Annotated in this window: 113 protein-coding genes, 4 pseudogenes and 1 riboswitch; of the genes and pseudogenes, 54 read left to right on the top strand and 63 right to left on the bottom strand. The window is 70.9% G+C overall.

Annotated features, from left to right (window positions below):
* Positions 1–138: 138 nt before the first annotated feature.
* From bioD to bioB, 3 genes are read right to left on the bottom strand one after another with little or no spacing between them, the layout of a single operon-like run.
* Complete coding sequence (gene bioD / locus AB0N16_RS38915; protein WP_365805289.1) at positions 139–855, bottom strand: dethiobiotin synthase; 717 nt, start codon at positions 853–855, stop codon at positions 139–141.
* 2 nt (positions 856–857) lie between these two features.
* Entirely contained in the window at positions 858–2,138 is a 1,281-nt protein-coding gene (locus AB0N16_RS38910; RefSeq protein ID WP_365805287.1) for an adenosylmethionine--8-amino-7-oxononanoate transaminase, read from the bottom strand.
* Positions 2,131–3,312 carry a biotin synthase BioB gene (bioB, locus tag AB0N16_RS38905; protein ID WP_365805285.1) on the bottom strand — a complete coding sequence of 394 codons (1,182 nt, stop codon included), beginning with the start codon at positions 3,310–3,312 and terminating at the stop codon, positions 2,131–2,133. Before bioB ends, AB0N16_RS38910 begins: the two co-directional genes overlap by 8 nt.
* A 147-nt stretch (positions 3,313–3,459) precedes the next feature.
* Between bioB and AB0N16_RS38900 the strand changes: the two genes are divergently transcribed.
* Positions 3,460–4,587 carry an 8-amino-7-oxononanoate synthase gene (locus AB0N16_RS38900; protein WP_365805283.1) on the top strand — a complete coding sequence of 376 codons (1,128 nt, stop codon included), beginning with the start codon at positions 3,460–3,462 and terminating at the stop codon, positions 4,585–4,587.
* A gap of 59 nt (positions 4,588–4,646) precedes the next feature.
* Here the strand turns inward: AB0N16_RS38900 and AB0N16_RS38895 are convergent, their stop codons facing one another.
* Complete coding sequence (locus AB0N16_RS38895) at positions 4,647–4,874, bottom strand: DUF397 domain-containing protein (RefSeq protein WP_365805282.1); 228 nt, start codon at positions 4,872–4,874, stop codon at positions 4,647–4,649.
* Positions 4,875–4,883: 9 nt separating this feature from the next.
* Complete coding sequence (locus tag AB0N16_RS38890; RefSeq protein WP_365805280.1) at positions 4,884–5,744, bottom strand: helix-turn-helix transcriptional regulator; 861 nt, start codon at positions 5,742–5,744, stop codon at positions 4,884–4,886.
* Between the two features lie 212 nt (positions 5,745–5,956).
* Between AB0N16_RS38890 and AB0N16_RS38885 the strand changes: the two genes are divergently transcribed.
* Entirely contained in the window at positions 5,957–6,415 is a 459-nt protein-coding gene (locus tag AB0N16_RS38885; RefSeq protein WP_365805278.1) for an ATP-binding protein, read from the top strand.
* A gap of 33 nt (positions 6,416–6,448) precedes the next feature.
* Here the strand turns inward: AB0N16_RS38885 and AB0N16_RS38880 are convergent, their stop codons facing one another.
* The 3 genes from AB0N16_RS38880 to AB0N16_RS38870 all read right to left on the bottom strand — a co-directional run bounded on the left by AB0N16_RS38880 (position 6,449) and on the right by AB0N16_RS38870 (position 8,422).
* A complete protein-coding gene (locus AB0N16_RS38880; protein WP_365805276.1) occupies positions 6,449–6,922 on the bottom strand; it encodes a C40 family peptidase in 474 nt (157 codons plus the stop codon).
* A 3-nt stretch (positions 6,923–6,925) separates the two neighbouring features.
* Positions 6,926–7,139: riboswitch (cyclic di-AMP (ydaO/yuaA leader) on the bottom strand.
* Positions 7,140–7,470: 331 nt separating this feature from the next.
* Entirely contained in the window at positions 7,471–7,779 is a 309-nt protein-coding gene (locus AB0N16_RS38875) for a hypothetical protein (RefSeq protein ID WP_046730013.1), read from the bottom strand.
* A 7-nt stretch (positions 7,780–7,786) separates the two neighbouring features.
* Complete coding sequence (locus AB0N16_RS38870) at positions 7,787–8,422, bottom strand: ATP-dependent Clp protease proteolytic subunit (protein WP_365805274.1); 636 nt, start codon at positions 8,420–8,422, stop codon at positions 7,787–7,789.
* 150 nt (positions 8,423–8,572) lie between these two features.
* Between AB0N16_RS38870 and AB0N16_RS38865 the strand changes: the two genes are divergently transcribed.
* The 8 genes from AB0N16_RS38865 to AB0N16_RS38830 all read left to right on the top strand — a co-directional run bounded on the left by AB0N16_RS38865 (position 8,573) and on the right by AB0N16_RS38830 (position 14,050).
* Positions 8,573–8,851, top strand: a complete 279-nt coding sequence (locus AB0N16_RS38865) for a type II toxin-antitoxin system Phd/YefM family antitoxin (RefSeq protein WP_365805272.1) — start codon at positions 8,573–8,575, stop codon at positions 8,849–8,851.
* 54 nt (positions 8,852–8,905) lie between these two features.
* Positions 8,906–9,130: a hypothetical protein gene (locus AB0N16_RS38860; protein ID WP_365805270.1), complete on the top strand. Its 225-nt coding sequence runs from the start codon at positions 8,906–8,908 to the stop codon at positions 9,128–9,130.
* Positions 9,131–9,387: 257 nt separating this feature from the next.
* A complete protein-coding gene (locus AB0N16_RS38855; protein WP_010355509.1) occupies positions 9,388–9,690 on the top strand; it encodes an urease subunit gamma in 303 nt (100 codons plus the stop codon).
* Positions 9,691–9,701: 11 nt separating this feature from the next.
* Complete coding sequence (locus tag AB0N16_RS38850; RefSeq protein WP_365805268.1) at positions 9,702–10,013, top strand: urease subunit beta; 312 nt, start codon at positions 9,702–9,704, stop codon at positions 10,011–10,013.
* Positions 10,006–11,727 (top strand): urease subunit alpha, encoded by a 1,722-nt coding sequence (locus tag AB0N16_RS38845; protein ID WP_365805266.1) that lies wholly within the window; start codon positions 10,006–10,008, stop codon positions 11,725–11,727. The genes AB0N16_RS38850 and AB0N16_RS38845 overlap by 8 nt, the downstream gene beginning before the upstream one ends.
* Positions 11,728–11,742: 15 nt before the next feature.
* Positions 11,743–12,420, top strand: coding sequence for an urease accessory UreF family protein (locus AB0N16_RS38840; RefSeq protein ID WP_365805264.1), 678 nt, complete (start codon positions 11,743–11,745; stop codon positions 12,418–12,420).
* 191 nt (positions 12,421–12,611) lie between these two features.
* Positions 12,612–13,292, top strand: a complete 681-nt coding sequence (gene ureG, locus AB0N16_RS38835; RefSeq protein ID WP_365805262.1) for an urease accessory protein UreG — start codon at positions 12,612–12,614, stop codon at positions 13,290–13,292.
* The gene (locus AB0N16_RS38830) at positions 13,289–14,050 is read left to right on the top strand and encodes an urease accessory protein UreD (protein ID WP_365805302.1); all 762 of its coding nucleotides are present in this window, start codon (positions 13,289–13,291) and stop codon (positions 14,048–14,050) included. Before ureG ends, AB0N16_RS38830 begins: the two co-directional genes overlap by 4 nt.
* A gap of 195 nt (positions 14,051–14,245) precedes the next feature.
* Here AB0N16_RS38830 and AB0N16_RS38825 read toward each other — a convergent pair whose 3' ends face one another.
* The 4 genes from AB0N16_RS38825 to AB0N16_RS38810 form a co-directional block, all read right to left on the bottom strand.
* Entirely contained in the window at positions 14,246–14,971 is a 726-nt protein-coding gene (locus tag AB0N16_RS38825; RefSeq protein WP_365805260.1) for a lysophospholipid acyltransferase family protein, read from the bottom strand.
* A gap of 727 nt (positions 14,972–15,698) precedes the next feature.
* Positions 15,699–15,872 carry a CsbD family protein gene (locus AB0N16_RS38820; protein WP_365805258.1) on the bottom strand — a complete coding sequence of 58 codons (174 nt, stop codon included), beginning with the start codon at positions 15,870–15,872 and terminating at the stop codon, positions 15,699–15,701.
* 294 nt (positions 15,873–16,166) lie between these two features.
* Positions 16,167–17,186 (bottom strand): SRPBCC family protein, encoded by a 1,020-nt coding sequence (locus AB0N16_RS38815; protein ID WP_365805256.1) that lies wholly within the window; start codon positions 17,184–17,186, stop codon positions 16,167–16,169.
* 3 nt (positions 17,187–17,189) lie between these two features.
* Entirely contained in the window at positions 17,190–18,278 is a 1,089-nt protein-coding gene (locus tag AB0N16_RS38810) for a histone protein (RefSeq protein ID WP_365805254.1), read from the bottom strand.
* Between the two features lie 84 nt (positions 18,279–18,362).
* Here AB0N16_RS38810 and AB0N16_RS38805 point away from each other — a divergent pair, with 84 nt between their 5' ends.
* From AB0N16_RS38805 to AB0N16_RS38770, 8 genes are read left to right on the top strand one after another with little or no spacing between them, the layout of a single operon-like run.
* Positions 18,363–18,713 (top strand): gas vesicle protein, encoded by a 351-nt coding sequence (locus AB0N16_RS38805; protein ID WP_365805252.1) that lies wholly within the window; start codon positions 18,363–18,365, stop codon positions 18,711–18,713.
* A gap of 28 nt (positions 18,714–18,741) precedes the next feature.
* Positions 18,742–19,227, top strand: a complete 486-nt coding sequence (locus AB0N16_RS38800) for a gas vesicle structural protein GvpA (RefSeq protein ID WP_365805250.1) — start codon at positions 18,742–18,744, stop codon at positions 19,225–19,227.
* 27 nt (positions 19,228–19,254) lie between these two features.
* Complete coding sequence (locus AB0N16_RS38795; RefSeq protein WP_365805248.1) at positions 19,255–19,968, top strand: GvpL/GvpF family gas vesicle protein; 714 nt, start codon at positions 19,255–19,257, stop codon at positions 19,966–19,968.
* Between the two features lie 10 nt (positions 19,969–19,978).
* Positions 19,979–20,221, top strand: a complete 243-nt coding sequence (locus tag AB0N16_RS38790) for a gas vesicle protein GvpG (protein ID WP_365805246.1) — start codon at positions 19,979–19,981, stop codon at positions 20,219–20,221.
* Between the two features lie 39 nt (positions 20,222–20,260).
* Positions 20,261–20,671 carry a gas vesicle protein gene (locus AB0N16_RS38785; RefSeq protein ID WP_365805244.1) on the top strand — a complete coding sequence of 137 codons (411 nt, stop codon included), beginning with the start codon at positions 20,261–20,263 and terminating at the stop codon, positions 20,669–20,671.
* Complete coding sequence (locus AB0N16_RS38780; RefSeq protein WP_365805242.1) at positions 20,664–21,494, top strand: GvpL/GvpF family gas vesicle protein; 831 nt, start codon at positions 20,664–20,666, stop codon at positions 21,492–21,494. Before AB0N16_RS38785 ends, AB0N16_RS38780 begins: the two co-directional genes overlap by 8 nt.
* A complete protein-coding gene (locus AB0N16_RS38775; RefSeq protein ID WP_365805240.1) occupies positions 21,491–21,733 on the top strand; it encodes a gas vesicle protein in 243 nt (80 codons plus the stop codon). The genes AB0N16_RS38780 and AB0N16_RS38775 overlap by 4 nt, the downstream gene beginning before the upstream one ends.
* Positions 21,723–22,133 carry a gas vesicle protein K gene (locus tag AB0N16_RS38770; protein ID WP_365805238.1) on the top strand — a complete coding sequence of 137 codons (411 nt, stop codon included), beginning with the start codon at positions 21,723–21,725 and terminating at the stop codon, positions 22,131–22,133. The genes AB0N16_RS38775 and AB0N16_RS38770 overlap by 11 nt, the downstream gene beginning before the upstream one ends.
* Before the next feature lie 32 nt (positions 22,134–22,165).
* Here the strand turns inward: AB0N16_RS38770 and AB0N16_RS38765 are convergent, their stop codons facing one another.
* The 6 genes from AB0N16_RS38765 to AB0N16_RS38740 form a co-directional block, all read right to left on the bottom strand.
* Positions 22,166–22,321, bottom strand: coding sequence for a DUF6131 family protein (locus AB0N16_RS38765; RefSeq protein ID WP_365805236.1), 156 nt, complete (start codon positions 22,319–22,321; stop codon positions 22,166–22,168).
* A gap of 106 nt (positions 22,322–22,427) precedes the next feature.
* Positions 22,428–23,036, bottom strand: a complete 609-nt coding sequence (locus AB0N16_RS38760; protein WP_365805234.1) for an alkaline shock response membrane anchor protein AmaP — start codon at positions 23,034–23,036, stop codon at positions 22,428–22,430.
* Between the two features lie 31 nt (positions 23,037–23,067).
* Positions 23,068–23,778 carry a DUF6286 domain-containing protein gene (locus AB0N16_RS38755; RefSeq protein ID WP_365805232.1) on the bottom strand — a complete coding sequence of 237 codons (711 nt, stop codon included), beginning with the start codon at positions 23,776–23,778 and terminating at the stop codon, positions 23,068–23,070.
* Between the two features lie 49 nt (positions 23,779–23,827).
* Positions 23,828–24,241 carry an Asp23/Gls24 family envelope stress response protein gene (locus AB0N16_RS38750; RefSeq protein ID WP_365805230.1) on the bottom strand — a complete coding sequence of 138 codons (414 nt, stop codon included), beginning with the start codon at positions 24,239–24,241 and terminating at the stop codon, positions 23,828–23,830.
* Entirely contained in the window at positions 24,238–24,408 is a 171-nt protein-coding gene (locus AB0N16_RS38745; protein WP_365805228.1) for a hypothetical protein, read from the bottom strand. Before AB0N16_RS38745 ends, AB0N16_RS38750 begins: the two co-directional genes overlap by 4 nt.
* A gap of 83 nt (positions 24,409–24,491) precedes the next feature.
* A complete protein-coding gene (locus tag AB0N16_RS38740) occupies positions 24,492–24,980 on the bottom strand; it encodes an Asp23/Gls24 family envelope stress response protein (RefSeq protein ID WP_365805226.1) in 489 nt (162 codons plus the stop codon).
* Between the two features lie 157 nt (positions 24,981–25,137).
* Here AB0N16_RS38740 and AB0N16_RS38735 point away from each other — a divergent pair, with 157 nt between their 5' ends.
* The 4 genes from AB0N16_RS38735 to AB0N16_RS38720 all read left to right on the top strand — a co-directional run bounded on the left by AB0N16_RS38735 (position 25,138) and on the right by AB0N16_RS38720 (position 27,754).
* Positions 25,138–25,710, top strand: a complete 573-nt coding sequence (locus AB0N16_RS38735; RefSeq protein WP_365805224.1) for a sigma-70 family RNA polymerase sigma factor — start codon at positions 25,138–25,140, stop codon at positions 25,708–25,710.
* The gene (locus AB0N16_RS38730; protein WP_365805222.1) at positions 25,701–26,375 is read left to right on the top strand and encodes a hypothetical protein; all 675 of its coding nucleotides are present in this window, start codon (positions 25,701–25,703) and stop codon (positions 26,373–26,375) included. Before AB0N16_RS38735 ends, AB0N16_RS38730 begins: the two co-directional genes overlap by 10 nt.
* On the top strand, positions 26,375–26,743 hold the full coding sequence (locus tag AB0N16_RS38725; RefSeq protein ID WP_365805220.1) for a hypothetical protein: 369 nt from the start codon (positions 26,375–26,377) through the stop codon (positions 26,741–26,743). The genes AB0N16_RS38730 and AB0N16_RS38725 overlap by 1 nt, the downstream gene beginning before the upstream one ends.
* 351 nt (positions 26,744–27,094) lie before the next feature.
* On the top strand, positions 27,095–27,754 hold the full coding sequence (locus AB0N16_RS38720; RefSeq protein ID WP_365805300.1) for a GAF and ANTAR domain-containing protein: 660 nt from the start codon (positions 27,095–27,097) through the stop codon (positions 27,752–27,754).
* A gap of 49 nt (positions 27,755–27,803) precedes the next feature.
* Here AB0N16_RS38720 and AB0N16_RS38715 read toward each other — a convergent pair whose 3' ends face one another.
* The 5 genes from AB0N16_RS38715 to AB0N16_RS38695 form a co-directional block, all read right to left on the bottom strand.
* Positions 27,804–28,166 carry an STAS domain-containing protein gene (locus tag AB0N16_RS38715; protein ID WP_365805218.1) on the bottom strand — a complete coding sequence of 121 codons (363 nt, stop codon included), beginning with the start codon at positions 28,164–28,166 and terminating at the stop codon, positions 27,804–27,806.
* Positions 28,167–28,356: 190 nt separating this feature from the next.
* Positions 28,357–29,166 (bottom strand): SigB/SigF/SigG family RNA polymerase sigma factor, encoded by an 810-nt coding sequence (locus tag AB0N16_RS38710; RefSeq protein ID WP_365805298.1) that lies wholly within the window; start codon positions 29,164–29,166, stop codon positions 28,357–28,359.
* Positions 29,167–29,674: 508 nt separating this feature from the next.
* Positions 29,675–30,895: an ornithine--oxo-acid transaminase gene (gene rocD / locus AB0N16_RS38705; protein WP_365805216.1), complete on the bottom strand. Its 1,221-nt coding sequence runs from the start codon at positions 30,893–30,895 to the stop codon at positions 29,675–29,677.
* A 19-nt stretch (positions 30,896–30,914) separates the two neighbouring features.
* Positions 30,915–31,778 carry a dimethylargininase gene (ddaH, locus tag AB0N16_RS38700; RefSeq protein ID WP_365805214.1) on the bottom strand — a complete coding sequence of 288 codons (864 nt, stop codon included), beginning with the start codon at positions 31,776–31,778 and terminating at the stop codon, positions 30,915–30,917.
* 99 nt (positions 31,779–31,877) lie between these two features.
* Entirely contained in the window at positions 31,878–32,363 is a 486-nt protein-coding gene (locus AB0N16_RS38695; RefSeq protein WP_351733718.1) for an Lrp/AsnC family transcriptional regulator, read from the bottom strand.
* Between the two features lie 120 nt (positions 32,364–32,483).
* On the opposite strand from AB0N16_RS38695, the gene AB0N16_RS38690 reads away from it, so the two are divergent.
* From AB0N16_RS38690 to AB0N16_RS38675, 4 genes are read left to right on the top strand one after another with little or no spacing between them, the layout of a single operon-like run.
* Positions 32,484–33,233, top strand: a complete 750-nt coding sequence (locus tag AB0N16_RS38690) for a LytTR family transcriptional regulator DNA-binding domain-containing protein (protein ID WP_351698358.1) — start codon at positions 32,484–32,486, stop codon at positions 33,231–33,233.
* A gap of 2 nt (positions 33,234–33,235) precedes the next feature.
* Entirely contained in the window at positions 33,236–33,595 is a 360-nt protein-coding gene (locus tag AB0N16_RS38685; protein WP_365805212.1) for a hypothetical protein, read from the top strand.
* A gap of 22 nt (positions 33,596–33,617) precedes the next feature.
* A complete protein-coding gene (locus AB0N16_RS38680) occupies positions 33,618–35,330 on the top strand; it encodes a cation acetate symporter (protein ID WP_365805210.1) in 1,713 nt (570 codons plus the stop codon).
* The gene (locus tag AB0N16_RS38675) at positions 35,327–36,508 is read left to right on the top strand and encodes a histidine kinase (protein ID WP_365805208.1); all 1,182 of its coding nucleotides are present in this window, start codon (positions 35,327–35,329) and stop codon (positions 36,506–36,508) included. The genes AB0N16_RS38680 and AB0N16_RS38675 overlap by 4 nt, the downstream gene beginning before the upstream one ends.
* Positions 36,509–36,631: 123 nt before the next feature.
* Here the strand turns inward: AB0N16_RS38675 and AB0N16_RS38670 are convergent, their stop codons facing one another.
* The 6 genes and pseudogenes from AB0N16_RS38670 to AB0N16_RS38645 form a co-directional block, all read right to left on the bottom strand.
* Positions 36,632–36,802, bottom strand: coding sequence for a hypothetical protein (locus tag AB0N16_RS38670; RefSeq protein WP_351698366.1), 171 nt, complete (start codon positions 36,800–36,802; stop codon positions 36,632–36,634).
* 13 nt (positions 36,803–36,815) lie between these two features.
* Positions 36,816–36,947, bottom strand: a pseudogene (locus tag AB0N16_RS38665) (serine/threonine protein kinase); the annotation flags it as partial.
* A gap of 130 nt (positions 36,948–37,077) precedes the next feature.
* Positions 37,078–38,028, bottom strand: coding sequence for a cytochrome c oxidase assembly protein (locus AB0N16_RS38660; protein ID WP_365805206.1), 951 nt, complete (start codon positions 38,026–38,028; stop codon positions 37,078–37,080).
* 182 nt (positions 38,029–38,210) lie between these two features.
* Positions 38,211–39,236 (bottom strand): 6-phosphofructokinase, encoded by a 1,026-nt coding sequence (locus AB0N16_RS38655; protein ID WP_351733704.1) that lies wholly within the window; start codon positions 39,234–39,236, stop codon positions 38,211–38,213.
* Between the two features lie 179 nt (positions 39,237–39,415).
* Entirely contained in the window at positions 39,416–40,144 is a 729-nt protein-coding gene (locus AB0N16_RS38650; RefSeq protein ID WP_365805204.1) for a glutamine amidotransferase, read from the bottom strand.
* Positions 40,145–40,167: 23 nt separating this feature from the next.
* The gene (locus AB0N16_RS38645; RefSeq protein WP_365805202.1) at positions 40,168–41,406 is read right to left on the bottom strand and encodes a MurT ligase domain-containing protein; all 1,239 of its coding nucleotides are present in this window, start codon (positions 41,404–41,406) and stop codon (positions 40,168–40,170) included.
* A gap of 149 nt (positions 41,407–41,555) precedes the next feature.
* Between AB0N16_RS38645 and def the strand changes: the two genes are divergently transcribed.
* Complete coding sequence (gene def, locus AB0N16_RS38640; RefSeq protein ID WP_365805200.1) at positions 41,556–42,095, top strand: peptide deformylase; 540 nt, start codon at positions 41,556–41,558, stop codon at positions 42,093–42,095.
* Between the two features lie 94 nt (positions 42,096–42,189).
* Here the strand turns inward: def and AB0N16_RS38635 are convergent, their stop codons facing one another.
* Positions 42,190–42,834, bottom strand: a complete 645-nt coding sequence (locus tag AB0N16_RS38635) for a TetR family transcriptional regulator (RefSeq protein ID WP_365805198.1) — start codon at positions 42,832–42,834, stop codon at positions 42,190–42,192.
* 173 nt (positions 42,835–43,007) lie between these two features.
* Between AB0N16_RS38635 and AB0N16_RS38630 the strand changes: the two genes are divergently transcribed.
* Positions 43,008–44,234 carry an acyl-CoA dehydrogenase family protein gene (locus tag AB0N16_RS38630; RefSeq protein ID WP_365805196.1) on the top strand — a complete coding sequence of 409 codons (1,227 nt, stop codon included), beginning with the start codon at positions 43,008–43,010 and terminating at the stop codon, positions 44,232–44,234.
* 95 nt (positions 44,235–44,329) lie between these two features.
* On the opposite strand, the gene AB0N16_RS38625 is transcribed toward AB0N16_RS38630, so the two are convergent.
* Genes AB0N16_RS38625 through AB0N16_RS38615 form a run of 3 tightly spaced genes read right to left on the bottom strand, consistent with a single transcriptional unit; the run spans position 44,330 to position 47,155 of the window.
* The gene (locus AB0N16_RS38625; RefSeq protein WP_365805194.1) at positions 44,330–44,851 is read right to left on the bottom strand and encodes a cupin domain-containing protein; all 522 of its coding nucleotides are present in this window, start codon (positions 44,849–44,851) and stop codon (positions 44,330–44,332) included.
* Between the two features lie 7 nt (positions 44,852–44,858).
* A complete protein-coding gene (locus tag AB0N16_RS38620; protein WP_365805192.1) occupies positions 44,859–46,094 on the bottom strand; it encodes a cytochrome P450 in 1,236 nt (411 codons plus the stop codon).
* Positions 46,091–47,155: a type III polyketide synthase gene (locus AB0N16_RS38615; protein ID WP_351698390.1), complete on the bottom strand. Its 1,065-nt coding sequence runs from the start codon at positions 47,153–47,155 to the stop codon at positions 46,091–46,093. Before AB0N16_RS38615 ends, AB0N16_RS38620 begins: the two co-directional genes overlap by 4 nt.
* Before the next feature lie 184 nt (positions 47,156–47,339).
* On the opposite strand from AB0N16_RS38615, the gene AB0N16_RS38610 reads away from it, so the two are divergent.
* Entirely contained in the window at positions 47,340–48,002 is a 663-nt protein-coding gene (locus AB0N16_RS38610; RefSeq protein ID WP_365805190.1) for a transcriptional regulator, read from the top strand.
* Between the two features lie 77 nt (positions 48,003–48,079).
* On the opposite strand, the gene AB0N16_RS38605 is transcribed toward AB0N16_RS38610, so the two are convergent.
* The 5 genes from AB0N16_RS38605 to AB0N16_RS38585 form a co-directional block, all read right to left on the bottom strand.
* Positions 48,080–48,316: a DUF6213 family protein gene (locus tag AB0N16_RS38605; RefSeq protein ID WP_351698394.1), complete on the bottom strand. Its 237-nt coding sequence runs from the start codon at positions 48,314–48,316 to the stop codon at positions 48,080–48,082.
* 24 nt (positions 48,317–48,340) lie between these two features.
* On the bottom strand, positions 48,341–49,726 hold the full coding sequence (locus AB0N16_RS38600; RefSeq protein ID WP_365805188.1) for an NADP-dependent succinic semialdehyde dehydrogenase: 1,386 nt from the start codon (positions 49,724–49,726) through the stop codon (positions 48,341–48,343).
* Positions 49,727–49,801: 75 nt separating this feature from the next.
* Positions 49,802–50,269 carry an NUDIX domain-containing protein gene (locus AB0N16_RS38595; protein ID WP_365805186.1) on the bottom strand — a complete coding sequence of 156 codons (468 nt, stop codon included), beginning with the start codon at positions 50,267–50,269 and terminating at the stop codon, positions 49,802–49,804.
* The gene (locus AB0N16_RS38590; protein WP_365805184.1) at positions 50,266–51,804 is read right to left on the bottom strand and encodes an ATP-dependent DNA ligase; all 1,539 of its coding nucleotides are present in this window, start codon (positions 51,802–51,804) and stop codon (positions 50,266–50,268) included. The genes AB0N16_RS38595 and AB0N16_RS38590 overlap by 4 nt, the downstream gene beginning before the upstream one ends.
* Before the next feature lie 29 nt (positions 51,805–51,833).
* On the bottom strand, positions 51,834–52,763 hold the full coding sequence (locus tag AB0N16_RS38585) for an NAD(P)/FAD-dependent oxidoreductase (RefSeq protein ID WP_365805182.1): 930 nt from the start codon (positions 52,761–52,763) through the stop codon (positions 51,834–51,836).
* 78 nt (positions 52,764–52,841) lie between these two features.
* Here AB0N16_RS38585 and AB0N16_RS38580 point away from each other — a divergent pair, with 78 nt between their 5' ends.
* From AB0N16_RS38580 to AB0N16_RS38555, 6 genes are all read left to right on the top strand, one after another.
* Entirely contained in the window at positions 52,842–53,417 is a 576-nt protein-coding gene (locus tag AB0N16_RS38580) for an XRE family transcriptional regulator (RefSeq protein ID WP_351698402.1), read from the top strand.
* Positions 53,418–53,508: 91 nt separating this feature from the next.
* Positions 53,509–54,477, top strand: a complete 969-nt coding sequence (locus AB0N16_RS38575; protein ID WP_365805180.1) for an NADPH:quinone oxidoreductase family protein — start codon at positions 53,509–53,511, stop codon at positions 54,475–54,477.
* On the top strand, positions 54,474–55,655 hold the full coding sequence (locus AB0N16_RS38570) for an acyl-CoA dehydrogenase family protein (RefSeq protein WP_365805178.1): 1,182 nt from the start codon (positions 54,474–54,476) through the stop codon (positions 55,653–55,655). Before AB0N16_RS38575 ends, AB0N16_RS38570 begins: the two co-directional genes overlap by 4 nt.
* The gene (locus AB0N16_RS38565; RefSeq protein ID WP_365805176.1) at positions 55,652–56,743 is read left to right on the top strand and encodes an acyl-CoA dehydrogenase family protein; all 1,092 of its coding nucleotides are present in this window, start codon (positions 55,652–55,654) and stop codon (positions 56,741–56,743) included. Before AB0N16_RS38570 ends, AB0N16_RS38565 begins: the two co-directional genes overlap by 4 nt.
* 230 nt (positions 56,744–56,973) lie before the next feature.
* Positions 56,974–57,837, top strand: a complete 864-nt coding sequence (locus AB0N16_RS38560; RefSeq protein ID WP_365805174.1) for a phosphatidylinositol-specific phospholipase C/glycerophosphodiester phosphodiesterase family protein — start codon at positions 56,974–56,976, stop codon at positions 57,835–57,837.
* A gap of 102 nt (positions 57,838–57,939) precedes the next feature.
* Positions 57,940–58,134, top strand: a complete 195-nt coding sequence (locus AB0N16_RS38555; protein WP_362562152.1) for a hypothetical protein — start codon at positions 57,940–57,942, stop codon at positions 58,132–58,134.
* A gap of 49 nt (positions 58,135–58,183) precedes the next feature.
* Here AB0N16_RS38555 and AB0N16_RS38550 read toward each other — a convergent pair whose 3' ends face one another.
* The 4 genes from AB0N16_RS38550 to AB0N16_RS38535 all read right to left on the bottom strand — a co-directional run bounded on the left by AB0N16_RS38550 (position 58,184) and on the right by AB0N16_RS38535 (position 62,976).
* Positions 58,184–59,356 (bottom strand): phosphodiester glycosidase family protein, encoded by a 1,173-nt coding sequence (locus tag AB0N16_RS38550; RefSeq protein ID WP_365805172.1) that lies wholly within the window; start codon positions 59,354–59,356, stop codon positions 58,184–58,186.
* Between the two features lie 143 nt (positions 59,357–59,499).
* Positions 59,500–59,865, bottom strand: coding sequence for a DUF779 domain-containing protein (locus AB0N16_RS38545; protein ID WP_365805170.1), 366 nt, complete (start codon positions 59,863–59,865; stop codon positions 59,500–59,502).
* Between the two features lie 79 nt (positions 59,866–59,944).
* Positions 59,945–62,287 (bottom strand): FtsX-like permease family protein, encoded by a 2,343-nt coding sequence (locus tag AB0N16_RS38540; protein WP_365805168.1) that lies wholly within the window; start codon positions 62,285–62,287, stop codon positions 59,945–59,947.
* On the bottom strand, positions 62,284–62,976 hold the full coding sequence (locus AB0N16_RS38535) for an ABC transporter ATP-binding protein (protein ID WP_365805166.1): 693 nt from the start codon (positions 62,974–62,976) through the stop codon (positions 62,284–62,286). Before AB0N16_RS38535 ends, AB0N16_RS38540 begins: the two co-directional genes overlap by 4 nt.
* 173 nt (positions 62,977–63,149) lie before the next feature.
* Here AB0N16_RS38535 and AB0N16_RS38530 point away from each other — a divergent pair, with 173 nt between their 5' ends.
* The 3 genes from AB0N16_RS38530 (at position 63,150) to AB0N16_RS38520 (ending at position 66,813) form a co-directional block, all read left to right on the top strand.
* Complete coding sequence (locus tag AB0N16_RS38530; protein WP_365805164.1) at positions 63,150–64,379, top strand: histidine kinase; 1,230 nt, start codon at positions 63,150–63,152, stop codon at positions 64,377–64,379.
* On the top strand, positions 64,376–65,050 hold the full coding sequence (locus AB0N16_RS38525; RefSeq protein WP_365805162.1) for a response regulator transcription factor: 675 nt from the start codon (positions 64,376–64,378) through the stop codon (positions 65,048–65,050). The genes AB0N16_RS38530 and AB0N16_RS38525 overlap by 4 nt, the downstream gene beginning before the upstream one ends.
* 431 nt (positions 65,051–65,481) lie before the next feature.
* Positions 65,482–66,813, top strand: coding sequence for an enolase C-terminal domain-like protein (locus AB0N16_RS38520; RefSeq protein ID WP_365805160.1), 1,332 nt, complete (start codon positions 65,482–65,484; stop codon positions 66,811–66,813).
* A 13-nt stretch (positions 66,814–66,826) separates the two neighbouring features.
* On the opposite strand, the gene AB0N16_RS38515 is transcribed toward AB0N16_RS38520, so the two are convergent.
* Positions 66,827–66,967, bottom strand: coding sequence for a hypothetical protein (locus AB0N16_RS38515; protein ID WP_365805158.1), 141 nt, complete (start codon positions 66,965–66,967; stop codon positions 66,827–66,829).
* An 18-nt stretch (positions 66,968–66,985) separates the two neighbouring features.
* Between AB0N16_RS38515 and AB0N16_RS38510 the strand changes: the two genes are divergently transcribed.
* The 3 genes from AB0N16_RS38510 (at position 66,986) to AB0N16_RS38500 (ending at position 69,943) form a co-directional block, all read left to right on the top strand.
* On the top strand, positions 66,986–67,198 hold the full coding sequence (locus AB0N16_RS38510) for a helix-turn-helix domain-containing protein (protein WP_365805156.1): 213 nt from the start codon (positions 66,986–66,988) through the stop codon (positions 67,196–67,198).
* Between the two features lie 785 nt (positions 67,199–67,983).
* Complete coding sequence (locus AB0N16_RS38505; RefSeq protein WP_365805154.1) at positions 67,984–69,441, top strand: hypothetical protein; 1,458 nt, start codon at positions 67,984–67,986, stop codon at positions 69,439–69,441.
* Positions 69,442–69,670: 229 nt separating this feature from the next.
* Entirely contained in the window at positions 69,671–69,943 is a 273-nt protein-coding gene (locus AB0N16_RS38500) for a hypothetical protein (protein ID WP_365805152.1), read from the top strand.
* Between the two features lie 246 nt (positions 69,944–70,189).
* Here AB0N16_RS38500 and AB0N16_RS38495 read toward each other — a convergent pair whose 3' ends face one another.
* Positions 70,190–71,782 (bottom strand): MFS transporter, encoded by a 1,593-nt coding sequence (locus AB0N16_RS38495; RefSeq protein WP_365805150.1) that lies wholly within the window; start codon positions 71,780–71,782, stop codon positions 70,190–70,192.
* Positions 71,783–71,970: 188 nt separating this feature from the next.
* Between AB0N16_RS38495 and AB0N16_RS38490 the strand changes: the two genes are divergently transcribed.
* Entirely contained in the window at positions 71,971–72,966 is a 996-nt protein-coding gene (locus AB0N16_RS38490) for an Lrp/AsnC family transcriptional regulator (protein ID WP_365805148.1), read from the top strand.
* Here AB0N16_RS38490 and AB0N16_RS38485 read toward each other — a convergent pair.
* From AB0N16_RS38485 to AB0N16_RS38470, 4 genes are all read right to left on the bottom strand, one after another.
* Complete coding sequence (locus tag AB0N16_RS38485; RefSeq protein ID WP_365805146.1) at positions 72,963–74,219, bottom strand: cytochrome P450; 1,257 nt, start codon at positions 74,217–74,219, stop codon at positions 72,963–72,965. The genes AB0N16_RS38490 and AB0N16_RS38485 overlap by 4 nt on opposite strands.
* An 89-nt stretch (positions 74,220–74,308) precedes the next feature.
* Entirely contained in the window at positions 74,309–75,058 is a 750-nt protein-coding gene (locus tag AB0N16_RS38480; RefSeq protein ID WP_365805144.1) for an SDR family oxidoreductase, read from the bottom strand.
* Between the two features lie 11 nt (positions 75,059–75,069).
* Positions 75,070–76,653 carry a benzoylformate decarboxylase gene (gene mdlC / locus AB0N16_RS38475; RefSeq protein ID WP_365805142.1) on the bottom strand — a complete coding sequence of 528 codons (1,584 nt, stop codon included), beginning with the start codon at positions 76,651–76,653 and terminating at the stop codon, positions 75,070–75,072.
* A 238-nt stretch (positions 76,654–76,891) separates the two neighbouring features.
* Positions 76,892–77,908, bottom strand: coding sequence for an alcohol dehydrogenase catalytic domain-containing protein (locus tag AB0N16_RS38470; protein WP_365805140.1), 1,017 nt, complete (start codon positions 77,906–77,908; stop codon positions 76,892–76,894).
* A 53-nt stretch (positions 77,909–77,961) separates the two neighbouring features.
* Between AB0N16_RS38470 and AB0N16_RS38465 the strand changes: the two genes are divergently transcribed.
* On the top strand, positions 77,962–78,366 hold the full coding sequence (locus AB0N16_RS38465) for a tautomerase family protein (protein ID WP_365805138.1): 405 nt from the start codon (positions 77,962–77,964) through the stop codon (positions 78,364–78,366).
* Between the two features lie 90 nt (positions 78,367–78,456).
* On the opposite strand, the gene wrbA is transcribed toward AB0N16_RS38465, so the two are convergent.
* Positions 78,457–79,059 (bottom strand): NAD(P)H:quinone oxidoreductase, encoded by a 603-nt coding sequence (wrbA, locus tag AB0N16_RS38460; RefSeq protein WP_365805296.1) that lies wholly within the window; start codon positions 79,057–79,059, stop codon positions 78,457–78,459.
* A gap of 159 nt (positions 79,060–79,218) precedes the next feature.
* Positions 79,219–79,695: pseudogene (locus tag AB0N16_RS38455) on the bottom strand (YceI family protein); the annotation flags it as partial.
* Between the two features lie 157 nt (positions 79,696–79,852).
* On the opposite strand from AB0N16_RS38455, the gene AB0N16_RS38450 reads away from it, so the two are divergent.
* From AB0N16_RS38450 to AB0N16_RS38425, 6 genes and pseudogenes are all read left to right on the top strand, one after another.
* Positions 79,853–80,437, top strand: coding sequence for a MarR family winged helix-turn-helix transcriptional regulator (locus AB0N16_RS38450; protein ID WP_365805136.1), 585 nt, complete (start codon positions 79,853–79,855; stop codon positions 80,435–80,437).
* A 358-nt stretch (positions 80,438–80,795) separates the two neighbouring features.
* Positions 80,796–81,056, top strand: coding sequence for a hypothetical protein (locus AB0N16_RS38445; RefSeq protein ID WP_365805134.1), 261 nt, complete (start codon positions 80,796–80,798; stop codon positions 81,054–81,056).
* 368 nt (positions 81,057–81,424) lie between these two features.
* A pseudogene (locus AB0N16_RS38440) lies at positions 81,425–81,547 on the top strand (aldehyde dehydrogenase family protein); the annotation flags it as partial.
* 117 nt (positions 81,548–81,664) lie between these two features.
* Positions 81,665–82,141 (top strand): MEKHLA domain-containing protein, encoded by a 477-nt coding sequence (locus AB0N16_RS38435; protein ID WP_365805295.1) that lies wholly within the window; start codon positions 81,665–81,667, stop codon positions 82,139–82,141.
* Between the two features lie 259 nt (positions 82,142–82,400).
* Complete coding sequence (locus AB0N16_RS38430; protein WP_365805132.1) at positions 82,401–82,853, top strand: MarR family transcriptional regulator; 453 nt, start codon at positions 82,401–82,403, stop codon at positions 82,851–82,853.
* 132 nt (positions 82,854–82,985) lie between these two features.
* Complete coding sequence (locus AB0N16_RS38425; protein ID WP_365805130.1) at positions 82,986–84,206, top strand: low temperature requirement protein A; 1,221 nt, start codon at positions 82,986–82,988, stop codon at positions 84,204–84,206.
* A 22-nt stretch (positions 84,207–84,228) separates the two neighbouring features.
* On the opposite strand, the gene AB0N16_RS38420 is transcribed toward AB0N16_RS38425, so the two are convergent.
* The 4 genes and pseudogenes from AB0N16_RS38420 to AB0N16_RS38405 form a co-directional block, all read right to left on the bottom strand.
* On the bottom strand, positions 84,229–85,761 hold the full coding sequence (locus AB0N16_RS38420) for a GMC family oxidoreductase N-terminal domain-containing protein (RefSeq protein WP_365805128.1): 1,533 nt from the start codon (positions 85,759–85,761) through the stop codon (positions 84,229–84,231).
* Positions 85,762–85,833: 72 nt separating this feature from the next.
* Positions 85,834–86,712 (bottom strand): LLM class F420-dependent oxidoreductase, encoded by an 879-nt coding sequence (locus AB0N16_RS38415; protein WP_365805126.1) that lies wholly within the window; start codon positions 86,710–86,712, stop codon positions 85,834–85,836.
* 243 nt (positions 86,713–86,955) lie between these two features.
* A complete protein-coding gene (locus AB0N16_RS38410) occupies positions 86,956–88,971 on the bottom strand; it encodes a LuxR C-terminal-related transcriptional regulator (protein WP_365805124.1) in 2,016 nt (671 codons plus the stop codon).
* A gap of 376 nt (positions 88,972–89,347) precedes the next feature.
* Positions 89,348–89,824 (bottom strand): annotated as a pseudogene (locus AB0N16_RS38405) (ATP-binding protein); the annotation flags it as partial.
* Positions 89,825–89,907: 83 nt separating this feature from the next.
* Here AB0N16_RS38405 and AB0N16_RS38400 point away from each other — a divergent pair.
* Positions 89,908–90,357 carry a MarR family transcriptional regulator gene (locus tag AB0N16_RS38400; RefSeq protein ID WP_365805122.1) on the top strand — a complete coding sequence of 150 codons (450 nt, stop codon included), beginning with the start codon at positions 89,908–89,910 and terminating at the stop codon, positions 90,355–90,357.
* A 72-nt stretch (positions 90,358–90,429) separates the two neighbouring features.
* Here the strand turns inward: AB0N16_RS38400 and AB0N16_RS38395 are convergent, their stop codons facing one another.
* The 6 genes from AB0N16_RS38395 to AB0N16_RS38370 form a co-directional block, all read right to left on the bottom strand.
* The gene (locus tag AB0N16_RS38395) at positions 90,430–91,026 is read right to left on the bottom strand and encodes an isochorismatase family cysteine hydrolase (protein ID WP_365805120.1); all 597 of its coding nucleotides are present in this window, start codon (positions 91,024–91,026) and stop codon (positions 90,430–90,432) included.
* An 81-nt stretch (positions 91,027–91,107) separates the two neighbouring features.
* Complete coding sequence (locus tag AB0N16_RS38390; RefSeq protein WP_365805118.1) at positions 91,108–92,532, bottom strand: MFS transporter; 1,425 nt, start codon at positions 92,530–92,532, stop codon at positions 91,108–91,110.
* Positions 92,533–92,695: 163 nt separating this feature from the next.
* Complete coding sequence (locus AB0N16_RS38385) at positions 92,696–93,613, bottom strand: NADP-dependent oxidoreductase (protein ID WP_365805293.1); 918 nt, start codon at positions 93,611–93,613, stop codon at positions 92,696–92,698.
* Between the two features lie 256 nt (positions 93,614–93,869).
* Complete coding sequence (locus AB0N16_RS38380) at positions 93,870–94,493, bottom strand: DedA family protein (RefSeq protein ID WP_365805291.1); 624 nt, start codon at positions 94,491–94,493, stop codon at positions 93,870–93,872.
* Positions 94,494–94,836: 343 nt separating this feature from the next.
* Entirely contained in the window at positions 94,837–95,943 is a 1,107-nt protein-coding gene (locus AB0N16_RS38375; protein WP_365805116.1) for an FAD-dependent oxidoreductase, read from the bottom strand.
* Between the two features lie 161 nt (positions 95,944–96,104).
* Entirely contained in the window at positions 96,105–97,565 is a 1,461-nt protein-coding gene (locus AB0N16_RS38370; protein ID WP_365805114.1) for a glutamate decarboxylase, read from the bottom strand.
* A 2,312-nt stretch (positions 97,566–99,877) separates the two neighbouring features.
* On the opposite strand from AB0N16_RS38370, the gene AB0N16_RS38365 reads away from it, so the two are divergent.
* From AB0N16_RS38365 to AB0N16_RS38355, 3 genes are all read left to right on the top strand, one after another.
* Complete coding sequence (locus tag AB0N16_RS38365; RefSeq protein WP_365805112.1) at positions 99,878–100,351, top strand: hypothetical protein; 474 nt, start codon at positions 99,878–99,880, stop codon at positions 100,349–100,351.
* A gap of 99 nt (positions 100,352–100,450) precedes the next feature.
* Complete coding sequence (locus AB0N16_RS38360) at positions 100,451–101,254, top strand: LuxR family transcriptional regulator (protein ID WP_365805110.1); 804 nt, start codon at positions 100,451–100,453, stop codon at positions 101,252–101,254.
* Positions 101,251–102,807 carry an acyl-CoA carboxylase subunit beta gene (locus AB0N16_RS38355; RefSeq protein ID WP_365805108.1) on the top strand — a complete coding sequence of 519 codons (1,557 nt, stop codon included), beginning with the start codon at positions 101,251–101,253 and terminating at the stop codon, positions 102,805–102,807. The genes AB0N16_RS38360 and AB0N16_RS38355 overlap by 4 nt, the downstream gene beginning before the upstream one ends.
* Before the next feature lie 9 nt (positions 102,808–102,816).
* Here the strand turns inward: AB0N16_RS38355 and AB0N16_RS38350 are convergent, their stop codons facing one another.
* From AB0N16_RS38350 to AB0N16_RS38340, 3 genes are all read right to left on the bottom strand, one after another.
* Positions 102,817–103,281, bottom strand: coding sequence for a hypothetical protein (locus AB0N16_RS38350; RefSeq protein WP_365805106.1), 465 nt, complete (start codon positions 103,279–103,281; stop codon positions 102,817–102,819).
* A gap of 122 nt (positions 103,282–103,403) precedes the next feature.
* Positions 103,404–104,126 carry an SGNH/GDSL hydrolase family protein gene (locus AB0N16_RS38345; protein ID WP_365805104.1) on the bottom strand — a complete coding sequence of 241 codons (723 nt, stop codon included), beginning with the start codon at positions 104,124–104,126 and terminating at the stop codon, positions 103,404–103,406.
* Complete coding sequence (locus tag AB0N16_RS38340) at positions 104,123–104,728, bottom strand: TetR/AcrR family transcriptional regulator (protein ID WP_365805102.1); 606 nt, start codon at positions 104,726–104,728, stop codon at positions 104,123–104,125. Before AB0N16_RS38340 ends, AB0N16_RS38345 begins: the two co-directional genes overlap by 4 nt.
* Before the next feature lie 261 nt (positions 104,729–104,989).
* Here AB0N16_RS38340 and AB0N16_RS38335 point away from each other — a divergent pair.
* The coding region (locus tag AB0N16_RS38335; protein WP_365805100.1) for a type I polyketide synthase at positions 104,990–110,238 on the top strand (5,249 nt) is incomplete at its 3' end.

The raw sequence follows: 110,238 nt of genomic DNA, 5'->3' as shown, positions 1-110,238 counted from the left end.
TGGGATTCGCGTTCGAGGTGACCACGGGTTTCGTGCGAGGGGCCGCTGTCCCCGCGCCCCTGAAGGGGCGTTCCACGCGGGGAACCGCGCGACCAGCCCCCAGCAGGCGGCACCCGACCGACGTGGCCTGCCCCGGCACTAAGGCGCTTCGCGCACCCGGAACGCCTCCGCGTCCCAGCCGCCGTCCAGCCGTGCGGATAGCCAACCCGGCGCCGCCGCACGGAAGTCGGCGGGCGCCAGCGCTCCGGCCCCGGCGGGCAGCGCACCGAGCAGCGGAGCCCCGGCCACCTCCGGAAGATCGGCGACATTGCAACGCGACGCCAGATCCGGGGACTCGGGCCAGCTGCCGATCACCACACCCAGCAACTCCAGCTCACGGGCCCGCAGTTCACGGGCCGTCAGCTCGGTGGTGTTGAGGGTGCCGAGCCCGGCCGACGCCACCACCAGCACCGGCGCGTTCAGCAGCCGGGCCGCGTCCGCCAGCGTGCCGCCCGCCGCGTCGAACCGCACGAGCAGCCCGCCCGCCCCCTCGACCAGCACCAGTTCGTGCTCGGTGGCCAGCTTGGCGGCGGCCTCCGCCACCTCGTGCGGACGCACGGGGGCCATTCCGGCCCGCCGGGCCGCGGTGCCGGGCGCCAACGGCTCCGGGAACCGGGCGAGTTCGGTCGCCGTCACCGGGCCCGCGAGCCGCGCGACCTCGTCGGCGTCCCCGCGCTCGTCCGGTCGTACCCCGGTCTGCGCGGCCTTCAGGACCGCCACCGAGCGGCCCGCCGCGAGCGCCGCGGCGGCGACGGCGGCCGTGGTGACCGTCTTGCCGACCTCGGTACCCGTGCCCGTGATCATCAGGATCGGCATGTTCATCCTTCCCGCGCGGCGGCGCACACCGCGCGCGCGATCCGTGCCACGTCCGCGTCGTCCGTGACGTACGGCGGCATCGTGTAGACCAGATCGCGGAACGGCCGCAGCCACACGCCCTCCCGCACGGCGGCGGCCGTGGCGGCCTCCATGTCCACGTCGTGGTCGAGCTGGACGACCCCGATGGCACCCAGAACGCGGACGTCCCGTACGCCGGGGATCTCCCGGGCCGGCGCCAGCCCGTCCCGCAGGCCCGTCTCGATCCGCTTGACCTCCGTCTGCCAGTCCTGGCCCAGCAGCAGCCCGAGCGAGGCGCAGGCCACGGAGGCGGCCAGCGGATTGCCCATGAACGTCGGGCCGTGGGCCAGCACCGGCACCTCGCCCCGTGAGATGCCCTCGGCCACCCGGGGCGTGCACAGGGTCGCCGCCATCGTCAGATAGCCGCCGGTCAGCGCCTTGCCCACGCACATCACGTCAGGGGTGACGGCCGCGTGGTCCGCCGCGAACAGCGCACCCGTACGGCCGAAGCCGGTCGCGATCTCGTCGAACACCAGCAGCACGTCGTGCGCGTCGCAGGCCTCGCGCAGCACCCGCAGATAGGCAGGGGAGTGGAACCGCATCCCGCCCGCGCCCTGCACCACCGGCTCCACGATCACCGCGGCCAGTTCGTGCGCGTGGCGCTCGATCAGCGACCGCAGGCGGTCGGCGTACGACTCGTCGTACTCGGCCGGCGGCGCGTCGGCGAAGACCTGGCGGGGCAGCACGCCGGACCACAGCTCGTGCATCCCGCCCTCGGGGTCGCACACCGACATCGGCTGCCAGGTGTCGCCGTGGTAGCCGCCGCGCCAGGTCAGCAGGCGCTGTTTCGCGGGGCGGCCGAGGGAACGCCAGTACTGCAGGCACATCTTGACCGCGACCTCGACCGACACCGAGCCGGAGTCGGCGAGGAAGACATGCTCGAGTCCGTCCGGCGACATGTCGACAAGGAGCTTCGCCAGGCGTACCGCGGGCTCGTGGGTGAGCCCGCCGAACATCACATGGCTCATCCGGCCGAGCTGGTCGCGCGCGGCCTCGTTGAGCACCGGGTGGTTGTAGCCGTGGATCGCCGACCACCAGGACGACATCCCGTCGACCAGTTCACCCGAGCCGCCCGCGAGCCGCAGCCGGACCCCGCTCGCCGACTCCACGACGAGCGGTTCGGCCCGGCCCGGCATCGGTCCGTACGGATGCCAGACGTGCCGCCGGTCCAGCTCCAGCAGCTCGGGGACGCCCAGGTCAGGCATTGGGCGCGAGATCCGTTCCGGCGCCCCGGCGGCGGACGGCGACCAGGTCGGTGCGCGGCTCGTTCGCCGCGGCGGCGGCCGTACCGCAGAGGTCGGCGCCGTCGTGCCCACCACAGCCGGAGCCGCACCCGGCCTCCGCGTGCGACCCGCAGCCCCCGGCCGCGACCTCCGACCGGTGCTGCGGCAGCGTCACCTCGTCGGCGCCCTCGATCACGAACCCGGCGTCCGCGATCATCTCCAGGTCGGCCTGGCCGGCCTGGCCCTCGGTGGTGAGGTAGTCGCCGAGGAAGATCGAGTTGGCGAGGTGCAGCGCGAGTGGCTGCATGGTGCGCAGGTGGACCTCGCGGCCGCCCGCGATACGGACCTCGACGTCCGGGCAGACGAACCGCACCATCGCCAGGATGCGCAGACAGCGCTGCGGGGTGAGGTTCCACTCCTTGGCCAGCGGGGTGCCCTCGACCGGGATCAGGAAGTTGACCGGCACCGAGTCCGGGTCCAGCTCGCGCAGCGAGAAGACCACGTCGACCAGGTCCTCGTCGGTCTCGCCCATGCCCGCGATCAGACCCGAGCAGGCCGACAGACCCGCCGCGTGCGCCTTGTTGACGGTGTCCACCCGATCGGCGTACGTGTGCGTGGTCGTGATGTCCCCGTACGTCCCCTCGGACGTGTTGAGGTTGTGGTTGTAGGCGTCCGCGCCCGCCTCGCGCAGCCGCTCGGCCTGGCCGTCGGAGAGCAGTCCGAGGCAGGCGCACACCTCGACGCCCTCGTTCTGCTCCTTGATCGCCTTGATGGTGCCGGCGACCCGGTCGACGTCCCGGTCGGTCGGGCCGCGTCCGCTCGCCACCAGGCAGACCCGCTTGGCGCCCCCGGCCAGACCGGCGGCGGCCGCCTTGGAGGCCTCGTCCGGTTTCAGCCAGCTGTACTTGAGGATCCCGGTCGAGGAACCGAGGCGCTGCGAGCAGTAGGAGCAGTCCTCAGGACACAGGCCCGACTTGAGGTTGACCAGGTAGTTGAGTTTCACGCGCCGGCCGAACCAGTGCCGGCGCACCTTGCCGGCCGCGGCCACCACATCGAGCACGTCGTCGTCGGAGGTCGCCAGCACGGCGAGCGCTTCCTCGCGGGTCGGCAGCTCGCGCCGAAGCCCCTTGTCCACCAGCGTGTTCAGCAGGTCCATGAGAGCCGATCCTGTACTACGAGGCTGCTCCGGGCCAAGGAGAGTTTGCACAACCCTGTCAGTTCGACGTGTGGGTATTGCCACACAGTGGGTGGCTGGTGGTCCCGCTAGGGTCTGTCCACTGCCTACAAATTCTCCGGAGGAGCCATGGCGTTCGGCTGGATCGACGAACAGGCGGAACTGCGCCGCCGCGCCGGACTGGTACGGACCCTGCGCCCCCGTCCCGCCGACTCGCCGCTGCTGGATCTGGCGAGCAACGACTACCTGGGCCTCGCCCACCACCCGGAGGTCGCCGACGGCGCGGCCGGGGCGGCCCGGACCTGGGGCGGCGGTTCCACCGGCTCCCGGCTGGTGACCGGCACCACCGAACTCCACACCGAGCTGGAGCGCGAGCTGGCCGAATTCTGCGGGTTCGAGGCGGCCCTGGTCTTCTCCTCCGGTTACGCCGCCAACCTCGCAGCCGTCACCACCCTCGGCCCGCACGGCTCCCTGATCGTCTCCGACGCGCTCAACCACGCCTCCCTGATCGACGGCTGCCGGCTGGCCCGGGGCGCCACCCAGGTGGTCGGACACGCCGACCCGGACGCCGTACGCAAGGCGCTCGGCACCCATGAGGGACCCGCGGTCGTCGTCTCCGACACGGTGTTCTCGGTGGACGGCGACGCGGCACCGCTGGCAGCCCTGGCCGCGGCCTGCCGGGAGAGCGGCGCCGGGCTGCTCGTGGACGACGCCCACGGGCTCGGAGTCCTCGGGGACGGCGGGCGGGGCGCGCCGTACGCGGCCGGGCTGTCCGGCGCCGAGGACGTGGTGGTCACGGCGACCCTGTCCAAGTCGCTGGGCAGCCAGGGCGGGGCCGTGCTCGGGCCGGCCCGGGTGATCGACCATCTGGTGAACGCGGCCCGCACCTTCATCTTCGACACCGGTCTGGCCCCCGCCGCGGCGGGAGCGGCCCTGGCGGCGCTGCGGCTGCTGCGCCGTGAGCCCGGACGCGCGGTGCGGGCCTGTGAGGTGGCCGCGGAGCTGCACGCACGGCTGACCGCCGCGGGTCTGGAAGCGGTGCGTCCGGACGCCGCGGTGGTCTCCGTGCGGGCCTCGTCCCCGGAGGGGGCCGTGCGGTGGGCGGCCGACTGCCGTACGGCAGGCCTGGCCGTGGGCTGTTTCCGTCCGCCGTCCGTGCCGGACGGCGTCTCACGGCTCAGGCTGACCGCCCGAGCGGACCTCTCCGGGGCCGAGATCGAACGCGCTGTACAGGTGATCGGTGAGACACGACCATGAGTCGGCGTGACACGGCCGGGTCTTGTCCGAATGCGGATACGGAGTCGGTTACGGGCTGATCAGCCGGTGAGCGCCGACACGAACCCCGCCCAGCTCCCGGGGGAGAAGAGCAGCGCGGGTCCGGCCGGATCCTTGGAGTCGCGCACGGCGAGCAGTCCGGTCAGCTGACCGGAGCGCGGCCGTGCCGTCTCCACACAGTTGTTCGCTCCGGTGCTGTAGCTGCTGCGCAGCCACCGCAGTCCGTGCAGATCAGCACTTGAAGGTACGTTCCGAGGCAGTGCAGTCATGGTGCCTCCTTACGCGCCGTCACCTATCCCGGCGATGTAATCCAACGAGTCCTCGGGCGAAAGGGCGTGGATCTGAAGGGCGTTGAAGGCCTCCGCGTAGGCCTGGAGGTCTTCTTTCCGTTCGAGATAGAGGCTACTCGTCAACTGGTCGAGAACAACCACATCCAGATCAGAAGTGCTCGGAAATGAGAAGATTACGAAAGGCCCGGTGATGCCAATATGGGCTCCGGCCGAGAACGGCAGCACCTGGAGCCGTACCTGGGGCAGCCGGGCCGCCTCCACCAGCCGCTCCAACTGTCTGGCCATCACGCCGGGCCCGCCGACCTCCCGGCGCAGCACCGCCTCGTCAAGCACTGCGCTCAGCTCCAGCGGCGGATGGTTGCGCAGCACGTCCTGCCTGGCCAGACGCACCTTCACGAGGGCGTCCAGCGCCTCGTCGTCGAGCCCGTCGACGGCCGCCCGGGTCACGGCACGTGCGTACTCGGGGGTCTGCAGCAGCCCCGGTACGACCGAGGTCTCCAGTGTGCGCATCGCGCTGGCCTGGGACTCCAGACTGATGAAATCCCGGTAGGTGGGCGGCAGCACCCCACGATAGGCGTGCCACCAGTGGTGCCGCCCGGCGGTGTCCTCCGACCCCGCCAACACCAGCAGTAACTCGCGCAGTTGCCCCTCGATCACGCCGTAGGCGTCCAGGAGTAACCGCACATCGGCCGGTTTCACACCGCTGGCGCCGGTCTCGATCCGGCTCACTTTCGACTGATGCCAGCCCACCAGACGGGCGGCCTCACCGCTCGTGAGGCCGGCGCCGGTGCGCAGTGAGCGCAGTTCGGCGCCCAGTTTCCGGCGGCGTACCGCGGGACCGTTCTGCATGGGCTACTCCTTACTCCTCCCGAGCCGCCCAAATACGCTCTGGGGTAGCAGAGTTCACCGCATCGAGCGACAGATATATGCATATCTTGGTGGATCGCTCCCCTGGCTGCCCTGGTAATGGCAGTCTGACGGAGAAGCACCAGTCCGGGACCGTACTCGAACCATCCGCACCGTGTCGGGCTCCGGTCCCGTGGGAAAGGGACGACGTCGCCATGGCAGACCACCTGGAAGCATCCGTCACTCTGCCGAGCGATCCCGCCTCGGTCTCCGCGGCCCGCTCCTATGTGCTGGGTACTCTCGCGGAATGGGGGCTGCCACCGGAGACGGAGACCGCGGACACCATCCGCCTCATCGTCTCCGAACTCGCCACCAACGCGGTGCAGCACACCTTCGGGCAGTCACCCACCTTCACGGTGGGCCTCGTCCTCGACCGTGACGAACAGCTGCGCATCGGCGTCACGGACAGCCATCCGCGCTTCCCCAAGAGACTCCCGGCCGCGGTCCAGCAGGACAACGGGCGCGGCATGGTCATCATCCGCTGGCTCACCGCGGAGTGCGGCGGCAAGCTCCGGGTGCGCCCCACCCGGGAGGGCGGCAAGACCGTCCTCATCGAACTGCCCTGGGCAGTCCCGGCCGGCACGGTCACCGCCGCCGGCCAGCAGGAACCGTAGCCCCGAGTTCCCGCCGGCCGGCCGCTGGGTGGGTCAGCTGACCCGGCCGTACCAGACGCTTCGCGTCCAGATCTTCTGGAGCTTCACCACGTCCCCGGTCTTCGGGGCGTGCCAGATCTTTCCCTTCCCGGCGTAGATGCCGACGTGGTACACGCTGGAACCCGAGTGGAAGAAGACCAGGTCCCCCGCCTTGCGGTGGCCGGCCGAGATATGACGGGTCTTGTTGTACTGCTGGGCCGCCGTACGAGGCAGCTTCTTGCCCGCCTTCTTGAATGAGTACAGCGTGAGCCCGGAGCAGTCGAACCGGTTCGGTCCGGTGGCACCCCACCTGTAGGGCGAGCCCTTCTTCGAGGCCGCCACCTGAAGTGCCTTCGTCGCCATCGTGGCGGCCGAGGCGTCGGAGGCGACGCCAGGGATCACGATGGAGCCGCCCACGGCGGCGATGGTGAGCGCCGAGGCCGTGCCAGCCCGTGCCATCAGCGACGGGACACGATTGAGCGCAGTCATGCGCAACCCTTCGTCAGCCGCCTGTGAAGGATGACCTGTCGGATTCGGGCTGGCGAAGTTGCCCGGCCGCGTTGCCACGGCTTCACCCCAAGGGCTGCGCGGGCCGGTCATGGTGCGACCGTTCCGGCGACCCGTCGTGCTTGGGTCCTCCACTCCTGCCGATCCACTTCCGTCGACCGGGCATCCGGACGGCGGCAGGACTCGGCGTCCGCCCGGATCGCCCCGCCGTGGTGGCGGGGGCTTGTCGTCAGACAGGGATCTTCACTCACGCCTGTCCGAAAATCCCAACGGAACCGAGGATTTGTGGGGTTACTCACCACCCACCCGTTCGGGTGGACAGCACTGTGTTCGATTAGTCGTCAACTGCCCGACGTAGCCCCGGACCTGCACCGAAGCCTTTCGCGGGCACCGTCGGGCACGCACCTTGAGCGGCTCCGGCGGTCAGGTAAAACCACGCCATACTCCGCCGAACAGCGGTAACCCCTTTGGGTCGTTTCAACTCCTGGCCGGTCGACCGGTGGACGCGTCGCTCCGGACTTCGCCAGGCGTCACCGTACGCAGTCGGGCGGGAGTGCGACGCGCGCGGTCCGGCGTTCGCCGTCGAGCACCCGCAACGCCCGTGCCAGCGTGTCCCCGTGGAGCTCCGTCTCGCCCCGCCGATGCATCAGGGCGAGTGCGTCGCGCAGCTCGGACGCCGCGCGCACCAGCGCCTGCGCGGCGCGCAGCCCACGATAGGTGTCCTCGTTCTGCGCCGGGTTGATGCGGCCCAGCAGGTCGACCACGTCCAGATAACGGTCGATCAACTCGCCCTCGGCGCGGGTCAGCGCGGGCAGCGGCGGCAGCTCCGGTGGCAGCATCGGCCGCTCACCCCGCGTCCGGCAGGCCGAGCGAGGCCCTGCGGCTGGGCACGATCCGGTCCACCAGCCCGTACGCCAGCGCCGCCGGCGCGTCCAGCATCAGGTCCCGCTCCAGGTCCTGGTGGACCTGGGCGGGTGCCCGTCCGGTGTGCCGGACGAGCATCTCCTCGAGCAGCTCGCGGATCCGGTCCAACTCCGCCGCCTGGATGACCAGATCACTCGGCTGGCCCTGTACCGGCCGTGGCAGCGACGGCTGCTGGAGCACGATGCGCGCACCCGGCAGCACGGACCGCTTGCCCGGTGTGCCCGCCGCGAGCAGCACCGCGGCCGACGCCCCGGCCTGCCCCAGACAGATCGTCTCCACGTCACAGGTGACGTACCGGAGGGTGTCGTAGATCGCGGCCATCGCGCTGAACGAGCCACCCGGCGAGTTGATGTACAGCGAGATGTCCCGCTCCGGAGCCGCGTGCTCCAGGTACATGAACTGCGCCATCACGTCGTTGGCCGAGGTCTCGTCGACGGGCGCGCCGAGGAAGACGATCCGCTCCTCCAGCAGCTTCGAGTACGGATCCAGGGTGCGTTGTCCGGTGCTGGTGCGTTCGGTGAACTCGGGCAGGACGTAGCGGGCGGACGGTCGGGTCATGGCGTACCCCTCCTCGCGGCTGAGCTGTCTCAGCGGCCGGTCTCTCCGTAAGAAATGTACAGGACGTACAGAACCTTGGGTGGTTGTCATGGGTGGATTCCGCTGAGGCCGAACAAGATGTGATGTCCGAGGGCCCCGTAAGCTGGGGGCATGGCCTACGAGATTCCGGTGACGCAAGCCAGGGCTGAGCTCGCCGAACTGATCAACCGGGTGGTGTACGGCGGTGAGCGTGTCGTCGTGACGCGGCACGGCAAGCCTCTGGTCGCCCTCGTCTCCGCCGCCGACCTCGAACGCCTCGAAGAGCTCTCGGAAGCCGCCGAGGACCAGGTGGTCAGCGCGGTCTCCACGGTCCGCGAGGGCGCCGCCGTACGTCCGGAGCGCGGCCGCTTCGGCATCGCGGCCGAACACCGGGGCGCCGCGGGCTCCTAGCCCCGCCATGACATCGGCCCTCCTCCGAAAGCGTCCGGAGGAGGGCCGACGACTGTGCCGACGGCGCCCGGCGACACGGTGTTCACCCGTATGGACGCGGACTCGCCGGCGAGAGGCGACACGATCCGTTCGGCGGGGCCGCCGAACGCCGTGAAGGCCACCGTCCCGGCCGGCGCCGACCGTGCCGTGGAGGCGGGGACCTGCGTGATCGAGCCGCTCGGCGGCGCGTGCCGGTCGGGCCGACGGCCGAGGACCCGCTCGATCACCCGCCCCTGGTGAGGCGGCGCGGCGGCGGGCGGCCGAGGGGCCGCAGCCACCGGCGCCGGTGGTGCGCGCCGCGCGCCGGGACTGGCCCCATCCAGCGGTCATCAGATGATCAAGGTCCGGTTAACGTCGTCGAAACTCCGGCGAACTAGCCTGCCGATCCACGCCACCAGGGGTTTTCGTATCCGGATCGGGTTCCTGAGCCCGATCTGTCGCGGTGGCTGCGGCAACCGGACCCCGCACGGTCCGGAGCGAGGACTGTGAGGTGGGACGTGCAACTGACCCCGCACGAGCAAGAGAGGCTGCTGATCCATGTGGCGGCCGACGTGGCCGAGAAGCGCCGGGCCCGCGGGCTGAAGCTGAACCACCCCGAAGCGGTCGCCCTCATCACGTCGCACATCCTCGAAGGCGCCCGTGACGGCCGTACCGTCGCCGAACTCATGGCCTCCGGGCGCAAGCTCCTCACCAGGGACGACGTCATGGAGGGCATCCCCGAGATGATCCACGACGTGCAGGTCGAGGCGACCTTCCCGGACGGCACCAAGCTCGTCACCGTCCATGACCCGATCGTCTGAGGGGGCCGCCGATGATTCCCGGAGAGATCCTCTTCGCCGACGAGCCCATCGTGTACAACGAGGGCCGTGACATCACCCGGATGACCGTCCTCAACGCCGCCGACCGGCCCGTCCAGGTCGGCTCCCACTATCACTTCGCCGAGGCCAATCCCGGACTGGAGTTCGACCGGGGCGCCGCGCGCGGAAAGCGGCTGAACGTCGCCGCCGGCACCGCCGTCCGCTTCGAGCCCGGCATCCCCGTCGACGTCGAACTCGTCCCCCTCACCGGGGCCCGTGTCGTACCCGGGCTGCGCGGGGAGACCGGAGGTGCCCTCGATGCCTGAGATCTCCCGCGCCGCCTACGCGGACCTGTTCGGACCAACGACCGGTGACCGAATCCGGCTCGCCGACACCGACCTGATCGTGGAGATCGAGGAGGATCGTTCCGGCGGGCCCGGGCTCGCCGGTGACGAGGCCGTCTTCGGCGGCGGCAAGGTCATCCGAGAGTCCATGGGCCAGTCGCGCGCTACGCGCGCAGAAGGCACCCCCGACACGATCGTCACCGGCGCGGTGATCATCGACCACTGGGGCATCGTCAAGGCCGACGTCGGCATCCGCGACGGCCGGATCACCGGCATCGGCAAGGCGGGCAACCCCGACACCATGGACGGGGTCCACCCGGAGCTGGTGATAGGCCCCGAGACCGAGGTCATCGCCGGCAACGGGCGCATCCTGACCGCCGGCGGCGTCGACGCGCACGTCCACTTCATCTGCCCGGGGATCGCCGACGAGGCACTGGCGTCCGGGATCACCACGCTGGTGGGCGGTGGCACCGGACCGGCCGAGGGCTCGAAGGCCACCACCGTGACCCCGGGGCCGTGGCACCTCGCCCGGATGCTGGCGGCGATGGAGCAGTACCCGCTCAACATCGGCTTCCTCGGCAAGGGCAACACCGTCTCGCACGAGGCGATGCTCTCGCAGATCCGGGGCGGGGCCCTGGGGCTGAAACTGCACGAGGACTGGGGGTCCACCCCGGCGGTCATCGACGCGGCCCTCACCGTCGCGGACCGCACCGGCATCCAGGTGGCCATCCACACGGACACGCTGAACGAGGCCGGGTTCGTCGGTGACACCCTCGCGGCGATCGGCGGGCGCGGGATCCACGCGTACCACACCGAGGGCGCGGGCGGCGGGCACGCGCCGGACATCATGACCGTCGTCTCCGAGCCGCACGTACTGCCGAGTTCGACGAATCCGACGCGGCCGTACACCGTGAACACCGCCGAGGAACACCTCGACATGCTCATGGTGTGCCATCACCTCAATCCGGCGGTGCCGGAGGATCTCGCCTTCGCCGAGTCACGCATCCGGCCGTCGACCATCGGGGCCGAGGACGTCCTGCACGATCTCGGTGCGATCTCCATCATCTCGTCCGATGCGCAGGCCATGGGCCGGGTCGGCGAGGTGATCCTGCGGACCTGGCAGACCGCGCATGTGATGAAGCGGCGGCGCGGCGCGCTGCCGGGCGACGGACGGGCCGACAACCACCGGGTACGACGCTATGTCGCCAAGTACACGATCAACCCGGCGCTCGCCCAGGGGCTCGCCCGCGAGATCGGGTCCGTCGAGAGCGGCAAGCTCGCCGACCTCGTGCTGTGGGAGCCCGCGTTCTTCGGGGTCAAGCCGCACCTCGTGCTCAAGGGCGGTCAGATCGCCTATGCGCAGATGGGCGACGCCAACGCGTCGATCCCGACGCCCCAGCCGATTCTGCCGCGCCCCATGTACGGGGCCATCGGACGGGCGCCGGCCGCCAACTCCTTCAACTTCGTCGCCCCGCTCGCCGTCGAGGACGGGCTGCCGGAGCGGCTGCAGCTCGGGAAGCGGTTCGTCGCCATCGAGTCGACCCGTGGGGTGACCAAGGCGGACATGCGGGAGAACGACGCGCGTCCGAGGGTGCGGGTCGACCCCGACAGCTTCGCCGTGTACATCGACGGAGAGCTGGTCGAGGCGACACCGGCCGCCGAACTGCCCATGGCCCAGCGCTACTTCCTGTTCTGAGAGCAGGGGTCCCTGATGTCTCGGGCAGCGTTGCTGGTACTGGCCGACGGCCGCTTTCCCGCCGGAGGGCATGCGCACTCCGGCGGGGCGGAGGCCGCCGTCAAGGCCGGGCGGATCACCGGAGCGGCGACCCTGGAGGAGTTCTGCCGGGGGCGGTTGCACACGGCGGGGCTGGTGGCGGGCGCGCTCGCCGCGGCCGCGGTTCTCGGTGTGGAGGTAAGGGAGTTGGATGCGGCGGCCGACGCGCGGACGCCGTCGCCCGCGCTACGAGGGGTCGCGCGCAGGCTCGGACGGCAGCTGCTGCGGGCCGGGCGGGCGACCTGGCCCGGTGCTGAACTCGGCACCCTGGCGAAGGAGTTCCCCAAGGGGGCCCATCAGCCGGTGGTGTTGGGGGTGGTGGCCAGGGTCGCTGGGCTCTCGGCCGAGGACGCGGCCTACTGCGCGGCATACGAGTGCGTGAGCGGGCCGGCCACGGCGGTGGTGCGGTTGCTGAGTCTGGACCCGTTCGAGGCGACGGGGGTGCTGGCCCGGTTGGCGCCCGAGGTGGATCGAGTGGTGGACCGGGCGGTGGAGGCGGCGCGGCGGGTGGCCGCGGGGGGTGAGGTGGACGAACTGCCCGCCGGGTCCGCGCCGTTGCTGGAGATCGGGGCGGAGTGGCATGCGGGGTGGGCGGTGCGGTTGTTCGCGTCGTAGCCGGCTCGCTCTCCGCCGCCCCTGCCCGTCCCGTTCCAGGGGGCCCGCGCCCCCTTCGACCCCCACGTCCTGGAGGTTCGACCCCCACGTCCTGGAGGCTGCGCCCCCAGACCCCCGTTTCGGCCCGACCGGCCTCGTCCTCGAATACCGGACGGGCTGAGAAGTGGGCCGATCTCATGAAGGAGCCGTACATGCATCTCGACCACGATCACCACCACGGCCCTGCCGCCGTCAGCGCCGACGCCCGTCGTCCCGACGGATCCCGGCGTGCCCTGCGCATCGGGCTCGGTGGGCCCGTGGGGTCCGGTAAGACCGCTACCGTCGCGGCCCTCTGCCGGGCCCTGCGCGACGAGCTGTCCCTCGCCGTCGTCACCAACGACATCTACACGCGTGAGGACGCCGAGTTCCTGTTGCGGGAGGCCGTGCTGCCGCCCGAGCGCATCACCGCCGTCGAGACGGGGGCCTGTCCGCACACCGCGATCCGGGACGACATCTCGGCCAACCTCGAAGCCGTGGAGGACCTGGAGGACGAGGTCGGGCCGCTGGACCTGATCCTCGTCGAGTCGGGCGGCGACAACCTCACGGCCACCTTCTCGAAGGGGCTCGTGGACGCGCAGATCTTCGTGATCGACGTGGCCGGAGGCGACGACATCCCGCGGAAGGGCGGCCCCGGTGTCACCACGGCCGACCTGCTCATCGTCAACAAGACCGACCTGGCTCCCTACGTCGGGTCGGACCTCGCCCGGATGGCCGCCGACGCGAAGGCGCAGCGGGCCGAACTGCCCGTCGCCTTCCAGTCGTTGCGCAGCGAGGCCGGGGTCGGGGAAGTCGCCCGGTGGGTGCGGGAGCGGCTCGCCGCGTGGACGGCATGACCGCCACCGGGGTGCGTGCGCACGCACGGATCGTCGCCCGGGGTGACGGGCGGGGCGGTACCTCGCTTCCCGTGCTGGAGGGGGAGGGGCCGCTCGCGCTGCGGCGTACCCGGGGGACCGGGGCCGAGGCCCGGGTGATGATCGTCGGGGCGATGAGCGGACCGCTCGGCGGGGACCGGTTCGGGATCGAGGCCCGGGCGGAGGGCACGGCCCGGCTGTCCGTCGGATCGGCCGCGGCCACCATCGCACTGCCGGGGCAGCTGAAGGCCGAGGCCCGGTACGACGTCCGGCTCGAGGTCGCCGACGGTGCTGAACTGCGGTGGCTGCCGGAGCAGTTGATCTCGGCCAAGGGGAGCGACCTGTACGTCTCCACCCGCGTCGACGTCGCGGCGGGCGGCCGGCTGGTGTTGCGGGAGGAGCAGGTGCTCGGTCGGGTGGGTGAGGAACCCGGGCGGCTCACCAGCCGGCTCACCGTGCGCGTGGCCGGAACGGCGCTCCTCGACCAGGAGCTGGCCTGCGGGCCCGGGGCGCCCGGTGGCTGGGACGGCCCCGCTGTGCTGGCGGGGCACCGCGCGGTGGGACAACTCGTCGTGGTGAAACCGGAGTTCGCGGCGGAGCCGGTGGCGGCGCGGATGCTGGGGGAGGGTGCGGCGCTCACCCCGCTCGCCGGGCCCGCCGTGCTCGTGACCGCGGTGGCCGGCGATGCTCTGCGGCTTCGCCGGGTGCTGGACGAGGCGCTGGGCCACCTCGGCGGCTGATCCGCTCAGCGGGACGTGATCGTCCGGTTATCGGACTGGTGCGGTGTCTCCTACGGCACCTACCTTGGTGCCGTGTACCGGACGCTGTTCCCGGGACGCGGCCGCCGGATGATCGTCGACAGCGTCGTCGACCCGTCGCGCGGGAACATCTGGTACGACGCGGGAACACTCCCGCCGCCCCTCAGCCGTACGACGTCAACTCAAGGGCGCCCGCGGGAACCTGCGCTCCTTCGCGCCCTTCGCCGCCGCCTGCCCGGCCTTGACGACAGCCGCGTACTCGTCGACGTACTCCTGCTCGGAGAGGGTCAGGATGGCGTACATGATCTCGTCGGTGATCGCGCGCAGGACCGCCTTCTCGTTCTCCATGCCGGCGTAGCGGGAGAATTCGAGGGGCTTGCCGAAGCGGATCACCACGGGGTGAATGTTCGGGATGACCTTGCCTGGCGGCTGCGCCTCGAAGGTGCCGATCATCGCGCAGGGGATCACCGGGACACCGGCCCGCAGCGCCATCACGGCCACGCCGACCTTGCCCTTGTAGAGCCGGCCGTCGTGCGAGCGCGTGCCCTCCGGATAGATCCCGAGCAGCTCACCCCTGCTCAGCACCCCGAGCCCCTCCCGGATCGCGGCCTGGCCGGCCTCCTTGCCGGAGCGGTCCACCGGGATCTGCCCAGCGCTGCGGAAGAAGAAGGCGGTCAACCGGCCCCGCACCCCCGGACCCGTGAAGTACTCGGCCTTGGCGAGGAAGGTGATCCGCCGCTTGAGGACGGCCGGCATCAGGAAGTGGTCGGCGAAGGAGAGATGGTTGCCGGCGACGATGGCCGGGCCCGACGCGGGCACATGTTCCAGACCTTCGATCCGGGGCCGGAACACCAGCCGTAGCAGCGGCCCCAGAAGTACGTACTTGAGCAGGTAGTAGAACACGGCTCGCCCCTCACTTTGCCAGCTCTCCTGCGAGCTGGTGTCATCCCAGGTCAGTATTGCTTTCACGGCGGCCGACCGCTGCGTGCCCGTCGCCATCTGTTGCCGTCTGTCGCCATGTTCGGTCGGCCCCATGCTGACCCTTCGCCGACTTACTTGACAGTTCATCAGTTATATCGTCGGTGCGGCGCTGATCGACAGTTTGCCGCTTCGCGGGCTTCGGTGAGACGCCCGGTACCGCCGACGGCGACCGCGTCCCTCGTCGGAGCCGGGGCGGCCGCTCCGCGTGGTCGTCGCGGCGGGGAAACAGACTCGCCGGAGCGGGCTGAAAGGCTTGGACGTGGGCACCCGGCTCCGGACGGCACCGATGGGGGTGCCGACTCCAAGAAGGAAAGGGAAACTCGTGTATATAGGCCTGGGTACCATCGTCATCATTATTGTCATCGTCGCCGTCGTCATGATGCTGCGCGGCCGATGAGTCGTTCCCCCCGTGCCGCACGATAAACCCTGACCACAGCCCGCCCTCCAAGGGGGAATCGACATGGCTGTGCTGATTTCCACACTTCTCCCTCGCCCTGATATCGGGTAGCGCCGGATTCGCTCCAGGTCCGGGGATTCGTTTCGCCGCTGGACCCTGGTTCTCGAGGGCACAGAAGAGCGAGGTCACAGAAGAGCGAGGTCACAGAAGAGCGGGATCCCGGAAACGGGATCCCGCTCAGCGTCTGCCTTGTCAGTGCTTGAAGACGTCCTTCGTCTTCTCCTTGGCCTGACGGGCCGCACCCTTCGATTTCTTGGCCTGACCTTCGGCCGCCATCCGCTCGTTGCCCACGGCACGGCCGACCGTCTCCTTGGCCTTTCCCGTGGTCTCTTCCATCTTGCCCTTTGCCTTCTGCTCTCCGGCCACTGTCTTTCACTCTCCTAGGGCTGTGGAATCGTGCACGCGTTCCGGGTACCCCATATGGGGCGGTAAAACAGGGTGGCGGCGAATTTGTGACCCCGCCCCGGCGCGAGCTGTCGAAAAGGCATCCGACGGGTACGGATGAGCGGCTGACCTGTCCGGACCTCGGTCGGCGCCGCGCCGCACCCTGACCCGGCCTGGGTGAGATGCGAGCGCATGCGCGTACGCGCAGTTCGCCTCGGGTGACGGCCATGCCCGGCGGGACCTGTACGAGGCGTGGAGCCGTGTCGGTGAGGCGCGTCAGCGCTTGTTCTCGTCGGCCTCCTCGTCGTACTCGCCCTCCGGCTCCTCCTCGTCGTACTCCTCTTCCTCTCCTTCCTCGCCTTCCTCGCCTTCCTCGCCTTCCTCTTCCTCTTCCTCTCCCTCCTCCTCTTCTTCGTCAGGCGCCTCCCCGTCCTCTTCGTCGTACTCCTCCTGGTCCTCGGCCTCTCCTGCGGCTTCCTCCTCTTCCAGCGCCTCCTCGTGGCTGCGGACCACCTCGCCGTCGCGGATCTCCCCGCGCCAGCCCTCGACTTCCTCGTCGGCGAACGTGACGTACCGCTGGAAGTGCTTGAAGTCCAGCCGCAAACGACGGCCTTGGGCGCGCCACAGGTTGCCCGTCTTCTCGAAGAGGCCCGAGGGGTAGTACTCGACGACGAGCACGATGCGCGTCAGGTTGGGCGTGATTTCGTGGAAGCTGACACAGCCGTGGGTGGTGCCTTTCGCGCCCTCGGAGCTCCATACGATGCGCTCGTCCGGCACCTGCTCCTCAACCGACGCCTTCCAGCCGCGGGTCGACGGACCGACCTTCACCTTCCAGGTGCTGGCGACCTCGTCGTTCTTGGACACACTGCGTACGCCTTTGGTGAAGCTGCTGAACTCCTGGTACTGGGTCCAGTAGTTGTACGCCGTGCGGATCGGGACTCCCACGTCGAGCACTTCGATGATGTTCATGACCTTGGTAGTGCCGGCCTTGCCACCGCCCCCTCCGCCGAAAATGCTCTTGGCCTTGTCCACTACGTTGTCCTTGAGCCCCTTGGCCTTCTGACCCACGAATGCCTTCAGCGGTGAGTCACCCTGGAGCATCCGACCGCCGACGCCGGCGAGTGTTCCCCCGTTCTCGGCCACGTCGAGAAGGCGGTCGGTGACATCCCCCACCTTGTCCCCTGCCTTGTCGGCGAGATGTTCCACCTGGGCACCGAGGTAGTCGACGAGTTGCTCGCGCAGCAGGTCCAGACCCGAACTTTTTTCGTGGTTGGTGTCACGCTCTTTGTCGGCCATGACCTACCTCCGCCGCCCAGTCGTCTTCTTGGCAGCGGTCTTCCGCGCCGGTGCCGTCTTCTTGGCAGAGGCCTTCTTCGCGGCCGTCCTGTTCGTCGTACTCTTCTTGGCAGCGGGCCTCTTACCAGTGGCCTTCTTGGCGGGAGGCGGAGACTTCTTCGCGGCCTTCTTTGCCGGTGCCGCCTTCTTGGCGGGGGGCCTGTGCGCCGCGGTCTTCTTCGCCGGTGCCGCCTTCTTTGCGGGAGCGGCCTTCTTCGCGGCCGTCTTACGGGGAGCCGGTTCGTCCGGCCGCTTCCTCGCCGCGGTTCCCGTCCGCCGATGGCGACGCGGTGGCGGTTCCTCCTCGGCCTCTTCTTCTTCGGGTTCTTCCTCGGCTTCTTCCTCGGGTTCCTCTTCGGGTTCCTCCTCCTCGGGCTCTTCCTCGGGTTCCTCCTCCTCGGGTTCCTCCTCGGGCTCTTCCTCCAGTTCGTCCTCCGGTTCTTCCTCCTCGCCCTCTTCCGCTTCTTCTTCGTCCTCGCCCTCGTAGCGCCCCTCGCCCTCCTCCGGCTCCTCCTCGTCCTCCTCGTACTCGTCCTCGTCCTCTTCGCCCTCGCCCTCGTCCTTTTCCTGGCCGATGCGCGACGTCCGCTCGCGGAGCGAGTCGGCGAGGTCGGCGAGGCGCCGGTCGGCAGCGGTTGCCAGGGCTTTACGACCGGCGTCCAGGAGTTCGCCGCGTACCTGCTGGTTCAACTCGGCGACTCCTGGCATGTCACCGAGCTTGCGGAGTCCGGTCGTCATCAGCTGCTGCGGGTCGAGCCCAACGCGTCGGCCGGCGAGGTAAGTTGCCATGGCGAAGGCAAGGCGCGCCTTCTTCGTACGTCCGAGTACATAGCCTGCTGCGACGGCGGCGGCGAGGCCGACCTTGGTCGTGTCGTTCATAAGCCGATTCCCTTCAAAAAGGGCTGGTGAAGACGCTCGCGTCCGGACCAACGCCCCCGGTCCCGAACCCGCGATGGAGACAGCAGACGGGTGGCATGCGCCCCGTGCCTCACTGCCCGCTGTGTCGCAGACACACCCCGCAACCCCGGGCAGTTCCCCCGCGAAGTCATCCACGCTGGGGCGATATGTGTCTCTATGTGATGAAATTATAGGGTTCATGGATGGAATATGGCGCCCGCTCCGACCCCCGGAGAGACCATGGCCGCACCAGAACCCCGAAGGCGATCCAGCAGTCGGAGCCGCGGTTCCGACGGGGACGGCGCGAGCGGTTCCCGTCACCGCTCCGGCAAGGGCAATGTCGGCTGGGCCATACGCTCCGCCGTCGGACAACTTCAGGAGCTGCTCGGCCGTGCTCCCGAGTCCGTCTCGGCAGTCAAACCGACCGAAACCGGTTGGGAAGCCGACGTCGAGGTACTCGAATTGGAGCGTGTCCCCGAAACCACCAGCGTGATGGCCACCTATCGAGTGACGCTCGACGAGGAAGGCGATCTGGTGGGATACGAACGGAAGCGCCGCTATACGCGCGGCCAAATCGACCGGCGGGGCTGAGACAGCACAGCCGGTGAAGGGAGGCACCATGACGGTGGTGCCGCAAAGTGGAGGCGGTGTCGCTCGCGGTGGCGGGACCGGCAGCCTTTACGACGTCCTGGAACTCATTCTCGATCGCGGGCTCGTCATCGACGTGTTCGTCCGCGTTTCGCTGGTGGGCATCGAAATTCTCAAGATCGACGCTCGCATCGTCGTGGCCAGCGTCGACACCTATCTGCGTTTCGCCGAGGCGTGCAACCGTCTCGACCTCGAATCCGGGAGGAAGGCGCCCGCCCAGTTGACCGACATCGTCGGAGACACGGTCGAGAGCGGAGCCAAGGGCAAATCCAAGGGGGCGCTCTCCGGTGCGGCGGAAGCGGTCACCGATTCCCTCAAGGGGATCACCGGCCGTGACGCCGCCGAAGAAGAGGCTGAGGAAGAGGAGCCCGAGGAAGAAGACGAGGGCAAGCAGAGGGAACCCGTGGAGCGGCGGCGGCGGCCGGTTCGGCGTGCCTCCCGACGTGAGCGCGAATGAGGCTCGCCGCGCGAGAAGGAGTGAGCCATGGCCGTATACATCTACTCCATCACCGGCAAGCAGCACCCGCTCCGCCTCGACGGACTCAACGGCGTCGGTGAGCCCCCGGCAGGTTTGCGGACAGTGACGGCCGGGCCGCTGTGTGCTGTCGTCAGCGACGCGCCGGAGGATCTGCGCCCCAAGCGCCGCGACGTCATGGCGCACCAGGAAGTACAGGAGCGCCTCCTGGCGGACGGCACGGTGCTCCCCATGCGGTTCGGGCTGATCGCCGAGAACGACGAGGCTGTCCTGGCGGCCCTGGAGCAGAATGCCGCGGACTACACGGACCGGCTTCAGGCTCTGGAGGGGTGCAGCGAGTACCACCTCAAGGCGTCGCAGGACGAGGACGCGCTGCTGCGGCAGATCCTGCGGGAGTCGGACGTGGCACGAGAGCTCAATGACGAGATCCGCGGCGGCAACGCCGCCCCCGACGCTTCGCTGCGACTGGGGGAGCTGGTCACCCAGGAGGTACAGGCACGACAGGAGGCACTGGCGGCGGGTGTGGTCGAAGCCCTGCGCCCCTTCGCCCGGACGCTTGAATCGTCCCAGCCGACGGGTTCGGACTTTCTCAACGTGTCCTTCCTGGTGACCGAGGACCGGGAAGAGGCATTCCTCACCACGGAGTTGAGCGTGGCCCATCAGATGGGCGACGACTTCGATTTCCGCCTCAACGGCCCCCTGCCCCCTTACAGCTTCGTCTGAAGGAGTTCCCATGGGCCTGTTCACCCAGCTCGTCACCCTCCCCCTGGCCCCCGTGCGCGGCGTCGTATGGGTCGTGGATCGGGTCCGGGAGGAAGCCGAGAACCAGTACTACGACCCCGCTCCGGTGCACCGCGAACTCGCCGAGCTCGAACGTCTCCTCCTCGCCGGGGACATCGACGAGGAGACGTTCGACCAGCGCGAGGACGAACTACTCGACCGGCTGGAGGAGATCCGTGCCTATCGGCAGGGCTGACACTCCTGATCCGGCACGAGGGAATGCGAGGCCGCAACCGTGACTGAACCCCTGGCCAACAGACTCGGCTCCTACCCGTCCCGAGCGGCGCCGTCCTACGGGCAGGGCTCCTCCGCCAATCTCGCCGACATCCTTGAACGGGTACTCGACAAGGGCATCGTCATCGCGGGCGACATACAGATCAACCTTCTCGACATCGAGCTGTTGACCATAAAACTGCGCCTCCTGGTCGCCTCCGTCGACAAGGCGAAGGAGATGGGCATCGACTGGTGGGAGCACGACCCCGCGCTCTCCTCCCGGGCCAGGGGTGAACGGTCACTGGCAGAGGAGAACCGCCGGCTGCGGACCGAGATCGATGCTCTCCGCCAGGGCAAGGCCCTCCCCGCGGAGGAGGAGGAGGCGCCCCGGGGCACAGGCAGCCGTGGCCGGGGAAGTGCTCGCGATGAGTGACCTGTTGACCTACGCGTACGCGGTGGTACGCGACACCGAGGGACTGCGGGAAGCGATCGCGCCGCTCCGGGGCGTCGGTGACGCCCCGGTCGGCCTCGTCACCGACGAAGGCGACGATCGGTTGGGGCTCGTGGTGAGCCGTGTGCCCGCACAGGACTTCCAGGAACACGCTCTCAAGCAGCATCTCGAGGACCTGGAATGGCTGGAAGCGGTGGCCCGCGCCCACCACGGCATTATCGAAGCCCTGGCCGAGCGCACCACCGTCCTTCCGCTGCGCCTGGCGACCGTCTACCTCGACGACCGGCGGGCCCGGGAGGTACTGGAAGCCGGGCGGACCGTGTTCGCCGAGCGGCTGGCCCGGCTCTCCGAACATGTCGAATGGGGGGTCAAGATCTACGTCGAGCCGTCCGCGGTCCCCGCGGCCCCGGCCGTTCCCGCGGGGGACCTGCCCCCCGGGCGCGCCTATCTGCGGAACCGCCGGCAGCAGCAGAGCGTGCGCGACACCGTGTACCAGGCGGCGCAGAAAGCCGCCGAGCGCGTGGAGACCGCGGGCCGCAAACACGCCTCCGACCGGGTCCGGCACCGCGTACAACAGGGTCCTCTCGCCGACGCGGCCGGCGGCGGCGGTGTCGCGGGCGAGAACGTCGTCAACGACGCGTACCTCGTGCCCCTGAAGCGTTGCGACGACTTCCTTGCCGACGTGACGCGCGCCGCCGACGGGCTGGACGGGGTGCGGGTCGAGGCCACCGGCCCCTGGGCTCCGTACTCCTTCGCCATGCCACCCGGCGAATCCGGCGTCGCCGCGGAGGGAGCACCCCCGTGATCACGCCCGGCCCGCCCCCCGAAGCGGAGCGTCTGCCCCAGCGGCAGGTCGCTCTCATCGATCTGCTGGACCGGTTGCTGACCGGTGGCGTCGTCCTCACCGGTGACGTCGTGCTGTCCATCGCCGACATCGACCTGGTCCGCGTCTCCCTGCGTGCCCTGATCGTTTCCATCAGCGAGCAGAACCCCTCGCCGTGGACGAGCACCGGCCCGCTGCAGGGCGGCGACCGTGACGGCTGAGGGTGGGAGCCGGCCGTCGCGCCGCGCCGAAGAAGTCGCGGAGGCCGCCGCACGCGCCTTCCGGCTGCTGCCCGCCGCCCCACGCGACCTGGACCCGCCGGCCGGAAAGGGCCCACGTCCCCCGGCTCGGCGGATCAGCTCCGACCGCGACACCGTCGAACGGGACCTTCTCAGGCTCGTCCTCACCCTGGTGGAACTGCTGCGACAGCTCATGGAACGACAGGCCCTGCACCGCGTCGATCAAGGAGACCTCACCGACGACCAGGAAGAACGCCTGGGTGCGACCCTCATGCTCCTCCACGACCGCATGAGCGACCTGTGCGCCCAGTACGGACTGACCATGGAGGACCTCAACCTCGACCTCGGACCGCTGGGCACGCTGCTTCCGCCCCCCGACTGAATCCCGGCGTGCCCGCGGGCCAGGTGCGGCGATCACCAGTAGTGGCGTCGACCGGCGACAGCGTGTCCCATGCTGCCGAGGAGCCACAGGATGGCTCCGATGACCAGCAGGATGATCCCGATGGTCCACAGGATGGATATCCCGGTGACGAAGCCGACGACGAGCAGAATGATGCCCAGGATGATCATGGTTTCTCCAGGGAGGAATGGTGCCGGAGCCCCGGTAGTGGTGCCCGGTGCCCCGGCGAACGGCGGGAGACCGGACGGGGGGGAACGGAGGGGGGTGGTCTTCTCCTTACTCCGCGCGGTGCGGTTTGTGGCCGGCGACCTGTAGGCGGACCTCGGTGGGCAGGTGGGAGGAGCCGGTGGACCGACGGGCGGTTCGGAGCGGGCCTTCGCACAGGGCATCGAGGACGGTGCCGGGTGCCGCCTGAGGGGTGAGAGTGAGTCCGACGCGGGTGCGGGGACGGGCAGGACGGCCGGTGATGCGTACGGCCGTGTGCTCCACGCCCGGCAGAGCACCGGCTTCGGCGGCGATCGCGTCGCTGAGCGCGCGGTCGCGGAGTTCGATGCCTTCCTGCGGAGGTGTGCCTCCGACGGGGAGCATTCCGGGGCGGCGTCGGCGCAGTTGGGCGAGCAGCCACCACAGGGCGAGGAGGACGACGAGGACGAGGGCGGCGATCACCGCGGGCCACCACCACCAGCCCTGGCTGCTCCAGCGGGCCCGGTCGGCGGAGCCGAGCAGGACGTCGTCCGGTGCGGTCAGGGGCCAGCCGACGGGCGGCATCAGATCGTGCCGCCGGTAGATGTCGATCCCGGCGAAGAGGATCAGCAGACCGCCACCGAGCAGTACCAGTCCGGCGAGGGCCAGCAGACTGCGGTTGACTACGGGTTGCGGCGTCATGGTGCGGTCTCCGGTGCTGCTGTTTCTACGGTCAGTCGGTGCGTCGCCGTACCCGTACGACGACGCGGGGAGGGCGGGCGAGGGCGAGTTGCTCGCACTCGTCGCCGAGGACGGCGGTGAGGTCGTCCTTCACTTGCCGGGGTTCGCGGAACCGGACGTCCGCGCGGGCTCTGACGCGGTGGCGGCGCACCCGGACGCGAGCCTTACGGACCCCGGGTACCCGCATGGCGGCGTCGCGTATCAGATCGGCGGCGCCGTCCCGGTCAAGGGCGGCCCGCAGCCCGGGTGCGGGGGAGCGCAGGGGCAGCCAGTGGCGCAGGCCGGGAGTGAGGGCCAGCACGATCAACCAGACGCCGGCGGCGGCCGCAACCGCGGCTCCCGTGAGCATCCACACGTCGTCCACCGGGCGGGTGGCCAGTTCGTCGGCCAGGTGCCGGCGCCAGCCTGCCGCAGGGCGTCCCGCCCGCACGGCGACTACGTCGACCAGTGCCGCGCCCGCCGCCGCGAGAACCAGCGCGGCTACCAGCGCGGCTGGAAGGCGGCGCGCGGACCACGGCCGGTGGGTTCGGTGCCCGCTGCCGGGCTCACCGGCCGTCAGGTTCGGCGGGGGCGCCTCGTGTTCGGGCGGGCCGGGCTCTGCCGGCCGCTCCCTCGGCTCCTCGGGCTCCTTCGCCAGCGGCACCGTGGCAGGGCGCGCGGACGGTGCGGAGTTGCGGCTGGGCGGATCCGGGTCGGGTGTCATTCCGGTCCTCCTTCTTCCGTGGCCTGACCGGCACCGGCCGCGGGGCGGCTCACCGGACCCGTCCCCGGTTCGCGCCGGCGGCGGTCACCAGCCGCCGGACGGTGAGCGTGACCTCCCGAATCTTCAGACCGGTCAGTTGACCCACCCGTTCGGCGACGTCCTGCCGTATCCGCGCGCAGACCTGGGGGATGTCGGCGGGGTAGGGCAGGTCCATGGCCAGGTGCAGGCGCACCGATCCGGTACGGGTGACCGCGGAGGCGGCGGGCGCCGCCGGTCCGTTCCGGTCGGGCGGTATGGCGGCGCGCCGGGACTGGGCCGTGCGGGCGGCTTGGAGGGCGATACGGGCGACCACCCGGTCCGGTATGACCGTGGCGCCCCGCTCGGCCGGGGGCGGCAGGCCGGCGGCTCGCGCCGGTGGGCCGGACCCTTCGCCGAGGGGCGGGGCTCCGGGCCGGGTGTTCACCGTTGCCTCCGCGCATGCAGGTCGAGATCGCCCTGCACGACGAGGCCGACGATCAGCCCCGCCGTTCCCAGGACGAGAACGAGCAGGAATGCCCAGAAGCCGCCGAAGTAACCGGCGAAGGCCAGGGCCATGCCTGCCGCGAGACCCGTCGTCGCTGCGTTCATCATGCACTCACCCGTCTCGCGAGCGTGTCCCGGTCGCCGTGACCGACCGCTCATGCCCGAGGACACGGTGGTGGTCACGGCAGCGGTCACCGCACGCGGCCCTCGTCCGGTTGGGTCTGCCCCTCCTCCTCGTCGTCGGGGAGGTCGACGTCGTCGACCACGACGTTCACCTCGACGACCTCCAGCCCCGTCATCCGTTCCACGGCGCTGATCACGTTGGTGCGTACGGCGCCGGCGACGTCGACGATGGAGACGCCGTAGTCGACGACGACATCCAGGTCCACCGCGGCCTGCCGCTCGCCGACCTCGACCTTCACCCCCCGCGTGACGCCTCCTCCGCCGCCGGGGACGCGTTCCCGCATGGCGCCGAAGGCACGGGCCATTCCCGCTCCCAGGCTGTGGATGCCCGGTACCTCGCGGGCGGCCATGCCCGCGATCTTGGCCACCACACCGTCCGCGATGGTGGTCTTCCCCCGTGTCTCGGCCGGAGTCCCGGCCCCGGTACGGCCCGTCAGCGCGCTCACGCCCGCATCGGCCCGGCCGCCCCCGCTGACGCTGGTGATGTTGTCCGTCATGGCGGTCGCCTCGATCGGTCAGTGGGAGACACCTGCGTGGTGCCGTCAACAAGTTGGACACACGCGGCGGCGTCGTTCTCACACGTATCGCATGTGACGTGCATCACATTGACGTGGGTGGGTACTCGCTCGTCCCGAGCCCTGTGCGGGAGTTGTCATGATCGAACGCGCTGTTTCGCCACGGCTGGAATGCGATCTGCCGGACGGACTGCTGGCCGTACGGGCGGCCGAGGGAGACGAGGATTCCTTCGCCGTTCTCGTCCGACGGCACAGCCGGTCCCTCCTGACCCTGGCCCGATGCATGCTCGGCAACCCTCAGGACGCCGAGGACGCCGTACAGGACGCCTTCGTCAGCGCCTGGCGGCAACTGCCGGAATACCGCCACAGAGCGGAGTTCCGAACCTGGATGTACCGCATCACCGTCAACCGCTGTCTGACCATGCGCCGGCACCGGCTGCCACCCCTCTCCCTGAACACCGTCGAACCCGTGGCGGGCGACGCGTGGAGCCAGCCCGACCGGTCCGCCGAGCGGGACGCGGCCGCCGCCGCCCTGACCCGCGCGCTCGCCGAGCTCGACGCCGGGCAGCGGATCTGCTGGATCCTGAGAGAGGTGCAGGGCATGCCCTACAGGGACATAGCCCACGTGACGCGGACCAGCGAGCCGACAGTGCGCGGCAGACTGTTCCGGGCACGCCGATCCCTGCAGGAGGCGATGGGCCCATGGCGCTAGACGACCCGCACAGGCGGACTCCCGAACCGCCCGGAGCCGAGGGACCCCGCCCAGGATCGGCCGTCGCCGACGCGCCCCCGTTCCCGGGGGACGAGGTGCTGCCCTGCGGCCGCCTCCTCAGCCGGGTCTGGGAACAGGTCCAGGACGAGGCGCCGGCCGCGGACCCGCACATCGTGTCCTGTCCGCACTGCCGCGAGGCCGTCGAGGGGCTGGCCGCGGTGAACGCGGCCGGCCGGACGCTGCGCGCCGTGGACCCTCCCGGACTGCACGCACTCGCCGACCGCGTCATGAACGCCGTCAGGGCGGAGGCCAGGCTGGGACGGCTGCTGTCCCTGGCCGACCCGGACCGGGACCTGCGGATCACCGAGAGTGCCGCGGCGAAGGTGCTGCGGCGGGCCGGGGACGCGGTCCCCGGTGCGCGGGTCGCGACCTGCCGGTTCACCTCTGCGGGCGGGGACCCCGAGGTTCGGGTGACCATGACTCTGGTCGCCGCCTTCGACCGTCCGCTGCCCGAGTGCGTTCACCAGGTGCGCCGATCGGTCCTCCGCTCGGCCGGTCAGGATCTGGGGCTGGCGGTGACGGCCGTCGACATCGCCGTGGTCGACGTACTGGAGCCCTGGCCGCAGCCCCCCGACGGTGACCTCCGGACCGATGGTGGTGTGTGATGACCACCGTCGGCCCTGCCACGCTCCTCGGCGTCGTGGCCGAGGCGGCCCTCGCGGTTCCCGGCGTGACCGGCCTGCCACCCCGTCTCGCCCAGCGCCTCGCGGCAGCCGCCGCGCCCACCGGGACGTACACCGCGTCTCACCGCACGCCGCCCGAGGCGGGCGTCCGCGCCGAGCGGGCGCCGGACGGCTCCGGATGGCACATCGAGGTGCGCTGCGCCCTCGCCGAGGGCCGACGGGCGCTGGACGTCGCCCGCAACGTACACGACCGGGTGCGGACCGCCGTCATCTCCCACCTCGCCGCCCCGGAGCCGGTCACTGTCACGGTCACCGTGACCCGCATCGCCACCCGCTACGACCCGCCGTGAGCGTCGGCGCCGCGGACGGACAGTGGTGACACCGGGCCCCGGAGTTCGTCATCCGGAGGGCCGCCGGCACCTGGGGGCGGACCGAACAGCGGCCACGCCGTCGGCGATGTCTCGCGGGGGCGCCGAGATGGGACGTTCTCCTTTCGGCGCCGTCGTCATCCCGGTGCCCCCGCGTTCGCCGACGGCGCCGGCTCGGTGGGACCCGGCCGAGTTCGGCCCCCACTCGGGAACGGCCCCTGCCCTGCGCCCTGATCGAAGCGTGCAGCTTTCGTGAGAGTCCGGGTAGGAGGGTTGTCCGGGACGGGACGAGTGGCGGAGGACACCGTGGACTGGAGCCGGTTCGCGTGGCAGATGGCAGCGATGGCGCGGGATCTACTGGCGCGGGATTCGGTGGACGCCACGCTTGAGCGGATCACCGCGTCGGCCACCGAACTGGTCGAGGGCTGTGACGCGGCCGGCATCCTGGTCGTGCACGACGCGAAGGTGGAGACCCTCGCCGCCACCCATTCCCTGGTCTCCGACACTGACCTGCTGCAACAGCAACTGGGCGAGGGACCGTGCTTCGCCACCCGCGGTTCGCAGGGCGAGCCCGGGTTCCGCATCGCCGATCTCACCAGCGAGGGGCAGCGCTGGCCTGCTTTCGCCCGGCAGGCGCGTCAGCTCGGCGTGGGCAGCATGATGGGCTTCCGGCTGTTCACCGAGGACGAGGACCTCGGCGCGCTGAACTTCTACTCCCGTCGGCCCGGCGCGTTCACGGACGACAGCGGGCGGGCGGGCGTGCTGCTGGCCTCCCACGCCGCGGTCGCCTTCTCAGCCGCCCGCAGGCAGGACCAGATGGAACAGGCCATCGCCACCCGCCACCTCATCGGCGAGGCCATGGGCATCGTCATGGGCAGCCACCGCCTCACCGAGGAAGAAGCGTTCGACGTACTGCGCCGCTACTCACAGGCGAACAACCTCAAGCTCCGCGAGGTGGCCCGCCGGGTCTGTGAAAGAGGCAGCCTGTCCTGACCTGAACGGTGACCTCCCCAGCCAAGGCAGACTGTGGCTGCGGGGAAGGTCATTGCTCCAGCGCATGGCGCACGGTGGGATGGCAGGAAATGAGGGTGTCGATACCGACGATCTGCATCACCCGCAGCACCGTCGGCTGAGCGCCGGCCACGCGCAGCCACCCCCCGGCGGCCTCGGCCGCGCGGTGGGCGGCGATGAGCGTGTTGATGCCGCTGGAGTCCATGAACGTCAGGTCGGTGAGATCGGCGATGGTCCGCGGGGAAGTGCCGTCGGTCGGTGGGCTCAGGGCCGCTCCGGCGTAGGCGCCGGTGTTCTGGTCCAGTTCACCGTGCAGGGCGACGAGCCGGACGCCGCCGACAGTGGACTGGCTTGTCGTCAGCTGCTGGGGCTGGTCCGGCTCTGTGTCAGTCACGGTGTCCTCGACTGCGTTCGCTGGTAGGGCTCCTGCGCCGGACGTCGGCCCGGACGACTGGGAAGGCTGGACGTCTCCGTACCGGCCGTCGGTCAGGCATTCCAGGTCCGGCTTGAACCGACGGGCAGGAGTGTCATCGCCCGTGTCGCTTCGGCCGACGGCCCGGTGGGCCCCCGTGCGATCCGCGTGCTCACCCGGGCAGGAGGCCGGTGCGGAGTTTGGTCAGGATGTTGGTCAGCAGGCGGGAGACGTGCATCTGGGAGACGTGCAGTTCGCGGCCGATCGCGGCCTGTGTCATCTCCTGGCCGAAGCGCATCTCGATGATGGCCCGTTCGCGGTCGTCGAGTTCCTGGAGCAGGGGGCCGAGCGCGTGCAGGTCCTCGAACAGCTCCAGAGCCGGGTCGACGTCGCCCATCGTGTCCGCGTAGGTGGGCGTGCTGTCGCTTTCGTCGTCGCTGCCCACGGTGTCGATGGAGCCGGCGACGTAACCGTTGGCGGCGATGAGACCCTCGATGATCTCGTCTTCGGTCAGGTCCAGGTGGGCGGCGAGTTCCCCCACTGTGGGGGCGCGGCCCAGCTCGGCCGCGAGCGTGTCCTTGCTCCTGGCGAGGCTGACGCGGAGTTCCTGCAGGCGTCGTGGGACGTGGACGGCCCAGGTGGTGTCGCGGAAGAAGCGTTTGATCTCGCCGACGATGTAGGGGATCGCGAACGAGGTGAACTCGACCTCTCGGGAGAGGTCGAAGCGGTCGATGGCCTTGATCAGGCCGATCGTCCCGACCTGGATGACGTCTTCCATGTCGCCGCTGCCCCGGTTGCGGAACCGGCGGGCCGCGAACCTCACCAGGGTCAGGTTCATCTCGATCAGCGTGTTGCGGGCGTACTGGTGCTCGTGGGTCCCCTCCTCCAGGGTCTGGAGGCGATCGAGGAAGAGCCGGGACAGCTCGCGTGCGTCCTTGGGGCTTACCTTGCCGCCATCCTCGATCCAGGGCAGGTCATCCATGACGGCAGGTGTTTCCGTGATGGTGGCGCTGGTCTCGCGGGCATGCACGGAGGGGGTCACTGTGTCGCCTTCGGTGGAGAACGGGGTGAGCTTCTCTTGCCCCCGTACGCCAGATACATGTTCCGGCGGCGTGGCGCGTCGCCCGTGGGGATTCCAGCGCGTCGAACACCCCGCCCGAACAGACCTGTCACGGCCCGGTGAGAGCAGGCGCGACTCGCGGCCGCGCCGCACTGCCGCAGGCAGGTCGGTGGCGCCGCGCTTGGCGTAGCTGCGACGGATGTGGGTGCCGACCGTGTTCACCGGGACCGACAGCTCGGTGGCGATCTCCGCCGGCGCGGCCACGGGGGAGGGGCTGCTGGGGCCGGAGACGGTCGCGACCGTCTCCGGCGGCGTAGCGGGAGCACGGCGGCGCAGGGGGGCGGCCGCGCCGCCATGCGGATCGCCGACCGTACGGATGGTCCCCGGCTGGACAGGTCGGCCGCGCCCGCCGACGCGGCCGACCCCTCGCTCAGACCGCGAGCACCTTCTCCAGCACGCCCAGCGCCGACCGCAGTTCCTCCGCCGTGACGGTCAGCGGCGGGGCCAGCCGGATCGTCGAGCCGTGCGTGTCCTTGACCAGGATGCCCTCGCGCATCAGGCGCTCGCTGATCTCGCGCCCGGTGCCGATCGCCGGGTCCACATCGACGCCCGCCCACAGGCCGCGCGAGCGGAAGCCGACCACGCCCTTGCCGACCAGCTCATTCAGACCGTCCCGCAGGACCACGCCCGCCTCGGCCGCCTTGCGCTGGAACTCGCCGCCCTCCAGCAGTTCGACCACGGCGGTGCCGACCGCGGCGGCGAGCGGGTTGCCGCCGAACGTCGAGCCGTGCTCGCCGGGCCGCAGCACACCCAGCACCTCGCGCCGGGCCACCACCGCCGACACCGGGACGATCCCGCCGCCCAGCGCCTTGCCGAGCAGCACGACGTCCGGGACGACGTCCTCGTGGTCGACGGCGAGGGTACGACCGGTCCGGCCGAGACCGGACTGGATCTCGTCGGCCACGAAGAGGCAGCCCGCCCGCCGGGTCAGGTCGCGGACCCCGGTCAGATAGCCGTCGTCCGGGATCACGACCCCGGCCTCGCCCTGGATCGGCTCGATCAGCACGGCCGCCGTCGTCTCGTCGACCGCCGCCTCCAGGGCCGCCAGGTCGTTGTACGGCACGATCCGGAAGCCCGGCGTGAACGGGCCGAAGCCCGTCCGGGCGGTCTCGTCCGTGGAGAAGCTGACGATCGTGGTCGTACGGCCGTGGAAGTTGTCCGCCGCGACGACGATGGTGGCCCGGTCGGCCGGGACGCCCTTGACGTCGTAGGCCCATTTGCGGGCCACCTTGATTCCGCTCTCCACCGCCTCGGCGCCGGTGTTCATCGGCAGCACCATGTCCAGGCCGGTCAGCCCGGCCAGGCGTTCGGCGAACTCCGCGAGCCGGTCGTTGTGGAAGGCGCGGGAGGTGAGGGTCAGCCGGTCCAGCTGGCGGTGGGCGGCCTCGATCAGGGTCGGGTGGCGGTGACCGAAGTTGAGGGCCGAGTAGCCGGCCAGCATGTCGAGATAGCGGCGGCCCTCGACGTCCTCCACCCAGGCGCCCTCGGCGCGGGCGACGACCACGGGCAGCGGGTGGTAGTTGTGGGCGAGGACCGGCTCCTCGGCCTCCATCAGCTCGGCGGAGGTACGGGTGTGCGCGGGTGCGGTCATCGGTGACTCTCCTCGTACCTCAGCGGATTTCCTGGGTGCAGCACTTGATGCCGCCGCCGGCCTTGTGGAACTCCGACAGGTCGACCGGGACCGGTTCGTAGCCCTGGTCGGCGAGCCGGGCGGCGAGCGCCTCGGCCTGCGGCGCGATGAAGACCCGGCGGCCGTCGGAAACGGAGTTCAGCCCCCAGGCCATGGCGTCGTCACGGGTGGCGAGCACCGCGTCCGGGTACAGGCGGCGCAGCACCTCGCGGCTGCCGCTGGAGAAGGCCTCGGGGTAGTAGACGATATTTCCGTCGTGCTGGCCGTCCAGGACGAACAGCGCCGTGTCCAGGTGGTAGAAGTACGGGTCCACCAGGGTCAGGCTGATCACCGGGTGGCCGAAGAACTCCTGTGCCTCCCGGTGCGCCTCCCGGGTCGTGCGGAAACCGGTGCCGGCGAGCAGGTACCGGCCCGTCCAGACCAGGTCCCCCTCGCCCTCGGCCACCGAGCCCGGGCGGTACACGTCATAGCCGGCGGTCTTGAACCAGAGGTCGTAGTGGGAGGACTCGGGGCGCCGCTCGGGCGCGTGGAACAGGGAGCCGAAGACACGGCCGCCGACGACGACCGCCGAGTTCGCGGCGAAGACCATGTCGGGCAGGCCGGGGACCGGCTCCAGACGGTCGACGCTGTGGCCATGAGCCCGGTAGGCGCTGATGAGCGCGGTCCACTGCTCATGGGCCAGGTCGACGTCGATCCTGGTGTCGGGGTTCATCCAGGGATTGATCGCGTACTGCACGGCGAAGTGTCTGGGTTCGCAGACGAGGAAGCGCCGGAGGCGCGGCACACGGCTTTCGGCCACAGAGGTGTTCCTCCGCTTTCCTGCGGTGTGAACGAGGGTTGACACCAAGGTAGAAAGCGTCGGATACGGGCGACAAGCGATGAGCGTTGCGTGTCTGCGCAGGATTGCTGCGTCTCCGATGCGGCAAACGCAGCATCGGTGCGTTTACTCGGGAGCCGCGTGGGTCGCACCCGCCTCGGGACTCTCCGGGAGCAGATGCGACAGCACCATCACACTGATCGTCTTCCGGATGAAGGGCTCCACCCGGATCCGCTCCAGCACCTCCTCGAAGTGGTCCACGTCCCGGGCGCGGACATGCAGCAGGGCGTCCGCGCCGCCGGTCACCGTCATGGCGGCGGTGATCTCCGGATGGTTGCGGACCACCTCCGCCAGCCGCCTGGGCGGCGCCGCGCCCTCGCAGTACACCTCGACATACGCCTCGGTACGCCAGCCGAGGGCCGACGGCTTCACGGTGGCCGTGAACCCGGTGATCACTCCGGTCTCGCGCAGCCGGTCGACCCGCCGTTTGACGGCCGTCGCGGAGAGCCCGACGGCCGCGCCGATCTCGGCGAAACTGGTCCGCGCGTTCGCCATCAGAGCGGTGGTGATCTTCCGGTCGAGATCGTCGAAGGGGGCGGTGGAGCTGTTCATGTCCGCACTGTATCCACGGGGAAAGGCACTTCAGGTACGCCACTTCATGCGGTCCGTCCGGCGCGGGCGTCCACGTCCGGTACATGTCCAGCGCGCCGGTCCGCCGCCTACACTCCGTTCATGCTGCGCGCCCTCGCCGTCGACGACGAACGCCCCTCGCTGGAGGAGCTCCTCTATCTGCTGAACGCCGATCCGCGCATCGGCAGCGTCGAGGGAGCCGGGGACGCCACCGAGGCACTGCGCCGCATCACCCGCGCCCTGGAGTCCGGACCCCACGGCCCCGAGGCCATCGACGTCGTCTTCCTGGACGTCCAGATGCCCGGCCTGGACGGCCTGGAGATGGCCCGGCTGCTCACCGGCTTCGCCCGGCCCCCGCTGGTCGTGTTCGTCACCGCCCACGAGGACTTCGCCGTACGGGCCTTCGACCTCAAGGCGGTCGACTACATCCTCAAGCCGGTACGGAAGGAGCGTCTGGCGGAGGCGGTACGACGGGTCGCCGAACGGCGCGGCGCCGCACCGCACATACCCGTGCACGAACCCGACCCGGACCACCTGCCGGTCGAACTCGGCGGAGTCACACGGTTCGTGGCCGTGGACGACATCACCCATGTGGAGGCCCAGGGCGACTACGCCCGCCTGCACACCGAGCGCGGCAGCCACCTCGTGCGCATCCCGCTCTCCACCCTGGAGGACCGCTGGCGCTCCCGCGGCTTCGTCCGCATCCACCGCCGCCACCTGGTCGCCCTCCGCCACATCGGCGAACTCCGCCTGGACGCCGGCACGGTGAGCGTCCTGGTCGGCGGCGAGGAACTCCAGGTCAGCCGGCGCCACGCCCGCGAGCTGCGGGACCTGCTGATGCGGAGGGTCTGACGGTGCCCACCGATCCCGCCGAACGCCGGGTCACCGTCACCGGCCCGCCCCGCCGCAGCCGCCGTACCTCCGGCTACTACCGGCCGCGCACCGAGATCGATGAACAGACCACCCTCGGCCACACCTACGTCCGCTCCCTGATGCGCTCCCAACTCCGCGTCGCTCTGGTGGTGTTCGCCGTGCTCGTGCTGCTCGTCGGCCCGCTCCCGCTGGTGTTCGCGGCCGCCCCGCAGACCCGCCGCCTGGAGTGGCTGGTGCTCGGCTTCTGCCTGTACGCCCCACTGATCCTGCTGGCCCGCTGGTACGTGCGCCGCGCCGAACGCAACGAGAAGGACTTCGTCCGCCTCGTCGAGGACCGATGAACTCCCTTCCTGACGAGGCCCGATGAACTCCGGTTACGCCGTCCCGGCCGTCGCCCTCGTGGTCGTCACGACCGTCCTCGTCGGCGCCTTCGGCCTTCGCATCTCCCGTACCACGTCCGACTTCTACGTCGCCTCGCGCACCGTCGGCCCACGGCTCAACGCGGCCGCGATCAGCGGCGAGTACCTCTCCGCCGCCTCCTTCCTGGGCATCGCCGGACTGGTTTTGGTGCAGGGCCCGGACATGCTCTGGTACCCGGTCGGCTACACCGCCGGCTATCTGGTCCTCCTCCTGTTCGTCGCCGCCCCGCTGCGCCGCTCCGGCGCCTACACCCTCCCCGACTTCGCCGAGGCACGGCTCGCCTCGCAGCCGGTACGGCGACTGGCCGGGGCGTTCGTCGTCGGCGTCGGCTGGCTCTATCTGCTGCCCCAACTCCAGGGTGCCGGACTGACGTTGGCGGTGCTCACCGGAGCCCCGGACGCACTGGGCGGGCTGATCGTGGCCGTGGTCGTGGTGGCCATCGTCGCCGCCGGAGGCATGCGCAGCATCACCTTCGTGCAGGCCTTCCAGTACTGGCTGAAGCTCACCGCCCTGCTCGTCCCCGCCCTCTTCCTCGTCCTCGCCTGGCAGGGCGCCGGCGCCCCCACCCACGCCTTCGACGAGCCGGCCGCCTTCCGCGACCAGCGCACCGTCGACGTCCAGGACACCCTCGACCTCAAGCTGGACCGCCCCCTCACCGTCACCGTCACCGGCACCGTCGACGGCCGCCCGCACCGGGACGCCAGGGTCACCTTCCCCGAAGGCACCCACCGGATCACCGCCGGCACCCGGCTGACCTTCGCCAAGGGCACCCGGGTGCCCGCCACCGGCCGGGGCACCAACGGCGGCATGTCCACCTCGCTCGCCGAGAGCCGCGAGGAACGCCCGCTGTACGCCACGTACGGGCTGATCCTCGCCACCTTCCTCGGCACGATGGGCCTGCCGCACGTCGTCGTCCGCTTCTACACCAGCCCGCACGGTGTCGCCGCCCGCCGCACCACGGTCGCCGTGCTCGCCCTGATCGGCCTGTTCTACCTGCTGCCGCCCGTCTACGGTGCCCTCGGCCGGCTCTACACCCCCGAACTCACCCTCACCGGCAACGCGGACGCGGCCGTCCTGCTGCTGCCCGACCGGGTCATCGGCGGCCTCGGCGGCGATCTCCTCGGCGCCCTGGTGGCGGGCGGCGCCTTCGCCGCGTTCCTGTCCACCGCCTCCGGACTGACCATGGCGGTCGCCGGAGTCCTCACCCAGGACGTCCTCCCGTCGCGCGGGGTACGGCACTTCAGACTCGGGACCGTGCTGGCCATGGCCGTACCGCTGGCCGCCAGCGTGCTCGTCGGCGGGCTGCCGGCCGCGGACGCCGTGGGGCTCGCCTTCGCGGTGTCCGCCTCCTCCTTCTGCCCGCTGCTGGTCCTCGGCATCTGGTGGCGGCGGCTGACCCCGCCCGGCGCGGCCGCCGGGATGCTGGTCGGGGGCGGGTCGGCGTTCTGCGCGGTGGCCGCGACGATGGCCGACTTCCCGGGCACCGGGAACCTGCACGCCCTGCTCGCCTGGCCCGCCCTGTGGTCGGTGCCGCTGGGCTTCCTCACGATGATCCTGGTGTCCCTGGCGACACCGGGCCGGGTTCCGCCGGGCACGGCCGCGATCCTGGCCCGCTTCCACCTCCCCGAGGAGCTGCGTGCGGAGGTGAAGGCGTGACCGGATTCCTGGCCGGTCTCCTGGTGGCGGTACTCCCACTGCTGGCCGCCGGCTTCTGGCTGGGCCGCCGCACGGCACGCCCCGAGAGCCTCGGCGGTCTCGGCACCGCCGTCGAGCACGCCACTTTCGAGACCCTGCACACCGCCTCCCTCGCCGCACCCCCGCTGCGCGCGGGCCTGACCGAGGAGACCGCCCGCCGCTCGGCCCGCCGGCTGCGCACCCTGCTCGGTACCGACGCCCTCTGCCTCACCGACCACGACAACCTGCTGGTCTGGGACGGCGTCGGCGACCACCACCGCACCGAGATCATGGAGCGCCTCGCCGGACCACTGGAGTCCGGCCGTGGCGAGGCCTTCCGCCTGCACTGTGAGGCCCCCGACTGCCCGGTCCGCTGGGCCGTCGTCGCCCCGCTCACCGTCGACGACCGCGTCCACGGCACCCTGGTCGCCTGCGCGCCGCGCGAGTCCGCCGTCCTGGTCCGCGCGGCCGGCGAGGTCGCCCGCTGGGTGAGCGTCCAGCTGGAGCTGGCCGACCTGGACCGCTCCCGCACCCGGCTCATCGAGGCCGAGATCCGCGCCCTGCGGGCCCAGATCTCCCCGCACTTCATCTTCAACTCGCTCGCGGTGATCGCCTCGTTCGTGCGCACCGATCCCGAGCGGGCCCGTGAACTCCTCCTGGAGTTCGCCGACTTCACCCGCTACTCGTTCCGCAGGCACGGCGACTTCACCACCCTCGCCGACGAACTCCACGCCATCGACCACTACCTGGCCCTCGTCCGGGCCCGCTTCGGCGACCGCCTCACGGTCACCCTCCAGATAGCCCCGGAGGTGCTGCCGGTCACCCTGCCCTTCCTCTGCCTCCAGCCCCTGGTCGAGAACGCCGTGAAGCACGGCCTGGAGGGCAAGACCGGCACCTGTCACATCCAGATCACCGCGCAGGACGAGGGCGCCGAGGCCCTGGTCGTCATCGAGGACGACGGCACCGGCATGGATCCCGGCCTGCTGCGCCGCATCCTCGCCGGCGAGACCAGCCCATCCGGCGGCATCGGCCTGTCCAACGTCGACGACCGGTTGCGCCAGGTCTACGGCGACGACCACGGCCTCGTCATCGAGACCGCCCCCGGAGCGGGCATGAAGATCACCGCCCGGCTGCCCAAGTACCAGCCCGGGGTGCACTAGGCGCTCCCCGGTGTGTCGTTGCCGTCTGCGGCGCCGCGGTCGTGGCTGGTCGCGCCCCCGCGGCGGTAGCGCACATCCAATACGGCCCAGCGCCCCTTTGGGGCGCTGGGCGCGGCCGGTGTGTCAGTTACTCTGGGTGACCACCATCGCGAGGGTCAGCAGCCCCAGCACCACCCACCCGAACCAGAGCCAGCCGTTGCTGCCGAGCGCCACCGTGTAGGCCGTCACCACCACGAGTCCGCCTACGGTGAGGACCCCCATCGCCTTGGTGGAACCGTTCGTAGAACCGGGCATCGTGACACCCTCCTCATGGTCCGACTCCCTCCATGGTGCCCCCGTTCCGCCTCCGCACGGTGCAGACGACGAAATGCGCCCCTGTCTTCCACATCCCCTCACTGGTCCAGGAGGCCGCCCGGTACCCAAAAGGATCGAATCCGTACCGCCGGGGGAGAGGCGGCCGGCGGTGACCCGGCGGCCGCCCGGGCTCGCGCCCGCACCGTCACGCGGCGCGTGTACCACGGGAGCCGGCGCGACGGTTCCTCGGACGGCTGCTGCCGACGGAAGGCTCTTCAGCCCCTGCGTGCGTTCAGTGAGGCCAGATAGGCGTTGTAGGCCTCGAGTTCCTTGTCGCCGTCCCGGTCCGCGGCCCGGTCCGAGCGCCGGGCCTGCCGCTGCTCGGAGCTGTACCACTGGAACAGCAGGGCGATCAGCACCAGCACGGACGGGACTTCACTGAACGCCCAGGCGATACCGCCGGCGGCGTTCTGGTCGGAGAGCGCGTCGATACCGAGCGAGCCGGGCGGATTCTTGAACGTCTCGACCATCGGCTCCGACGCCATCATCAACGCGATACCGAAGAACGCGTGGAACGGCATGCCCGCGAACAGTTCCAGCATCCGCATCAGATACCCAGGCCGGTGCGGCCCCGGGTCGACGCCGATGATCGGCCAGAAGAAGACGACACCGACGGCCAGGAAGTGCACCATCATCGCGATGTGCCCGGTCTTCGACCCCATCAGGAAGTCGAACAGCGGGGTGAAGTACAGCGCGTAGAGGCTCGCGATGAACAGCGGGATCGTGAAGGCGGGATGGGTGATGATCCGCATGTACCGGCTGTGCAGCAGGGCCAGCAACAGCTCCCGGGGGCCCTTGCGGCCCTTCCCGGCGACGGGCAGCGCACGCAGCGCGAGCGTGACCGGGGCGCCCAGCAGGATGAAGATGGGCGACAGCATGCTGATGATCATGTGCTGCACCATGTGCACGCTGAACATGACCATCCCGTAGTCGTTCAGCCCGGTGCACATCACGAGCATGATGGTCAGCACACCGACGACGAACGACACCGTACGTCCGAGGGACCACGCGTCACCGCGCCGCCGCAGCCGCACCACACCCCACCCGTACAGCGCGAGTCCCGCGACACAGGCCACGAGGAAGAAGGGATCCGCCGACCACTCCAGCCCCCGCCCCAGCGTGAACGGCGGCAAGTCCATGGTCATGCCGTGCCCGCTGTGATCCATCCGGCGGCTCCTGATTCGTGGGGGGTTGTGCGGTTTCTTCGGTCCCCAGAGTAGAGCTGCCCCCGGGCGCCGCTGCGACCGGGGGCACTGGAGCGCCCCCTCAGGGGCGCGGGGAACTGCGCGAGCAACCACACACGACCCGCACTCGGCAACGGATCAGAACCTCCTACGGCGGAGACCCCTTAAAGCACGGTCTCCGCCTCGTCGTACCGCTCCGCGGGAACCGTCTTCAACGTCTCCACCGCCTCGGCGAGCGGCACCATCACGATGTCCGTGCCCCGCAACGCGGTCATGTGACCGAACTCTCCGCGATGCACGGCCTCCACCGCATGCCATCCGAACCGCGTCGCCAGGACGCGGTCGTACGCCGTCGGCGTGCCACCCCGCTGCACATGCCCGAGGATGACCGGCCGCGCCTCCTTGCCGAGCCGCTGCTCCAGCTCGATGGAGAGCTGCCGGGCGATCCCGGCGAACCGCTCGTGGCCGTAGATGTCCTTGCCGCCCTCGTCGAAGGCCATCGTGCCCGCCTTCGGCTTGGCCCCCTCCGCCGCGACGACGATCGCGAACCGCTTGCCCGCCTCGAACCGCTCGCCGACCCGGCGGGCCAACTCCTCGATGTCGAAGGGGCGTTCCGGTACGACGATGGCGTGGGCGCCGGCCGCCATCCCGGAGTGCAGGGCGATCCAGCCGGTGTGCCGGCCCATGACCTCGACGACGAGGACCCGCTGGTGGGACTCGGCGGTGGTCTTCAGCCGGTCGAGGGCCTCGGTGGCCACGCCCACGGCCGTGTCGAAGCCGAAGGTGACGTCGGTGACGGCGATGTCGTTGTCGATGGTCTTCGGCACGCCGACGATCGGCAGGCCGGCGTCGGACATCAGCCGGGCCGCCTTCAGCGTGCCCTCACCGCCGATCGGGATGATCGCGTCGAGGCCGAGTTCGGCGACATGGCCCCTGGCCCGCTCCACGCCGTCCCGAAGGTGCGAGGGCTGGACCCGGGAGGAGCCGAGGATCGTGCCGCCGCGGGCCAGGATGCCGGCCACGGCGTCGAGGTCGAGCTTGAGATAGTCGCATTCCAGGAGGCCCTTCCAGCCGTCCCGGAAGCCGATGACCTCGTCGCCGTGGTCGGCGACGGCACGGTGCACGACGGACCGGATGACGGCGTTCAGGCCGGGGCAGTCGCCGCCGGACGTGAGGACACCAATGCGCATAGCCCGAAACAACCTTCTCCACGTGGGCCGAAGACCGGACCACGCTGTCCGGCCGTCATCGCCGTCACCCTACCGGCGGGAGGGGGTCCGGCCGTACCGGGCGTCCGCCTGCTGGACGCGCCCGCACATGTGAGCGGACAGCCTGTCAGGCGGGCCCGGAATCGACCACTCCGGTACGGTCAGGCGGGCTGCTGCGCGGAGGCGATCCGCTCGCTGCGCAGGGCCTCGTACCAGCGGTCGTCGATCGGCGGCAGCGCGTTGACGTCGAGCGCCAGCTTCAGCAGCAGGTCGGCGATGAGCGGGTTGCGGGCGAGGACCGGCCCGTGCATGTACGTGCCGAAGACGGTGTCGTTGTACGCGCCCTCCGTGCCGTCCCCGGTGCCGTTGCCCCGGCCCAGCTGGACGCGGGCGAGGGGGCGGGCGGTGGGGCCGAGCTGGGTGACGCCCTGGTGGTTCTCGAACCCGGTCAGCTGGGGCAGCCCGAGGCGCGGGTCGATGTCGGCGAGGACGTCACCGACGCACCGCTCGCCGGTGCCGCGCACGGTCGTCACGTCGAGCAGGCCGAGGCCCGGCTCGCGCTGGCCCAGGTCGTTGATGAACTCGTGCCCGAGGATCTGGTAGCCGGCGCACACCGAGAACACGATCGCGCCGTTCTCCACGGCCCGGTACAGGTGCCCGTCGCGGCGCAGCCGCTCGGCGGCCAGCCGCTGCGGACGGTCCTCGCCGCCGCCGATCAGGTAGATGTCGCCGGAGGTCGGGATCGGCTGGTCGCTGCGCACGTCCAGCCGGGCCACGTCGAGACCGCGCTGCCGGGCCCGGCGCTCCACGACGAGCGCGTTGCCCTGGTCGCCGTAGGTGCTGAGCAGATCCGGGTAGATCCACACCAGCCGCAGTTGGTTGTCGCTCATCAATGATCGTCCTTGGGGGTCAGTCAGTTGCCGACGCGGCGGCGCAGGTCCTGGAAGGCGGTGTAGTTCGCGATGACCTCGATCCGGCCCGGCGGGCACATCTGCACGGCCTGGTCGAGGGAGTCGCAGACCTGGAAGTGCTGGTTCGCGACCTCCAGCCGCACCGCGAGGTCGAGCTTGCGGTCGCCGAGCACGAAGATCGGGTGGCCGGTGAGGCGGGTGTAGTCCACGTCCCACAGCCAGGAGGTGTCGGTGCCGTCCGCGCCGCGCGCGTTCACGGAGAGGATCACCGGGGCCGGCGGCGGGTCGATCAGCGAGAACGTCTCCAGCCAGCCGGCCGGGTTCTTCGCGAGGAGCAGCCGCAGGTCGCGCCCCTGGAACTGCACGACGTCGTACCGTCCCGCGACGGCCTGCACCTGGTACATCCGCTCCAGGGCGACCTGAGGCGGCACCCCGAAGACGGCGGCGACGGCGGCCGAGGAGGCCGCGTTGGCCTTGTTGGCGCGTCCCGGCAGCTGGAGATGGATCGGCCAGGCGGACCCGTGCGGATCGAGGACGTGGTCCCCGGACAGCACCCAGCTGGGCGTGGGGCGCCGGAAGCCGCACTCACCGCAGAACCAGTCGTCCCCGGGCCGCTGCATCACACCGCCGCAGGACGGGCAGGACCAGGCGTCGTCCTTCCACATCTGCCCGGCGGCGACCCAGATCACATTGGGGGAGGAGGACGCGGCCCACACCACCAGCGGGTCGTCGCAGTTCGCCACGATGACGGCCTTCGAGCCGGCCAGGCCCTCCCGCCAGTTCTCGGCGAGCATCCGGGTCTCGGCGGCACGGTCGAGCTGGTCGCGGGAGAGGTTGAGCAGCGCGATGCACTTCGGGTCGGTGTCCCGGGCCACCCCGGCGAGGTACTTCTCGTCGACCTCGATCACGCCGAACTTGGCGTCGGAGCCGCCGGCCAGCGCCGAGGTGATACCGGCGGGCATGTTGGCGCCGAGCGCGTTGGAGACGACCGGGCCCGCGGCCTTGAGCGCCTCGGCGATCAGCCGGGTGGTCGTCGTCTTGCCGTTGGTCGCCGAGACGAGCGTGACGTCCAGGTTCTGGGCGAGCCGGGCGAGGAGGTCGGGGTCGAGTTTCAGTGCGACCCGGCCGCCGATCACGGATCCGCTGCCGCGTCCCGCGGCACGGGACGCCGCCGCGACCGCTTTGCCCGCGGTCACGGCGATCTTGGCCCGCGGCGTGAGCGGGTCCGAGTTGCCTGCCATCAGTTCTCGATCCTCCTTGCGTACGCGCCGCGCCTCAGCCATTCGGCAACGTGGTGGAGCTCAGCCTATCGAGATCCATTCGCACACCCGAATTCCGGCCCTCGCCTGCGCGGCGGGCAGGGGCCGACTCGAACCGTACCCTTGCGGCCATGCGACAAGGTTCCATTCCGGGCGCCCATGGGCGGGTCCGGCCCCTCACCCTGCTCGGCGACCCCGTCCTGCACGCCCGTTGCGCGGAGGTCACCGACTTCGGCCCCGAACTCTCCCGTCTGGTGGAGGACTTGTTTGCCACGATGTACGCCTCCGAGGGTGTGGGCCTGGCGGCGAACCAGGTGGGGGAGCCACTGCGGGTGTTCGTCTTCGACTGCCCCGACGACGAGGACGTCCGTCACCTGGGCCATGTGGTGAACCCCCGTCTGGTGGAGACGGACGGGGTGACGCTCCGCGGTCCGGAGGGCTGCCTGTCCCTGCCGGGCCTGGAGGCGGGGACTGAGCGCTACGACCACGCGGTGGTGGAGGGGTTCACGGCGACGGGGGAGCCGATCACGATCCACGGCACGGGTTTCTTCGCGAGGTGCCTGCAGCACGAGACCGACCACCTGGAGGGGCGCGTGTACGCCGACCGCGTGACGGGCTGGCGCAAGCGCAAGCTGATGCGACAAGTGGCCAAGGCCTCCTGGCGCCGGTGAGGACATGCTGTCAGGGGCGTGGGGCTGTATCGATGTGCGGCTCCGCCGCGTGGGCGCGACAAGCCCCCACCGGCGGTCAGCCGAAACTAAACCCCTAAAAACCAGGACCCCCTATTCTGTCCCCGGCCGCGGCGAGCCGCCCCCACAGCAGATCAGCCAAACTCTTCACCAACTCCGCACGAGAACAGGGCCGTTCGCCCAGCCACCAGTCCCCGGCCGCATGCATCATCCCGACGATCCCGTGCCCCCACACCCGCGCCAGCTGCTGACTCCCCGGCCCGAGGTCCAGCCGGTCCTCGATGACCTGCGCCAGCTCCTCACCCATCCGCCGCAACAGCGGAGCCGAGTGTTTCCCCACGTCGAACCCCTGGTCGGCCCCCGTGCTGCCCTCCGCGGGATGCATCAGGAACCGGTACACCTGGGGTCGTGCCTCGATCGCCGCGAGGTACGTGTCCAAGGTCGCCTCGACGCGCTCGCGACGCTCCGCGGGAGCGTCCAGTGCGGCCCGGAGCGAGTTCAGCAGGGCGTCCGTGTGCCGCTTGGCCAGCGCCGCGTACAGCCCGCTCTTGTCGCCGAAGTGGCGGTAGAGGATCGGTTTGGTGATGCCGGCCTCCGCCGCGATGGCGTTCATGGAAGCCTGTGGGCCGTCGCGCAGCACCACCCGGTCGGCGGCCTCCAACAGCTCACGCCGTCGGCGGTCGGCGGACCGCTGCTGTTCGGTCCGCTGCGTGGTGTCCATGTGCTCTCCCCACCCCGTGCTGTTTTCGGTGACGCCTGCGCAAACTAACACCTGACAGCCAGGTGCGATCGAACTGGCTGCCGAGGTGACCTCGGGAGTTGACTTTTCCTACCGGCGAGTAACAGACTCGGGTTACCGCTAGTAACACATTATGCGCCGCCGCTGGAGGGGTCATGGCCGAGTTCACCATGGAACTCAACGACGAACAGAAGGAGGTCCGGGACTGGCTGCACGGGTTCGCCGCCGATGTGATCCGCCCCGCGGCCGCCGAATGGGACGAGCGTGAGGAGACTCCCTGGCCTGTCATCCAGGAGGCCGCGAAGGTCGGCATCTACTCCCTCGACTTCTACGCCCAGCAGTACTTCGACCCCACCGGCCTCGGCATCCCGATGGCCATGGAGGAACTGTTCTGGGGCGACGCCGGCATCGCCCTGTCCATCGTGGGCACGGGCCTCGCCGCCGTCGGCGTCCTCGCCAACGGCACCGAGGAGCAGATCGGCACCTGGATCCCCCAGATGTACGGCGACCAGAACGATGTCAAGGTCGCCGCGTTCTGCTCCTCCGAGCCCGACGCCGGCTCCGACGTGGCCGCCATGCGCACCCGGGCCGTGTACGACGAGGCCAAGGACGAGTGGGTGATCAACGGCACGAAGACCTGGGCGACCAACGGCGGTATCGCCAACGTCCATGTCGTCGTCGCGGTCGTCGACCCGGAGCTGGGGTCCAAGGGCCACGCGTCCTTCATCGTGCCGGCGGGGACCCCCGGGCTCGCCCAGGGCCAGAAGTTCAAGAAGCACGGGATCCGTGCCTCGCACACCGCCGAGGTCATCCTGGACGGCGTCCGGGTGCCGGGCTCCTGCCTGCTCGGCGGCAAGGAGAAGCTGGACGAGCGCCTCGCCCGGGCCCGGGAGCGAGCCAGGACGGGCGGCGAGCGGGTCAAGAACGCGGCGATGGCGACGTTCGAGGCGAGCCGCCCCGCGGTGGGGGCCATGGCGGTGGGTACCGCGAGGGCCGCCTACGAGGTCGCCCTTGACTACGCCAAGACCCGTGAGCAGTTCGGGCGGCCGATCATCGACAACCAGGGCGTGGCCTTCCAGCTCGCGGACATGCGTACGTCCATCGACGCCGCCCGGCTGCTGGTGTGGCGTGCGTCTTGGATGGCGGTGAACGGGAAGCCGTTCACCGCCGCCGAGGGCTCGATGTCGAAGTTGTTCGCCAGCGAGACCGCGAAGAAGGTCACCGCCCAGGCGATCCAGATCCTGGGCGGCAACGGGTACACGCGGGAGTATCCGGTGGAGCGGATGCACCGTGATGCGGCGATCTACACGATCTTCGAGGGCACGAGTGAGGTGCAGCGGTTGGTGATCGCCCGGACCTTGTCGGGGATGCCGATTCGGTAGCGCCGTGCGGGTGCGGGTGCGGGTGCAGGTGCGTTGCGGGTCCACGCGGCGTCGTGGTTGCCCGCGCAGTTCCCCGCGCCCCTAGGTGGATCTCCTCACCGGTGTTTCAGAGGCGTGAGTTGCTCGATGTCGTAGCGCTTGCGGAGTTGCTCGATCGCCTCGAGGTCCGGAGGACCGTCGCTGCCCAGGATCTCCAGGAGTTCTTCGAAGTAACGCTCGTGGTCGGGTGGCGGGGAAGCCTGGAAGAACATCCGCGCCGGGGTGTCCGTCGGGTTGGCGAAGGCGTGCGGGCAGCCCGGGGGTACGGCGATCAGCGTGCCCGGGGTCGCCCGCACCACCCTCGTGCCCGAACTCGACTCCCACTTCTGCCAGTTGTCGGGAGTGCGGACACGCGGCTCGAAGGCGAGGACGTCCAGCTCGCCTTCGAGGACGTAGAACAACTCCTCGCTGCGGGTGTGCACATGGGCGCCCACGTCGAAGCCCGGCGGGACCTCCACCTCGAAGGTGGAGGCCGTCCGCGAGTGCGTGCCCGTCACCTTGAAGGTGACGCGCTGGGCCGGCGTGTGGACCACGCGCCCGTGTCCCGGTGGTACGAGGAGTCCCTCGGTCGTGGTCATGGGCCACTCACCAGGTCACCGGAAGTGCCTCGGGTCCCCGGATCAACGCGCCCTTCCGGAAGGGAACCTGGTCCGGAGGTACGGCGAGCCGCAGCCCGGGCAGCCGGTCCAGGAGGGCGTCGACCAGCAGTTCCTCCTCCAGCCTGCCGAGCTGGCCACCCGGGCAGTAGTGCGGGCCGAACCCGAAGGACACATGCGGGTTGGGACTGCGGGTGAGGTCGATCGTCTCGGGGTCAGGGAAGACCTCCGGGTCGCGGTTGGCGGCCAGGTACGAGACGTAGATCGGGTCGCCCGCGCGGATCCGTACGCCCTTGATCTCCACGTCCTCCACGGCGATCCGGGACAGTCCCACCGCGCTGCGGTGCGGGATGTAGCGCAGCAGCTCGTCGATCGCCCTGGGGCGGATCTCCGGCTCCGTGCGCAGCCGGTCGAGGAGGTCGGGCCGGGTGAGCAGCAGGTAGAACATCTGCCCGCTGTTGTTGGTGACCGCCTCGCCGCCGATCTGGAGGAGGACGGCGAGACCGACGGCCTCCTCAAGGGTGACCTCGCCACGGCCCACGGCCGCGCCCAGCAGGGAGGCCACGTCCTCGCCCGAACTGCCCTCGCGCAGGGCGATGAGGTCGCCGAAGTAGGCGCTCATCTCGCGCTTGGCCTTCTCGCTGATCTCCTTGCCGTGGCTGGAGGACAGGATCAGCTGGGTCCAGATGTGCATCGTGTGCCGGTCGGCTGCCGGAACGCCCATCACCTCACAGATCACCGCGATGGGGAAGGGGCTCAGGACCGTCGCCGTGAGATCGGCGGGCGGGCCGTCCTGGACGAGCTCGTCGACGAGCTCGTCCAGCATCCGGCGCGCCTTCTCGCGGACCCGTTCCACGCCCTTGGTGGTGAGCGCGGAGGCCACCGACCGGCGCAGCCGGGTGTGGTCGGGCGGGTCCAGGAAGCCGACCGCGCCGCGGTCCGGGATGAAGTGCGGGGCGAGCCGGGTGACCGGCTGCTCCATCACCGCCTCACGGCTGAAGCGGGGGTCGTTGGTCACCATCCGTACGTCGTCGTACCGGGTGACCAGCCAGGCCCAGCCCTCGCCGTTGGGCAACTGGATCCGGGTGACCGGGCCCTCGCGCATCAGCTCGGCCAGAGTCGGGTCGAAGTCCACCCCCGCCAGGTCCGGCACCTTCCAGCGCCGGACCGGGCAGGCGGCCTCCGTGGCGGAGTCCAGGGGTTCGCTGAGCGTCTTCTCGGTCATGCCGCCTCTTCGTCCGAACGCCGCCAGCGACCCAGCGACATTTCCGCGGTGATGCCGGGACCGAAGCCGGCCAGCAGGCCACGCGCCTGGTGCTCGGCACCGCCCTCGTCGAACATCCGGCGCAGTGCGTCCAGGACGACGGCGCTGGCGATGTTGCCGTACTCGGTGAGCGTGGCCCGGCTGAACCGGAACGCGTGCGGGTCGACCTGGAGGAACTTGCTGAGGTCGTCCAGGATTCGCGGCCCGCCCGCGTGGACTATGTAGAAGTCCAGGTCGGAGGCGTTCCAGCCGTGCAGTCCCGCCAGGTCCTGGAGGGCCGGCGCGAGCGGCTCCATGGTCGCCGGGACCCGCTTGTCCAGCAGGAAGTGGAACCCGGTGGCCCGGACGTCGTACATGATCCACTCTTCGGTCTTGGGGATCAGGTACGAACCGTTGCGTTCGAGCTCGACGCCGGTGCCGCCCTTGCCGCGGACCACGGCGGCGGCGATGCCGTCACCGAAGAGGCCGTTGGAGAGCAGGGAGCCGACGCCGAGGTCGGTCGGCTGGTAGCACAGCGAGCAGAACTCGCAGGCCACGATGAGCGCGTTGGCGTCCGGGTACGCCGAGCAGAAGTCGTGCGCCCGGTTGATCGCCGCTCCGCCGGCCGCGCAGCCGAGCTGCGCGATGGGGATCTGGCGGGTGGTGGAGTCGAAGTCCATCTCGTTGATCAGCCACGCGGTGAGCGAGGGCATCATGAAGCCCGTGCACGAGACGTAGATGATCACGTCGATGTCACTGGTGAGCAGCTCGGCGTCGTCGAGCGCTCGTTGGATGACTGCGGGGACCCGGGCCTTGGCCTCGACCTCGTAGAGCTTGTTGCGCTCCTCGAAGCCCGGATGCTTGAGGGTTTCCTCGATCGGCTGCACGATGTGCCGGGTGCGAACGCCCGTGTTCTCGATCAGTCTCAGCGCCAACGGCAGCTGCGGGTGGTTCTCGTGGTGGGAGCGCGCCAGTTCCAGCGTCTCCTCCATCGTGATCACGTACTCCGGGACCGACACTGAGGGTTTGCACAAAGTCGCCATGAACCGTGCCTGCTTTCAGCCTTCCGGCGGGTTTGGGCCCGGCCGGTCAGAAGGTGGTTCACCTCAGGAGGTGGTTCCCTCACGATCACCCGTGAGGGCGACGATCTCTCGCCGGACTACTCCGAACCGGTGACCCCGTGTCAGGGTCGGAGGACCACCGAGGTATCCCGACGAGGAGGACGCGATGCCCGGAACGGCCGCGGAATTGCTGAAAAAGACCAGGTCAGAGCTTTCCCCCGACCCGAACTCGAATCCATTGGTCCCCCTCGTCGCCAGCGGCCGGGCGAGCCTGGAGACACTCGCCGCACTTGCCCTGGAACAACACCACGTGATTCCCGCCGACCACCGCGCGTTCCTGCATCTGGCGCAGCGCGCCGCCGAGGAGCCGGCGGCCGCGGGGTTCTTCACCATGCTGGCCGAGGGGGAGGAACTCGCGGCAGAGCGGCTGGGCGCGTTCGCCGAGGCGTGCGAAGTGGATGAGCGGCGCATGCAAGCGTACGAGCCCCTACCGGGCTGCCAGGCGTACCCGGCGTACATCTCCTGGCTCGCGCTCAACGCGACCCCGGCGGACGCCGTCCTGGCCGTCACGGCCAACTTCGCGACCTGGGGAACGTATTGCGCCCGCATCGCCGAGGGCCTGCGCACCCACTACGGCTTCACGGACGAGTCCCGCGCCTTCTTCGACTTCTTCGCGACACCGGCTCCGACGTTGGACGAGCAGGCGACGGCAGCGGTACGGGCGGGACTGGACTCAGGACGCCTGGACGAGAAGCGCGTGTACGCCTACGGCCGCTTGCTCCAGGCATACGAGGCGATGTTCTGGACGTCGCTGGCTGGACTTACGTGAAGGGGCGCCGGGCTGTGCCGATGTGCGGCTACCGCCGCGTGGGCGCGACCGGCCACAAACCACTCGCACCCGCCGAACTACCCCTGCTGGCCACTGCTGTGGGCGATACAAGCCACGTCGATCCGATCGGCGAGTTTCGCGAGCTCAATGGTCAGCGCGGCCACCGTGTCCTCGTCCAGTCCGCTCTCCCCGGCCTCCACCAGCCGGACCCACCGCCCGCCCACGGTCCGCAACAACTTACTCACGTCGGCCGCGGCCACCTGCAAGGTACCGCGGTCGTCGACGATCAGAGGCAGAGTCACTTCCCGGTTCACACCCGGATCGTAGCCGCGCAACCGTCACGCACCGTGCCAAACGGTGGTGATGTTGCAGAACTCCCGGATTCCGTGCCCGGACAGCTCACGCCCGTATCCGGACCGCTTCACACCCCCGAACGGAAACGCCGGGTGGGAGGCGGTCATGCCGTTGACGAACACGCCACCGGCCTCCAGATCCCGTACGAAACGGTCCACCTCGGCCTCGTCCCGCGTCCACACGTTCGAACTCAGTCCGAAGGGCGAGTCGTTGGCGATGAGGACCGCCTCGTCCAGATCCCCGGCCCGGTAGAGCGTGGCCACCGGCCCGAACGCCTCCTCGCGGTGGATGCGCATGTCGCGGTGGATCCCGGCGAGCACGGTCGGCGGGTAGAACCAGCCGGGTCCCTCCGGCCGCTGCCCGCCGCACAGCACCCGCGCACCCGACCGCTTCGCGTCGTCGACGAGTTCCTCCAGGTCGGCCCGTCCCCGCTCGCTGGACAGCGGCCCGACGTCCGTCCCCTCGTCCATCGGGTCGCCCATGCGCAACGCCTCCATGCCCGCCACGAACCGCTCGGCGAAGGCGTCGTAGACGTCCGTGTGCACGATGAACCGCTTCGCGGCGATGCACGACTGCCCGTTGTTCTGCACCCGCGCGGTCACCGCGATCCTCGCGGCGCGGTCGATGTCCGCCGAGGGCATCACCACGTAGGGGTCGCTGCCGCCCAGCTCCAGCACCGTCTTCTTGATCATCTCGCCGGCGGTGGCGGCGACCGCGCGGCCCGCCGGTTCGCTGCCGGTGAGCGTGGCCGCCCGCACCCGCTCGTCGCGCAGGATGTCGTCGACCGCCCCGGAGCCGATCAGCAGAGTCTGGAAACAGCCCTCCGGGAAGCCCGCCCGGTGGAAGAGATCCTCCAGATACAGGGCGGTCTGCGGGACGTTCGACGCGTGCTTGAGCAGGCCCACGTTGCCCGCCATCAGCGCCGGCGCGGCGAACCGGACCACCTGCCAGAGCGGGAAGTTCCACGGCATCACGGCCAGCACCGGCCCGAGGGGGCGGTAGCGCACCCGCGCCCGGGACGCCCCCGAGTCCTTCACGTCCGTCTCCGCCGGCGCCTCGTCGGCCAGCAGTTCCTCCGCGTGGTCGGCGTACCAGCGCATCGCCTTCGCGCACTTCGCGGCCTCCGCGCGGGCCTGCGCCAGCGGCTTGCCCATCTCGGTGGTCATCGTGCGGCCGATGTCGTCCTGGTCCGCGTCCAGCAGGTCGGCGGCCCGGTGCAGCAGCCGGGCGCGCTCGGCGAAGGTGCTCGTGCGGTACGTACGGAACGTCGCCTCAGCCAGTTCGAGCCGGCGTTCGAGTTCGTCCTCGTCCATGGCCTCGAACGTTTCGAGCGTCTCGCCGGTCGCCGGGTTCACCGTCGCGATGGGCATGGCTGACCTCCCTGGGAGCGGGTTTGCTTCGACCTTCGCGCGCGGTCCGGTGGACCGCAACGCATGCGCATCTGTTCAGTCCGTGTGCTCCGCCAGCCGGTCGAGAAACGCCGCCTGCGCCTTGACGATCACCTCGCGGGCCCGGTCGGGGCCGAGCCAGGCCACCCGGTCCAGCTCGGGGAACTCCTGGATCCGGCCCGACCGCGGCGGCCACTCCATCGTGAAGGTGCCGGGGTCGACCGCGGCCGGGTCCAGGTCCGCCTCGACCGCCCACACCGTCACGATCTTGCCGTTGCTCTGCCGGACCTCGCCGAGGGCGATCGCCTCGCCGTCCGGGGGCGGCAGGCCCAGTTCCTCCTGGAACTCACGGCGGGCCGCCGCCCAGGCCGGCTCGTCCGGCGCGTACTCGCCCTTGGGGACGGTCCAGGCGCCCGCGTCCTTCTTCGCGAAGTAGGGGCCGCCCATATGGCCGAGCAATACCTCGAGGCCCTGGTCGGTGTGCCGGAACAACAGCAGTCCGGCGCTTCGCTTCGGCTCCGTCAACGCCGTACCTCCGGGTGGGCGGCCAGCAGGGTCTCCACCGTATCGGCCTCCTGCGGCCGCTTGTCCTCGCGGTAGCGGACGACCCGGGCGAACCGCAGGGTGACGCCGGCCGGGTAGCGGGAGGACCTCTGCAGGCCGTCGTAGGCGATCTCGACGACGAGTTCGGGGCGTACGGTCACCACCCAGCCGTTGTCCGAGACCTCCAGTTCCTTCAGGCGGGCGGTCCCCCACTCCAGCATCGCGTCGGTCATGCCCTTGAAGGTCTTGCCGAGCATGGCGAAGCCGCCGTCCGGGGTACGGGCGCCGAGGTGGAGGTTGGAGAGCTTGCCGGTGCGCCGGCCGTGCCCCCACTCGGCGGCCAGGACGACCAGGTCGAGGGTGTGCACCGGCTTGACCTTCAGCCAGGAGGCGCCGCGCCGGCCCGCTCTGTAGGGGGCGTCCAGGGCCTTGACGACCACGCCCTCGTGACCGCGTTCCAGGGTGGCGGCGAGGAACTCCTCGGCGGCCGCCGCGTCCTTCGGCCCGGACACCACCGCCCGGCGGACCCGCATCGGCTCGGGGACCAGCCGGGCCAGCTCCGTGTGCCGTTCGGCGAAGGAGAGGTCGAGGAGGTCGTGGTCGCCGACGGAGAGAGCGTCGAAGAAGACGGGGGAGACCGGCACCTCCCGTGCGGCCTTCGCCACGTCCGTCCGGGAGCCGACCCGGCCCGCCGTCTCCTGGAAGGAGCGGGGGCGGCCGTCGGCGTCGAAGGAGATCACCTCGCCGTCCAGGATGAACCGGTCGCCTCTCAACTCCAGTGTGGCGGCGGTCACTTCGGGGAGCCGGTCGGTGATGTCGTCGAGGGTGCGGGTGTAGATCCGTACCGTGTCGCCGTCCCGGTGGACCTGGACCCGGATGCCGTCGAGTTTCTCCTCGACCGCGCAGGCGCCCAGTTTGCCGACCGCCTCGCCGACCGAGGCGGCGGTGTGCGCCAGCATGGGCAGCACCGGGCGGCCGACGGTGAGCCGGAAGCGGGCGAGGGCCGGCGGGCCGTCGCCCAGCAGCGCCTCGGCCACCATCTGGAGGGACCCGGCGAGCATCACCGCCCGGCGTACGTCGGCCGAGTCGGCGCCGGTCGCCTGCGCGAGCCCCTCGACGGCCACCGCGTCCAGGGCGCCCTGCCGTACCTCACCGGTGATCAGCCCCAGCAGGAAGCGCTGTTCGTCGGCGGTCGCCGCGCCCATCAACTCCCCCACGATCCGGGCGCGTTCGGCCTGCGAACCGGGCCCGGCGACCTTGCCCAGCTCGGTCAGCCGGGCATCGACCTCACGGACGGTGAGGGACGGCTCGGCGGCCGGCGGGACCGGCCGGCTCAGCACCTTCCAGCCGACGCCGAGGCGGCCCTGTGGGAGGCGGCCGGCCAGATAGGGGATGACGATCGGTACGTCGTCCGGGGCCGTCTCCCGGAAGAGGTCGGCGAGCAGCGCGGTCTTGCGGGAACGGGCCGCGGTGGCGGCGACCTCCCGGGACACTTCGGCGAGCCGGGTCAGCAGCATGCAGCCATGGTGCAACGGGCGGCCCCGGACTACACCCGCACGGCGGCGTCCAGATCCGCGAAGAGCAACTCGCCGTTGATCGCCGCACCGGCGCGACAGCCCCGGCTGGCCGCGTTGACCACCTGCTCGGCGAAGCCGCTCGCGTTGCCCGCCGCCCACAACCCCGGCACGGTCGTCAGGCCCCGCTCGTCGATCAGCGGGTAGGCGCCGAAGGGGGTCTCCGTCATCTCCGCGCCCAGCCCGACCAGCAGGTCGTTCTGCGGGACCGGGCGCGGGGCGACGAACAGTGCCTCCCGCGGGTGCACGCCGCCGTCCGAGAGCCGTACGCCGGTGAGCCGGTCGTCCTCGATCCTCAGCCCGGCGACCTCGCCCGGCACCACCCGGACCCCGGCCGCGGCCAGCCGCCGCAGGTCGTCGTCGGACAGCTCGGTCTCGGCGATCTGGTGCAGGAACAGCGTGACGTCCTTGGACCACTGGGTGACCATCAGCGCCTGGTGCACGCTCATCGGGGTCGTGGCCAGTACGCCGAAGGCCTGGTCGCGGACCTCCCAGCCGTGGCAGTACGGGCAGTGCAGCACATCCCGGCCGAACCGCTCGGCGACGCCGGACACGGTCGGCAGCTCGTCCTTCAGGCCGGTGGCGACCACCAGCTGCCGGGCCCGGACCTGGCGGCCGCTCGCCAGCGACACCGTGAAGTCGCCGTCCCTGGACGCGTCCACCGCCCGGTCCCGGACCAGTTCCACGCCGTACCGCGCGATCTCCGCGCGGCCGGCGGCGAGGAATTCCGCGGGCGGCATGCCGTCCCGGGACAGAAAGCCCTGCATATGGGCGGCGGGGGCGTTGCGGGGCTCGCCCGCGTCGACGACCAGGGTGCGGCGCCGGGCCCGGCCCAGGACCAGCGCCGCGGACAGCCCGGCCGCGCCGCCTCCGACGACGACCACCTCGTACGTATCGGTCATGGTGACCACCTCCGTCGGCGACGGTCGCGCATCCGTGGCCGGATTGACAAACCGCTTTGCCGAAACTGCAATACGTCCATGACCACGGACGACGTTCTCGCGGGGGTGGGCCCCCGGCTGCGCAAACTCCGCAAGGAGCGGGAGGTCACCCTCGCCGCCCTCTCCGAGACCACCGGCATCTCGGTCAGCACCCTCTCCCGGCTGGAAGCGGGGCTGCGCAAGCCCAGCCTGGAGCTGCTGCTGCCGATCGCCCAGGCCCACCAGGTGCCTCTGGACGAACTGGTCGGCGCCCCGCCGGTCGGGGATCCCCGGGTGCGGGCCAAGCCGATGGAGCGGTACGGCCGCACCTTCTGGCCGCTGACCCGGCAGCCCGGTGGCCTGCAGGCATTCAAGGTGGTCGAACCGAAGCGGAAACTCGATCCCGAACCGCGCACCCATGAGGGCTACGAGTGGTTGTACGTGCTGTCCGGGAAGCTGCGGCTGGTGCTCGGTGAGCATGACGTCGTACTGGCGGCGGGGGAGGCGGCCGAGTTCGACACCCGGGTGCCGCACTGGTTCGGGTCGACGGGGGAGGGGCCGGTGGAGTTCCTCAGCCTGTTCGGGCCGCAGGGGGAGCGGATGCATGTGCGAGCACGGCCGAGAAGCACGGCGTGACGCGTCCCGCGTGCCGTCGGCTGTTCCCTCAGCGGCAAGCGACCGCTTAGTATGCGATGGACCCCGACGAAGCAGTCTGTGGAGGCACCGCATGCAGGCATGGCAAGTGCACGAGAACGGCGAGCCGAGCGAGGTGATGCGGCTCGAGGAGGTGGAGCGGCCCACGCCCGGTGACGGCCAGGTCCTGCTCAAGGTGCGTGCCGCCAACATCAACTTCCCCGATGTGCTGATGTGCCGAGGGCACTACCAGGTACGCCCGCCGCTGCCGTTCACGCCCGGCGTGGAGATCTGCGGTGAGACCGAGGACGGGCGCCGGGTGATCGCCAACCCCGTGCTGCCGCACGGCGGCTTCGCCGAGTACGCGGTCGCGGACGCCGCCGCCCTGCTGCCCGCCCCGGACGCGCTGGACGACGCCGAGACCGCCGCCCTGCACATCGGCTACCAGACGGGCTGGTTCGGCCTGCACCGCCGGGCCGGGCTCCAGGCCGGCGAGACGCTGCTCGTGCACGCCGCCGCCGGCGGCGTCGGCAGCGCGGCCGTACAGCTCGGCAAGGCGGCCGGGGCCACGGTGATCGGTGTGGTGGGCGGCGCCGACAAGGCGGCCGTGGCCCGCGAGCTGGGCTGTGACGTCGTCGTCGACCGGCGTGCCGAGGACGTCGTCGCCGCCGTGAAGGAGGCCACCGGCGGCCGGGGCGCCGACGTGATCTACGACCCGGTCGGCGGCGAGGCCTACACCCAGTCGACCAAGGTGGTCGCCTTCGAGGGCCGGATCGTGGTCGTAGGCTTCGCCAGCGGCACCATCCCGAGCCCGGCGCTCAACCACGCCCTGGTGAAGAACTACTCGATCCAGGGCCTGCACTGGGGCCTGTACGCCACCAAGAACCCCAAGCTGATCCTGGACTGCCACCGGCAGCTCACCGAGCTGGCCGCCAAGGGCGCCATCAAGCCCCTGGTGAGCGAGCGGGTACCGCTGACCGAGGCCGCGGCGGCCGTACAGCGCGTCGGTGACGGCGTCACCACCGGCCGGGTCACCGTCGTACCGAAGGGAGCCGCGGCATGACCGACGCCGCCGAACTCACACGCCGCACCGCCGAGTTGCTGGCCGCGCACCCGCCCGCCACGACGGACCGGCTCGACTTCCTCAAGGCCCGCTTCGACGCGGGACTCGCCTGGGTGCACTACCCGGAGGGCCTCGGCGGACTGGGCGCCCCGCGCTCCCTCCAGGTCGTCGTGGACGCGGAGCTGGAGGCCGCGGGCGCCCCCGACAACGACTCGCGCCGCAACGGCATCGGACTCGGCATGGCCGCGCCGACCATCCTCAAGTACGGCACGGAGGAGCAGAAGCAGCGCTATCTGCGGCCGCTGTGGATCGGGGAGGAGGTCTGGTGCCAGCTGTTCAGTGAGCCGGGGGCCGGCTCCGACCTGGCCGCGCTGGGCACCCGGGCCGTCCGCGAGGGCGACGAGTGGGTGGTGAACGGGCAGAAGGTGTGGACCTCCGGGGCGCACAACTCCCGTTGGGCCATCCTCATCGCCCGCACCGACCCGAACGTGCCCAAGCACGCGGGCATCACCTACTTCATCTGCGACATGACCGACCCGGGCGTGGACGTCCGGCCGCTGCGGCAGGTCACCGGCGAGGCCGAGTTCAACGAGGTCTTCCTCACCGACGTGCGCATCCCCGACTCCCGCCGTCTCGGCGCGATCGGCGACGGCTGGCGGGTCGCGCAGACCACCCTCAACAACGAGCGCGTCGCGATCGGCGGCATGCGGCTGCCCCGCGAGGGCGGCATGATCGGGCCGGTCGCGAAGACCTGGCGCGAGCGCCCCGAGCTGCGCACCCACGACCTGCACCAACGGCTGCTGAAGCTGTGGGTCGAGTCCGAGGTCGCCCGGCTCACCGCCGAACGCCTGCGCCAGCAGCTCGTCGCCGGACAGCCCGGCCCCGAGGGCGCCGGCATGAAGCTCGCCTTCGCCCGCCTCAACCAGGAGATCAGCGGCCTTGAGGTCGAACTCCGGGGTGAGGAAGGCCTGTTGTACGACGACTGGACCATGCGCCGGCCCGAACTGGTGGACTTCACCGGCCGCGACGCCGGCTACCGCTACCTCCGCGCCAAGGGCAACAGCATCGAGGGCGGGACCAGCGAGGTCCTGCTGAACATCGTCGCCGAACGCGTCCTGGGCCTGCCGGCCGAGCCGCGCACCGACAAGGACGTCGCGTGGAAGGACCTCGCCCGATGACAACACAGAGCACACAGCCCGACCTGCTGTACTCGGAGGAGGAAGAGGCGCTGCGGGCCGCGGTGCGGGACCTGCTGTCCGACCACTGCGACGCGCCGGGCGTCATCGCCCGCACCGAGTCGGACGCCCCGCACGACCTGGCGGCCTGGAAGGCCCTCACCGAGGGTATGGGGCTCGCCGGCCTGCTGGTGCCGGAGAAACAGGGCGGCCAGGGCGGCTCGCACCGCGAAGTCGCCGTCATCCTGGAGGAGTTGGGTCGGGCCGTGGCGCCTGTGCCGTATCTGACCAGTGCCGTGGTGGCGACCGAGGCGCTGCTCGCCTGCGGTGACGAGGAACTGCTCGGCAAGCTGGCGTCGGGGCGGACGATCGGTGCGCTGGCCGTGGGGCTGCATGTCGCTCCGGGGGCCGCGGTGCAGACCGTACGCGTCGAGGACGGGCGCCTGTACGGTGAGTTGACCGGGATCGCGGATGCGGTCGCCGCGGACGTGCTGCTGGTGCCGGGGGACGACGGGGGGCTGTACGCCGTCGAGGCGGCGGCTGTCACCCTTACCCCGCAGGTGTCCTTCGACCTGACCCGGCCGCTCGCCACGGTCACCCTCGACGGGGCCGTCGGGCGCCGGGTGGGTGACGCCGAGCCCGCCGTGCGGCGGGCGCTGCGGGCCGGGGCCGGGCTGCTGGCCTCCGAGCAGTTCGGCGTCGCCGAATGGGCGTTGACCGAGACCGTGCGGTACCTCAAGGAGCGCAAGCAGTTCAACCGGCCGGTGGGCGGGTTCCAGGCGATCAAGCACCGGCTGGCGCAGCTGTGGCTGGAGGTCGTGAACCTGCGGGCAGCCGCGCGGGGTGCCGCCGATGCGCTGGCCTCCGGCGAGGATGCCGATGTGCTGGTGGCCGTTGCGCAGGCCTACGCGGCGCCGGTTGCCGTGCACGCGGCCGAGGAAGCGCTGCAGTTGCACGCGGGGATCGGGATGACCTGGGAACATCCGATTCACCTGTACCTGAAGCGGGCCAAGGCCGATTCGATCGCCTTTGGTACGGCGGGGGCGCATCGGGGGGCCTTGGCCGAACTGGTCGGTCTTCAGGCGCCGTGATGTGACGGTCGTTTGGTGCGGGCGCGTGGGGGACCGGTCGCGCACACGCGGCGGAGCCGCATATGCGACACACCCCCGCGTCCCCTTTGCGGCGTGCCCCTGCTGAGGCACGTATGAAGTGAACCGGGGGTGGCAGTCCAGCCAATTCCCTTCATGCCCGCGCCAATTGGGCTCCGCTCGCCCGCATACTCCCTTGGGTCCCTCAAGGCCCTACAAGGGAGGCAGAGCACATGGCCCTCACCACCCGTCGCAGAGCCCTCAGCACCCTCGGCGCCGCCCTCGCGGGCGCTGTCGTGCTGCCCGGCGCGCAGGCCTGGGCGGGCGGCGGTCACCGCGGCCCGCGTCCGCTGTGGCGTGCCCACGCCCACAACGACTACGAGCACACCCACCCCCTCTTCGACGCCCTCGGCCACCGCTTCGGCAGCGTCGAGGCGGACATCTTCCTCGTCGGCGACCAGCTGCTCATCGGCCACACCGCGGACGACCTCGACCCGAGTCGCACCCTGGAGTCCCTCTACCTGGACCCGCTGGCCCGGATCGTGAAGGCCAACCACGGTTCCGTGTACCGGGGTTGGCGCGAGCCGCTCCAACTGCTCATCGACATCAAGACCGAGGGATCGTCGACGTACCTCGAACTCGACCGGCACCTCCGGCGCTATCAGCACCTGTTCACGACGTACGCCCACGGCCGCGTCATCCCCGGTGCCGTCACCAACGTCATCTCCGGTGACCGTGCCGCGCGTACGCCGATGGAGGCGCAGACCGTGCGCCGGGCCTTCTACGACGGCCGGTTCACCGATCTCGGCACCTCGGCGCTCGCCTCCTTCGTCCCACTGATCAGCGACAACTGGCAGCTCAACTTCACCTGGCTCGGAGAGGGCGCGTTCCCCGAGGCCGAGCGGCAGAAGCTGCGTGCCATCATCGGCCAGGCGCACGACCGCGGCCAGACGGTGCGCTTCTGGAACACCCCCGACGTGGCCGGGGACGCCCGCGACGCGCTGTGGAGCGAACTGCTCGCCGCCGACGTCGACTACTTCAACACCGACGACCTGGCCGGCCTGGAAGCCTTCCTGGACACCCACCGGGGGTCGTAACACCACCCGAACGGGGCACGTGTCGACCGCACGGGCCCACCCTCCGCTACGCCACACTTGCGGCCGAACGCCCCGAAACGGGCGTGGCGGAGGAGGTTCGCGATGGCCGTTTCCATCTCTGTGGTGCTGCTGCTTCTGTTCCTGGCCGTGCTCTTCATGCGCCAGGGCGCGCTGAAGATCTCGCACGCCCTGGTCTGCATGCTGCTCGGCTTCTACCTGGCCAGCACCAGCATGGCGCCCACCATCAGCAGCGGGCTCACCGCGACCGCCGACCTGGTGAGCAGTCTGCGGCCCTGAGCCGACGGTCGGGTGCCGTCGGCCAGGGCGGGCGGTGAGTGGCTCGGGGTCAGGATTTCGAGAAGACCCCGATCCCGTTCGCCACGGCGCGTTCCGGGCTCTCGGTCGGGTGGTTGAGCACGCTCACCGCCTCGTCGCCCGGGGTGCGGGCCACCAGTGTCGTGGAGCCGCCGCCGTCCAGGCTGAACGCGTCGACCGCCCCCAACTCCCGCATCTCGTCGGCGACTTCGGCGATGCTCATGCCGCTGCGGTAGGCCACCGCGCCGTCCAGTGCGAGCAGCAGGAGTTCGCGTCCGCCGCTCGTGTAGCCGGCCGCGGTGCGTACGGCGGTGGTGGTGTCGTCGAGTCCGGCCAGCGGCTCGCCGCCGCGCAGCACCGGGTAGCCGCCGACCGCGAAGCGGTAGGGGACCTTGGAGGCGGAGGCGACCATCTGCCTGCGTACGGTGACCCGTTCGCCCTTGGTGAGCCGGCGCAGCTGGTCCGCGCCGGCCTCCCGGCCCAGCAGGACCGTCGTACCCGCCGCGATGGCGCCGCTGCCCGGGCTGGTGGCGGTGTCGACGACCTTGCCGCCGCGGATCCGCACCTCGTAGGTGTCCGTGCTGCATCCGGCCGCCCGGCTGGTGTCCGAGCCACAGGTGGCGCGTTTGCGGGAGGCCGGGCCCCAGGCGGCGGTGTAGAGGCCGACGGAGTCCTGCGCCAGCGCGTACTGGTTGAGGCCCCGCAGTGTGAGGTTCCCGTCCGGGGTGTGGACGGTGCCCACGAGCGTCAGCCGGTCCAGCCGGGCCCGGCGGTCCACGCCGACGCCGAAGACGTCGGTGGTGTCGGTGCCGGGCGGCAGCGACGGGCCGAACCGCTGGGCCCTCGGCACCGCGGCCTTGAGCGGCCGGCCGTGGGCGATCGCCGGGCCGACGCTCGCGCCGGTCGCCTCGACGCCCGGGTGCTGGGTCTCGGTGATGTTGAAGAAGTCGCCGTTCACGCCGGCGACCGCGCCCGCCGCGTCCGCCATCGTGGACACGGGCGACCGGGCGGCCACCGCACCCGGGTGGAGGAGGTCCACGTGGACGTGCGGGTTGTCGAGGTCGACGGTCAGCAGGTGGGCGTGGACCGTGCCCTTGGCCGCCGGGACGTCGAACTGCCGGTAGGTGACGCCGGGCGCGATCTGGTCGGCGCCCGACACGGCGCCGGCCGGTGCCGCTCCCGTGAGGGCGGCACCGGCCAGCAAGCCGGACGTCGTGAGAATCGTGAACAGAGTTCGGGTCGTCGCTGCAAGTCGTCTCTGACGATGCGTCACCGCACCCCCTGATGTCTCGTCAAGTACCTCAGGACTCAGGGAAGTGCAGCAGAAGAGAGTGACCGGCAGGGCGGCTAGGCGTCGACTACGCGAGAACGGGTGAGAAAACGCACCCCCTCGGGTGCCTCCAGGGAGAAACCGCTCCCCCGTCCGGGTACCACGTCCACGATCAGCCGGGTGTGGCTCCACGCCTCGTACTGGCTCCGGGACATCCAGAAGGTGACCGGCTCCTCGACGCCGTCCACCGCCAGCTCGGCCAGCAGCACGTCCGAGCCGCCGGTGCGGAACTCGCCGTCGAGGTAGCACATGGGCGCGCTGCCGTCGCAGCAGCCGCCGGACTGGTGGAACATCAGCGGGCCGTGCTCGGCGCGCAGCCGGCGCACCAGTTCGGCGGCCTGCGGGGTCAGCTCGACACGCGGCGGCGCTGTCTGGTCGTCCATGGTCACCCTCCTGGGGCCCGGGTGTCGGATCCCCTCAGTCTCACCTCTCGTCACCGGCCGGTCCAGCAGCGGGCGTTGACTACTCGGCGCGCAGTGCCGTCGCCGTCCGGACGCGGGCCGCCCAGCCGGCCGGGAGCAGCGCGCCGAGGATCGCGAGCGCCGTGCCGCCCAGGGCGAGGAGGAGCAGTTCGGGCGCCCGGTAGACGTCGAGGACCACGTCGGGCAGCCGCAGTCCGGCGCTGTCGCCCATGGCGGGCATGACCGTGCGGTGCACGGCGAGGCCCAGCGGGACGCCGAGCACCCCACCCGCAAGCCCGGGCAGGACGACCGAGGTGATCACCAGCGTCACCGTCTGCCGGGGTGTCATCCCGAGCGCCTTGTGGATGCCCAGGTCGCGGATGCGCTCATGGGTGTCGAGGACGACCCCGCCCAGCACCCCGAGTGCGGCCACCGCCACCAGGATCAGGGTGAGCGTCGCCGCCAGTGCGTCGAGGGCGACCACGCCGTCGCTGCCGTTGACCGACCTGGTGTCGGTGGCCGAGACGCCGAACGACTTCAGCGCCGTGTTCAGGTGTGTCACGTACGCGTCGGCGTCGGTGCCCGGGACGAGCCGCACGGCGTGGTCGGCGGGGTGCAGGTCCGGATCGGCGGTCCGGAGCGTCGCCAGGTCCGTGAACACCCGCATGCCCTGCTGGCCGGTGTCGAAGACCTCGCCCACGATCCGGATCCGCACCGGCGAGCCGTGCACGGTGAGGGTGATGGTGTCGCCCACCTCGGCCCCGCTCGCGGTCAGCAACGGGGCCGCCGCCACCGCCTCGCCCGCCGCCCGAATCCAGCGCCCCGACACCATGGCGAAGCCGCCCCACGAGGCGTCGCCGTCGTAACCGAACACCGGCACGCCTCCCGTCACCCCGGCGACCTCGGCCTCGGTCGTGACGCTGCCGTACTGGTCGCGGGTGCCCGGCTGGGCGGCGATCGCGGCCCGCACGGCGGCGGCCTCGGCCGCCGTCACCCGCGTGGTGCCCGGCGGCACGCGCCCCGGCCCTTCCGGCTGCCGGGTGCTCACGGTCACGTCGGCCGCGTTGTGGTTCTTGGCGGTGATCACCTCGCCCAGGGACGCGGCCATCCCGACGGCGAAGGTGACCGCCGCCGTGCCGAAGACGACCGCGGCGACCATCGAGGCGGCCCGGGCGGGCCGGTGGAAGGGCCGGGCCAGTCCGAGGCCCACCGCCCGTGGCACCGGCAGCCGGGCCGCCAGTCGTGCCGTCGCACGGCCCCGGCCCGCCGCCGGGGTGCGGCCCACGGCCAGCGCGTCGACCGTGCGCAGCCGCCCGGCCCGCCACGCGCTCAGCCACGCCGTGCCGGCCACCACGCCCAGCACCCCGCCCACGACGGCCACATCGACCCCGGCGGAGACCCCGAGCCCGACCGACCCGTACACGGCCGAGGTGTCCGCCAGCAGAGGGGTGGCCAGCAGGTGTCCGGCGACCAGGCCCAGCCCGGTGCCGATCGCGGCGGGCACCAGCGCCTGCGCCCCATAGGCGCGGACGACCTGCCCCGGAGTGCAGCCGACCGCCTTGAGGACGCCGATCCGCCGCAGCCCGGTGCCCACCGCACCGGCCACCACGCTCCCGACGACCAGTGTCGACATCACCAGCCCCAGCACCCCGAAGGCGACCAGGAACGGCACGTACAGGGCGGTCTCACGGGTCGCGAACTGCCGCACGGAGAGCCAGGACCGGGCCCCCGAGAGCGCTCCTGCCGGTACGGCCGCCGTCACCGCCGCACGGTCCCGGGCCACTTGTGCCTCGGTGGCCGCGTGGGTGAAGCGGTACAGCATCTGATAGCCGCCGGCACGGCCGGGCCCGGTCAGCCCGGCGATCTGCGCGGGCACCACCCACGCGTCGGCGGTACGGCTGACCGAGCGGGCCGTGCCGACCACGGTGAGCGTCGGAGTGCCGGGCAGGTCCGGGAAGTCCAGCCGCTGCCCGAGCCGTACGGGCGGCCCGTCCTGGTCCGCAGCGAGCACGATCTCGCCGGTCCCTCGCGCCCACCGGCCCGCGGTCACCGTGAGCCGGTCCACCGCCCCGCCTGGGCCGGCCCGCCCGACGACCGACAGCGTGCCCGCGCCGTCCGGCGTGGCGGTCGCCGTCGGGAACGGGCCGGACGACCCCGTCACCCCGGACGCGTGTGCGGAGGCCGCGAGTCGGGCCGGGCCGGCCCGGCCCGCGTCGAACTGCGCGGTGAGCTGGGCCCCGTGCTGCTGCCGGAACGCCTTGTCGAAGGGTGCGCGCGAGGCCACCAGCAGCGCGCCGGCCAGCACGGAGGCCGTCACCGCCAGCAGCGCGGCCAGAGCGATGACCAGCGTCTGGGTACGGCGCCGGGCCATACCCGACCGGACGACCCGGAGGAGGGCGCTCATCGGACCGCCTCCGTCGGGGCGTCGGCGCTGACCCGGCCGTCGGTGAGGTGCACCGTACGCCGGGTGCAGGCCCTGGCCAGGTCGTGGTCGTGGGTGACCAGGACCAGGGTCTGGCCGTCGGCGTTGAGCTCCTGGAGGAGACGGCTGACGTCGGCGCCGGACGCGGAGTCCAGCGCACCGGTCGGTTCGTCGGCGAGCAGCAGCGCGGGCCGGTTCATCAACGCCCGCGCCACCGCGACGCGTTGCCGCTGACCGCCGGAGAGCCGGCCCGGGTAGGCGGTCGCGTGCGCCGCGATACCCAGCGATTCGAGCAGCTCCGCCGCCCGGCGGGCGGCCTCCCGCCGTCCGGTACCGGCGAGTTGGGCGGGCAGCACGACATTGTCGGCGACGGTCAGGTCGTCCAGCAGGTTGAAGAACTGGAACACCATCCCGACCTTCGTCCGCCGGTAACGGGCCGCGCCCGCCTCGCCCAGCCGGTCCACCCGGACGCCGTCCACGGTCACCGTGCCCTCGTCCGGCCGGTCCAGGCCGGCGATCAGGTTCAGCAGCGTCGACTTGCCGCTGCCGGAAGGACCCAGCACCGCGACGGCCTCCCCGGGCACCACGGTCAGGGTCACGTCCAGCAGTGCGGGCGGTCCGGCGTCGTAGCGCCGGGTCACGTCCCGCAGTTCGATCAGTGGTGTCGTCATCGGTGGGTCTCCGTCCCTCGGTGGCCGCCGACGCTAGGGAACGGGCCGGGCCGGGCACGACGGGCGCGGGGGGTAATCGCCGTACCGCCTCGGAGGTAGGGGCGGCGGGGTCATCCCTGAGATGTAGTCCGCGGAGGGATGCCCGGGGCCCGGCGGGCGCCGAGAATACGAGGATGACGACGACATGGGCGCCCGGCCCGCTGGTACGACTGCGCGCACTGGCGGAGCCGAGCGGCCCCGCGCCCGAATCCACCGCGTGCGGCCGGCTCTTCGACGCCGCCCTCGCCCTGCTCGTCCTCGTCTCCGAGATCCAGTACGCGGCAGACCCGGACGATCCGACCGGTCGGCACAGCACGGTGGGCCTGATCTGCCTGGCGTTGCTCGCTTCCGTGCCCCTTGTCTGGCGCCGCCGCTACCCGCTGGCCGTGCTCTGGATCGTGCTGGCGGCGAACGTGCTCACTCCCGGTGACGTCACCCGGCTCACCTTCTACGCCTGCGTGATCGCCGTCTACAGCGCCGCCGCCTACAGCCCCTACCAGGCGGCGGCGAGGGCCACGCTCGGGCTGGCCGTGCTGCTCAGCTTCACGATCGGGAGATCGGTGCCGCACACACCGTTCGGCGTCGAACCCACCGTCCCCACCCAGTACGTGCCCCTGATGATCTCAGCCCCGCTGGTCCTGGCCACCCTCGGACTGCGCACCTGGAAGGTCCGGGCCGAAGAGAGCCGGGACCGGCTGGCTGCGGTCGAGCGGCGGCGGGCCGAGGAGACGCGTCGGGCCGTGGAGCGCGAACGGGCCCGGATCGCCCGGGAGTTGCACGACGTCGTGACCCACAACGTGAGCGTGATGGTCATCCAGGCCGGCGCCGCCCGCAAGATCATGGACAGTTCGCCGGAGCAAGCGCGTGAGGCGCTGCTCGCGGTGGAGGCGGGCGGGCGCACCGCGATGGGGGAGCTGCGGCAGGTGATGGGACTGCTCACCATGGACGATCCCGGGGAGGCGGACCTCGCGCCGCAGCCCGGCCTTGACCGGCTCGACCCGCTGCTCGACCGTACCCGCGGCACCGGTACGCCCGTCGAACTCACCGTGTCCGGGACGGTCCGGCCACTGCCCGCGGGCGTGGAGCTGACCGCCTACCGGGTGGTGCAGGAGGCGCTCACCAACACCCTGAAACACGCGGCCGGTTCGAAGGCGAGCGTGCGCGTCGAGTACGGTGACGACGAACTGCGGGTCGAGGTCACCGACTCCGGCGGCGACCCCGGACCGGGCGCCGCGACGGGCAACGGGCGCGGACTGGTCGGGCTGCGCGAGCGGCTCGCCGTGCATGACGGCACCCTGAGCAACGGACCGCGCCCGCTGGGCGGTTACCGGGTCCGGGCCCTGATTCCCCTGGAGCGCACGTGAGTTCATCGGTAAGTCCGACACGGGTCGTCGTCGTGGACGACCAGGCTCTGGTGCGCACCGGCTTCCGGCTGATCCTCACCGCCGACGGCATTGAGGTCGTCGCCGAGGCCACCGACGGCCACCAGGCCGTGGACGCGGTCCGGCGCACCCGGCCGGACGTCGTCCTGATGGACATCCGGATGCCCGAGCTGGACGGCCTGGAGGCGACCCGCCGGATCCTCGCCACCCCCGACCCGCCCCGCGTCCTGATGCTGACCACCTTCGACCTCGACCGGTACGTGTACGCGGCGCTGTCCGCCGGAGCCAGCGGCTTTCTGCTCAAGGACGTCACCCCCGAGCACCTGACGGCCGCCGTCCGCACGGTCCGGGCCGGCGACGCACTGCTGGCGCCCGCCATCACCCGCCGCCTCGTCGAACGCTTCGCCCGCACCGGCGGCGACAGCGGCACGCACCACCGCGACCTCGGCCATCTCACCCCACGCGAACTCGATGTCCTGCGCCTGCTCGCCCAGGGCCTGTCCAACGCCGAACTCGCCGCGCGCCTCCACCTCTCCGAGGCCACCGTCAAGACCCATGTCTCCCGACTCCTCGGCAAACTCTCCCTGCGCGACCGCGCCCAGGCGGTGGTCGTCGCCTACGAGACCGGACTGGTCACTCCGGGCGACCGGTAGGGACCGCTTCTCACGCGGCGGTTGGACCAGAGGGTCCGGTCCGCCGCACGAACCGGTCGTCCGGCTCTGCCACGTGCCGAGTTCGCCCAGCACCCGGCGCCGGCCGAGGTCCTCCTGTCCACGGGCGACGCGACCCTCGTCCACGACGACGCGGACTCCGCCTGCGCCGCACGCGCGGGAATCGATCACCGGATCTGACCTCGGAGTGGGAGCGTCCGGCGAACACTCCCGCACCCCCATTGACCTGAGCACGTCTGCATCCGTAGCTTGTCTCCGTATGTAGACGATGTCTCTGTACGCGGGTATCATTCATGGACATGGACATGGACGCGGATGTGACACTCGGGTCAAAGGGGAACCGGCTTGCCTCTACTCGTCACCGCCGGCGTGGCCGTGGTGTGTAAGCCCCTCTTCCGTAAGGACGTTCGCCCATGAGTCAGCCCGTCGTCACCCGCTTCTCCGTGTACCCGGTGGCAGGCCGGGACTCCATGCTGCTCAACCTCTCGGGCGCCCATGCCCCGTACTTCACCCGCAACGTCCTGGTCGTCGAGGACTCCGAGGGCCGGACGGGGCTCGGCGAGGTGCCCGGCGGGGAGGCGATCACCCGGACGCTGCGGGACGCGGAGTCCCTGGTCGTCGGCGCACGGCTGGGCGACCACAAGCGGGTGTTGCGGGCCGTGGGGGAGGCGTTCGGCGGCCGGGACGCCGGTGGCCGCGGCGAGCAGACCTTCGACCTGCGGACGACCGTGCACGCCGTCACCGCCGTCGAGTCCGCCCTGCTCGACCTGCTCGGCCAGCACCTGGAGGTGCCCGTCGCCGCCCTGCTCGGCGACGGCAAGCAGCGCGACTCGGTACGTGTCCTCGGCTATCTCTTCTACGTCGGCGACCCCGACCGCACCGACCTGGACTACCTCCGCGAACCCGACGCCGCCGTGGACTGGTACCGCATCCGGCGCGAGGAGGCCCTGACCCCGGAGTCGATCGTCCGGCAGGCCGAGGCGGCCTACGACCGCTACGGCTTCCGGGACTTCAAGCTCAAGGGCGGTGTCCTGGCGGGCGCCGAGGAGGTCAAGGCCGTACAGGCGCTGAAGCAACGCTTCCCCGAGGCCCGGATCACCCTCGACCCCAACGGCGCCTGGTCCCTGCGGGAGGCCGTCGAACTGTGCCGGCCGCTGCTCGGCACCCTCGCCTACGCCGAGGACCCCTGCGGAGCCGAGGGCGGCTACTCCGGGCGCGAGATCCTCGCCGAGTTCCGCCGGGCCACCGGCCTGCCCACCGCGACCAACATGATCGCCACCGACTGGCGGCAGCTCACCCACGCCCTGGCCCTGCAGTCGGTCTCCATCCCGCTCGCGGATCCGCACTTCTGGACCCTGAGCGGTTCGGTGCGGGTGGCACAGCTCTGCCACGAGATGGGGCTGACCTGGGGATGCCACTCGAACAACCACTTCGACATCTCCCTGGCCATGATGGCCCACTGCGGCGCCGCGGCCCCCGGCGACTACAACGCCCTGGATACGCACTGGATCTGGCAGGAGGGCAGGGAGCGCCTCACCGTCGCACCGCCGAGGATCGTCGACGGCGAGGTCGCCGTCACCGACGCCCCCGGGCTCGGCATCCGCCTCGACATGGACCGGCTGCTCGCGGCCCACGCTCTCCACGAGGAGCGGAACCTCGGTGCGGGCCGCGACGACGCGACCGGGATGCGCTACCTCGTGGACGGCTGGACCTTCGACGCCAAGCGGCCCTGTCTGGTGCGTTAGAGGGGCCGGCGGATCAGCCCAGCAGGCTCGGGTGCAGCTCGGGCGGGCCGCCCAGCGTGTAGCGCTCGGACCGGGGCCGGGAGCCGTCGATGTCGGTGACCCCGAGCAGCGCACCCAGCTCGGCTCCGATCAGCGCCCTGCCGGAGAGGGCCATCAAACGGGATGATCCCCCATGAGCGCTCCGCCCCTTGACGCCAGGCCGCTGCGAGCGGACGTCCGCCGCAACTACGAGGCACTGGTTGCCGCGGGGCAGAAGGTCTTCAGCCGTGACGGCGCGGACGCCCCCATGGACGACGTCGCCAAGGAAGCCGGAGCGGGACGCGGCACGCGGTACCGACACTTCCCCAGCGGGCCGACGTCGCGGCGGACGAGGTCCTCGCCCTGATCTCCGCACTTCCCAGGCATCCGGAGCAGGACGTCTCCGCGGACACCTGTCTCGACGTCGCCCTCCGGGGCCTGCGCCTGTAGGGGGCACGGGACTGGCGGATCCGCAGATCAGACCATTCGGTCCCGTCCGTTCGTTTCTGTCTCAGACGGCCACATCGCTGTCGGCGGGGGATAAACGTCGGTATCCCCATCTGGGTGGCGGTCGTTGCCCGGCGGCGTGGTGTTTGTCGTCGAATTCGATGGGGCTGAGGTGGCCGAGCCGTTTCTGGATGCGGCGGGGATCAGAAGCTGGTACTCAAAGAACGCGAGGTTCGCTTCCGCCCGGGCGGTGAGGACGCGGCCGCGGACGCACTCGGTCGGCGTTGGCTTCGATAACCGGGCCGCGTGTTGGCTTCAATCACTCAGACCCTGTGTGGTTATATCGTGACAGCGAAGGTGATGGCAGTCGGCCCCCTGTTATCGGCTATTTGGCGGAACCTGCGCAAGATCGCATCCGCGCTGGTCGCGCGCCGGTCCTCATTCGACAGCAATCACCTGGTCCTCACCATTCATTAAAACCCCTGAGTCCTCCGACGCGCACATGAGTGGCAGAAGGTCGATCACGGCCATTCAAGCAGGTCGGGCCTCGATGCCGGGTGATGGCGGACATTTACTCCACAGTAGGGAAAACGTCTCGTGAAAGACAGCAACGAAAATGAGAGTGCGGGGCAGTCGCGCGGGAACTTGAGTAGGCGACACCTTCTTCAGGGGACAGCGGGCACTTTCGGTGCCGCTCTGGCGTCCGTGGGCATCTATGAGATGGTCGACACCATTGCCAAACCGCCGCACCGGCCCACTGCCAGCGACAGTCCACCCAGCCAGGAACAATATATCCTGCAGGGCGAGCAAGTGGTCATGGTCAATGGGTCGGGCGTGCAGAGCAGCGACGGCAAGATCGCGGTCCGGGTGCCGGCCCTGCACGATCATGTCATTACCGCGAAGCTGAATGTGTCGGCGAACGCCAAGGCGTTGCAGGAAGCGCAGCACCACCTCGAGTCTGTCCTCCTGGACCTGGAACGCCAGTTCCCGCCCACTCCCACAGGAGTGGGCATTACGGTGGCCTGGGGGCTCCCCTACTTCCACCACTACATCCCGACCCTGGGCAAGACGTCGGATTTCTTCAAGGCGGGAACATCGTACCCGGCGTATCTGCCGGTCGATTTGCAGACCTCCAAGAAGGAGGGGCACCCGGTATATGCGCTCCAGGAGGCCAGGACGTTCCCCAGCGACCAGCCCCCGCCAGGATTCGGGCCGGTCCGCTTGGAACAGAACGACGTGGCCGTGCTACTCCGCAGCGACTCGCTCGGAAATATCAAGGCAGCCAGCGACACCCTCTTCGGGTCCGGAAGCAACCGAGCGGGCAGCCTGTTCAAGGTGACGAGTATTCGCCAGGGCTTCTCCGGCGGCGGTTTCTACGGGCAACAGGGCCTGCCGAGCAAGCTGGCGCTGGCGGCCGATATCCCCGGTGCGAAGTCGATTCCTCGAGCGGCTCAGGGCTTCCTCGGCTTCGCCACCACCCTGAATTCGAATATGGGACCTGGTGTCATCGCCAATCTGGAAACCCTGCCCGGCCTCACCGATCAGTGGCCCAACGGTTACTTCAAACAGGGCACCACCATGCATCTCTCGCATCTATTTCAAGATCTGGTGACCTGGTACGAAAAGAGCTTCCCGCAGTACACGGATCGCGTCCAGGCAATGCTCCATCCCGGCCTCTCACCCGCGCCCGCGCCGGGTACGCTTGCCCTCCAACCGCCAGGTCAAAGTGAGGCCCAGGTGGCGCAGGGGGTTGAGCGGTACCACGGGTACGGCCATACCGGGAGCATGTCGGAGCTGGACAGCACCACATTGCCGCAGACCAGCAACTACGGAAAGGCCTATCCCACAGGGACGACCATTCCCGTGCGCGGCGATTTCGATACGCTGGACAATCCATTCCACTACACATCCGATCCGACGGCAGACCACTACAGCAAGAAGCCGGCCGCCGGGTTGCACTTCATTCAGTTCCAGCCGACGACGGAAATCTTCAATATCGTTCGGCTCTCGATGGACGGCCACTATCCCGACAGGACACTCCCTGTCGATCCGCGCAGCCCCCACGCCGGCATCAACTCGGTCCTGCACACGACCCACCGGCAGAACTACCTGGTTCCACCACGTCGCCATCGCTCCTTCCCACTCGCCGAGTTCCTTGCCTGACACGAGCCGCGCGCCGCGCCTTGAGAGCTTGTGACACGATCTTGCCGGAGTGCCCGAGGACCGGCGGTGTCACGAGTGGTCACCGGCCGGTGGATGACCGCCCCACTGCACTCTGCGCGTCGACCACCCCGAGTACCGTGTCAGCCAGATCTGCAGCCGACCGTCCGCCACCCGCGGCAAGGTCACGACCGATCCCGACCACGCCTTCAAGGGGGCACGGATCACCACCGTGCCCAAGTACGGCGAAAGGGCGATGCTCGGGTTCCAGTACCCCAAGGTGCCCGGCGAACGCACGCGCCTGTCCTACTACGTCGACGTGGCGCTCAAGGAAGCCGGTTACGACGTCAACCTCGCCCTCAACCCCTCGGCCGTCAAGGTGATCTGGGACGCCGACCACTCCCTGCTGACCGGCAACGGACCCCAAGCCGCGGACGAGCAGGCCGCCCGCCTGGCCGAGATCGTGCGTGACCGGGCACGCGACTCCTTGTCACGCACGCGCTAGTCGTACCCGGCCGTCACGTCGAGAGCGGAGAGGAGAAACCGATGCGCACCATGAAGCGCATCCACGGACGTCGGGCGGCGGCGGTCGCCCTCGCAGGAGTCGCCACCGCAGGCTCCGTCGGAATTACCGCGGCGGCCAACGCCGCGAGCGGCCACACGCACACCGTTCCGCAACGGCCACGAGGTGCGGCTCAGCGGCAAGGCATCCCGAGGACCCCCCCAGCGGTGTCCTCGGGATGCCTTGCCGTCAGGCGCCCTGCACGGCCGATGCCTTCTCGCCGGCGGTGTCGCCCGCCGCCTTCAACGTGGGCTGCCGCCGGGGGGCGCGCAGCAGGACCGCCGCGACCAGGGCGGCCAGCAGGGTGAGGCTCCCCGCCGTGATCAGGCACAGGCGCATCCCGTCCAGGAAGGAGTCGCCGAGCGCCCCCATCGCCTGCCCGGTCTGTGCTCCCAGGTCCAGCGTGGCGACGGCGCCCAGACCGTCCGACTGCGCGACCGAGACGATACGGTCCTGCGTCGCGCCGGTGACCCCCGCGTCGGTGAGGTGACCAGGCAGCGCGCCGAGCGCCCGGGTGGTGAGCAACGCGCCCAGCACGGCCGGGCCGAGAGCGCCGCCGACCTGCCGGAACGCGTTGTTGCCCGCCGCGGCCATGCCGGCCAGGTGGTGCGGTACGGAGGCCACCGCGGTCGCCGTCATGGGGGTCATGACGAAGCCCATGCCCAGGCCCAGCAGCGCGAGCCGCCAGGCGGCCGAGGCGAAGGAGGTGTCGGCGGCCAGCCCGGTCAGCGCGAACTGGGCGGCGGCGACGAGCAGCAGACCGCCGGTGATCATCCAGCGGGCCGAGACCCGGTGCATCAGCCGCCCGGCCGGACCGCCGACCAGCAGGGCCGCCCCGGTGACCATCAGCAGCCGCCAGCAGGCCTCCAGGGTGTCCAGCCGCTGCACCATGCCGAAGTAGAGGCTGAGGACGAAGAAGAACCCGATCAGCGCCAGGAAGCTGATCATCGCGACCAGTGTGGTGGCGGTGAAGGCGGGGCTGCGGAACAGGCTCAGGTCCAGCATCGGGCTGTCGCTGCGCCGTTCCGCCAGGACGAAGGCGACACCGGCGGCCACGGCGGTGAACAGCGCCACCATCACCCTGGCGTCGGTGAACGAGCCGGCGCCGCCCTCGATCACGCCGTAGACCAGCGCGGTGATCGCGAGCGTGGCGGTGAGCTGGCCGGGCCAGTCCAGTCGGCGGCCGTGCGGAGCCCGGGAGTCGGTCAGCTGCCGGGCCGCGACGGCGACGGAGAGCAGCGCGACCGGGACGGCCGGCAGATAGATCCAGCGCCAGGAGAAGTGCGCGACCACCACACCGGCGATCACCGGACCGACCGCCAGGGCCGCCATCAGGCAGGTGGCCCATATGCCGATGTACTTCCCGCGCTCCCGGTGGTCGGGCACCACATGGCTGATCAGCGCCAGCGTGGTCGGCAGCAGCGCGGCCGCGCCGACACCGGCCAGGGCCTGCCCGGCCCAGACGACCTCGACGGAGTGCGCGCACAGGGCGGTGACCGCGCCCGCCGCCGAGAAGAGCAGGCCGGCCTGGAACACCTTCTTGCGCCCGTGGACGTCCCCGAAGACGCCGGCGGTCAGGATGAACGCGGCCATCGGCAGCACGAACGCGTCCTGCACCCACGACAGCTGGGCCGTCGACGCGTTGAGCGCCCCCTGCAGGGCAGGCAGGCTCACGGCGACGGTGGTGACAGGGAGATAGGCGACGAAGACGCCCAGGCAGGCCATGACGATCGTGGCCGCCCGTCGCTCGACCGGCGCGCTCGCCGGTGTCGTGACGTTCACGGAGATACTCCTTCGCGGCGCACCGCACCGCGGTCGAGGCCCCGGCGAACCCGGCGGCCTGTGTCGTACGGACTTCCGGTGGGAACCCCGCCGCCACAGCATCAGGTCCCGCTCGCGCAACCACCAACCATCCACCTCTCCGGCAGCAGAATCCTCCAGATTGCCGGGCTGCGTGCCACACTTCCATCATGCTCGACGACGTGGACAGAAAGATCCTCCGTGCCCTGCAGTGCGCGCCCCGGCTGCCCTTCCGCCGGATCGGCGAGGTGGTGGGCGTCTCCGAGCAGACCGCCGCCCGCCGCTACCAGGCATTGCGCCGCAGCGGCGCGCTCCGGGTGGTGGGACTGGTCAACCGGCGGGTGTACGGCGCCGCCGAGTGGGTCGCCCGCATCCGCTGCCGCCCCGACCGGGTCGCCCCGCTCGCCGAGGCCCTCGCCCGCCGCCCCGACATCTCCTGGGCCCATCTGGCCTCGGGCGGCTCGGAGATCATCTGCGTCATCCGCGCGCCCCTCGACATGCCCCGCGAGGACGTGCTGCTCCGGCAGCTGCCGAGGTCCGCCTCGGTCCTGGACGTCAGCATCGACCTGATCATCCACAACTACGACGCCCCCGGCACCGCCGGCTGGACCGGCTACGGCGACAACCTCGACCCCGAGCAGGTCCGGCGGCTGACCTCGGAGCGGCCGCCGCTCACCCCCGGGCCCCCGCTCCCGCCCGCCGACGAGGACACCCCGCTGCTGGACGCCCTGGCCGAGGACGGCCGCACCACCCACACCCGGCTCGCCGAACTCACCGGCTGGTCCCTGTCCCGGGTGGCCCGGCGGCTGGAGTCGCTGGAGAGCTCCGGCACTCTCGAGTACGAGGTCGAACTGCTCCCGGAGCGGCTGGGCCACTGGCTGCACGCCGTCCTGTGGCTACGGGTGGCCCCCGCCCACCTGGAGCGGGTCGGTGCGGAGGCCGCCCGGCACGACGAGGTCCCCTTCGTCGGGGCCATCAGCGGGGAGCGCAACCTGATGGTCACCGTCATCGCCCGCGATCCCGAGGACTTCTACCGCTTTCTCACCACCCGGATCGCCGCGACCCCGGGCATCGACGGTTACGGCGTCAGCATCAGCGTCCACCACCTGAAGAAGGCGGCCTCCCTCATCTCCCGGGGGCGGCTGGTGCCCGTGTCCTCCGTCTAGACGGAGGCGCCCCCGGAGTCCCCCGAGTCCCTGGAGTCTCCGGAGAGCACGGCGGACACGGGAAGCCGCCGGACCCCGTGCATCAGCAGGCCCGGCGCCCACTCCAGCTCGGCCTCGGGCACGGCCAGGGCAAGGCGCTCCACGCGCTGCACGAACACGGTGATCGCGACCTCGGCCTCCATCCGCGCCAGCGGAGCGCCCAGGCAGTGGTGGACGCCGTGCCCGAAGGCGAGATGGCCGCCGGCCGGACGCCCGAGGCGGAAGGTGTCCGGCTCCTCGAACCGGGCCGGGTCCCGGTTCGCCGCCGCCAGGGAGACCAGCAGCATGTCCCCGCGCCGCACCGGCACCTCCCCGACCCGCATGTCCTCGGTGGCGAACCGTTCGGTGGCGGTCACCACCGGCCCGTCCAGGCGGAGGAACTCCTCCGTCGCCGCGGAGATCAGACCGGGATCGGCGCGCAGGGTCCGCAGCAGGTCCGGTTGCCGAGCCAGGCCGAGCAGTACGGTGCTGATCAGGTTCGCGGTCGTCTCGTACCCGGCGATCAGGAGCAGGAAGGCCATGCCGATCAGCTCCGGGTCGGTGAGCCGGTCCTCGTCGGTGTCGACGGCCAGTGCGCTCAGCAGATCAGGTCCGGGTGCGGCCCGCTTGTCCGCGGTCAGCTCCGCCAGGTACCCGCTCAGCCATACGTAGGCCTCCTCCCGGTCCGAACCGGCGACCGGGGCCACGACCTGCTCGGAGGCCCAGCTGAACCGGTCCCGGTCCGTCAGCGGCACGCCGAGCAGTTCGCAGATCACGGAGAGGGGGACGCGGGCGGCGAAGCCGTCGACCAACTCCGGTGTCTCCCGGGCCAGTACGGCCGCCGCCGCCCGGGACGCGATCTCCCGGGTCCGCGGCCGCAGGGCCTCGACGCGTTGCGGTGTGAAGGCGCGCGCCACCACCTTGCGCAGCCGGGTGTGCTCGGGCGGGTCCACGGTCAGCATGTAGTCGACCCCGACCTCGTCCCGTACCCCGCTCATCAGCCAGCCGGGCTCAAGGCCCGCGCGCTCGCTCCGCTTGGACACCCGCGGATCGGTGAGCACCGTGCGTGCCGCGTCGTACCCGGTGACGAGCAACTGCGGTGGAGCGCCCTCAGGTTCGCAGCGGTGTGCGGATGCGGACTCCGTCAGCGTCCGCAGTACCGCATGCGGGTCCGCCTGGAACGCGGGCGCCTCCAGGGCGGCTCGCAGCGGGCCGCCCGGGGTCTGTGTGGTCATTGACTTCTCCCGCCCGAACAAATTGCTTTCGTCGGCAAGCATTATGTTCAAGCAGGAGTGTGTCAAGGAAAGTTGGGGATGACTGACGGCTAGAAACTGGCCCGGGTCCCGCCGTCGACCGTCACCATGGACCCCGTGACGTAGGAAGCGGCGGGCGACAGCAGGAACGCGGCGGTGCGGCCGAACTCCTCCGGAGTGCCGAGCCGGCGCAGCGGGATGCCCGCGGCGGTGCTGTCGGCGTCGCCGGTGATCGACTGGAGTTCGAGGGTGCGGTCGGTTCCGATATGGGCCGGTACCAGGCCGAGCACCCGGACGCCCCGGGGGCCGAGTTCGCCCGCGAGGGTCTTCGCGTAACCGGCCAGCGCGGGGCGCAGGGCGTTGGAGGTGGCGAGGCCGGGGATCGGTTCGTACACCGAGGTGGACAGGACGAAACCGATCACCCCGCCCTCGCCGAGCTGCGCGGCGACGGCCCGCGACAGCCGCACCGCGCCCAGGAAGCCCGACTCGAAGGCCGTACGCCACTGTTCGTCGTCGATGGCGTCCGTGGTGCCCGTCGGCGGGCCGCCGACGCTGATGAGAACGCCGTCCAGCCTCTTGAACGCCTCGTGTGCCGAGGCGATCAGCCGGTCCGGGGTCCCGGGGTCGGCGTTGTCGGCGACGACACCGACGGCCTGCCCGGGGCCGCCGAGCTCCGCCTCGGCCGCGGCCAGCGAGTGCGTGCTGCGCCCGCTGACCACCACCTTCGCTCCGCCGGCGGTCAGTTCACGGGCGGCGGCCAGACCGAGGCCGCGGGTGCCGCCCGTGACGACGTAGACGCGGTCCTTGAGTCCGAGATCCATCACTGCTCCCGTTACAGCATCGCCTTCTGGGGCTGGGTGGCCACCACGATGACGGTGGTGGTGTCCGCGGCCAGCGCCGCCTTGAACTCGCGTTGCAGGTCCTCGGTCGTGTCGACGTCGACCGCGCGGCAGCCGAAGCCGCCGGCCAGCGCGGCGATGTCGAGCCCGGGCAGGTCGAGCCCGGGGACGCCCGGGGTCTCCTCCAGCACGGCGAACGACTTGAGGATGGAGTACTCCTGGTTGCGCATCACGATGTAGACGATGGGCAGCCGGTGCTGCGCCGCCGTCCAGATGGCCTGCACCGAGTACTGGAAGGAACCGTCGCCGATCAGTCCCACGACCGGCCGGGCCACGCCCCGCTGCCGGTCGGCCAGCGCGACGCCGACGGCCGCCGGTGTACCCCAGCCGATGCCGCCGCTGGCCGTGGCGAAGAAGGAACCGGTCCGGGTGGTGGGCAGCCACTCGATCTGCTGGGTCATGGTGGACGTCGACTCGTTGACGATGACGGCGTCCGCGGGCTTGACGCTGCTCAGCGCGGCATAGACCTCCGGCGGGGTAAGCGGGCTGTTCGGTGCCTGCGGGACCACCCGGGGGCGCTCCATCGGCTGCGGAGCGGTCCGGGCGGTGCCCTCCTCGACCAGGCCCAGGAGCTGCTCGATCGCCGCCTTGGGGTCGCCCAGCAGGCTGTCGCCCACGCGCGCGGACGCGGCGACGTCGGGGTTGCCGGTGATCTGCAGGAGCTCGGTGCCGTCCGGCAGGTAGGAGCCCGGGACGTAGGGGTAGTAGCGGAAGACCTCCGCGCCGATCACGACCACCAGGTCGTGTCCCTCCAGGCGGTCGCTGATGGTCTTGACCGACATGCCGAGCGGCCCGCGGAAGAGCGGGTGGTCCTCGGGGAAGGAGGCGCGGTCCAGCAGCGGGGCCCCGTAGACGGTCGCGCGCAGCCGCTCCGCCAGGGCGACCGCGACGTCCCAGCCGCCGGCGCGGTCCACCTCCGGTCCGAAGACCAGTGCGGGACGGCTGCTGGCGGAGATGCGGTCGGCGAAGGAACGGAGCCGGTCCGGGTCGGGCAGCATCCGGTCACTGAAGGTCCGCATTCGGGTGAAGCCGGACAGCGGCTGCTTCCAGTCGTCCATCGGGATGGACAGGTAGACCGGCCCGGCGGGCGGCTGCAGCGCCGTGGCGTAGGCGCGCAGGAACGCCTCCGGGACGTCCTCGGCACGGGCGGGTTCGTACGCCCACTTCACCCACGGCTTGGGGAGCGTGGTGGCCTCGCGGTTGCCCAGATAGGGCTCGCCGATCACCAGTTCGCGGTGCTGCTGCCCAGAGGTGACGATCAGCGGGGTGTTGCCGTGGTAGGCGGCGACCAGATTGCCGACGGCGTTGCCCAGCCCGGCGGAGGAGTGCACGTTGACCAGCGCGGGTCGGCCGGTCACCTGGGCGAAGGCGTCGGCCATGGCGATGACGGAGGCCTCCTGCAGGGCCAGTACGTAGGTGAAGTCCTCGGGGAACTCCTGCAGGAACGTTTGCTCGGTCGACCCCGGATTACCGAAGACGGTGGTCAGTTCGAGAGAACGCAGCAGATCGTAGGTCACGGTTCGGACAGTGGCTTGTGGGGTCATGGCAACCTGCCAGCTTTCGTGCCGGGTCCGGTGGGGGGGGATGATCCACCTCATCCTGACCCACGCATGACCGCCACGCATTCCGTCCGATGACTGACGTGCCTGCTGATACGACGACTTCGTGCCGCCCCGGATCGCCGGCCGTCTCCCGCAGTTCCGGTCTCAGTCGGATGACCGAAGCCGGAACCCGGCGGCCGGGCGGACCGTGGGGTCAGCCGTTGGGTGCGATGAACACCTTCATGACCTCGGCGGAGCGGAGGGCGTCGATGGCGCGCAGGGCTTCCCCGACCGGGGCGATCTCCGTGGTGAGGTCGTCGACCCGGACGGCGCCACGGGCGAGTAGACCGATGGCGTCGTCGAACTCGGAGCCGTACACGAAGGATCCGCGGATGGTGATCTCCTTGAGCAGGACGACATCGGGGTCGAAGCCGCCGCCGGGCCCTCCGCCCACGTTGACCAGCACCCCACCGGGGGCCAGCAGCCGCAGGGCCTCCGCCCGCGCCGCCGCGTTGCCCGAACACTCGAACACCACGTCCACCGAGGACTCGGCGAGTTCGGTACCGGATTCGGCCGGACTCAGCGTCAGACCGGCGCCCGAGGCCGGGCCGAAGCGGCGGCGCTCCGGGGCCGGTTCCACCAGTACGATCCGCTCCGCGCCCCGGTGGGCGGCGATACGGCAGGCCAGCTGTCCGATCGGGCCGCCGCCGAACACCGCGACCGTGGCCCCCTTCAGATCGCCGGCCAGCACCGCCGCGCGCAGGGCCGTGGCCGTCGGCTCGACCCAGGCCGCCTCCAGGCGGCCCATCGACGCGGGCAGCGCCCGCAAGGTACCGGGGAAGACGGCCATCCGCCGGGCGAGGGCGCCGTCCGTCTGGAGTCCGAGCGCGGTCTCCATCGTGGCCTGCCGGCAGAAGTTGGGGCGCCCCGAGAGGCAGTACCGGCAGCGGCCGCATACATTGCCGTTCGGGTTGACGGCGACCCGCTGGCCCACCTCCCAGCCCTCGACCGCGTCCCCCACGCGGCTGATCCGGCCGGACGGCTCGTGGCCCATGACGAAACCGCCGCGGTAGACCTGCGGCATCTGCGGCGCGTGCAGGTCGGTGCCGCAGATGCCGCACAGGTCGACCTCCACGATCACCTGATCGGGCCGGAGGCCGGGCTCGGGCCTCGACTCCAGCACGATCTTCCGGTCCACACCCAGGACCACTGCTTCCATCACGGCCGTCACAGCCCTTCCGTCGTTGCCGTGAGCGATTCCGCCCCGTCCGAGGAGGAGCCGAAATGCCCGTCTACACCTGCACCGCAGCGCAGGGAACTCTGACAAGTGAGTCGAAGGCCGCGCTGGCGGCCGAGATCACCCGGATCCACGCGGCGGTCAACCATGTGCCACCGGGCTACGTCAACGTGATCTTCTCCGAGCCGCCGCCGGACAGCGTCTTCGCCGGCGGGATGCCGGGGGCCCCGCTGATCGTCAGCGGCTGGGTCCGGCGCGGACATCCGCAGGAGGAGGCGACCCGGCTGGCGCTGGAGCTGTCCTCGGCGGCCGCCCGGGTCACCGGGGTGGCGGAGAGCCACGTCATGGTGGTGCTGGAGGACAGCCCCGCCAGGTCCGCCGTCGAGGGCGGCCAGGTGCTGCCCGAACCGGGCGCGGAGCAGGAGTGGCTGGCCGGCCGCGGCGAGGCGTGACAGCGGACTGCGGACAGCCGTATGCGGTGACCTGACCGGGTGCCGGCGACACCCCCGCCGCCGGCACCCGGCCGCCCGTGTCGACGCCGGTTACGCGGCCGTGAAGCGCGCGGTGATGGAGGCGACCCGCTTGCCCTGGTACTCGGCGGCGTTACGGGCGGTGTCGTCGACCGGGATGGCACCCTGGCCGTTGACGTGGCTGGTGCCGTAGGGGTTGCCGTCGACGAACTTCACCGGGTCGGTGTAGCCGGGGGTCACCAGGATGCCGCCGAAGTGGTGGACGGAGTTGTAGAGCGCGAGCAGCGTGGACTCCTGGCCGCCGTGCGCGGTGGCCGTGGCGGTGAAGCCGCTGTAGACCTTGTCGGCCAGCTTGCCCTGCGCCCACAGGCCGCCGAGCGTGTCGATGAACTGCTTCAGCTGGCTGGCGATGTTGCCGAACCGGGTGGGGGTGCCGAAGACCACGGCGTCCGCCCACTCGATGTCGGCCGCGGTGGCGACCGGGACGTCCTTGGTGGCCGCGGCATGCGCCGACCAGGCGTCGTTGCTCGCGATGGCCTCCTCGGGCGCCAGCTCGGACACGCGCAGCAGCCGTACCTCCGCGCCCTCCTTGCGGGCGCCGTCGGCGACGGCCTCCGCCAGCTCGTGGACGGTACCGGTGGACGAGTAGTAGACGACGGCGACCTTGGGGGCCATGGGGAATTCCTCTCGCTGTGCTGTGGTCTCGGCGGCGGACGCCGCCTTGCTTCCGGCGGCGGGAGCCGCCTCGGTCTCGACGGCGGAAACCGTCGTGGCGCCGGCGGCCGGAGCCGTCGGGCCGGGGTCGGGATCGGCGGTGGCGGACAGGGAGAGCCGCAGATGACGTGCCGCGAGCCCCTTCGCCGCGGTGAGCCCGTGCCGGTACCGGTCGACGGTCGCGGAGCCCGAGATCCTCAGTGAGCCGTTCTCGACGGACAGCTCGTCCACCGTCAGCTCGACCGGCGCACGGTCACCGCGGACGGTGAGGTGGCCCTGGACGACCCAGACGCCGGCCGTGCCCCGGCTCACCCCGGTCGACTCGAAGCGGATCCCGGGGTGGCGCTCCGCGTGCAGAAAGGCGGGGGAGCGCACGTGATCGTCCCGGCGCGGGGTCCCCGTGTGGAAACTGCCCGCGTCGACGACGGCGGTCACGACCGACTCGGTGACGGGCTCGGCGATCGTGATGCTCGCCGACTCCACCCGGAAGGTGCCGTTCACCTTGCCCAGGCCGAACATGTGCCGCGTGGTGAAGCCGATGGACGACCGCTCCGGATCGACCGTGTAGGTCCCCGCGGGGGGCAATTCGACGCTCATGCCCTTCTGGCCTCTCGGTTGGCGTCGCGCGGCTGGTCCGCTACGGCGCTCTTGCTTGCCTTGGCAAGTATCTTGGCCCCGCTCAAAATGCTTTGTCAAGCAAGTAATGATGTGCTTCAGTGGTAGCACCAGGACGCTACGGAAGGGAGGCCGGTACATGTCCGCACAGTCACCCGAACCCGTCTGTCCGCTGAACACCGACGAGGACCGGCTCTGGCGCGCACTGCAGAGGATGCTGGTCGCTCTTCCGCGGGCGCTCGACGAGGACCTGCTGTGCGCCACGGGCCTGTCGCTCACGCAGTACATCGTCCTGGCACAGCTGTCCGAGGCCGAGGACGACAGCATGCGGATGACCGAGCTGGCCTCGGCGGCGGCCCTGTCCGCGAGCCGTATCACCCGGGTGGTGGAGAACCTGCGGGACCAGGGCCTGGTGACCAAGCGGCGCCACTGCACGGACGCCCGCGGATACGTCACCGAACTCACCGAGGCCGGCCGGCAGCGGCTGGACGGCGCCTATCCGGCGCATCTCACCAGCGCCCGCAGACGTGTCATGGACCAACTCGATCCCGCTCTGGTCCGGCGGCTGGCCGAGCAGCTGGGGTCGGTGGCCGAGCCGCTCCTCTCCCCGTACGAACGGGGTGCGGGACATAAGGGGAGCCCCGCGGACCGGGAAGGCACCGCGGCCGAGGAACCCCCGGGGTACCCGGCCGCAGCCTCCAGCTACCGGGAAGCAGTCATTTGACCCAAGCCGGGACCGCGTGGCTGCGCAGAGCATGGGGCCCGTTCCGGCTGGACCCGCGCTCTCTGGAGGCACCCTCGCTGAAGGGCTACACCTACCCGCTGTCGCCGCGCGGAGTGGCGAACCTCGCCACGCCGCGCGGAGTGGCGAACCTCGCCCCCGCTCCGCCATGGCACTACGCCGGTGACATCGTCGGCGTCGAGTTCTGGACGGATCCGGCGGCCGCCGCGGCGACCCTCCCTGAGGGGCTGACCCCCGACACCGAGTCCGACGGGCGGGTGGTGGCGCTCCTCGTCGACTGGCAGTTCTCCGCCGGGAACGAGGAGTACTCGACCCGGTACGCAGCCAGTACCGCGAGTTCATGCTGCTGGTGGACGCCCGGTTCGGGGACGAGCCGGTGCCGTGGTGCCCGTACATCTACGTGGACAACGACCTCGCCCTGGCCCGCGGCTGGAGGCTTCCGCGCCTCGATGTCGTACACCGTCACCGAAGTGCATCGGCTGAGCGAGTAGGCGAACAGGACCGGGAGCGCCCCCGGCCTCCGCAACGAAAGGAAGCTGATGCACACCACCGGTGGTGCGCCCCGCCGACGCGGAGATCGAGCAGGCCGCCGCCCTGCTGAACCAGGGCCGGCCCGGGATGGGCGAACGCGGTGCGCAGCGCGTCGGCGAGGTCGGCCGGGTGCTGCTGTCGTCCTGGGAGACGCCGGGGGAGCCCGGGTCCGGGAAGCCGATCAGGCTCAGCACGGCCCGCCGGACGCCCTCCAGGTCGTACTCGCCCAGCGGGATCCCCGAGGCGCGGGAGTGCTTGGTGACCCCGACGAACGCGCCGAACGCCATCGACAGCAGCACCTGCGGATCACCGGCGCGGGCGGCAGCGGCCGCCTGCGCCGCCCGCAGGATCTCGACCAGCTCGGCATTGAGCCGGTTGACGACCTCGTACGCCTGCGGCCGCAGATACGAGCCGTGCACCTGGTGTTCCAGGAACGAGAACGCCTGGGTCTTCGAGCCGACCGTCTGCACCGACGTCACCCCGGACATGCGGATCGCCCGCGAGGAGATCTTCGGGCCGGTCCTCGCCGTCCTGCGCTTCGAGGACGAGGCGGTGGCCATCGCCAGCAGGGGTGGTGACACGGCTGCGGTGGGTGAGCGGACCGAACCCTCCCCGTTGCGCTTCGGCCGTACGTGCTCTGGAACCATCCCTTCGGAAAGCGACGAAAGGCGGTCACCGATGGCCATGAAGTTCCACGAAGTGCACAGCCGGGGCTCGGACTTCGCACATCTTCTCCTCTCCAGCCATGAGCGGTTGACCGGCCTCCCCTTGTGTCCCCCGGCGTTCCCGGACGCCTCCGAGTCGGCCCGCTGGCTCTACGAGTTCGCGCCCTTCGGGCTGCTCGCCCACGACGCCGGTCCGGATCCCGTCTTCGTCTACGCGAACACGACCGCCCAGAAGTGCTTCGAGTACGGCTGGGAGGAGTTCGTCCGGCTCCCGTCCCGGCTGTCCGCCGAACCGGACGCGCAGGGGGACAGGGACGCCTTCGTGCGGTCGGTGACGGAGCGCGGATTCGCCTCCGGCTACCGGGGGCTGAGGATCGCCAAGTCCGGCCGCAGGTTCTGGATAGAGGACGTCACGATGTGGAACCTTCTTGACGCCGACGGCACTTGCCACGGCCAGGCGGCGGTCTTCCCGTCATGGACGGACATCTGAAGAACCATCAGTGTTCACGCGCTCGACGCGCACCGGGTCCCGCGAAGCGTTCGAGCGCATATCCTTCGACTTCAAGCACTTCGCCGCCGATCCCGCGCCGGTCCACGACAAGCGCCTACCACCCAATTCGACTCGGTCGCCGAGATCGTCGAGCAGGCCTGAGGGGCTGGGGCGGGGGCTGTCCGGCCCGGCTGCCGGACAGCCCCTGACGTGCGCCGGAAGCTTGAGACTCCTTGCTTGAGCACGCTATTCTGATGCGATGAGCGACGACGATCCACTGACCGCCCACGAAGAACGCTTCTGGCGTGCCCTGATGCGCGTCATCGTCGCGCTGCCGCGCTCGCTGGACGACGATCTGCTGCGCTCCACGGGGCTCACGCTCACCGAATACGTCGTCCTGATGAACCTCTCCGAGGCCGAGAACCAGGAACTTCGCATGACGGACCTCGCCTCGGCCACCGCCCTGTCCGCGAGCCGCATCACCCGGGTCGTGGAGGCGCTGCAGGGCCGCGGCCAGGTCGTCAAGCGGCGCTACGAAGGCGACGCCCGCGGCAATGTCGCGACCCTCACCCCGGAAGGGCTCAAGCGCCTCCAGGACGCCTACCCGGTACATCTGGCGAGCGCCCGCAAGCGGGTCATGGACCTCCTCGACGGCAGGTCGGTACCGGCCATGGTGCGGCAGTTCGAAGCGGTGGTGGAGAAGCTCGACTGAGCTTCGCCGGCCTGGCCGCCGCCCGCCGGACTGCTAATCTACAAGTGTCAAACAGTGCCGGAAGCGCACCTCCAGCCCGCCCATGACCCGGAGAGCAGCCATGCACCAGCGACCTCGGCCGAGACCGCGGGTATGACCTCGCGACCGGAGAGCCAGGAGCACTGGGCCCGGCTGCGCCGCCAGCTGTGGCGGCCGCCGCGGGTCCACGGGGACCAGCCGCGACACCGGGTGGTCGGCCCGCTGGAACTCTTCTACGACCTGGTCGTGGTCGTCCTGGTCGCCCAGGCCGCCCACCACCTGGCGGCGCATCTCACCTGGCACGGCCTCGGCGAGTTCGCGGTGGTGTTCGCGCTGGTGTGGATCGCCTGGCTCAACGGCACGCTCCACCACGATCTGCACGGTCACGACGACGCCCGGGGCCGCAGTCTCTTCCTCCTGCAGATCCTCGTGCTCGTCCCGCTGGGGGCGTTCATCCCCGAGGCCGGCGGCGCGGAGGGCGCCCATTTCGCGGTCAACGCGGGGATCCTGTTCGCCGTCCTGGCCGTGCTCTGGTTCCTGGCCGGACGCGGCAGCTCCGCCGAGTTCCGCAAACCCACCCGGCTGTACGTGATCGGTACGGCGGCCTGCGCGGTCGTGCTCTTCGCCGGCGCCGGGCTGCCGGCCGACACCCGCCTGCTGACCTGGGGGCTGCTGGCCCTCGCCTTTCTCGCCGGGTTCGCCTGGATGGTCCTCACGGTCGCCCCGGCCCGGGAATCGGCGCTCGCCCTCACCGACGCGCTCGTCGAGCGGTTCGGGCTGCTCATCATCATCGTGCTCGGCGAGACCGTGACCGGCGTCGTGGACGGGCTGGCGGCCGAACCAACCACCGTCCTGAGCCTCGCGGTCGGGCTCGTGGCCGTGGTGGTCGGATTCGGCGCCTGGTGGACGTACTTCGACTTCGCCGGTCACCGCCCGCCCCGGCGCACCCGCACGGTGACCCTCGGCTGGATGCTCACCCACCTACCGCTGACGGCGGCGGTGACCGCCATGGGGGCCGCGATGGTCGGCCTGGTCGAGCACGCCCACACCGACCGCACGCCCGTCGCCACGGCCTGGGTGCTGTGCGGGGGCGTGGCCGTCGTGCTGGTCACGACGATGCTGGTCGCGACCGGCCTGGAGGCCTGGCGGGACGAGCGGGAGCTCTACCGTCCGCTCGCCGGCACCTGCCTCGCCGTGGCCCTCGCGGCCCTTGCGCTCGGCGCCGCACGTCCAGCGCCGCTCCTGCTCGGGCTGCTGCTCGTCGTCCTGCTGGGCATTCCCTGGGGCCTCGCCGTGGCCCGCAGGCTGGGCCGCGACGAGACACCGGCTCTCTGAACCTCAGGGGCCGACGGCGGCCTCAACCGCCGTACACCCGGCGGGCCATGTGTTCCGCGATCATGATCGTGGTCGCGTTGGTCACGGTCGACGGCACTTCCGGCAGGATCGAGGCGTCCACGACCCGCAGCCCCGCCAGCCCCTTGACGGCACCGGTCTCGTCGACGACGGCCCACTGGTCCTCGGGTCCGCCCATCGGCGCGGTGGACGTCGGATGACCGTAGGTGGCGATGCCGCTCTCGATCGCCGCCGCCAGCTCCTCGTCGCTGCCCATGGCGTCGCCCGGCACCAGTTCCGCCGCCACCGTCCCCGAGAGGGGCGCGCTGCCCACCAGACGGCGCACCAGCCGCAGCGCCTCCAGCATGCGACGCCGGTCCCGGTCCGTCGCCAGGTAGTTGTCGTCGATGACCGGGGCGACGTGCGGATCACGGGCGGCCAGCCGCACCGAGCCGCGCGACTCCGGCCGGGTGACGGCCGCCGCCAGCACCATCGCCCCACCGGTCGGACTGAACGAGCCGTCCAGCAGATGGGTGCCCACGACGGCGAGGTCCAGTTCACCGGGGAGCGCCTCCCGGGAGGCGAGCCACAGATGGGCGGCGAACGCGGACGTCATGCCCTGGTGCTCGGGCGCCAGCGCGAACAGCGAGTGGAAGAACGGGTGGTCCTGCAGCCGGCGCCCGACGGGCAGGTCGGCGACCACGTCGATGCCGAGGCCCCGCAGATCCGCGGCCGGGCCGACGCCGGAGCGCAGCAGGATGGCCGGGCTGCCGTACGCGCCCGCGCTGAGCACCACCTCACCGGCCCGGTGAACGGTGCCCGACGCCTCGACGACACCGCGCGCCCTGCCGTCCTCGACGAGGACCCTGTCGATCGTGATGTCGCTCAGCACCGTCAGATTGCGGCGGCCGCGCACCTGCGGCGTCAGATACGCCAGGGCGGTGTTCCGGCGCACCCCGTCGACGATGTTGACCGGGTAGGCGCCGGTGCCGTCCTGCCGGTCGCCGTTGAAGTCGTCGTTGCGCCAAAAGCCCAGCCCCGCCGCACTGTCCACGAACGCCCGCATGGGGGACGTGAGTTCCTCGTAGGTCCACTGGCGGATCGGGAAGGGGCCCGTCCGCCCGTGGAATGCGTCGTCGCCGGACGGGGTGTTCTCCAGGTCCCGGAAGGTGGGCAGGACCTCCTCGAACGACCAGCCCTTGATGCCGTACCGCTCGCCCCAGGCGGCGAAGTCCGCGGCCCGCGCCCGGATCGCCACACCCGCGTTCACCGCCGAGCTGCCGCCCATGGCCCGGCCGCGCGGGGCGGCGATGCTCGGGGCGCGGTCGGTGGCTCGCGCGCTGTAGCCCCAGTCGTGGTCGGGGTCGGCCAGCAGGTGGGGGGTCAGCAGTCCCTCGGGGACGCGGTCGGCGGGGTAGTCAGGACCCGCATCGATCAGCAGGACGGTGCGCCGCGGATTCTCACTGAGCCGGGCGGCGAGCACGGCGCCGGCGGAGCCGCCGCCGACGATGACGACATCGGCCCGGGGGTGACCGGCGTGTTCGCTCGTGATGGTCATCTGCATCTCCTCGTCTATTGCTTCAGCAAGCAAATAAATAGCTCTGCTGGTGTCTCGGGGTGCGCACGGTGGTCAGATCCGCATCGCTTCCGGTATCACGCGCTCGCCCAGCAGCCGGAGCGCGGCATGCTGGTCGGCGCCGCGGACCGGGCCGATGACATGGTCGATGCCGATGCGGTCCAGCCGCCGCAACTCCGCGAGCAGGGCCGGGACCTGCTCGCCGCGCGCTCCGGGGTCGAGGGGGAGCAGGACCGTCTTCTCGATCTCGGCGTAGTCGCGCCCGACGTCGTCACAGTGTCGGCGGAGCACGTCGAGTTTGCGTGCGAGGTCCGGGCCGTGGAAGAGGTTGCAGGCGTTCCCGTACTCCGCGACCAGCCGCAACGTCTTCCGCTCGCCGGAGCCGCCGATGAGAATCGGCGGATGGGGGCGGCGCAGCGTGCCCGGGGAGTTGAGGGTGCGTTCGAGGCGGTAGTGGCGGCCGGCGAAGGGCTTCTCGTCGTCGCTCCACATCTGCAGGCAGATCCGGAGGGTCTCCTCCAGCCGCTCGAACCGCTCCGCGACGGGCGGGAACGGCAGCCCGAGCCCGCGTGCCTCGGCGAGGTTGAAGCCCGCGCCGACGCCGATGCCCAGGGCGGCGCGGCCCTCGGAGAGGACGTCCAGCGTAGTGATCATCTTGGCCAGCAGGCCGGGCTCGCGGTAGCCGGCCGAGGTCACCAGGGCGAGCAGTTCCGCCCGCTCGGTAGCCGCGGCCAGATAGCCCAGCGTCGTGTACGCCTCCAGCATCTCCTGCTCGGAGGCGCCCACGATCCCGATCTGGAAGAGGTGGTCCATGACGGCGATCCGGGTGAAGCCGAACTCCTCGGCACTACGGGCGAGTCGCGCCACGTGACGGGCGATGCCCGCCGGACCGCCGGGCTGGCTGAAATCCGCGATGGCGATGCCGAGGTTCATGCGGGCCTTCCGTGCCGTGGGTCGCCGGGTTGTCGCCATCGAGTATGCCGGGACTACTATGTGCTTTGTCAAGCAAGGAAATTGGCCGCTCAGCCGTCAAGTGACTGCGTGCGGTGCCTGCGCCGCACCTCAGACGAGGCGAAGACCGCCGAGATGCCGTGGACGATGCTGGGGTCGCGGCGTGGGCGCTGTCCACCGGTGGCCACCCGTCATTCGACTGGTTCCGCTACTGCCCCGCGTGCGCTACGGCGTCTCCTCGTCCTGGTGCGCGGCGGCCATCGCCTCCAGCGCGCCACGGAGGGCGGCACGTGAGGTGATGCCCAACTTGGGATACACGCGGTACAGATGAGAGCCGACCGTGCGGTGCGACAGGAACAGCCGTTCGCCGATCTGTTTGTTGCTCAGGCCGGTCGCCGCGAGCTCGGCGATCTGCCGTTCCTGGGCGGTCAGCTGCTCCGGCGCCACGTCGGGCCGGGCGACGGAGACACCGGTGGCGCGCAGTTCGGCCGCGGCCCGCTGGGCCATCATCTCGGCGCCGATCCGGTCGAAAGTCTCCAGGGCCGCGCCCAGTTGGGTCCGCGCCCCGGCCATGTCGTGGGTACGGCGCAGCCATTGGCCGTACGCGAACTGGATGCGCGCGAAGTCCCAGGGCCAGCGTCCGGAGTCCGGAAGGGCCAGGGCGGCCTCGAACAGGGCGGCGGCCTCCGCGTCGTCGGCGGCCACGGCGGCCGCCCCCGCCGTGATCAGCTCGGTACGCGGCCCGATCCGCGGAATCCCGGCCTCCTGGGCGGCGCGCACGTGCGCCCGGGCGTCCTCGAGACGGCCGGTGCGGACCGCCGCCTCCACGAAGTCCAGGACCATCCACCGACCCGGCACACCGGGGGTGGGGGCACCGGGTGGCCCGATCCGCGCCGCCTGGACGAGGGCCTCCTCGTAGTCGCCCTGGCCGATGGCCGCGAGATTGCGCGCCGACCGCGCGTAGCCCTCCGTCACGTCCATACCGCGCGGCGCCGCCCAGGTGGTGGTCTCCTCACTGCGGGTACGGGCGAGATCCGCGTCGCCGCGCAGTGCCGCGCCCGAGGCCAGCACGGCCCGGAGTTGCCGCTCCCAGAACTGGTACCCGTACGCCGACGCCAGGTCCAGCCCCTCCTCGGCGAGCCGTTCCGCCTCGTCCCACAGCCCGTGGACGTAGGAGTCCTGGCAGAGCAGCAGCAGCGCCGGGACCACCATGCCGATCGCGCCGCCGTCCCGCTCTCGGTCGATCATGCGCAGCAGCAGGCGCCGGTGGTCGGACAGGGCGTCCATGGCCACGGCGGCGAAGCCCAGCGGGACGATCTGCCAGGGGGCCGCGTCGATGGTCAGCTCGGCGAACGCGTCCGCGAGCCCCTCCCGGATCGCGTCGGACTTGCGGGTGGGGTCGACGTACGCGTCGTAGCAGAGCCGGAACGGGGTGACCGCCTCCGGCGGGAACCGGGCCATCGCGGTGTCGAGCAGCTTCCACGGCTCGGGTCTGAGGGTGTAGAGGCTGACCAGCAGCAGGGTGTACAGGATGCCGAGCCGGTCCCAGTCGCCCTTCTCGGCCTCGCAGGCGTGGTCGAGGGCCTGTGCCAGCAGCCGGTAGGCGGTGTCGACATCACCCCCGTCGTGGGTGAGCAGATGGGCGGTGGCGGCGAAGACCAGCCCGGTCTGGGTGTCCGGGGTCTGCCCCGCATCCGCCAACAGCCGGTTCACCTGGTCGAGTTGGCCGGTCATCGTGGCGAGGAAGGCGGCCTCCACCAGGCGGCGGGACCGGTCGACCGGGTGCGGACTGAGCTCGCCGGCCCGCATCAGCGCCGTGACCGCGGCGGACGCGGCGATCCGCCGCCGGTCGGAGAACAGCGCTCCGACCGACGCCGGCAGCTCGGCGGCGGAACCGGTGCCGCGCCGCCAGGCGGTCAGCGCCGCCTCGTCCAGCGCCCGCGCCACCGACTCGTCGGGCGCGGCGGCTGCCTCCGCGAGATGCCAGGCCCGGCGCTCGGGATCGTCGGCCAGCGCGGCGGCCAGCGCCTCGTGCGCGGCCCGGCGTTCGCGCGGCGACGCCAGGTCCACCACGGCCGTGGCGATCAGCGGGTGACAGAACGTGAGACCGCAGCCGGCCGCGGGCGCGCGGACCAGACCGGCCCGCTCGGCCGGGACCAGGTCGTCGATGTGGGCCGACCCCTGCGCCGCGGTGCGCAGCACGGTGAGCCCGGCGTCGGCGTCCAGGGCCGCCAGCAGCATGAGCCTGCGGGTCGGGGCGGGCAGGTCGGCGAGCAGCCCGGCGCAGGTCGCTTCCAGGCGTCGCGACAGCTGGAGGCGGTCGGGCAGCGGATCCTGGCCGGCGCGCTGCCTCGGTGAGCGGTACGGGCAGCTCCTGGAGCGCCAGCGGGTTGCCGTCGGCCTCGGCCAGCAGCCGCCGCCGCACCGCGGGGGCCAGCCCGGGGGAGCAGGCGTCCAGGACGGCGCCCGCCGATCTCGGGTCGAGCGACTCGACCGTGCGCTCGGGCAGCCCGGACCGGCGGAAGAGGTCCTCGGTCCCGATCCGGGAGGCGGCCAGGAAGACGATCGGGGCGTCCGCGATCCGCCGTACGACGAATCCCAGGACGGCCGCGCTGGCCTCGTCGAACCAGGCCACGTCGTCGGCGATCAGCAGCAGCGCGCGTTCCGCGGTGGTCAGTTCCAGGAGGGCGAGCACCGCCGTCGACACCAGGGACTCCGGAGCCGGGCTCCGGGCGAGATCGAAGACCTGGTGGAGGGCGTCCCGATGGTGCTCGGCCAGCCGGTCGACATCGTGGCGCACCGGGTAGAGCAGCTGGTGCAGCGCCGAGAACGCGATCCTGGCCTCGGCCTGTGCGCCGGCGGCGCGCAGCACCCGCATCCCGTACGCCGTGGCCTGTACCGCGGCGGCGTCCAGCAGCGCCGTCTTTCCCACCCCCGGCTCGCCGTGCAGCAGGAGACCAGAGCTGCCCTGACCGGGACCGGCGAGCAGCGAGTCGATCAGTTCCAGCTCGGCGGCACGTCCGATCAGCTGCGCCCCGCTCGACGGCGATCGGGACGGTTCGTCGGTCTGACGACGCCTTTCGGAGGTGCTCACGATTTGAATATAGCCCCCGCAAAATGCTTGACCGCGCAAATAGTTGATTAAAATGCCCGGTCGGCGCTGGGTAGGCTGGACCGATGACCAGTGACCCTAGGCCGGAGGCCGAGGTCGCCGCCGAATTGATGAAGGCGATGACCCGGCTGCGCGCCCGGCTGCGCACCGAGTCGGCCCCCAGCGACATGCGGTGGAGCTGGTCGCAGTTGACCACGCTGGGCCGCATCGTCGAGGAGGGCCCGGTCACGGCCAGTGAGTTGGCGCAGGCCGAGCATGTGCGCCGCCAGTCGATGGCCGAGACGCTCGCGTCGCTGCGCGCCGGGGGCCTGATCGCCAGCAGCAGGGATCCCGGCGACGGCCGCAAGACCCTCATCCACGCCACGCCCGAGGGGCGGGCCCTGTTCGGGATGATCCCGGTCGCCCGGGCGACCTGGCTCGGCGCCGCGATCGACGCGTATCTGCGGCCGGACGAGCGCGACACCCTGCTGAAGGCCGCGGCGATCATGAACAGGATCGCGGACAGCGGGCGGTGACGGCCTGGCCGGGGGTTCGGCACACGGCAGAGGTGCCCCTCCGACCCGGAGGGGCACCTCTGCCGTGTGGCCTCAGGCGGTCTTGGTCAGCGCCTGGAGCTCGCCGGTCTCGATGACGTGCGCCTGGCTCGGGAAGACCTTCTCCGTCAGGACCCGGTGGACCTCGGGGTCCGGGTCGCCGGTCGCGTCCTTGAGGACGTAGAGCCCGAAGTCGTCGTCGGCCGCCTGCCGGAGGGTCGTCAGCACCACTCCGCCGGTGGACAGCCCGGCGAGGACCAGGGTGTCTATGCCCTGCTTGCGCAGCAGTTCACGGACGTCGGTGGTGCTGGCGAAGGCGCTGATCCGGGTCTTGCGCACGGTGATGTCCCGCTCCCGCACCTCGAACGACTCGTGCAGTGCGGCCTCGGGGCTGCCGTCGGCGAGGAACCCGCTCTGCGCGACCGGGGCGAAGGACTTGTTGAGCTCGGGTACGGCGGCGAAGTCCTCCGGGGCGAAGGCGACCCGGACGTGGACGACCTGGACGTCGTTCGACCGGGCCCAGGACAGGGCCGCGTGGGCGCGGGAGAGCGCCTGGTCCGGGTCGGCGACGGCGGCGAGGACGGCCGGCTGGAAGTCCATGAGGAACAGGGCCGTGCGGGTGGGGTCGAGGTGCGGGACGGTGGTGGTCATTGCCTGAACTTTCTTGTCTTGCCGGATGGTTCCGGTTGGTTCCGGTGGTTCCGGACGGTTCCGGACGGTGGAGGTTGGCGGTCAGGGGGTGGGGCGCCGGTCGGTGTGCGCCAGCTGCCGGTCGAGGACCGTCATGACGAGGACGACGGCGGCTATGCCGACCAGCGCCCAGGAGATGTGCCGCAGACCGGTGTCGTCGACGTGCGTGTGGAACGCGGTGCCGGTGATGGCCGCCGAGGCGATGGAGCCGATGTAGCCGAAGGTGCGCAGCAGTCCGGACGCGGTGCCGACGCTGTCGTGCGGCGCCTCCTGGTACAGGACCGTCTGGTTCGCCACCGTGCCGGCCCCCGAGGTGAGGCCGAACACCGCGGTGATCGCGATCACCACGGCCACGGGCGTGCCGCCGTCCACGAAGACGGTGGCGATGGCGCCCACGAGCAGCAGCAGCGCGGAGACGTTCAGCAGTGCGCGGACCCGGCCGCGCCGGGACACCACCCGGGCGGACACCGCCGACAGGACACCCATCGGGACGAGGACCAGTCCCGACTGGTAGGCGGTGAGTCCCCGGGAGGCCTCCAGCCACTGGGTGAGCCCGTAGAGGATCACGTAAGTGCCCAGCAGGGTGAGGCCGTTGCGCAGGTAGGTGCGGGTGAGGGCGAGGTTCGAGGCGAGCAGCCGGACGTTCAGGAAGGGGTTGGCGGCGCGCAGCTCCCAGGCCACGAGGACGGCGGCGACCGCGACGGACACGCCGAGGGCCGGCCACTCCGGGGCGGGGAGCGAGGACAGGAACACCAGCAGCGCGGTGAGCGCCCCGCCGAAGCCGACGATGCCGGCCAGGTCGAGACGGGAGACGAGGGTGCGCGCCGACCGCCCGCGCACCCGGTCGGTGTCCTTGGGGATCCAGACCGCGGCCATGACGAAGGCGGCCACCGCGACGGGGACGTTGATCCAGAAGGCCGTCTGCCAGCCGAGCCGGCCGACCAGCAGGCCGCCGATGGCGGGGCCGACGGCGACGGTGGCGGCGCCCGCGATCGCCAGGCCGCCGAGGACGCTGCCGGGCGGCTGCCGCATGCCGGTCGCCTTGGCCCTGCGGCGGATCAGCAGCATCGCGGAGGGGTAGCCGGCGGAGGTGCCGGCCCCGATGAGCACCCGGGCCGCGATCAGGGACGGCATGTTCTGCGCGGCCGCGCCGAGGACACCGCCGACGAGGACGAGGAAGATGCCGGCGAAGAACACCCGGCGGGGCCCGAACTCCTCGGCCAGCCGCCCGGCCGCCGGCTGGGCTATCGCGCTGGTCAGATACAGGCTCGATATCAGGATCGCGGTGCCGCCCACGGAGGTGTGCATCGCGGCCGCGATCGCCACCAGGGCGGGTGCGATCACCGAGCTGTTGATCGGGTTGAGTACGGCGCCCATGTACAGCGGGGTCACGAAGGAGGCCCCGAAGGGCTTGTCCGGCGGGGCCTTTTCCTGCCGTACGGAGGCGACATCGGCGGTGATTCCCAAGGTGCTGCTCCTCTCGTCCCGTATGCACGGCCCCAGAATTAGGCAGGCTACCTGTCAGCCTATAGCAGGCTGCCTGCCTATCTCGGCGAGGGGAGGTGGTCGGCCGTCCGCCGGACCCGCGCGGACGGCGCGGACCCGCCCGGACGGTGCGGGTCCGGCGGGGTCAGGGACGGAGCACGATCTTGCCGTGGGTGTGCCGTTGTTCCAGGTCGCGGAACGCGTCCCGCACCTGCGCCAGCGGGTAGGCGCGGGCTATCGGGACCTCCAGCTCCCCGCGCGCCGCGAGCCGGGCGAGTTCGCCGACCACGACCGCGGACGCCGCCGAACCCTCCCCGTAGGTCCGCGCTCCGACCTTGGCCGCGGCCTGCCAGTCGCGGATCGTGTTGATCCGCTCGGGCCGCACACCCAGCTCCACCGCCAGCTCCACATAGCCGTCGCCGAAGGTGTCGATGAACGCGTCCACCTTCCCGCCCGCGGCTCGCCGGATCCGCTCGGCCACGCCCTCCCCGTACGTGACGGGGACAACGCCACGCTCGGTCAGCCAGGCGTGGTTCCGCTCGCCCGCCAGCCCGATCACCGTCGCGCCCCGCCGCCGCGCCAGCTGCACGGCCAGCGACCCCACGCCGCCCGCCGCGCCGGAGACCACGACCGTGTCCGCCGGTCCTGGATCCACCGCGAACACGCTGGCGTACGCGGTCGTGCCGGCCACGTACAGCGACCCGGCCACGTCCCAGGGCAGTCCCTGCGGACGGGAGGCCACGTTCACGTCGTCGACTACGACGAACTCCGCGTGGCTCGCCCGGTTGTGGGTGAAGCCCAGGACCTCGTCCCCCACCGCGAAACCGCGCACCTCGGGGCCGACCCCGGTCACCACGCCGGCCAGATCGCTGCCCTGCCCGGAGGGGAACACCGCCGGCCAGCGTCCGTGCCGCGCGCCCTCGCGGATCATCACCTCACCGGGCTGGATCCCGGCCGCGCGGACCTCGACCAGCAGCTGCCCGGGGCCGGGCACCGGACGCTCCACCTCCTCCACCCGCAGCACATCGATCCCGCCGTACGCGTGGAACCGCACCGCCTTCATCGCGTGATCACCGCTCTCCATCCGTTCGGACAGGCCGCGACGGCCCTGTGCCGCATGCCACACAGCGACCGTGCTGGCGCGTTCAACGGCCCGGGGCGGAGCTGTCTTCCCGGAACGGCGATCCGATGACGGCGCGGCGCGGTCAGCCCCCGTCGCCGCCGGCCGCGGGTGCGAACGAGATGGTGCGCCCTGGCGACCGCGCCCACCGACTCGCCGCCGTCGCCGCCCACGCCGGCCCACTGGGAACCCTGAGCCCTCAGCGGTCCCGCCGCGCTCGGCGCGCCTCGGCCAGCGCGGGCAGCAGGGACAGTACGACGATCACGCCGATCAGCGGCAGCAGATAGCGGTCGATGTGCGACACCGACGAGCCCAGGGCGAACCCGGCGAGGACGAAGGTCTGCGACCAGAGCACACCACCGATGGCCTGCCAGAGGGTGAACGGCCGCACCGGCACCCCGAGCGCACCGGCCGCCGGATGCAGCACCGACCGCAGCAGCGGCACGAAGCGGCCGATCACCAGCGCCTTGCCGTACCCGTAGCGGGCCAGCAGCCGCTCCGCCCGGGCCGCCCCGGACTTCACCCGCGGACTGGAGGTGCGGGCCAGCAGCGGGCGGCCGCCGTGCCGTCCGATCAGATAGCCCACCTGGCCGCCCGCCACCGCACCGACGGCCGCACACACCAGCACCTGCCACAGCTCCAGCCGGGGCGGCCGGTCCGCGCTCGCCGCGCACAGCACACCGGCCGGGAAGAGCAGGGTGTCACCCGGCAGAAAGAAGCCGACGACCAGCAGTCCCGACTCGGCGAAGATCACCACCAGTACGGCCAGCGCACCGAAGGCGGCGAGCAACGAGGCACTGTCCGTCGGATTGACGGCGATCACCGTCCTCGCCTCCCCGTCCCGCTCGCCGGTCGCTTCCCTCAAGTGTCACGTGACGGCCGCGGGCGCGCCCGGAAAGCCGGGGGAGGGGACCGCCCGCCGCCGCGGGAGGCGCTCCGGCACGGTCGCCCGCTCCCCGATCGGCGGGACAGTGTGCCCGGGACGCTCCTCGGTGCGGCCGCCTCCGCCGAGGCCGGCACGTGGAGGGGGGCCGGGGCGACGGCGCCGACACCTGTCGCCCGCCGCACGGACCCGGCGGCGTCCGGTACGCGGCCGGGGGTTCCCGGCGTTTCGCCGCACCGGTGATCCATCGGTCGGTGCTGTGCGGCGTGGCGCCCGGGTGCGGTCAGGCCGAGGGGTAGCCGAGCTGGCGTCGCATATAGGGGGTCATGAGGGTCTTCGCCTTGGCCATGGTGGTGGCCCGGGTGCCGAGGACCGCGCTCTCGCCGAGCGGGACGGGCAGCACGGTCACCCCGTCGGCCGGGCCGAAGGGCACGATGAGCGGGGTGCGGCGGACGGCCCGGTAGGCGCGTGGCTTCTTGCTGTGCCGCCCCGAACTGCGCAGGTAGGAAGAGATGTTGTGGGCGGCGACCTCCGCCTGGGCGAGTGCGGCCGGGGTGACCTTGAGCTCGCTGACGTCGTTCACGTCGCCGACCGCGAACACGTCCGGCCTGCCCTCGACCCGGAGCGTCCGGTCGACCTTGACGTGTCCCGTCCCGGTCAGCCAGTCGCCGTGCCCGGCCAGGCGCAGCCAGAGTGTGTTGGGGGTGGTGCCGGTCGCCCAGAAGGAGAGGTCGGCGGCGAGGACCTCGCCGTGGGCGTCGCGGTAGGTGCCGAAGTCGGTGCCGGGGGACATGAAGGCGTCCAGCCGGACCGCCACGTCGTGGGCGGCCAGCCAGGTCCGGGCCTTGCGGCCGGCGCGGGCGCTGCCCGTGGAGTGCAGCAGCTCCTGCCCGGAGTGCGCGAGGGTGACCCGGGCGTCCGGCCGGGCCAGCCGGATCTCGGCGCTGAGTTCGACGCCGGAGGGACCGCCACCGACGACCAGGATGTGGTCGGCGGCGGCGATGTTGTGCTGGTGCTCGGCGAAGGCCTTCGCGGCCTCGTCGGGGGTGGAGCCGACGAAGCGGGCCGGTTCGGGGTAGTCGGCACCGGTGGCGATGACCAGCACGTCGTAGGGCAGCCGGTCGCCCGTGGCGAGGGTGACACGGCGCTCGACGGTGTCGACGCGGACCGCCTTGCCCACGACCACGCGGCCGTTGGTGAGCAGTTTGTCGTACGGGATGAACGGGGCGCCCGTCCACTCCGGGCGCACACCCGCCCGTAGCGAGGCGATGCGGTGGAAGAAGACCTCCTTGCGGTCCACGAGCGTGACATGCGCCGCGGCGTCCAGCTTCTTCGCCAGTCGTATGCCCGCGTAACCGCCGCCGATCACCACTACGTTGCCGTCCCGCACAGTGATTCTCCTGAGCCAGGTGGGGGGAGTGGCCGCGAGCCTAACAGTTGAAACATCAAGCGCAGGGTGGGTTCTGTGAGAGTGATGCAAAGACGCCCGCGGTCGGTGCGATTCGGCTGTCCGGCGGTTCGGCGGCGTCCGCCTTCCGGCTCAACTCGCCGTCAGGGGACGGCCGGAGGGGTCTGCGGCGGTGGGGGCGTCGGGCGGCCGCCGTGCAGTCGGCGGGTGACCTCGGTCAGGTCGGCGATGAACATGCCCGCGAGTTCGGCGGTGAACCCGGTGCGTACGACGAGACGCAGGACGGAGACGTCCTGGCAGGGCGCGGGGAAGGTGTACGCGGGCAGGTGCCAGCCGCGGGCGCGCATGGCCTGGGAGACGTCGAAGACCGTCAGGCCCTCGGTGCCGGGCGCCAGGCGGAAGGCGAAGGCGGGCAGTTCGGAGCCGTCGGTGACCAGTTCGTAGGGTGGGATGCCCTGGATGCGGGTGGCCAGGGCGCGGGCCGTCGTACGGTTCTGGGCCGCCAGGTTCCGCAGCCCGTCGAAGCCGTACCGCAGGAAGCTGTAGTACTGCGCGACGACGTGCGCGCCCGGGCGGGAGAAGTTGAGGGTGAAACTGGGGGAGCGGCCGCCGAGGTAGTCGACCTCGAAGACCAGGTCGTCGGGGAGGGCCTCGGCGTTGCGCCACAGGGCCCAGCCCAGTCCGGGGAAGACATGCCCGTACTTGTGCCCCGAGGTGTTGATGGAGGCGACCCGTTCGAGCTGGAAGTCCCAGAGCAGCCCCGGGTCGAGGAAGGGGGCCACCATGGCGCCGGACGCGCCATCGACATGGACGGGGATGTCGGTGCCGGTAGCGGTCTGGTATCCGTCCAGGGCCAGGCAGATGTCCGAGACGGGCTCGTAGGAGCCGTCGAAGGTGGACCCGAGGACGGTGACGACACCGATCGTGTTGTCGTCGCAGTAGGCGGTGAGCGTGTCCGGCGTGAGGTGGTAGCGGCCCGGCTCCATCGGGACGTAACGCGGCTCCACCTCGAAGTAGTTGGCGAACTTCTTCCAGCACACCTGGACGTTCGCGCCCATCACGAGGTTCGGGTGTGCGGTGTCCTTGCCCTGGGCCCGCCGGCGGTCCTGCCAGCGACGCTTGAGTGCGAGGCCGCCGAGCATGGCCGCCTCGCTCGAACCGGTGGTGGAGCAGCCGCGGACCTGCTCCGGGTACGGCGCGTGCCAGAGCCGGGCGAGCATCCGTACGCAGCGCTCCTCCATGGCGGTGATCTGCGGGTACTCCGCGCGGTCCGCGAGGTTCTTCTCCGCGGTCTCCGCCATCAACTGCCGTGCCTGCGGTTCCATCCAGGTGGTGACGAAGGTGGCGAGGTTGAGCCGTGCGTTGCCGTCGAGCATGAGCTCGTCGCGCACTCGGCGGCCGACCAGGTCGGGCGAGGACGCGTTCGCGGGCAGTTCGTCGACCGGCAGCAGCAGGTGGTCGACGGGCGGGAGCAGGTGGTCGACGGGCGGGAGCAGGTGGTCGACGGGCGTGCGGTCGTCGAGGGGCGGGCGGTCGGGTCCGGGCGAAGCGGTCAGGGTGTCGAACTCGCGTGCGGTCATGACGTCGGTATGCGGGATGGGCATGAGTGCCTCGATGCCTTTCTGGTCCGTACGGCCCCCGTGCACTCCGAAGCTAGATCGCTTTTTGGTCCGGCATCTGTGCCGATTACACCGATCCAGTGATCGATTTGCGGACTGATGAACTGGATTTTCCCATCCACATACTGGCCGGGCCGGGAGTGGCAGGTGCGTGGCGCGACATCGTCGGTTCGTTGCCGCGCACCGCTTCCTCGAAGGAGTCGCCGTCGTCCCTGGGGGTCTTTTGCCGGCATGACGACCGCCTGGGTCGGGACGTGGGTGGCGACGGCCTCGGCCCTGCCGGCGCCGGTGGGCGCGCCGCGATCCGTACCACGGACGCCGTCCGACTGAGCTGGCGTTGGGTCACGCGCGCGGCGGCGGCGCTACTTCGCCGCGCGGGTCATCGCGGTCCTGAAGGAATCCTCATATTGGCTACGGGGGCGGCTGTCCACCGGCCGGTCTGCCGGTGAAGCGGCCGCCGTCCGGGACCGGGTGGCGGCAGGCGGAGCGGCAGGGCCTCACCCCGCTGTGCTCGCCGCCGAGCGTGCCCTCACAGCGTGTCGTCGCTGAGCCGACAGGTGGCCGACGGTGGTGATCAAGGGCGGCCGCCTACTCGTGGCGGGGGGGTGCGGGCGAGCCGGGATACGCGGTGGGCCACATTGTGTGTTCGGCGGGAGATTCCCTGCGGTGTCGGTCTGGCGACGGACCTGTCCCGGCGCGGGGGCTGTCAACTCTTTTCACATCAGCTGCGATTCCAGCTGATAGCGGTCATGGGCGGCGACCTCGAAATGCCGTCGACGGGATAGCGGAAGAAACCGTAATTTCAGGAGATTGTGGGGGTGGAGGCGGTGGGCTGATCAAGGTCTCGACAGTCGGTCAGGCGTGGGCTGCAGCGTGGGGGTGTGAGGTCCGCCCTGCCGGCGGCGGACGGGTCGATGGTGTCGGCCTGGCGCTTGAGGCGCACGCGCAGCTCGTCGATCGGGCGAGGCCTGTCGGCCAGATCGGGGCACCGCTCCACCGGTCACCGCGGTGACCCTGTCCGCGTATGCGAGTTGCGGCCGTAGGAGTAACCCTCCAGGAAGCGGTGGAAGTGTATTTGCAGGGAGTTGGGCACCGAATCCGGCATCACCGCGGCGCCGGTAAAACCCAGTGCGCCGCGTCCTTCGGACGGGCTTACGGGTGCTCGAACGGCGCCGCCCTGCGGCGGCTGAGTGGAAGGGCCGGGGGGAGGCGCCACGTCACCGCCATCGGCTCGCCGAGTGCATCCGCTCCGCGTGATGTCCCGGGGTCTTCGCACCGCCCCGGTTCACCCGGTTCCGAGGCTGAATCGAGGCGGTGCGGGGTGGGATGCGTCCGGCCCCAACGCGAGGGTCGGACGGGCACTTTGCTGGTCGTGACCGCCCGCCGGCTTCGGTCGTGAGCTGCCCGGCGCGCGCAGCGCGCAGCAGGTCGCGCGGGATCCGCGGGTGCCTCGCAAGGCGCCGCCTGGCCACAATGCGCCGTCTGGCCCCAATGCGCCGTCTGGCCACCATGCGCCGTCCGGCCGCCGCGGCGGGGAGCGCTGTCCGGCTGAAGGCCAGGCGTTTGCCGACGGCCCGAGCTCCGGTCATCCACCAGTGTTTCTCCGGGTGTTTCTGTGTAATTGTGCACGTGATAGGTGGGATGCGAGGCGACGCGGAACGCAACCTCGGAAGCTGTTACCGCGTCGTAAATTCTCGGGGGCGGATGCGACCCTCGCGTGGTCCAGGACTTCCGTGAGAGCCGCGTCAGACGTGGCGACTGGCCAGATGGGGCTGGCCGAATCTATTCGTTCTGTACGTAAGGCGCTGTGGGCGTTGCATAAATGCCGAGTTCGAGGTGCCGACGACGGAAACCCTGTAGTTGAATGATGACCAAGGAAAGGGAATTTTAACTTCCGGTACTCTGGTGGCCTTGGGGAAAGTTGACTGAATCCGAATCGAGGTTCTAATGTCGGTCTCCGGTTCGACGGGCTGGTGCTCGCCGGAGTCCGATTGGTTTCGGATTCAATAAGATACCTCGAATTACCAGGTCAGAGTGGTTCTGGGGCCGTGAAGGCGGCGAGCGCAAGGATGTCGACAGCGAACAACGGCTGAAACGCGATACGGGGGTCTCGCGACGTGGACATGACGGTGCATTGGCTGAATCCGGGCATGGCGAAAGAGGAGTGCGAGGAGGATCGCACCGTGCGGCGGGTCATCCGCAGATGCCGACGCTCCCTGGCCGTGACCCTCACCGGCTCCAGCCCCTTTACGGAATCGGTCTTCTGGCACCTGGCCAGGACCCCGAACCATTTCCCCGTGCAGCTCCTCTGCGCCGCCGAGACCGCACGTGACTCGATGAAACGTCTCCAGGACCTCCCCGGCCGCCAGATCGAAGCACGCGTCTCCGAAGGGGAACTGCGCGGCATCGTGGTGGCCGACGGCGTGACCGCACTCGTATCCGCACCCGACCAGGTGACCGGTGGCCAGTCCGTGGTCATCGACGACCCGGCGGCCGTGGGCACCCTCCAACTGCTCTTCGTCGGAGCATGGTCCGGGGGTCGTCCGCTGCCCGGCAGGCCGCGGCTCAGCCCGCGGCTGCGCACCGAACTCGTCCAGAACATCCTGCGGCGGCTGCGCGACGGTCACACCGACGAGGCCGCGGCACGCGAGATCAACGTCTCGCTGCGCACCTACCGGCGCTACGTCGCGGAGATCATGCGTGAACTCGACGCCAACTCCCGCTTCCAAGCAGGAGTGCGTGCGGTGGAGTACGGCCTGCTCCCGGCATGACCCGACAGGCCGAACAACTGAGGTAAGCCACGCCGAGCCCAACGACGTCGCCGGCGTACGGCTCACCCGTGATCAAAACAGTCCGGGGGACGGGGAACCTTGTCCGCAACACGTGAAGACGTACTGGAACAAGCACTGTTCGACGTGCGGGCGCTGATCGGGGCGTCCGCGGCCGCACACCACCACCGCAACGAACGCGAACGACTGATCACCACTGTGAGCAGGGACGCCCTGCTCAACACGGCACGAAGCCTGATCGGCGAGGCCACCCGCTCCATCGATGTCGTGTACGCACACCGGTTTCGCGCCCGGGGGGCGGACCCGTGCCTGTCGACCCGGGCGGAGCGGGAACTCTACGCCGCGGCCGCGGGCGTCTCCGTACGCCTGCTGACCATCCCGCCGCTGCTCGACGCCGCATTCGTCCGCGACCAGTGCGGACGGCCACGTCCGGTGGCCGTCCGAGTGGCCCGGATGCCCCCACTGCACGCCCTCGTCGTCGACGACCGCGCCGCCTTCGTGACGACCGAGTCCGCCGCCGGCATCAAGTCCTCCGTCATCCGGGTGCCGGAGGTACTGCACGCCATCCGCGCGCTCTTCCAGAGCGTGTGGAGCGACGCCTTACCAGCTGTCGAGAAGATCGTCCTGGGCGACAGCGAACGCACCGCACTGGCCCGGCGCATACTCGGCGCCCTGCACGCAGGGGTCACCGACGAGGTCGCCGCCCGCGAACTCACCATCTCCGTGCGCACCTACGGACGTTATGTCGCGGAGATCATGACTCTGCTCGGCGCCAACTCCCGATTCCAGCTGGGGGTTCGGGCGGCCGAACTGGGACTGCTCCCGCCGGCGGCACCGGTCGACGCCGCCGGCCGGACCGACCGCACGGGGGGATACCGGATATGACGGAGAACGACGCCGCGTCGCGCGCGGCCGAACTGACAGCCATCCGCGACGAGATCGTCCTCGGCAACACACGCGGCACGGAACAGCAGCACAGCAAGGGCAAACTGACGGTCCGCGAGCGCCTCGCCCTGCTCTTCGACGAGGGAACCTTCCAGGAGGTCGAGACCCTGCGCCGGCACCGGGCGACCGGCTTCGGCCTCGAAGGAAGGCGCCCGCACACCGACGGTGTGGTCACCGGATGGGGCCTGGTCGAGGGCCGGACGGTCTTCGTCTACGCCCACGACTTCCGGATCTTCGGCGGCTCCCTCGGCGAGGCCCATGCCACGAAGATCCACAAAATCATGGACATGGCGCTGGCCGCCGGCGCCCCCCTGGTCTCACTGAACGACGGAGCGGGCGCCCGCATCCAAGAAGGCGTCCAGGCTCTGGCCGGCTACGGCGGCATCTTCGCCCGCAACACCAAGGCCTCCGGAGTGATCCCCCAGATCAGTGTGATGCTCGGCCCGTGCGCGGGCGGGGCCGCCTACAGCCCGGCACTGACCGACTTCGTCTTCATGGTCCGCGACACCTCCCAGATGTTCATCACCGGACCCGACGTGGTCCGCGCGGTGACCGGCGAAGAGATCTCCCAGAACGGCCTGGGCGGCGCAGACGTGCACGCCGAGACCTCGGGAGTGGCGCACTTCGCGTACGATGACGAGGAGACCTGCCTCGCCGAAGTGCGCTTCCTGCTCTCGATGCTGCCCGACAACAACCGGCAGACCCCACCGACCTTCCCCGCCGGCGCCCCGGCCGACCCGACCGGAGCGACCCTGCAATCCCTGGTACCGGCCGACGGCACCCGCCCGTACGACATGCGCGCCGTCATCGAGCAACTCGTCGACGACGGCGAGCACATGGAGGTGCACGAGCGCTGGGCCCTCTCCATCATCTGCACCCTGGCCCGCCTCGACGGGCACGTCGTGGGCATCGTCGCCAACCAGCCGCGGGCCCTGGCCGGCGTGCTGGACATCCACTCCTCGGAGAAGGCCGCGCGCTTCGTACAGTTCTGCGACGCGTTCAACATCCCGCTGATCACACTCGTGGACGTGCCCGGATTCCTGCCCGGGGTCGGCCAGGAGCACGGCGGGATCATCCGGCACGGCGCGAAACTGCTGTACGCGTACTGCAACGCGACGGTGCCGAGGATCTCGCTGATCCTCAGGAAGGCCTACGGCGGCGCCTACATCGTCATGGACTCCCGCTCGATCGGCGCCGACCTCGCCTACGCCTGGCCGACGAACGAGATCGCGGTGATGGGCGCCGAGGGAGCCGCCAACGTGGTCTTCCGCCGCGAGATCCAGGAGGCGGCCGACCCCGAGGCCACCCGCGCCGAACTGGTCAAGGCCTACAAGACCGAACTCATGCACCCCTACTACGCGGCCGAACGAGGACTGGTGGACGATGTGATCGACCCGGCCGAGACCCGGACGGCGCTCATCGCGGGCCTGGCGATGCTGCGCCGGAAGCACCAGTCGCTGCCGCTGCGCAAGCACGGCAACCCGCCCACCTGACAAGGGAGGTCACCGAGCCGTCCCGGACGCCTCGGCCCGACGCCGTACCGCGTGGAGCTGACGCGTCATCAGGACCGCGTGCGCGCCGGACGCGATCACGAGCCGCCGGTAGGCCCAGCCGGCAGGCCCGGGGAACTCCGCATAGGTGCGCGCACCGAGCACCGTCCCGCCGTCCCGCTCCTCCAGGGCCAGGACCAGCGCGTACCGCGAGAACCGGTGGCGGCCGGTGAACCGGACCAGACGCCCCGGTACCGACTCCGCCACCTCGAAGCCGGGCAGCGTCGAACCCTCGGCGAGCGGTTCTCCGGAACACCGCCGCGGTTCGGCGCCCACCAGATGCCCGTACGCCTCCATCCCGGAGGGCCGTACGGACCCACGGCCGCCGTACACCCGCATGAGGGCCCGCCACACGGCGGCGGCGGAGGCCTTCACGAACACGGTGTGCTCGTCGATGAACGGCGGTTCTTCGGCCATGGGTTGCATCACTCCAGGCATGTGGTGCGCCGCGCGGTCTCGGATTCCAGGGGCAGGAGGCAGGAGGCAGGAGTACAGGAGGGCAGGAGCCGCAGGACGGCAGGGGGTGTGGTGTACGGCGATCAGACCGCTTTGGCAAGGAGATCGCCACGGCGCTCGGCGAGATGGTCCGCGACCGCCTCCGCCCAAAGCCGGTAACCGGTGGCCCCCGGATGGAAGCCGTCCCGGGCGAAGAACTCCGGGCCCATCGGCAGCAGAACCTCCGAGCCGATCCAGGTCGCCCGCTGAGATTCGGCGCACACCCGCCGCGAGGCCTCGTCCAGACCCGCCGCCTGCTCGGCGAGGTACCCGGCCAGGACCCTCGGCAGGGACGGCAGGGACCCGAACGGCGGCGTCCCGGTCACCACGACATGCTGGGCCCGCCCGGCCAGATCGTCGACGATCGCACCGAGATCGTCCCCCCACTCCCGCGGGGTGCGGCGCGCCAGCACATCGTTGACCCCCGCGAGGAGCAGCGCGACGTCCAACTGCTCCCCGAGCCCTGGCATCAGCCGATGGCGGATACGCCGGAGCGTGGCACCGTACTCACCCACCACCTGCCACTCGACGGGCCGGCCGGTCCGGGCGGCGAGTTCGCGGGCGAGAAGCACCGGGAACCCTTCCTCCTGGGTACCGACCCCACAGCCGGCCGCGGTCGACTCGCCCAGGACGCCGATGCGCACCGGCGGCCCGGACCCGTCTCCCACCGACCCCTCCGTCGGGCCGGCGGCCGGTGGGATCCTCTCGGTCTTCGAGCGCACCCACAGTCCCTGAGCGGCGACGATGGGCAGCAGGAGAGGGTTCATGAGGCCGTCCTCGTGGTAGAGATTTCCGTACTGGTGAGGCGAGTCGCCTGGAGTGGACGGACTTCCTGGGCGTGCTGCGGCCGAGCAACGGTCGCACAGCTCCCGCCGGTCAGATCCACACCGAGCGACTGCGACAGCGCCACCAGCGCGCCGTCCGCCAGGAACCGCGCCAGCTCGTCGCGGCCCGCGCCGGTCAGCCGCTCGGCCTCCGCCAGCACCCCCGCGACCAGGGAGCGGCAGCGCGCCGCCACCTCTTCGTCGGTACGCGCGGCGGCGTACGCCTGGAGCAACAGGCCGCTGGCGACCCCGTCGGCGATCAGGTCCCGGAAAGCGTCCCGCATCGCCTGCAGAGGGGCGTCCGGACAGGCCTCCGCCGCCGCGCGGAAGGCGCCGATGACCTGGTCCTCCAACTCGTCCACGCAGGCCAGGAAGAACGACTGCCTGTTCCCGAACAGCCGGAACACATAAGACGGCGAGACCCCGATCTCGTCCGCGACATGCTGCAGCGCCGACGCGGTCAGCCCATGGTCCGCGAACACCCGCATACCGGCGGCGATCGCCTGCGCCCGTCGCTGCGTCGCCGTACGGCGCTCAGCTCCCATGGCTGCAGCATGACAGTAGTAACCAATAACTTCCAAGGGCCTCTCCGTTCGCTTCCCAGGCGTTTCCAAGGACTTCCCCAGGTGTTGCCGGGACTTCCCCCGGGGGCGCCTGCCCGGCCCGGAACCGGCCGATCGCGGTGCGCCGACGACGTTCCTCCCAAGGTTGGCAGTTTCCGGACAGGGCCCGGCTCCGGGGCGACACCGCTGCCTACTCTCCGTATGAGGACGACCTGCGGACTGCATCCATGACGGAGGAATGCCATGACGGGGGCCGATCGGCAGCAGATCGCGATCGTGGGAATGGCGTCCCGGATGCCGGGCGCAGCGGACACCGACGAGTTCTGGCAACTGCTGCACCAAGGTGGCGACGCCATCCGCGACCGCGACACGAGCCGGCCCTTCGGCCCCGAACGCGGCGGATTCGTCGAAGGGGTCGAGGAGTTCGACGCGAACTTCTTCCGCATGGCTCCCCGCGAGGCGGTCGCGACGGATCCCCAGCAACGGCTCGCGCTCGAACTGGCGTGGCAGGGCCTGGAGGACGCGGGCATCGTTGTGGGGGCTCAGACCCGGGCGTCGACGACCTCGAACAACCCGACGGACGAGACACCGGCGAACGTCGGCGTCTATCTCGGCGTCATGGCGGCCGACTACTCGGACCTCGTGGCCATGGCAGGCGGCCGTGGTGTCACACGGCACACCCTCACCGGCGTCGGCCGCTCCCTGATCGCCAACCGCGTCTCCCACACCCTGGGCCTGTCCGGCCCGAGCATGACCGTCGACACCGGACAGTCGTCCTCCCTCGTCGCCGTACACCTCGCCTGCCAGAGCCTGCGAAAGGGCGAGTCCGACATCGCGCTGGCGGGCGGCGTCCACCTCAACGTGTCCCCCCTCAGCAGCGTCGTAGTCGAAGCCGCGGGCGCGCTCTCGCCCGACGCCAGGAGCTACGTCTTCGACGAGCGGGCGAACGGCTATGTGCGCGGCGAGGGCGGTGGCCTGGTCGTCCTCAAGCCGCTCGCGCGCGCCATCGAGGACGGCGACCACGTCTACGCCGTCATCGACGGCAGCGCCGTCGGCACCGGCACCGGAGACAACGGGCTGACGGTCCCGAGCGCCACCGCTCAGCAACGGGCGATCACCACGGCTCTGGAACAGGCCGGAGTCGCCCCCGCGCAGGTGCAGTACGTCGAACTCCACGGAACCGGCACGCCGGTCGGTGACCCCATCGAGGCGGAAGCGCTGGGAGCGGCCTACCGGCGGGCAGGGGCCACCCCGCTCGTCGTCGGCTCAGTCAAGACGAACATCGGGCACCTGGAAGGCGCGGCGGGCATCGCGGGCCTGATCAAGACCGCGCTCTGCATCGACAAGCGCGAACTCGTCCCGAGCCTCAACTTCACCCGGCCGAACCCGCGTATCGACCTGGACGGACTGGGCCTCCGCGTGGGCACGGCCAACGAACCGTGGCCGGGGGAAGGACAGCCGATCGCGGCGGGGGTGTCGTCGTTCGGTATCGGCGGCACCTGCTGCCACGTCGTGCTGACGGCGGCGCCGGCGGAGGAGCCGACGGAGCGTCCGGTGGCCGAGTTGCCCGCTGCGTCGCCTGCCGCGTCGGTGCCGGTGCCTGTGCCGGTGGTGGTGTCGGGTAGGGGTGAGGTGGCGTTGCGTGCGCAGGCGGAGCGGTTGCGTGCGCATGTGGTGGCTTCGCCTGGGGTGGGGTTGGTGGATGTCGCTTTCTCGTCGGTGGTGTCGCGGGCGCAGTTGGAGCAGCGGGCTGCGGTGGTGGCGTCGGATCGGGAGGGGTTGCTGGCGGGGCTTGCGGCTTTGGCCGGTGGTGTACCGGCGGCTGGTGTGTTCGACGGTCGGGTGAGTGCGGGTCGTACGGCGTTCTTGTTCACGGGGCAGGGGGCGCAGCGGGCGCGGATGGGTGTGGAACTCACCTCCGCTTACCCGCAGTTCGCGCGGGCGTTGGATGAGGTGTGCGCGGAGCTGGACCCGCGGCTGGGCCGTTCGCTTCAGAGCCTGCTGGCTGCCGAGGAGGGCTCTGCGGATGCGGGGCTGCTGGATGCGACGGAGTTCACTCAGGCCGCGTTGTTCGCGGTCGAGGTGGCCCTGTTCCGGCTGGTCGAGTCCCTCGGAGTGCGCCCGGACTATCTGATCGGGCATTCGGTGGGTGAGCTGGTGGCTGCTCACGTGGCGGGGGTGTTGTCGCTGGCGGATGCGTGTGCGCTGGTGGTGGCTCGTGGGCGGTTGATGGGTGCGTTGCCGGCTGGTGGTGGGATGGCGGCGGTGCAGGCGGCGGAGGAGGAGGTGGCCGGGGAGCTGGCCGGGTTCGAGGGCCGGTTGTCGATCGCTGCGGTGAACGGTCCTCGTTCGGTGGTGGTGTCCGGTGATCTGGATGCGCTTGATGAGTGGCTGCCGCGGTGGCAGGGCCGGAAGACGACTCGGTTGCGGGTGAGTCATGCGTTCCATTCGCATCGGATGGAGCCGATGTTGGCGGAGTTCCGCAAGGTTGCGGACGGGCTGACGTTCGGTGTTCCCGGGATCCCGGTGGTGTCGAATGTGACGGGTGCTCTGGTGTCGGCGGAGCTGGCTGATCCGGGCTATTGGGTGGATCACGTCCGTCAGGCGGTCCGGTTCACGGACGGGGTTCGTACTCTGCAGGCCGAGGGTGTGACCCGGTTCCTGGAGCTTGGTCCGGATGGTGTGTTGACGGCGTTGGCGCGTCAGGCGGTGGATGAGGACACGGAGGCGGTGTTCGCGACCGTGTTGCGGGCGCGTCACCCCGAGTCGGAGACGTTCGCCGCGTTTTTGGCGCAGGCGCATCTGGCGGGTGTGCCGGTGGACTGGCAGGCGTTCTATGCGGGCATGGGTGCTCGGCGCGTGGGGTTGCCGACGTATGCGTTCCAGCGGGAACGGTACTGGCTGGCCTCTGGTGCCGGGGCCGGTGACGCGGCTGCTGCCGGACTCGGGCGGCTCGACCACCCACTGCTGGCTGCCGCTGTCCAGGTGGGGGAGCGGGACGAGTGGCTGTTCACCGGACGCATGTCGCAGGACAGTGCGCCCTGGGTGCAGGACCACGGTGTACTCGGCATGGTGATCGTGCCCGGCACCGCGCTGGTCGAACTGGCCGTGACGGCAGGGCAGCACGCGGGCAGCCCGGTGCTCGAAGAGATCGTCATGGAGTCACCGCTGATCTTTGAGGGCAGTGCGGCGGTGCAGTTGCAGGTCACTGTCGGCGAGCCCGATGAGGATGGCCGCCGTGCGGTCGTGCTCTACTCCCGTGCGGAGCAGCGGGGTGAAGGCGAGCGGCCCGAGGTGGTGTGTCACGCGCGGGGTGTGCTCGTGGCGGAGACGCAGCCGTTGGTGTCGGTGTTGCCGGTCGAGTGGCCGCCGCCGGGTGCCGAGCCGGTTGATGTCGAGGCGTTGTACACGCGTCTGGCGGACGCCGGGTATGACTACGGGCCGGTGTTCCAGGGGCTGCGGGCGGCCTGGCGCGATGGCGAAGAGGTGTATGCCGAGGTAGTGCTTGCCGAGGATGCCGGTGGTGAGGGCTTCACTATCCATCCGGCGCTCTTCGACGTGGTGCTGCACGGTGGGCTGTTGGAGAGGGCGGCCTCGGCTCCGGCGGAGTTGCCGTTTTCCTGGTCCCGGGTGCGGCTGGGGAACGGTGCTGCCTCGCGGGTGCGGGTCCGGATCGTGCCGGCGGGTGAAGGCGCGCTGCGCGTCGATGCGGCCGATGAGTACGGCCAGCCGGTCGTGAGCGTGGAGAGGCTGGTACTGCGGCCGGTGGATCCGGCGCGGCTGACAAGCGGGCAACGGGCCGGGAACGAGTCCCTGTTCACAGTCGACTGGGTGCCGCTTCCTGCACCGTCGACGACTCCACCGCAGGTCGCGGTGCTCGGTGAGTCACCGCAGGTTGATCTGGATGCGCTGGAGCAGGCCGTCGTTTATGGCGCGGCCGTTCCGGATGTGGTGGTTGCCGAGGTCGCGGGGCTGGCGGATGGGGCGTCGTCTTCGGTTGTGGTGCGGGTGTTGGGGTTGTTGCAGCGGTGGTTGGCGAGTGAGGTGTTGGCTGATGCGCGGTTGGTGGTGGTGACGAGGAACGCGATCGCGGTGGGTGATGAGGTTCCGGATCTGGTGTTGGCGCCGGTGTGGGGTCTGGTGCGTAGTGCGCAGTCGGAGCATCCGGGGCGGATCACCCTGGTGGACGTCGACGGTGATCCCGACGGTGGTGTGCCGGACTGGGGTGTGCTGGCTGCTCTGGAGGAGCCTCAGCTCGCTGTCCGTCGTGGCGGGTTCCTGGCGCCCAGGCTGGCGCGGGCGTCCTCCGCATCGGTCGAGGCGCCGGTGCTGGATCCCGACGGCACGGTCCTGATCACGGGTGGTACGGGTGGTCTGGGTGCGGTGTTCGCCCGGCATCTGGCCGCACAGCATGGTGCCAGGCGGCTCCTACTCGTCAGCCGGCGTGGGCCGGGGGCGGCGGGTGTCGGTGAACTCGTGCAGGACCTGGAGGCGTTGGGTGCTTCGGTGCGGGTCGAGGCGTGTGACGTGTCCGACCGTGACCAACTTGCTGGCCTGATCGGTTCGTTGGAGCATCCGTTGACGGCGGTGATTCATGCGGCCGGTGTGCTGGATGACGGTGTGATCACGTCGTTGACGGCTGAGCAGGTGGAGCGGGTGATGCGGCCGAAGGTGGATGCGGCCCTGCATCTGCATGAGCTGACCGCGGGCATGGAGTTGTCGGCGTTCGTGCTGTTCTCGTCCGTGGCGGCTCTGATCGGCAGTCCTGGTCAGGGCAATTACGCCGCGGCGAATGCCGGGCTTGATGCGTTGGCTGCGCAGCGTCGTGCTGCTGGTTTGCCGGCGACCTCGTTGGCGTGGGGGCTGTGGGCGGATGCGACCGGGATGACCGGGGAGCTGGACGAGGGCGGTGTTGCCCGGTGGGCCGGGATGGGTGTCAGGGCGTTGCCGACCGAGCTGGGTTTGGAGTTGTTCGGCGCGGCCTGTCGGCGCGATGCGGCCCTGGTCGTGCCGGTGCAATTGGACCTCGTTGCCCTGCGGGCGCAGGCCCGGTCGGGCCTGCTGCCGGCACTCCTGCGTGGGTTGGTGCGGATGCCGGTGCGACGTGCCGGGGCCGGTGGTTCGCTCGCGCAGCGGTTGGCCGATGTCCCGCAGGCGGACTGGGAGCGGGTGGTTCTGGAGTTGGTGTTGGCGCAGGTCGCGGCGGTGTTGGGGCATGCTTCGGCTGCTGCGATCGACCCGGGGCGGGCGTTCAAGGAGCTGGGTTTCGATTCGCTGGGTGCGGTGGAGTTGGGTAACCGGCTGACGCAGGCGAGTGGTGTGCGGCTTCCGTCGACGCTGGTCTTTGATCATCCGTCGCCCGCGGCCGTCGCCCGGTTCTTGCTGGCGGAGGTTGGTGGGGGTGAGGGTGTTGATGAGCGGCGGGTGGTGCGGGTCCGGCGTTCGTCGCGGGTGGATGAGCCGTTGGCGATTGTGGGGATGAGTTGCCGTTA

Source organism: Streptomyces sp. NPDC051105 (genome assembly GCF_040682795.1).
GTDB lineage: Bacteria > Actinomycetota > Actinomycetes > Streptomycetales > Streptomycetaceae > Streptomyces.
The sequence above is the reverse complement of the archived record's forward strand: the minus strand, read 5'-3'. Positions and strand labels throughout refer to the sequence as shown.

Bases quoted from the DNA above. Each gene is read 5' to 3' on its own strand.
- bioD (WP_365805289.1), bottom strand. From the start codon at position 855: ATGCCGATCCTGATGATCACGGGCACGGGTACCGAGGTCGGCAAGACG.
- AB0N16_RS38910 (WP_365805287.1), bottom strand. From the start codon at position 2,138: ATGCCTGACCTGGGCGTCCCCGAGCTGCTGGAGCTGGACCGGCGGCAC.
- bioB (WP_365805285.1), bottom strand. From the start codon at position 3,312: ATGGACCTGCTGAACACGCTGGTGGACAAGGGGCTTCGGCGCGAGCTG.
- AB0N16_RS38900 (WP_365805283.1), top strand. From the start codon at position 3,460: ATGGCGTTCGGCTGGATCGACGAACAGGCGGAACTGCGCCGCCGCGCC.
- AB0N16_RS38895 (WP_365805282.1), bottom strand. From the start codon at position 4,874: ATGACTGCACTGCCTCGGAACGTACCTTCAAGTGCTGATCTGCACGGA.
- AB0N16_RS38890 (WP_365805280.1), bottom strand. From the start codon at position 5,744: ATGCAGAACGGTCCCGCGGTACGCCGCCGGAAACTGGGCGCCGAACTG.
- AB0N16_RS38885 (WP_365805278.1), top strand. From the start codon at position 5,957: ATGGCAGACCACCTGGAAGCATCCGTCACTCTGCCGAGCGATCCCGCC.
- AB0N16_RS38880 (WP_365805276.1), bottom strand. From the start codon at position 6,922: ATGACTGCGCTCAATCGTGTCCCGTCGCTGATGGCACGGGCTGGCACG.
- AB0N16_RS38875 (WP_046730013.1), bottom strand. From the start codon at position 7,779: ATGCTGCCACCGGAGCTGCCGCCGCTGCCCGCGCTGACCCGCGCCGAG.
- AB0N16_RS38870 (WP_365805274.1), bottom strand. From the start codon at position 8,422: ATGACCCGACCGTCCGCCCGCTACGTCCTGCCCGAGTTCACCGAACGC.
- AB0N16_RS38865 (WP_365805272.1), top strand. From the start codon at position 8,573: ATGGCCTACGAGATTCCGGTGACGCAAGCCAGGGCTGAGCTCGCCGAA.
- AB0N16_RS38850 (WP_365805268.1), top strand. From the start codon at position 9,702: ATGATTCCCGGAGAGATCCTCTTCGCCGACGAGCCCATCGTGTACAAC.
- AB0N16_RS38845 (WP_365805266.1), top strand. From the start codon at position 10,006: ATGCCTGAGATCTCCCGCGCCGCCTACGCGGACCTGTTCGGACCAACG.
- AB0N16_RS38840 (WP_365805264.1), top strand. From the start codon at position 11,743: ATGTCTCGGGCAGCGTTGCTGGTACTGGCCGACGGCCGCTTTCCCGCC.
- ureG (WP_365805262.1), top strand. From the start codon at position 12,612: ATGCATCTCGACCACGATCACCACCACGGCCCTGCCGCCGTCAGCGCC.
- AB0N16_RS38830 (WP_365805302.1), top strand. From the start codon at position 13,289: ATGACCGCCACCGGGGTGCGTGCGCACGCACGGATCGTCGCCCGGGGT.
- AB0N16_RS38815 (WP_365805256.1), bottom strand. From the start codon at position 17,186: ATGGCCGACAAAGAGCGTGACACCAACCACGAAAAAAGTTCGGGTCTG.
- AB0N16_RS38805 (WP_365805252.1), top strand. From the start codon at position 18,363: ATGGCCGCACCAGAACCCCGAAGGCGATCCAGCAGTCGGAGCCGCGGT.
- AB0N16_RS38800 (WP_365805250.1), top strand. From the start codon at position 18,742: ATGACGGTGGTGCCGCAAAGTGGAGGCGGTGTCGCTCGCGGTGGCGGG.
- AB0N16_RS38795 (WP_365805248.1), top strand. From the start codon at position 19,255: ATGGCCGTATACATCTACTCCATCACCGGCAAGCAGCACCCGCTCCGC.
- AB0N16_RS38790 (WP_365805246.1), top strand. From the start codon at position 19,979: ATGGGCCTGTTCACCCAGCTCGTCACCCTCCCCCTGGCCCCCGTGCGC.
- AB0N16_RS38780 (WP_365805242.1), top strand. From the start codon at position 20,664: ATGAGTGACCTGTTGACCTACGCGTACGCGGTGGTACGCGACACCGAG.
- AB0N16_RS38765 (WP_365805236.1), bottom strand. From the start codon at position 22,321: ATGATCATCCTGGGCATCATTCTGCTCGTCGTCGGCTTCGTCACCGGG.
- AB0N16_RS38760 (WP_365805234.1), bottom strand. From the start codon at position 23,036: ATGACGCCGCAACCCGTAGTCAACCGCAGTCTGCTGGCCCTCGCCGGA.
- AB0N16_RS38755 (WP_365805232.1), bottom strand. From the start codon at position 23,778: ATGACACCCGACCCGGATCCGCCCAGCCGCAACTCCGCACCGTCCGCG.
- AB0N16_RS38745 (WP_365805228.1), bottom strand. From the start codon at position 24,408: ATGATGAACGCAGCGACGACGGGTCTCGCGGCAGGCATGGCCCTGGCC.
- AB0N16_RS38740 (WP_365805226.1), bottom strand. From the start codon at position 24,980: ATGACGGACAACATCACCAGCGTCAGCGGGGGCGGCCGGGCCGATGCG.
- AB0N16_RS38735 (WP_365805224.1), top strand. From the start codon at position 25,138: ATGATCGAACGCGCTGTTTCGCCACGGCTGGAATGCGATCTGCCGGAC.
- AB0N16_RS38730 (WP_365805222.1), top strand. From the start codon at position 25,701: ATGGCGCTAGACGACCCGCACAGGCGGACTCCCGAACCGCCCGGAGCC.
- AB0N16_RS38725 (WP_365805220.1), top strand. From the start codon at position 26,375: ATGACCACCGTCGGCCCTGCCACGCTCCTCGGCGTCGTGGCCGAGGCG.
- AB0N16_RS38720 (WP_365805300.1), top strand. From the start codon at position 27,095: ATGGCAGCGATGGCGCGGGATCTACTGGCGCGGGATTCGGTGGACGCC.
- AB0N16_RS38710 (WP_365805298.1), bottom strand. From the start codon at position 29,166: ATGGATGACCTGCCCTGGATCGAGGATGGCGGCAAGGTAAGCCCCAAG.
- rocD (WP_365805216.1), bottom strand. From the start codon at position 30,895: ATGACCGCACCCGCGCACACCCGTACCTCCGCCGAGCTGATGGAGGCC.
- AB0N16_RS38695 (WP_351733718.1), bottom strand. From the start codon at position 32,363: ATGAACAGCTCCACCGCCCCCTTCGACGATCTCGACCGGAAGATCACC.
- AB0N16_RS38690 (WP_351698358.1), top strand. From the start codon at position 32,484: ATGCTGCGCGCCCTCGCCGTCGACGACGAACGCCCCTCGCTGGAGGAG.
- AB0N16_RS38680 (WP_365805210.1), top strand. From the start codon at position 33,618: ATGAACTCCGGTTACGCCGTCCCGGCCGTCGCCCTCGTGGTCGTCACG.
- AB0N16_RS38670 (WP_351698366.1), bottom strand. From the start codon at position 36,802: ATGCCCGGTTCTACGAACGGTTCCACCAAGGCGATGGGGGTCCTCACC.
- AB0N16_RS38660 (WP_365805206.1), bottom strand. From the start codon at position 38,028: ATGGATCACAGCGGGCACGGCATGACCATGGACTTGCCGCCGTTCACG.
- AB0N16_RS38655 (WP_351733704.1), bottom strand. From the start codon at position 39,236: ATGCGCATTGGTGTCCTCACGTCCGGCGGCGACTGCCCCGGCCTGAAC.
- AB0N16_RS38650 (WP_365805204.1), bottom strand. From the start codon at position 40,144: ATGAGCGACAACCAACTGCGGCTGGTGTGGATCTACCCGGATCTGCTC.
- AB0N16_RS38645 (WP_365805202.1), bottom strand. From the start codon at position 41,406: ATGGCAGGCAACTCGGACCCGCTCACGCCGCGGGCCAAGATCGCCGTG.
- def (WP_365805200.1), top strand. From the start codon at position 41,556: ATGCGACAAGGTTCCATTCCGGGCGCCCATGGGCGGGTCCGGCCCCTC.
- AB0N16_RS38635 (WP_365805198.1), bottom strand. From the start codon at position 42,834: ATGGACACCACGCAGCGGACCGAACAGCAGCGGTCCGCCGACCGCCGA.
- AB0N16_RS38630 (WP_365805196.1), top strand. From the start codon at position 43,008: ATGGCCGAGTTCACCATGGAACTCAACGACGAACAGAAGGAGGTCCGG.
- AB0N16_RS38625 (WP_365805194.1), bottom strand. From the start codon at position 44,851: ATGACCACGACCGAGGGACTCCTCGTACCACCGGGACACGGGCGCGTG.
- AB0N16_RS38620 (WP_365805192.1), bottom strand. From the start codon at position 46,094: ATGACCGAGAAGACGCTCAGCGAACCCCTGGACTCCGCCACGGAGGCC.
- AB0N16_RS38615 (WP_351698390.1), bottom strand. From the start codon at position 47,155: ATGGCGACTTTGTGCAAACCCTCAGTGTCGGTCCCGGAGTACGTGATC.
- AB0N16_RS38610 (WP_365805190.1), top strand. From the start codon at position 47,340: ATGCCCGGAACGGCCGCGGAATTGCTGAAAAAGACCAGGTCAGAGCTT.
- AB0N16_RS38600 (WP_365805188.1), bottom strand. From the start codon at position 49,726: ATGCCCATCGCGACGGTGAACCCGGCGACCGGCGAGACGCTCGAAACG.
- AB0N16_RS38590 (WP_365805184.1), bottom strand. From the start codon at position 51,804: ATGCTGCTGACCCGGCTCGCCGAAGTGTCCCGGGAGGTCGCCGCCACC.
- AB0N16_RS38585 (WP_365805182.1), bottom strand. From the start codon at position 52,763: ATGACCGATACGTACGAGGTGGTCGTCGTCGGAGGCGGCGCGGCCGGG.
- AB0N16_RS38580 (WP_351698402.1), top strand. From the start codon at position 52,842: ATGACCACGGACGACGTTCTCGCGGGGGTGGGCCCCCGGCTGCGCAAA.
- AB0N16_RS38575 (WP_365805180.1), top strand. From the start codon at position 53,509: ATGCAGGCATGGCAAGTGCACGAGAACGGCGAGCCGAGCGAGGTGATG.
- AB0N16_RS38570 (WP_365805178.1), top strand. From the start codon at position 54,474: ATGACCGACGCCGCCGAACTCACACGCCGCACCGCCGAGTTGCTGGCC.
- AB0N16_RS38565 (WP_365805176.1), top strand. From the start codon at position 55,652: ATGACAACACAGAGCACACAGCCCGACCTGCTGTACTCGGAGGAGGAA.
- AB0N16_RS38560 (WP_365805174.1), top strand. From the start codon at position 56,974: ATGGCCCTCACCACCCGTCGCAGAGCCCTCAGCACCCTCGGCGCCGCC.
- AB0N16_RS38555 (WP_362562152.1), top strand. From the start codon at position 57,940: ATGGCCGTTTCCATCTCTGTGGTGCTGCTGCTTCTGTTCCTGGCCGTG.
- AB0N16_RS38545 (WP_365805170.1), bottom strand. From the start codon at position 59,865: ATGGACGACCAGACAGCGCCGCCGCGTGTCGAGCTGACCCCGCAGGCC.
- AB0N16_RS38540 (WP_365805168.1), bottom strand. From the start codon at position 62,287: ATGAGCGCCCTCCTCCGGGTCGTCCGGTCGGGTATGGCCCGGCGCCGT.
- AB0N16_RS38535 (WP_365805166.1), bottom strand. From the start codon at position 62,976: ATGACGACACCACTGATCGAACTGCGGGACGTGACCCGGCGCTACGAC.
- AB0N16_RS38530 (WP_365805164.1), top strand. From the start codon at position 63,150: ATGACGACGACATGGGCGCCCGGCCCGCTGGTACGACTGCGCGCACTG.
- AB0N16_RS38520 (WP_365805160.1), top strand. From the start codon at position 65,482: ATGAGTCAGCCCGTCGTCACCCGCTTCTCCGTGTACCCGGTGGCAGGC.
- AB0N16_RS38515 (WP_365805158.1), bottom strand. From the start codon at position 66,967: ATGGCCCTCTCCGGCAGGGCGCTGATCGGAGCCGAGCTGGGTGCGCTG.
- AB0N16_RS38510 (WP_365805156.1), top strand. From the start codon at position 66,986: ATGAGCGCTCCGCCCCTTGACGCCAGGCCGCTGCGAGCGGACGTCCGC.
- AB0N16_RS38490 (WP_365805148.1), top strand. From the start codon at position 71,971: ATGCTCGACGACGTGGACAGAAAGATCCTCCGTGCCCTGCAGTGCGCG.
- AB0N16_RS38485 (WP_365805146.1), bottom strand. From the start codon at position 74,219: ATGACCACACAGACCCCGGGCGGCCCGCTGCGAGCCGCCCTGGAGGCG.
- AB0N16_RS38480 (WP_365805144.1), bottom strand. From the start codon at position 75,058: ATGGATCTCGGACTCAAGGACCGCGTCTACGTCGTCACGGGCGGCACC.
- AB0N16_RS38465 (WP_365805138.1), top strand. From the start codon at position 77,962: ATGCCCGTCTACACCTGCACCGCAGCGCAGGGAACTCTGACAAGTGAG.
- wrbA (WP_365805296.1), bottom strand. From the start codon at position 79,059: ATGGCCCCCAAGGTCGCCGTCGTCTACTACTCGTCCACCGGTACCGTC.
- AB0N16_RS38450 (WP_365805136.1), top strand. From the start codon at position 79,853: ATGTCCGCACAGTCACCCGAACCCGTCTGTCCGCTGAACACCGACGAG.
- AB0N16_RS38445 (WP_365805134.1), top strand. From the start codon at position 80,796: ATGCTGCTGGTGGACGCCCGGTTCGGGGACGAGCCGGTGCCGTGGTGC.
- AB0N16_RS38435 (WP_365805295.1), top strand. From the start codon at position 81,665: ATGGCCATGAAGTTCCACGAAGTGCACAGCCGGGGCTCGGACTTCGCA.
- AB0N16_RS38430 (WP_365805132.1), top strand. From the start codon at position 82,401: ATGAGCGACGACGATCCACTGACCGCCCACGAAGAACGCTTCTGGCGT.
- AB0N16_RS38425 (WP_365805130.1), top strand. From the start codon at position 82,986: ATGACCTCGCGACCGGAGAGCCAGGAGCACTGGGCCCGGCTGCGCCGC.
- AB0N16_RS38420 (WP_365805128.1), bottom strand. From the start codon at position 85,761: ATGACCATCACGAGCGAACACGCCGGTCACCCCCGGGCCGATGTCGTC.
- AB0N16_RS38415 (WP_365805126.1), bottom strand. From the start codon at position 86,712: ATGAACCTCGGCATCGCCATCGCGGATTTCAGCCAGCCCGGCGGTCCG.
- AB0N16_RS38410 (WP_365805124.1), bottom strand. From the start codon at position 88,971: ATGCTGCTGGCGGCCCTGGACGCCGACGCCGGGCTCACCGTGCTGCGC.
- AB0N16_RS38400 (WP_365805122.1), top strand. From the start codon at position 89,908: ATGACCAGTGACCCTAGGCCGGAGGCCGAGGTCGCCGCCGAATTGATG.
- AB0N16_RS38395 (WP_365805120.1), bottom strand. From the start codon at position 91,026: ATGACCACCACCGTCCCGCACCTCGACCCCACCCGCACGGCCCTGTTC.
- AB0N16_RS38385 (WP_365805293.1), bottom strand. From the start codon at position 93,613: ATGAAGGCGGTGCGGTTCCACGCGTACGGCGGGATCGATGTGCTGCGG.
- AB0N16_RS38370 (WP_365805114.1), bottom strand. From the start codon at position 97,565: ATGCCCATCCCGCATACCGACGTCATGACCGCACGCGAGTTCGACACC.
- AB0N16_RS38355 (WP_365805108.1), top strand. From the start codon at position 101,251: ATGACGGAGAACGACGCCGCGTCGCGCGCGGCCGAACTGACAGCCATC.
- AB0N16_RS38350 (WP_365805106.1), bottom strand. From the start codon at position 103,281: ATGGCCGAAGAACCGCCGTTCATCGACGAGCACACCGTGTTCGTGAAG.
- AB0N16_RS38345 (WP_365805104.1), bottom strand. From the start codon at position 104,126: ATGAACCCTCTCCTGCTGCCCATCGTCGCCGCTCAGGGACTGTGGGTG.
- AB0N16_RS38340 (WP_365805102.1), bottom strand. From the start codon at position 104,728: ATGGGAGCTGAGCGCCGTACGGCGACGCAGCGACGGGCGCAGGCGATC.